Consider the following 111624-nt stretch of genomic DNA (forward strand, 5'->3'; position numbering starts at 1 on the left):
CGGCGGTGAGGAAGAATGGCTATCGGCTACACTGCCGGCAATGCTCAACCGCCCGGGCAAAGTGCTCGGCGATCTGGTCGTGGCGCATTTCAGCTTCTTTACCCAGGAACGGCGTCTGCTCCAAAGCAATATTCTTGACAGCTACTATGGGCTCGCCGGCCTCGTCCCCGCGCCTTACAAAACACCTGCGATCCCCTTGAAAGACCGGCTAAGGCCGTGGCGCAAGCTCAAAAGGAGTCGGGCGCCGAAATACACGATCTCGCTTCCCCCCAGCATTGCTGACTGACACGCTGCACAGGCAGCGCCTGATCTACCTCAGGCAAACTGACCGATACATACGCCTGGCCGGCCGACTGGCTGATTTTGGTCTTACCTTGCGATCCCGGCAACGCACTCGGGATATTGCGCGGCCATCATGCACCGGTCCGCGTGCTCGGCAAAAACCCCGCTTACCTGTTCGGCGTCAAACCGGGACCTTCGTTTGCGCTTCTCGTCATTGATGAGGAATCCAGTGATGGCATCGAGCTTTCGGGTGAAGCTTTTGAGGACGAACCGCGCCTGCCGGGGGAAGTGGCCGGCCCAAGGCGTATCCTTTGCAAGTTGGCGATAGATGGCCAAAACTTCTGGTTCGACGCCAATTGGGTGCTGCGACCAGGGTTTACCCCGCGTGAAGTGACGCGCAAACGACTTGCCGAACGATATCTGACTGCTGAAATTCGTCATGACGTTCCAGTAGGGATGCATCGTCTGCCATCTGCCTTCAAAGGCAACGTTGAGCGCACCTTGGTCCAGACCGTAGGTATGCTGCGAGGAGAGTTCCCGAGTCCGCTGCAATAATCCCTCTCGCCGCACCAACGGCATGTTGAACACCAGCACGCCCGCATTGAATTTCGGTGCGCCTGGCTTCATCGGCAGGTGGTTCCGGTACTTCGCGTCGAAATAGCTCTGCTCGTCGTGAGCGGCCAGCAACGGCGCGTGCAGTTGCGCGTGGGTGAGGTCGGCTATCGATCGATTGAAGAGCACGTCGCTGTCGGCATAGACGATACGATCGTAGGGCTCGAGCTCAGGCAATTGATCTGCGAACAGCCTGATATAGGTCGCCAAGGTCAGATGGCCCGGATCAAAATTCGTCGCCTCCATGAACTTCGACACGTCAAGGATGCTGACCGCGGACCCTAGCAAGCGCTCACCGACCTCCAGGTCTTTTGCGCCGGCACCAGTCTGAAGAAGAAAGCCCTTGATTGGGCCGGATACGTCCAACACACGGCGCGCGGCCAAGCAAGCGTATGGGAAGTAATTTTGATCGGCAGCGAAAAAGAAGCACGGATTTTGCGACATATCTAGACTCACCTCAGAGCGCATGCTCATCAAATACTTGTCTTGCTGTCGCAGGGCGGAAAGCTTTGACGCGTAGCTCTCTTGGTTTCTTATGGCTGAAAGAAGGCCGGCACCGGCAGATCGGTGGTAAGACAGCCGATTGTGACTGCCGCAGCATGCCTCGCCTGTCCAATGGCAACGTCCATATCGAGATATTTGAACGTCGCAAGGCGGCCTACGAAACTCACGTTGCGGAGTTGTGTGGCCTCATACCGGTAGCGATCCAGCAACGCCGATCCGGCTGCCAGATTCACGGGATAGAATGGAACGTCGTTTTCGCCGCATTCGAAGCTGAATTCACGGGAACACAGGCTCTTCTCGTGTGTTTCCCACCGCGCGAATTTTTTGTGTTCGGAAATCCGAGTGTATGGGACCTCGGGATCGGGATAGGTCACGATTGCGCTTTCCTGAAAATCTCCCGTCACGATAAAATCCTCGAATCGCAGCGACCTGTAGGGAAGTCGTCCGAATTCGAAATTGAAGAAGGCGTCCAGTCCGCCCGTGTAAAAGACCTGATCAAATTCATGATCGCCGCCGTCACGGCGGAACTTGGTATCATACTCGACCGTGATGAGCGGATGTCGAAGCATCTTTTCCACCAAGGCGGTATAGCCTTCCTGCGGAATTCCGATCCGAGAATGGTGGAAGTAATTGTTGTCCTTGGTAAAGCGTAATGGCAACCGCTTGAAAATATCGGCTGGCAACTGGTCGGGTGGACGCCCCCACTGCTTTTGCGTATAGCCCTTGAAAAACGCGTTATAAAGTGCCTCACCTATACTTGAGATTGCTTGCTCTTCGAAATTTCGAGGGTCATGGTCCAGTGGTACCGAAAGATTCCGAATATGCGCCTGCGCGTCCTCTGCGGTGAACTGCCTTCCGAAAAATTGGTTCAACGTGTTTAGATTGATTGGAAGCGAGAACAGCCGCCCGGCCACATTGGCCTTCACCTCCAACGCAAAAGGCCTGAATTCTGCAAATCGTGAAACGAACGACCAGACATCCATATCGTCGGAATGGAAGATATGCGGTCCGAACGCATGCTTCATGATGCCGGTCCGCGCGTCTCGCTCGGTGTGGCAGTGCCCACCGGGATGCGGCTTTGCCTCGACAACCCGAACGGGATTGCCGGCGTCAGCAAGCGATCTGGCCAAAGTCGCGCCTGACACACCGGCACCTACGATCAAAATCCGCACATAACCTCGCAGAAGAGCATCATTGAAATGGCAGGCCTCGACGCAGTGATCCCGAACCTACCCATTCCTGTTCGCATCGCCGAACAGGGGCGGGGTTTGGTGCATAGGCTTAATCGAGGTGAAATGTACTGCCGGTTCAGCAAGGGAAGGCTGCAGGCAAGTTTCCGCGCCGTCTGGCTTCAAAGGCACATACAAGTCCTGACCCTTATTGCCGAGGCGCTGGCATCGCTCGGCGTTCGTAGCATCCCATCTTTCTATGTCAACTTGGCCGATGTGCCGTTTGCAAAAAGACCCAGGTATTTCCGGACGCGGTTCGGCTTTTCTTCGGCAGGCGGTTATGCCGAGATTGCCGCGCCTGATTTCATCTTCAATGGCTGGCCGGAGGCGAAATTCGACGACTACGATCAAAAAACGTCGGCGATGGCAGTCGCGTCGGAAGGGCAGCCGCGCAAGAACAGCGCGTTTTGGGCAGGGCGCTGCATGAACGATGCGCGCAAGGCAACGGTCCAGGCTGCGACGGTCCGGCCCGATCTCCTGGAGGCTTATGACACCGCGCCTGATTACGACTCCGCGTCCGTGCAATATTCTGGCGCTTTCAAGACCATGGAGGAGCAGGTAGCGACATACAGATACATGATTGACGTCGAAGGTGCGGGCTATAGCGGGCGCTTGAAATTGCTGTTCCACACCAAGCGCGTCGTGCTGATGCAGGAACGACCATGGCATGAGTGGTTCTTCGGGGACATCGAGCCGTTTCGTCACTACGTCCCGGTGGCACGGAACATGTCCGACCTGGTCGAGCGTATCGAATGGTTGCGTGCCAATCCGAAAATGGAGGCCGAAATAGCCGCGGAGGCGCAGCAATTCGCGCAAACCAACCTGACGCGCTCGGCCGCGGTGGCCACATGGGCCCGCTTGCTTGAAGGCCACGTGGCTGCCGGCGGCAATTTGAAGTCCAATCTTCGGAAACTGACGCGTTCGAAACGGTAGTCCAACGAAGGCAACGTATTATTTGCGTCGCGAAGGCCTCTTCGTGAGACGCCTCACGACAGGTCACCGTCCGAGCAGCGATTGTGAGGTGGGCGAAAGACGCAGCGTTTCCGTCGGTCTGGCCTGGTCCGACTGAAATGCCTGCCACTCCGGAGAACCGGCAAGCGCCGCTTCAAAGCTTGCATGGGCGTCCGTACTGTCGAAGCCCGCGGCACTGATAAAAACGTTTTCGCCTGATCGCACCGGCAGGCGGGGAAAGCTGTTTTCGGCATGCTCGGTGACGAAAGCAGCAAGCGGCCGCGCGCCAAGTGCCGCCAAGACAGGAATGGCGTCGGTTTCGAAGCGGCTGGCGAAATCGACTTCGGCGCCGGGCCGCAGATGATGAATCTTAATGACAACAATATCCGACAAGCGGTTGTCTCTGCTTGGCTTTTCGTAAGCCGGCAAGGCTGTCCGTTGCGAGCCCGTCAGGTCGAAGCCCGCGCCCGGCCATGCCGGTTTCAGCAACAGCACGTCGTCGGAGTCAATCATCGTGGCGTTGGCGGCATCGCGCCAGGCGGCCCACACCGGTCCCTCGTAAAACGCGGTCAGCGCTTTTTTGCGCGCTTCCATGCCGTCGAAGCCGCGCAGCCAGACGAACATGTCAGGCCGGTCGAGATCGCGGAACTGGCCGATGATGGTCATCCCTGCCGTTTCCTGACCCTCGATCAGGTGACCGTCGAAGATGCTGATCAGCGCCTCGCGCCGGCCAGGTTTCAGCGTGTATTGCCTGAGCTCGACGATCGGCGAGGCGTTGAAGCTGGATTTCGACGGGGCATTCAGGGGCAGGCTCATCGAGCAATCTCCAAAACAGGGTGTTCATCCTGTTCTAAACCAGACCGGTTGTCCTGTTTTGTCAATCTGCTATCGTGTGGAGATGTCAGCAGAGATTACCGCTCGCCCAAAGGTGCGGCCCGGGAAACGCACCAACGACCCGGAAGGCCTCCGCAAACGCGTGCTCGATGTCGCCGAAGCCTCCTTTCAGGCGCGCGGCTACCACGCTTCCAGCCTCGGTGACCTGATGGCAGCGGCGGGTGTCACTGGCGGCGCGCTGCATCATCATTTCCCGACCAAGAAGGCGCTTGCGCTGGCGGTGATCGAGGAGCGGGTGGCGGCAGCCGTAGAAGAAACATGGATCGCGCCGCTGCAGGCGGCTGGCTCGGCGCGCGAGGGCGTGCGCAGCGTGTTCGAGGCCGTGGCAACGGAACTGGAGCAGCAGGGTTTCGTGCGCGGCTGCCCGCTCAACAATCTGGCGCATGAATTGTCGCTCGCCGATCCGGATTTTCGCGCTGCTCTTGCCGCCATTTTTTCGGCATGGCGCGAAGCGATCGCTGACAAGATCAGGGCCGACCAGCAAGCGGGCAGGGAGCAGGACACCGATCCGCAGCGCTTCGCCGCGCTCGCGGCCGCCACCTATTCCGGCGCCATGTCGATGGCCAAGACGGCGCAGGATTCCGGTGTGCTGCGCGATTGCCTGAACGCGCTGGAGCAGGAAGCTTCCCCAGATTCGTCCTCCAAGGGCGGAGCAGTTGCGAAGCGACGTCGCAGGGTGCTGCGGCAGCACAGGGTCGTTTGATGCCGGGCGTCAGCCCTCTGCCCTGCCGGAGCCTAATTCGGTAGCCGTTTGATGATCTCGTAGCCGACCACGCTTTCGGCGTTGGTGCCCTCGTCATAGCGCCTGGCCAGAACGGCTTGCAGGTCGGGCGCGTAGAGCGCGGTGAATTCATCCTGTGTCTTGCCGGCCTCGTTCTTGATCGTCTGCCTGACGGCGAGCACGTTGTATTTGCAGTCGCCCAGGCCGAACGTCTCTTTGCCCTTGACGTTGATCTCGAGCGTCTCGGTGCCCTTCGGCTGTTTGTCGGGTGCGAGGCGAACGAATACGGTCTTGCTTTTCGCCCCGGCCTTGAGCGGAAACAGCTTTCTGAGATCGGAAAGCGGGATCATGGCAAGCTGACCGGTCTCGCTGTCACGAAACACCTCGATCAGGCCGCCGAACAGAAACTGTGTCTGCGGCGATTGGGATTGGTATTCGTTGGCAACCGACACCATTCCACCCGCCGCCGGTCGAAACTCGCTATGGATGCCGGGCCTTTCGAGAACGAAGCCGGCCTTGGCGGCTTTGGCGTCGATGCACTCGGCACCATGAGCGGCGCTCGCCAGGATGGTGAGTGTCGTGCCGATGGATATAGTCTTCATGGCGTCCTCCTCTGCCCGTGTAAGTTGAGTGCAGCACCGGGAAGGAATGCCAGACCTGCGGCACCGTGTCGACATACTGTTCGAGGCAACTAGACGAAGAGGCGCCGGCTGTGCTGAATTTCGCGCCATGAATCGCATCTCGGCAGGATCACTCTCCCGGCGCAGCTTCCTGGCGCAGGCGGTAGGGTTTGCTGCGGCCGGCGCCGTTGCGCGACCGGCGCTCGGTCAGACCGGGCAGCGCAGTCCGCCCGTCGACGCCACCTTCCTGTTTATCGCTGATGTCCATGCCTGCCGCATGGCCAGCGGGCTGAGCCCCAATTGCCAGCAGGAAGGCAAGACCGACGCTGCCTTGCTGCGCAGTATCGCCGCCTTGAACGCCATCGACGACAAGGAATGGCCGGCCGAAATCAACGGCGTCGCCACCGGCTTGCGTTCGGCCGGCAGCCGCATCGCCACGCCGCTCGGCCTCGTCGTCGGCGGCGACATGACCGACGATGGCGGCGGCCAGATCACCCAGCCCAGCGAGGGCACGCAGCTTCTCCAGTTCAGCCAGCGCTATCAGCAAGGCGTCGGCCCGGATCGCGTGCACATGCCGGTCTATGTCGGGCTCGGCAACCATGATCTCGACCAGAACGGCCCGCCGCAGCATGTCGACTGGTATCGGCGCGAATTGCGCGACTATGTCGAGGTCAACCACCGCCCGGGCGTGTTCTTCAAGCCGCCGGTGCCGGCGACCGACTACGATGTCGATACCGACTGCTATTCCTGGGACTGGGGTGGCCTGCATCTCATTCAGACGCACCGCTTCGCCGGCGACACCGGCCACGGCGCGCTCTCCAGCCTGCCATGGCTGAAGCAGGATCTGGCGACCTATGCGGCGGATGGCCGCCCCGTCATCCTCTTCCAACACTATGGCTGGGATGTTTTTTCGATCGAACGATGGGATGCCGCCAAAGGAACCTTCGACGATGACGGTCCTGGCCCGCCGCATTGGTGGAGCGAAGCGGACCGGCAGGCGCTGCTGGCGGCGCTGAAGGGCTACAATGTCGTCGCTATCTTGCACGGTCACCAGCACGAGGTGCCGATGATCTACCGCCGCGACGGGGTCGATCTGTTCAAGCCGAAGGCCGCCTATATGGGCGGCTTCGCGCTGGCGCAGGTGACCAGCGACAGCATGGACGTGGTGCTTGGTGAAGCCATCGGCGATCATGGCGAGGTCGCCTTCACCAACGCTTTCTCGAAGAGCCTGAACTTCTAACGGCGGCAACTGAAGCAGACAGCAAACCCCCTAAAGCAATTCCAGGAAAAGTGCGTAGCGGTTTTCCGTCCGGAATTGCGTAAAAACAAACACTTAGAGCGGTTCGGCGCTTTTATCAAAAGCTGAACCGCTACTTAAGCCGCTTCCTCATCGCTGTTGAAAACGGCAGCGCAGCGATCAGAGCGCCTTTCTGACCCTGTCCTTCACGTCGCCATAGGCCTTCTGCAATTTGCCGGCGATTTTGTCGGCCGAGCCTTCAGCCTGGACGCGCCTGTTGCCGGTGGCCTTGCCGGCGGCTTTCTTCACGGAGCCTTTGAACTGCTTGGCTAGGCCCGCAACCTGATCCTTGTTCACCATGGCCGCATCTCCTGGGGTTTAATTTGCCTTTGTCCTGGGCAAACGGGCGGCTGGTTTTTCGGTTCCGAGGCCACGGGTCCGCGATGGCCAGAGCCGTCCGGCTCGCCGGCGCTAAGCGGCGATTGCCGCTCGCCATAAAAGAACGCCCCTCGCGCGTTTTATTGCACGGGAGGCGTCCTTTGTGTCAGCCTTTCCTGAGATTGCTCTCGTGAACTGCTGACGATACCCAAAATGCATGGATGCCAAAATGGTTCCCGGCATGGTGCGATTTTTTTCGACAGCTGACGCTCGACCGGTTTCGGCGCCAAATCCGCCATCGAATCCCTGCTTAATCCAACCTGGCGGCGATCGGTCCGCCGGGCGGCGAAAGCAAAAATTGACACGGCGTCAAAAGAAGTCTATAAGAAATTCGTCGATATTTGTTTGACTGACTTTTGTTATCCGCGTGCTCAGGCGCGCCTTTGACGAACTTCCCCCATCAAAATCGAGACAAACGTTGTTGTGCATTCGCATGACGGCGAACGAATATTTGCCACGGAAAGGGTTCGTTATGAGCACAGGCACAGTTAAATGGTTCAACGCCACCAAGGGTTTTGGTTTTATTCAGCCTGACGACGGCTCGGCCGACGTTTTTGTCCACATCTCGGCCGTAGAGCGCGCCGGAATGCGCGACATCGTTGAGGGCCAGAAGCTCGGCTACGAGATGGTCCGCGACAACAAGTCGGGCAAGATGTCCGCCGATCAGTTGAAGGCGGCCTAAAACGGAATTCAGCCTCGCTGGTGACCACGGATGTACTGGCACTGGTGAATGGCGAATTTCAACGCATGACCCCGGAAACATCAGTTTCCGGAAAGGATCATGCGCAGAATGAGAAAGTGCCAGCGCGTTCATGTGGATGCGCGGTGCTCTAGCGGAAGGTCAGGCAATGCCTGGCCTTTTGCATTTGGGGCGCTTCAAAAGTTCGAAAAGAGCACTGCGCGTTCGCTTGAACGTGTTAAGGGTGCTCCAGCAATTTGAATCCGACTGCCGTATTGCTTTGTGCGTGGTCCTGGTCGAAACACCGGTCTCGCCATTTTTCGGCATTACGCTCCGAACCGGGAGAAAGACCTTGACCCCCACTTCAAAGAAATCCCGCGACCAGGCCGAATCCATCTTCAGCAAGACCCAGACCCAGTCCATGTCGCTCAACCGCATCATTTCCGAACAGGATGCTGTCAGCCAGGCCCGGGAAGCCAAGACCGCGCGGCTGCGCGAACTGCGCCTGGAAAAGGAAGCCGACGATATGGCTGCCGCCGCCGCGCTCGCCGCCTCGCCGAAGCGCGTGGGCAAACGCTGATGGCTACCAAGCGCGTCCCGCAAAAGGCGATCGCCGCCGATTCGACCATCGCCGATGTCGTGGCAGATCTCGACAAGCCGGTCGAATATGTCCGCCGCGTGCTCGAAAAGCTCGAGCGCTGCAGGCGTGCCCATGGCGATGCCCAGGTCAGGCTCGGCGTGCGTGGCCGCTCCGAATGCCCGAACTATCTGATCGAGTATGTCCGCGAAAATGCCAAGACCCATGAGAGGGTCACCCATCAGGATGCCGCCTATAGCGGCAGCACGCATCGCGAGCTGGCGCCCCGACACATCGAGGAGGCCAGGAACTGGTCGCCCGAGGAAATGAACATCACGGCCGTCTCGGCGCTGATCGGCCGCCTTCGCAACCCGAATGCGCCATCATCGCGTTTCTCCGACGAGGATTGATATGGCCATAAAATTCTCCGCCAAGGATCAGCCGGCGGCATCCGCTGCCACCGCAAAGCTGGCCAAGCCGGCTGCCGCGCCGAAAGCCGACATTACCGCCGAGGCCGCGACCGATCTGTTCAAGTCGCCGGCGGACGTGGCGTCGCGCAAGACCAGGAAGAAGAAATAGCGCCCTTGCCGCGAAAGGCCGACCTGAATCCTGTTGCGTCAGGGCTGCTTGCCTTGGCGAGCACCGGAGACTTTTCGTCTCTTGAGGAGGGCGCCGCCTCTCTCTTCGATTGCCAGAGCTGCGGCGCCTGCTGTTCCTATGCGGCCGAATGGCCGCGCTTTTCGACCGAGGATGACGAGCAGCTCGACCGGATCCCGCAGAAATATGTGGCTGCCGACGAGGCAGGCATGCGCTGCGACGGCGTGCGCTGTTCGGCACTTTCCGGCGAGGTCGGGAAGTCGACCGCCTGTGGCATCTACGAGGTCCGACCGGACGTCTGCCGCGCCTGCATGCCCGGTGGCGACGATTGCCTGATGGCGCGCAGGGCGCATGGGCTGTCGACGCTGTAGTAACGGGCCTAGGTAGCGTTTTTGTAGATCAGGCCATCTTTCATGATGATTTTGAAGTTGTTGGCTGGATCGGCCACCACGTCGAGGTTCTCCAGCGGATTGCCTTCGACGAGCAGGAGGTCCGCGAGCGCGCCTTCTTCGATCACGCCGAGTTTCCCCGGATAGGGGTTGCGACGGCCCGACAGCGCGAGCAGCTCGGCATTTGTCCCGGTCGCCATGACGAGCGCTTCGGCAGGCGTGTACCAACGGACGAGCGACGCCAGGATTGCCCCCTGCTGCTTCGCCAACGCGCGGGAGAACAGGACATCGGTGCCCCATGCCGTCTTGATCTTGTATTTCTTGGCGAGTTCGTAGGTCCTGCCAATGCCCGGCCACACTTCATCGGCCTTGGCTCGCTCGACCGAACCCTCCCGGAGGCCTGTCCTCATCAATTCGGGAAGCGGCTGCAAGCTCAGCCAAATGTCCTTTTCGGCGATCAGCTTGGCGGTTGCCTCGTCCATGAGGAAGCCGTGTTCGATGCACTTAACGCCAGCCGCGATAGCCTTCCGGATCGCATCCGAGGTGAAGGCGTGCGCGGCGACGTAGGTGCCCCAATTTTCGGCAATTTCAACGGCGGCCCGCAGTTCGGGCTCGGTGAAGGTGGTGACGTCGAGCGGGCTGTGGGGCGACGACACTCCGCCGCCCGCTGTCAACTTCAGCAGCGCGGCCCCCTGCATGAACTGCTCGCGGGCACGCAAACGCACCTCGTCGGGGCTGTCCACAACTATGCTGCCGCCGTTCCTCTCCATGGGAGTGAACAAGCCGCCGATCGTCCGAGGCAAATCGCTGAGCTGGCGGAAATCCCCATGCCCGCTGGTCACGGTGATCATGGCTCCGGACGGATAGATGCGTGGTCCCGCTATGATGCCTTGATCTATCGCGCGCTTGAGGCCGAACGCCGGCCCGCCCACGTCGCGAACGGTGGTGAAGCCGCGCATCAGCGTATCCGTCGCCTCGTCGCCGGCCGCAAGATTGGCGAAGCCGACGTCGCCCATCGCCTCTGCCGGCGTGGACGCAATCAGCATTGCGTGCCAATGCGCATCGATCAGCCCCGGCATTAGCGTTCGCCCGTTGCCGGCAATGCGCCGCGCGTCTTCGGCCGCGATGGGACTTGTCGAGATCCGCGCGATCACATTGCCCTCGACCAGCACATTGGATGGGGCCGAAAGTGCAGCGCCTTTTCCGTCGAAGATGCGGACGTTTTCGAAAAGCACGTCGTCAGCGGCCGCAGTTGCGCAAAGTCCGAGCACGAGGGCTGCCGCAAGCATTTCTCTGCCTGAGCGAAGGATCATGAAAGCCGTGCGGGCAGAGAAAACGGCTGCGGCGAAGGACACAGCATGCGCCACGACCTCGCCTTTTGTCAGCTCCTGCGATCCAAAGGATTTGTGACACATGACGGTTATCCTGCTTCAGGAGGAGGTGGTCACGGCGCAAGGACAAGTTCTAGCTTATACGGCATCGTCGTCAAGAAGCGTTCCAGACTGGTTTCTTTCGCAGCGAGGGGTCGTTCGAAGGTCAGGCCGATCATGGTGATACCGGGCAAGCAGTGCATGGTTCGCCTGAGGAAGCGATCAGACGAGGGAGCGCCCGGGATGGGTGGGAAGTCGCTGTTCGGTTCATCTGCGAGAACAAGCACGTTGCCAGGAGCGGGACATTCGCCTTGGTCTTTCCTGCGAGGCAGCCGCCCAGAACCCAGGAGAAGGATTGGTACGGGCTACCCTGTTGCTCCAGGTCTTGTCACTAGTTCGGGGCACGCGACCAGGCGCCCACTTCCGAGCGGCTCACGATCACGCTACCCGCCTCGATTTCGAGCTGCATGCGCTGTCCCAAAGTTTCGATATCGACCTCAGCGGCCGTCGCAACTCCCCGGCTCTGTATTTCCGGCAGCATTGTGACAATGAGTTCAGCGGTCTGGTGTGACCAGTCGAAACCGCCCTTGGTTCCCCCAACAACCGCCTCCAAGTGCATTGAGGGGGCGGTCAATCCAGCTGCGCGGAAAGCCGCATCGAGCTTGATACCCATATTGGTCTCGATACCGCTGCGCCGGAACGTCTCGACGATCCATCGACAGCAGTCGTCGTAGGTCGGCGCTGGCGGGCTAGATCGACAGCCGTCCCAATCCGGCTCATGGAAGACGATTGTCCCTCCAGGCCGGAGGTGACGAGCGACGCCACGCAGCATGGCCACCGCATCGGCTTGAAACATCAGAACATAGCGGCCGATCACGGCGTCGAACGGTCGGTCGAACGAGAGTGCCGCGGGATCGCCTTCACGGAAGCTGACATTCTGGATCGGATTCGCCGCCGCGCGCCCCTCCGCCGCCGCAAGAGCCGCTGGAGCCCGATCTGCGCCGATGACCTGACCTTCGCTGCCAACCATCTCGGAAACCAGGAATGTAACGTCGCCCGCGCCACAGCCGACGTCGAGCACGCGCATCCCGGCACTTATGCCCGCAGACAGCAAGATCCTTCGCGTGATCGGGTTAATGATGCCCGCCTGATGGCTGAGACGCCTGATCTCGCGATCGGAATGGACGAGAATATACGGGACGTGAACGTCGGCACGAGCGCCACCAGCGACTTCCATGGCTTGCCTCCCCTCATACGACTGTTCCCAAAGGGGACATCGCGTAAGTCGACGACTATGCGCCGATGCGGCAGCCAGTCAACCAGACTCGCTGTAGACCGCAATGCGATGTCGCTTCAGGGTCAATGCTTGCCTTAGAAGTCCTCCGAACAAAGTGCAAAAAACGGTCGTGAGCCGAAATTCGAAATGAGACACTACCGACCCTGGGCTGGCTTGTGCCCGCGCGTTTCGCTGGCTACGTTGCTGGCGGCAGGGACAACGCCGGGAGACCATCCGTGACCATCGAATTCTTGTTGACGTCGCTGATTGTCGTGGCTTCGCCCGGCACCGGCGTTCTCTATACGCTGAGCGCCGGGCTTTCGCGTGGCGCGCGCGCCAGCATCATCGCTGCTTTCGGTTGCACGCTCGGCATCATTCCGCATATGGCGGCCGCCATCACCGGGCTGGCGGCGCTGCTGCACACCAGCGCACTCGCCTTTGAGACGATCAAATATCTGGGCGTCGCCTACCTGCTGTACATGGCGTGGAACACGTTGAAGGAGAGCGGCGGCTTGAACGTCGGGCAGGATGTCGCGCCGCGCTCGGTCGGCAAGGTGATCACCTCAGGCATCCTCATCAACATCCTCAACCCGAAACTGTCGATCTTCTTCTTCGCCTTTCTGCCGCAGTTCGTCAGCACCACCGAACCGCATGCGCTGTCGAGGATGCTGGAGCTCAGCACCGTCTTCATGCTTTTGACCTTCGTCGTCTTCGTCGGCTACGGCATCTTCGCCGCCTCGATCCGCAGTCATGTCGTGTCGCGGCCGATGGTGCTGACCTGGCTGCGCCGCACCTTCGCCGGCGCCTTCGTCGCGCTCGGCGCAAAACTGGCACTGACGGACCGGTAGACAGTAAGGATCGCGGGCAGTCGTCGAAGCTGGCGCCGCCCCTCATCTGCCTGCCGGCATCTTCTCCCCGTCTAGGACGGGGAGAAGGGGCTGGCCGCAACCTGGCATCCTTCCTTTAACGCTTGAGATTGGCGAAATCTTTCGCGAAGGCAGCTTTCTCCCCGTCACTATACGGGGAGAAATGCCCGGCAGGGCAATGAGGGGCCGCGCCAAACCTATCCCTTCACATAACCCATCGCCTCGACGATCAGCCCGTCCGCTACGCGCATCAGATTGATGCCACGGATGGAGTTGCCGTCGGCACGCCAGTAACGCCAGCGGATTGTCGCCCGTTCACCGGCGACGAAGGTCTCCTCGATGTCGAAGCGGGTGCCGGGTTCGCTGGCTATCGCCGACCACAGGCGCACGCACGCCTCCCGGCCGGCATGGCGGGCGCCGTCCGGCGCCGGCACGGTATTTTCGATGACGCAGTCCTCTGCCACCAGGCCCGGGAGTGTCGATGGATCATGAAGCTGGAAAACGTCGTTGTAGCGCCGCATGATCTCGGCCGTCTGTCTGGATTGGTCGTCTGGATGGATGACCATGATGCTGTCCTGTTTCATCTCGGTATCTCCTGATTTCATTTTTTCACAGCGGCGGCCGTGACGAGGTCGGCTTTGAGCCTGATGTCAGCCACACCAGCCAGGGCGCGTGAGACCAGGCATGTCGCTTTCGCAGACTGGGCAAGGCGCTGGAATTCCTCGGGCGCCAGGCCCGGGATTTCGGCTTCCGTTTCAAGATCGATGCGGATGATCGTCGGTCCCGCCTTGCTCATGCCGAGGTGCACCTTGGCGACGGTGTGGATCCGTGCGGGGACATGGCCGCCGCTGCCGGCTATGGCGCTCAGCGCCATCGAAAAGCAGCCGGCATGCGCCGCCGCGATCAGTTCCTCGGGGTTCGTGCCGGGACCGTTCTCGAAGCGCGACGGGAAGGAATAGGCACCTTCGAAGACGCCGCTGCCGAGCCGAAGCCGGCCCGAACCTTCTTTCAACGACCCGTGCCATTGGGCTTCTGCCTCACGGATGGTCATTCTTTTTCTCCTCTGAATATTTCATTTTGTATATAGACCGATCTACATAATATATAGACCGATTGTCATACTCGGCGCAAGGCCTATAATGCTCACTCCTGACAGAGGTTGACATGGCGAACGATACCCGCACACGCATGATCGAGGCGACGGCGCTGCTGCTGAGGCAGCGCGGCTATCACGGCACCTCGCTCAACGACATTTTGAGCGCCTCCGCTGCGCCAAGAGGATCGCTCTATTTTCATTTTCCGGGCGGCAAGGACCAACTGGTCATCGAGGTGACGCGCGACAGCGTCGAAAAGGTCACGCAAAAGCTTGGCGAAGAGCTGGCCGCCGAAAAAGACCCGGCGGTGGCCGTCCACCATATCTATCAGTCCGTCGCGCGGATGCTGGAGGACAACCAGTTCACGCTTGGCTGTCCGATCGCGCCTGTGGTGCTGGACTCTCCGACCGACGTGCCGGAGCTGGCCGAACTATGCCGGTCGGCCTTCGAGCAATGGATAGGCTTGCTGCAGGCGGCCTTCGTCAGGGCAGGGGTGCCCGAGCGCCGCGCCCACGCTCTGGCGCTGCTTGTCGAATCATCGCTGGAAGGGCTGATGGTGATCGCGCGTGCCACCCGCGACCGTGCCCCGGTGCTGGCGGTGGCCGATGAGGTCGCCGCGCTGGTGGAAAGTGCGTTGCCGGCCAAGAAGGTCGCTGTCGCAGCGCATTGACGGTAGCATCTGAGCCGGGGGGCGCTCCGGCGAAATAATCGGCCGATGGCAACAAAAAGGGCGACCTCTCGGCCGCCCTTTCCGTATCTGAAGGCTGATGGATACGTGGATTAGAAATCCATGCCGCCCATGCCGCCCATGCCGCCGCCGCCCATGCCGCCTGGCATGCCGCCGCCAGCCGACTCCTTCTTCGGAGCCTCCGCGATCATGGCTTCGGTGGTGACCAGCAGGCCGGCGACCGAGGCCGCATCCTGGAGAGCCGTGCGCACGACCTTGACCGGATCGACGATACCCATGGCGATCATGTCGCCATATTCGCCGGTCTGGGCATTGAAGCCGAACGTCGGGCCCTTATTCTCGAGGATCTTGCCGGCAACGATCGATGCTTCCGCACCGGCGTTGGCCGCGATCTGGCGGGCCGGAGCCTGCAGCGCGCGACGCACGATGGCGATGCCCGCGGTCTGGTCGGAGTTGGCGCCGGTCGCCTTGATGCTCAGCGAAGCGCGCAGGAGTGCGACGCCACCGCCGGGAACGATGCCTTCTTCGACGGCCGCGCGGGTCGCGTTGAGGGCGTCATCGACGCGGTCCTTCTTTTCCTTGACTTCGATCTCGGTCGCACCGCCGACGCGGATGACGGCAACGCCGCCCGCCAGCTTGGCGAGACGTTCCTGCAGCTTCTCCTTGTCGTAATCCGAGGTGGTCTCCTCGATCTGCTGCTTGATCTGGGCGACGCGGCCCTGGATCTCGGCCTTCTTGCCGGCGCCGTCGACGATGGTGGTGTTCTCCTTGGAGATCGACACCTTCTTGGCGCGGCCGAGCATGTTGAGGCCGACATTCTCGAGCTTGATGCCGAGGTCTTCGGAAATGACCTGGCCACCGGTGAGGATGGCGATGTCTTCCAGCATGGCCTTGCGGCGATCACCGAAGCCCGGCGCCTTGACGGCGGCGATCTTCAGGCCGCCACGCAGCTTGTTGACGACCAGCGTGGCCAGAGCCTCGCCTTCGACGTCTTCCGAGATGATGACCAGCGGCTTCGAGGTCTGCACGACAGCCTCGAGGATCGGCAGCATGGCCTGCAGGTTGGAGAGCTTCTTCTCGTGGAGGAGAATGTAAGCGTCTTCCAGGTCCGCGACCATCTTGTCGGCGTTGGTGACGAAGTAGGGCGAGAGATAGCCGCGGTCGAACTGCATGCCTTCGACGACTTCGAGTTCGGTCTCGGCGGTCTTGGCTTCCTCGACCGTGATGACGCCCTCATTGCCGACCTTCTGCATCGCTTCGGCGATCATCGAGCCAACCGAAGCATCGCCATTGCCGGCGATGGTGCCGACCTGAGCAACTTCTTCCGAGGTCTTGATCTTCTTGGCGTTCTTGATCAGCGTCGCGACGACGTCGGCAACGGCGAGGTCGATGCCGCGCTTCAGGTCCATCGGGTTCATGCCGGCGGCAACCGCCTTGTGGCCTTCCTGGACGATCGACTGCGCCAGAACGGTCGCGGTCGTGGTGCCGTCGCCGGCGATGTCGTTGGTCTTCGAAGCAACTTCGCGGACCATCTGCGCGCCCATGTTCTCGAACTTGTCTTCAAGCTCGATTTCCTTGGCGACGGTGACGCCGTCCTTGGTGATGCGCGGTGCGCCGAACGACTTGTCGATGACGACGTTGCGGCCCTTGGGGCCGAGCGTGACCTTCACTGCGTCGGCGAGGATGTTGACGCCGCGCAGCATGCGCTCACGGGCATCACGGGAAAATTTTACGTCTTTGGCAGCCATTTTTAGCTCCTGGCAGGGGCTTGAATTGAGCCCGAAGATTTAAGTGACGGTGAGGCCGATATTCAGCCGATGATGCCCATGATGTCGGATTCCTTCATGATCAGAAGGTCTTCGCCATTGAGCTTGACTTCGGTGCCCGACCACTTGCCGAACAGGATGCGGTCGCCGGCCTTGACGTCCAGCGGGACGAGCTTGCCGGCTTCGTCACGGGCGCCGGAACCAACGGCGATGATCTCGCCTTCCTGCGGCTTTTCCTTCGCCGTATCGGGGATGATGATCCCGCCGGCAGTCTTGGATTCGGATTCAACCCGGCGTACGACCACGCGGTCATGAAGCGGGCGGAACTTCGACTTTGCCATTTTTTATTCCTCGATGAGAATGGTGAGAACAGTTCCTCCGTCCGGCGGCGCCGGACCTGGTTAGCACTCACCGATGGCGAGTGCTAACGTGGCGGTGAGATAAGCCGGTGGCCGGCGAGAGTCAAGGCGAGAGAGAGGGTGCCACCGCGCGAAATTTTTTCCATCCTGCAACGCAATTATGGAAAATCTCAGTTGCCACCTGAAATCTGGTCGAAATCTTACGGACAGTTCGGAAGTCAGTGTCCGAGGCGCAAGCCGATCTCCCGAGTTTCAAAATCAAGCAGCAGGCTGTTCTTCTCGAAATATCGGATGCCGACAATGTTGTGCTCGAGCCCAGGAACGATCTCCACCTCGCGATTGTATGTGGTCGTGAAATTCCAATCCCCCTGGCCGTCAGTTTTTACCAAGACCTTCGTGCCGGTGTTCAATGACGTGTGCGGCTTGGAGGCGTCGGTTACGACCATAATCGTTGAGTTGCCTGTGTCGTAGAGCGTTGGCCGGCAAATGGGTTCAGATCCCCATGAGAGACAGGAGTCGAGAGTGGGAAAATTGTATCGCCAATTGGCCTGTTTCCAGCTTTGCATCCTGAAGTCGTTTTTAACATCTTTCGGCACGCCGATGTGGAGCGCTTCCACTTGCGGACAGTTGCCGTCGTCGTTCGTGCAGGCCTTCCACTTGGTGCCTATCGGAGAGAGGTAGTAGCCTTTGTGCAGGCCGGGCCCAAAGCTCACATAGGCGAGCGGGGACTTGATCATCCGGTCTGGTCCGCTTCCGCCAACAGGAGAGATACCGAAAATGCCCTTGGGCCAAAGCGGGCCACCAACGATTTCTCCGGTACTCCGCCTGACTTTTTTGTAGCGGATGAGGAATGGGATTGAGGTGATGGTGGAGACCGGGGAGTCCGGCGAACCAAAACTCACGCGAGCGTAGGCAACGTTGCCGTACTCATCGTAAGTTCCATAGTTCATAACCACTTCTTCTGTGGTCACCATTATCCCGTCTATCTGCTGATCCTGCGCAATCTTTATTCCTGTGTCTGAACAGGTCTCGGCGGGCAGCACCGATTTGCAATCGATCGTCATTCCGCTCGATCCCGTATCGAGCACCAGCGGTTGGTTGACTGTCCGATTGCCCAAAGAAAGAATTTTCACATAGAGCATGCGAATGTTCTTTGGCTTTCCCGGGTACTCCAATTTTATCAAAGGCACCTTAGTTGGAAGCTCTTCGGCGTCGACTGAGGCAGGTAAAAAGCACGACTGGACTGCAAAAAATAACAGTAATGTCACCCAAAAATTCTTCATTTCCCCGCCCGTGTTACTGGCCAGCGCAGTTCCAACAAGCCGGAAATGCGCGGTCACGATGATCTTTGCTATTGGATCGGCTCACCCGATGAACTAAATTCAAGATGTCCGGGTCGTAGGAACGTGCCTATGCTCTTCTCCTCAGTGCCTCGGAGAACCAAGCACCAGAAGCGGGCATCGTTCCGCCAGCGGATAGGACCCGCTCGGCACGACGCGCACTTCGTCGAACCAGTCGCCCGCCTCATCGATGAGCATGGCCAGCGTCGCGAAGCAATAAATCGTCTGTGAGCCCGCATAGACGTCGATGGTGCCGATGGAGGCCATGCTCCATCCTGTCCGCGCGGCAAGGACGGCGCGGTCCGGGAAGGTCTCGTCAAAAGCGTCGCGGATCACCTGCACATTTATGGCGCGATCGGAATCGCTGGTCGTACACGCCATGGCGATCCGCCATTTGAGCGCATGGAAATTCTCAATTCCGCCGGCCAAGGCTTGGGCCTTGATGTCCTGCAAATCCTCGAACGTCTCAGGGCCGGCGAAAACGCGGATCGCCGCGCGGCTGCCGGGCTTCAGCACTCTGGCGACCTCGCCCAGGAGGGCGCGGCGAGCGCGTGCGGAATCGACGACCGTCAGACAACCGTCGCCTATGACCGCGCCGACGCTGGCGCGGCTGAGCGGAAGGTCCAGCCAGTTCCCGGTCGTTGCCCTGCGGCAGGCGCTGTCGCCCGGCCATACGCCCGAAACCATCGCGGCGGATCCGTCGACGGCCAGCATCGTCTTGCCGAGGCCGGCCAGTTCCGGGGTAACGCCCAGCAGCAGAACATCGGCTTCGTCCAGATCAAGCTCGCGCTCGACAATGCCAACTGTCTCCGGAGTTGGCCGGAGCGGCGCCTCCAGGAGCATCCAGTGACGGTGATAACTGTCCCAATGATTGGTCATGCGTGCCCGTCGGACCTAAAAAGGCTGGCGTCAACTGCCCATAGCCGCATAATGGAAGTGGGTATGGAAGCCAAGGGGGGAGCTGTGGCGCGTATCGTCGTCATAACGCATGAGCACGATCAGTTCCTTGGCAAGCGCGATATCCTGCTGCGCAGGGGCAGTCCCTATTTGCTTTTCGACGTTCTGGGAGAATTGAAAAGGCGCGGCCATTCGGTCCGGATTCAGCAAGGTCTGTCGAAGACATACAGCGCCGACGTCGCGGTTCTGCATGTCGATGCGACGATAACGCCCGCAGACTATCTCGACTATGCACGGAGTTTCCCATTCTGCCTCAATGTCGGGACGGCCGACATATCCAAACGACGGATCAGCGGAGCGTTGGTGAACGAGGGAGACGCCTGGCCAGGCCCGGTCATCGTCAAAAGCAATCTCAACAATCAGGGCATTCCGGAGAGGTTCCTCAATCGGCGAGCGCAGCGCGCGAGGAAACCACCGCCATTTCCGGACATGCCAGTCCTGCAGCCCTATGAGGTCTACGGATCTCTCGGCGATGTTCCGGATGGCGTCTTCGGGCGCGACGATCTGGTCGTGGACAAGTTCATTCCGGAAAAAGAACCCGATGGTTTCGCGGCGCGGTTCTGGGTGTTTTGCGGAGAGAGCGAACGTTGCACCCGCTACGTCTCGCCGAACGCCCTGGTCAAGGCGTCCGAGACGATCCGCCGCGAGCCCGTGCCTGTTCCCCAGGAAATGCGCCAGCTGCGACGCGAACTCGGTTTTGACTACGGCAAGTTCGATTTCGTCATCCATGAGGGCAGGGCGGTGCTGCTGGATGCCAACAAGACCCCCGGCCGCCCAAAAAACCTCGTGAAGATGTTCTCGGCCGGAGCCTCTCATCTGGCAAATGGCTTCGAGGAGTTGATCCGGCGAGTCTGATGCCTGGATACTTGACTAAGTCAAGCAAATGATTGATCGTGTGCGGGCAGGAGGATGCCATGACGATTCATCATCAACCCGGCAAGGAGCGGATCGATGCGGTGCGAGGCTTCAACCGCTTCTACACCCGTCAGATCGGCTTGCTCGACGAAGGATGGCTGAAAAGCACCTTCTCGCTGACCGAGGCTCGGGTGCTCTACGAACTGGCGCATCGCGATGGGCTGACCGCCACCGATCTTGCGCGCGATCTCGGTCTCGACCCTGGCTATCTCAGCCGGTTGTTGAAAAAGTTCGAGGAGCGCGGCCTGGTGGAGCGCGCAGCGACTGAAGCCGATGCGCGGCGCTCGTCGATCGCGCTGACGCCGGCGGGAAGGACGGCCTTCGCGCCGCTGAACCAGGGTTCGCACGATCAGGTCGCGGCCTTGCTCGACCGGCTTTCCGCTCCGGAACAGGACAGGCTGGTCAAGGCGATGCAGACGGTGCAGCGGCTGCTGGGCGAATGTACGGAGCCCAAGGTCCCCTACATGCTGCGGCCTTTGCAGGTCGGCGACATCGGCTGGATCATCCATCGCCAGGGCCTGCTCTACGCGCAGGAGTATGGCTGGGACGAAACCTATGAGGCGCTGGTCGCCGAAATCCTCGGTGCCTTCCTCAAATCCTTCGATCCGAAATGGGAGCGCAGCTGGATCGCCGAGCGGGACGGGGACGTCGTCGGCTCGGTCTTCGTCGTGCGCCAGTCGGACACGGTGGCGAAGCTGCGCCTGCTCTATGTCGAACCCTCGGCGCGCGGTCTCGGCATCGGCAAGCGGCTGGTCGAGGAATGCATCGGCTTTGCCCGCGCGAAGGGATACAAGACGCTGACGCTGTGGACCAACGACGTGCTCACCTCAGCGCGCCGCATCTACGAGGCATCAGGATTCAAGCTGGCCGACGAGGAGCGCCATCACGCCTTCGGCAAGGATCTGGTCGGCCAGAACTGGAACCTGGAGCTGTAACGTCTTTCCCTTCTCCCCTTGTGGGAGAAGGTGGATCGGCGCGCAGCGCCGAGACGGTTGAGGGGTGCTGGACGGAACGCCATCGGCGCCAGGCTGGAGCACCCCTCATCCGTCGCCTTCGGCGACACCTTCTCCCACAAGGGGAGAAGGCAAAAACCGGGCGGAGCGCGCCTCGACAATGATCTCCAACACAAGCTGGAAGCATCATTTGTCTGAAGCAATTGCCCTTGGCTGGCCGCGCTTCACCCCTTCACCGGTATCCAGATTTCCAGCCCGCCATTGCCGCTGCGTGGATCGAATTCGGGGCCGTAGCGCTCGAATTCGGGCGCATCGGCGATCTCGTGCCCGGAGGCCGGCAGCCATTTGTTCCAGATCGTGTTGACCGTGCGGCGGATGGTCGAGATGTGGTCACGATGGGCGAACACGGCGTATTTCTGCGCCGGCACGCGCACGCGCGAAAACTCCCTCGGCAGGTCCGAAAAATCGGACACCTCGACGCCGGCGATGTAGTCGAAATTGCCGGTGTCGTCGCCGTTGACGCAGACGCCATAGGCGACGTCGCCGATCTCGCCTGGAATATTGCCGATATACGGGCCGAACCGCTGCCATTGCATCGGGATGCCGGCGCTGGTTTCGCAGCTGTAGCGTTCGCCGAGACCGGCGATGAGAAACGGCCGGCTGGTCTCAAAACGCGGCGGCTCGAGATTGGTGAGGAAGGACTGGTCCATCAGGATCGGCTCCACGAGAGCGAGATTGTCGAGCGAGCCTTGCGCGCGCACCAGTTCCGGCGTGGTGCCGAATTGGTCGCGGAAGGCGCGGGTGAAGGCCTCATGCGAGGCGTAGCCGGCGTCGAGCGCGACCGAGAGGATGTCGGGTGCGCCGGCGGCGAGCCTGCGCGCCGCTTCGGTCAGCCGGCGAGAACGCATGTAGCCCATCACCGAACGGCCGGTCGCAGCCCCAAAGGCCCGCGTCACGTGAAAGCGCGACACGCCGCTGCTCTTGGCGACATCGGCGAGCGAGACGGATTCCGGCAGATGGCTTTCGACGAACCACAGCGCTTTCTCGGTCGGGTTCATATGGCTCCTCGCATTTGGCCCAGTCTTCGCATTTGGCCCAGTCTTCGCATTTGGCAAAGTCATGGTGCCGCTTCCTGGTGGAGGCAGTTTGATCGAAATTGCGCACCGCGCAAATCGCGAGCGACGGCGGCCGGCAAGTCGAAGGCGTCGGGCGAAAGAGCTTGACAGGAGCAAGCGGCGTCTTTTAAATGGTAACGTTATTACATAACGAGATTCGTATGGCTCTTTCTGACAAGACCCTTCGCTCCAGCGGCTGTTTCAACCCTGGAAATTTATTGCGCTGTGATTGGCGGAAAACTAGGGTGCCTGGGTGATGGTCCCCGAGTCGAAAGGCAAGGGGTGAAAAGGGAACACGGTGAGATCTTCGGATCGAGGCCGTGGCTGCCCCCGCAACTGTAAGCGGTTAGCAAAATCCGAAATGCCACTGGCCGGCAAGGCTGGGAAGGCAGGATGGCGCAAAGACCCGCGAGCCAGGAGACCTGCCATCAGCATGAGTTGACCGGACGGGGTGTGCCGGGAGGAGACGTGGACATCGGTCTTGTCGGCCGGTCCGTCCAGCTTCCTTCCGTCGCCATTGAGAAAGTGACGGTAAGTTGGACGCCTCCCAGCCTCTTCTTGAAGCGCGTGAGCTGAGCGCGACGGCGAATGGCCAATGCCTGGTCAGCGCGGTCAGCCTTTCGGTGGCGGCGGGCGATCGCCTCGCAATCATCGGTCCCAACGGCGCCGGCAAGACGACGCTGTTGCGCATGCTATGTGGCACCCTGCGGCCAAGCGCGGGAGATGTGAGATTTTCCGGACGCCGGCTGGAGACGTTTTCGGCCGCCGAGCGGGCGCTGCACATGGCTGTCGTCGGCCAGACCGATCAGCCTGATCCGCGGCTTGCCGTGATCGACTACGTCGAGCTTGGCCGCGTCCCGCATGCCGGCTTGCGACGGAGGAGCGAGCAACGCGACATCGCCGTCGAAGCGCTTCGCAGAACCGGCCTGCTGCCGCTGCTCGGCCGCACGATCGGCTCGCTATCGGGTGGCGAGCGGCAACGCGCCCAGCTGGCACGCGCCGTTGCCCAGGAGCCAAAAATCCTGTTCCTCGATGAACCGACCAATCATCTCGATCCGCGCGCCCGCAGCGAGCTTCTCGAACTCGTGTCGCAGTTTGGCATGACCGTCGTGGCGGTGCTTCATGATCTGTCGCTGGTCACGCCATTTGCCACCAGGGTCGCGGTGATGAACGAGGCCCGCCTGCAGGCGTTTGCCGGTCCGCGCGAGGCGCTGACCAAGCAGTTGATCCGCCAGATTTTCGGCGTCGACGTGCTTCGGCTGCGCCATCCCACCGAAGACCGCGAACTCACGGTATTCGACGTTCCGAACCGTGCCTCTTCACATTCCGATTTGACCAAGGAGCAATATTCGTGAAACGCCTCGCATTGTCTTTCGCCTCCCTCCTGTTTGCCCAGACCGCCTTCGCTTTCCCGGTGACCGCCTTTGCTTTCCCGGTAACTGTAGACAGCTGCGGCACGCCGCTGACGTTCGACGCCGCGCCGAAGCGCGCCATCATCCAGGATATGAACATGGCCGAGATGGCCTTCGCGCTGGGGCTGCAACCGTCGATCCTCGGCCTGACCGGCATCACCGGATGGTACAAGGTCGGTCCGGAATTCAAGGCCGAGCAGGGCTCGATCCCGGAACTCGCGCCGAAATATCCGACACTTGAAAACCTCGTCGCGGTCGAGCCCGATTTCTTCTTCGCCGGCTGGTATTACGGCATGAAGCCGGGCGGCGAGGTGACGCCCGATACGCTGGCGCCGCACGGCATCAAGACGCTGGTGCTGACGGAAAGCTGCGTCCATCTCGACAACAACCGCCCCGCCGCCTCGATGGACCTGCTCTACGACGACATCGAAAAGCTGGGCAGGATTTTCGACAAGGAAGCCGAGGCGAAAAAACTTGTTTCGGACTGGAAAGCGCAACTCGCCGATATCACGGCGAAGGTTGGCGACCACAAGGGAACGCGCGTATTTCTTTACGACTCCGGCGAAGACAAACCCTTCACATCAGGCAAGTTCGCGATCCCCAGCGCCATGATCGCCGCTGCCGGCGGCGACAACATCATGGCCGACATGCAGACGAGCTGGGGCAATACGGATTGGGAAACGGTCGCCTCCCGCAATCCGCAGTTCCTGATCCTGCTCGATTACCAGGACGGTGGCGGCTACAGGAAACTGCTCGATTTCCTCAAAGTTCATCCGGCGATGAAGGAAACCGACGCGGTCAGGAATGAGCGCTTCGTCGCGCTGCGCTATGCCGAGCTGACGCCCGGGCCAGCCAACATCGAGGCGATCGGCAAGATCGCCAGGGCGATGCACCCGGAAGCTTTCTGAGCTTGCGCCGCAGGGCGTTCGAATTGGCAATGATAGCAGGAGCAGTGGCGATTGCCACTCTTGCACTGCTGTCGATCGCCTATGGATCGACGGTCATAGCGTTGAGCGACGTGGTTGCCGCGCTCGGACATGCGGCCGGACTGGACGGAGACATCGTGCCCGGTCCGGTCGGCAAAATCGTTGTCGATCTCAGGCTGCCGCGCACGATCATGGCCATCTGTGTCGGCGCCGGGCTGGGCGTCATCGGCGCGCTGCTGCAGACGGTAACGCGCAACGACCTCGCCGATCCGTTCCTGTTCGGCCTGTCGTCCGGTGCCGCGGCCGGCGCGGTTTCCGTTATCACCATTTTTGGCGACCATTTCGGCATCTGGACGTTGCCGGTCGCTGCCTTCACCGGCGGCATTTTGGCCGCCGGCATCGTGCTGTTGCTGGTTTCGCGGGTGAGGGGGCAAGGCCCCGAACGGCTGATATTGGCCGGGCTTGCCGTATCGTTCATGTTCACCGCCTTGACCAACTATCTCGTCTTTGCCGGTGACCAGCGCGCCGCCCACTCGGTGCTGTTCTGGACGATGGGCGGGCTCGGGCTGGCGCGGTGGGACAATGTCGGACTGGCTGCTCTGGGCGCAGGCACCATCCTTGTGTTCGGACTTTGGAACCACCGTCGGCTCGACGCTTTCCTGGCCGGCGAAAACGCCGCCGAAAGCCTCGGCGTGCCGGTTGCGCGGATGCGCAGGACGACATTTCTCGTCGCTGCTTTCTCGACGGCGATCCTCGTCTCGGTGGCAGGCGTCATAGGTTTCGTCGGTCTGATGATCCCGCATCTGTCCCGGCCCCTGGCCGGCCCGTTGCACCTGCGCCTGATTGCAAGCTGCGCCCTCTTTGGAGCGGTGCTGTTGCTGGCAAGCGACCTTCTAGCCCGCACGCTGCTGCCGCCGCAGGAACTGCCGATCGGCATCATCACCAGCTCGGTCGGCGCTTTTTTCGTGGTCACGATGCTCATTCGCAATCGTTCCTGATGTGACTGCCATCCACACTTGCCGGCTTCTGGCATAATGCCGCATCTTGAATAGTAAGCACGCTTATAATATATGCCGCTCATGGTTTCCGACGGCATCGATAGATTGGGCTTTTTGATCCACGACGTGCAGCGCCTGATGCGCAAGCGCTTCGAGGCGAAGGCCAGCGGGCTCGGCCTTTCCTCGGCGCAATGGCGGCTTATGGTCCGCGTCGCCAAGGAAGAAGGCATCACGCAAGCGCGGCTCGCCGAGCTTCTCGAGATCGAGCCGATCAGCGTGTCGCGCCTGGTCGACCGCATGGAGGAGAGCGGCTGGATCGAGCGCCGTTCCGACGCCACCGACCGCCGCGTCCGCATGATCTTCCCGACCGCCAAAGCGAGCGAGGCCTACGCAGAGATCAAGAGCCTTGCTGGCGAAGTCTATGAGGAATCGCTTACCGGCGTGTCGCTCGAAGATCGCCGCATCCTGATCAAGGGTCTGGAGGCAATGGCCAAGAACCTGGCGGACGGCGAGACGGCGTCCGGCGAAAAAGTCAAAGGTGCAGAAGGCGCAGCAGCATGAACGCGGTAGCCAAGGTAGATGAGAATGCAACCAAGCTGGAGGTTGAAGCTCCGGCGCAGCCGGCGGCAGCTCCGGTGGCGGTCGCTCCGCAGCTAGCACCGGCGCCGGTGGTGCCGAAGAAGAAGCGCCGTGTCGGCCGCTTCCTATTGATGTTTGCGCTCCCCGTGGCACTGATCGCCGGCGGCAGCTACGTCTGGGTGACCGGCGGCCGCTACCAGGAAACCGAAAACGCCAATCTGCAGCAGGCCAAGGTCTCGATAGCCGCCGATACGGCGGGTCGCATCGTTCAGGTCGATATTTTCGACAACCAGTCCGTCAAGCAGGGCGACGTGCTGTTCGCCATCGATCCCGAGCCCTACCGGATCGCATTGGCCCAGGCCGACGCGGCGGTGGCCGGCGCGCGCCTCAATGTCGAGCAGCTGCGTGCGGCCTACAGCCAGGCGCTGGCGCAGGAGAAGTCCGACGCCAGCCAGGTCGACTACGCGCAGTCGCAATACGACCGAGCCGCCGACCTTGCCCGCAAGGGCATCAATGCCAAGTCCTCGCTCGACGAGGCCAGGAACGATCTCGACAAAGCCAAGCAGCAACTGGCCGTGGCCGAGCAGGGCATCCTCAGCGCCAAGGCGGGCCTTGGCGGCAATCCCGATATCGAGACCGATAAGCATCCGACCGTGATGGCGGCGCTCGCCGCGCGCGACAAGGCTGCCTATGATTTGGCGCAGACCACTGTCAGGGCGCCGGCTGACGGCATCGTCAGCCAGGCTGCCTCGTTCAAGGTCGGCCAGTATGTCGGCTCTGGCACGCCGCTGTTTTCGCTGGTCGAGACCGGCGACACCTGGATCGATGCCAATTTCAAGGAAACGCAGCTCACCCACATGAAGCCGGGCCAGAAGGCCGAAATCGTGGTCGACACCTATCCAGGCAAGACGTTCGAGGCCACCGTCAAGGCGATCGGCGCCGGCACGGGAGCCGAGTTCTCGCTGTTGCCCGCCCAGAACGCCACCGGCAATTGGGTCAAAGTCACCCAGCGCATTCCGGTGCGCCTGGAACTGGCCGATGCCGACGCCAAGATGGCGCTGCGCACCGGCATGAGCGCGACCGTCACGGTGGACACCGGCGTTTCCCGCGGGCTTCCCAGCATCTTCGGCCACGCCACGGCGAGTGAGGCACAATAGACCGCCTCGTTCCATTGGACGATGAGGTCTGAGACGCAACAAGTAGAATGCAGGCCGCGCACGGAGAGGAACGCAGCTGACAGGATTGGTCCGACGGGAGATGCACCAGGGGTTAGGGTTTGGATCGGGCTGCGTTGCGGCCTGAGCGAAGCCTGAACAACGCGACGCAGACCCGTTTCGGTCCTCAGGTTTCCGGGCGGCAGGCGCCGTTTTATCGAGACGCTCAGTCGATGTAACCCCCACATCGATAGTCGCGTCCCACCGCGATGAGGGTCTCTCCATACGGAAGGCCGCGCCGCCCGGAAACCTCGCGCATCGGCCCGAAAATCGGAATCGATTTTCGCAAAGCACGATGCGCTGACTCAAAGTACTAGAGCGTACTTTGTGCGTCCAAATGGACGCACGTCGCTCTAGTGTACATTTTTTTGTTACCTGCCGGAAGTTCCACATCATGAGCACGCCAGAACCCTTTCGCGAAGTGCCGCACCGCGGCCTGATCACCGTGGCGCTCATGCTGGCGACGATCATGCAGGCGCTCGACACCACGATCGCCAACGTCGCGCTGCCGACCATGACCGGCGATCTTGGCGCGTCCCCCGACAACATCAACTGGGTGCTGACCTCCTACATCGTTGCCGCGGCGATCATGACGCCGGTGACCGGCTGGCTGGCCGACCGCTTTGGCCGCAAGGAACTGTTCCTGACGTCGGTGGTCGGCTTCACCATATTCTCCATGCTGTGCGGCATCGCCTGGAGCCTGGAGACCATGGTGTTCTTCCGGTTGATGCAGGGCGTGTTCGGCGCGGCAATCGTGCCGCTGTCACAGACCTTCCTGCTCGACATCAACCCGAAGGAGCGCCACGGCCAGGCCATGGCCATCTGGGGCGCCGGCATCATGCTGGGGCCGATCCTGGGCCCGACGCTCGGTGGCTGGCTGACCGAGAATTTCAACTGGCGCTGGGTGTTCTTCATCAACCTGCCGGTCGGCATCATCGCCTTCCTTGGCATGGCCGCCTACTTGCCGGCCGTTGCAAGGCGGATACGCAGCTTCGATTTCTTCGGCTTCGCCATGCTCTCGCTCGGCGTCGGAGCGCTGCAGCTGATGCTGGATCGCGGCGGCGAGGTCGACTGGTTTTCCTCGGTCGAGATCTGGATCGAGCTCGGTCTTTCGCTGACCGGCTTCTGGCTGTTCATCATTCACACGGTGACGGCGGAGCACCCCTTCATCGACCCGAAGATATTCCTCGACCGCAATTTCGTGACCGGGCTGGCATTCATCTTCGTCATGGGCGTGCTCATTTTGGCAAGCATGTCGCTGCTGCCGCCAATGCTGGCGACCATCTTCGGCTATCCGACCATGACCATCGGTGTCGTCATAGGTCCCCGCGGCATCGGCACGATGGTTGCGATGCTCCTGGTCGGCCGCATCATGCACAGGATCGATGCCAGGATCCTGGTCGTCATCGGCTTCCTTTTGACCGCGCAGTCGCTCCACACCATGTCCAGCTTCTCGCCGCAGATGGACAACTGGCTGATCCTCAGCTCCGGCGTCATCCAGGGGCTGGGAATGGGCATGGTATTCGTGCCGCTGTCGACCGTGGCCTTCGCCACGCTCGACGTGCGCTATCGCACCGATGCCACGGCGTTGTTCAGCCTGGTGCGCAATCTTGGCTCATCGATCGGCGTGTCGGTGGTGACGGTTCTGCTGGTGCGCAACACGCAGATCAACCATGCCGAGCTTTCGGCCTACATCAATCCGTTCAATCCCAACCTCTGGGCGGCGTCGCCGGCAGCGGCGGGCGGCGATCCGACGGCGCTTTCCCAGATGGATGGCATGGTCAACATCCAAGCGATGATGATCTCTTACGTCAATGACTTCAAGCTGCTGATGATGATGACGCTGCTTGCCATACCGTTCGTTTTCCTGCTGCGCAAACCAAAGGCTGGTCCGACCGCCGGTCCCGCCGCGCATATGGATTGACGGCTGGTCGACGTGCCGGTCACGCCTCCTACTTGCCCAGAACAAGGCTCCAGTAGCGCAAAGAGCTGTCGCGGCCGTCCCGCACATAGGCCAGACCGAAGCGGGTGAAGCGCGGGTCGAGCATGTTGCGGCGGTGGCCGGCCGAATGCATCCAGATATCGAACAGCTTCTGCTGATCGAAGCGACCTTCGGCGATGTTTTCGGCGGCCGCACCGGTGATGCCGTTGCCCTTGACGCGCGAGGCAAATCCCTTGCCCCAGCCGGTGGTGTGGGTCATGCGGCCGCCTCGTGCCATATAGCCGGCCTGCTGCAGGGCTGCCTGTTCGAGCTGAGGATCGGGGACAAGCGGCCCGAGGCCGGCTGAGGCGCGAATGCTGGTCAGGGTGCCGGCGGCGGAAGCAGAGACACCGGCGCCTTCGCCGGTGGACAGGACAGTGGCGCAAGCGGCAAGGCCGGCCAGCGCGGCAAGACCGGCAGCTCCAAGCAGCATTCGCCTGTTAAGGTTTGATCGGGCTTGGCAATTTTCAATTTTCGCAACGGTCATGTCCGCTGACATAGCGGTGATCATGGCTTTTTGGCGGGCAGGCGCTCAAAAATCTCGGTGGCTGCGGTTCGTCTTGCCGGTGGTGAAATCCGACGCGTGGTACCGAGACGGAATACCGGTTTGACCCATCGGTGACCTCCACTGCGCGCTACGAATGACGGCTTCGCGCCGCATCCCGGTCATTCCGCTGGCCCCTGCCGTCCTCCAGAAGCGGACATCGCTGGTGACCAGGTGGACGCTTCAGCTTTTCCAGAACCGCTGAGCCGACAGCAACCGGTATCGCTCCCACTCCAACCGGGTTACGATGAGTGGCTGAGAACGGGCGCGGGCGCCTCGTCGAACCACCTACGTCAGGAGGACAGCGTGAAATTGCCGACGGTGAGAGTTATGGCCGCAGCCGATGAAGATTCAGCGGTCGAGATAATCGTGCTGGCATTTGCGGCCGACCCTATGGCGCGATGGACCTGGCCGCATGCACACCCGTACCTTGCAGCCATGCCGCGAATGGCCCGCGCGTTCGGGCGCAGGGCATTCTCTAACGGAAGCGCCTTTTGCACCGACGGCTACGCCGGGACGGCGCTGTGGCTGCCGCCCGGCGTGCATTCCGACGAGGAAGAGCTTGGCGCCGTGCTCGAGAGCACGGTTGAATCCTCTCTCGCCCCTGAAACCGCGGCCATATTCGAGCAGATGGCCACGTACCACCCGACCGAGCCGCATTGGTACCTGCCCCTGATCGGCGTCGACCCGGCGCATCAAGGCGAAGGTCACGGCGATGCCTTGATGGCGTACGCACTCGCGCAGTGCGACCGCGATCACGCGCCGGCCTATTTGGAATCCTCGAACCCGCGCAACATATCATTCTACCAGCGGCACGGCTTCGAACCGCTCGGCGCGATCCAGGTCGGTTCGTCGCCGACGCTCATCCCGATGCTGCGGCGACCTCGTTGAGCGTCAGGTTGATCAGATAGTTTGACCCTGTCGGACGGGCGGCCACGGAGCTGTCGAGCACGCCGTCGAAGCCGCGCACCTGGCCCTTCTCGCCGGTGGGAAAGCGAATCGCGGTGATGTCGGGTGCCGTGGCGCGCACGAGATCCGAGATCAATCCCGGAAGCTCGGTTTCCGCTGCGCGACGACTGCCGCCAAGCTGATTGTCTGAAATCAGTTGATGCGAAATACTCCAATCAGGAATTCCTTCACGGCCGCTTGTACCGCTTCTGTCGCTGCTTTGTCGTATCCACAGTCGGGCCGAGTTCTACGCAAGCGTCATTGTAGGAGAAGGGCTTACCGGTCTCGATATTGATTATTTTCCCATCATCTTCGCGGCGGCGGCAATTGCGCGATGTTTGCGCGCTCTGAACAACGTACCTGGGCGGAGCTATGGGGTCGTCGAATGCACATGGGGCACGCCTGGATACTCGGTCATCAGAGCGTCTTTGCCGGCAGCCTTGCGGCGCGCAATCAAGTCGCGGCACGGTGTCGAAAACGGAGGAGAATATTTGATGTCGTGGAAACTCGACGAGACCGTGGAAACATCTGCGGGCGCTGTTGCAACGGGTCGACTTGGTAATGGGCCTGCCCTCGTGCTGGCCCACGGCTGGCCGTGGTCTTCGTTCTCATGGCATCGGATTATTCCGGAGCTTGCAAGGCGGTATCGTGTGCATTGGTACGATATGCCCGGATACGGGCGATCCGACAAAGCCGCGGAGCAGCGCACGTCGCTCGATGTGCAAGGTCAGGTATTCGCCGAGATACTTGCGCATTGGGAACTCGAGCAGCCTATGGTTGTTGCCCATGATTTCGGTGGAGCGACGACGCTACGGGCGCATTTGCTGCAAGGCTGCGAGTTCGAGCGGTATGTTCTGATGAATGTCGTCGCGATGCGTCCCTGGGGGTCGGAGTTCTTCGATCACGTCGGTCGACATGTGGATGCCTTTCTGGGCCTGCCGCCGCACATCCACAAGGCGGTCGTGGAGGCTTACATCAAAGGGGCAATCGTCAACGACATCGATTCCGGTGATTTCGAGACGCTGGTCGAGCCGTGGCTTTCCGAGGGGGGACGAGGAAGCTTCTATCGGCAATTCGAGCAAGCCGATGAAAAATATACCGCCGAGGTTGAGCCGGTGTTCGGGGATATTCGGTGCCCGGTAAGAATAATCTGGGGCGAGGACGATCCATGGATCCCGCTGGATCGAGGCAAAGCGCTTCATGCGCTGATCCCGCAGGCCTCGTTCGAAACGCTGCCCAGTGTCGGCCACCTGCCTCAGCTCGAAGCCCCGCATCTCGTGCTGGAACGGCTGAACGCGTTCCTATCGAGCGAAGGCGAATACTGATGAAGGGAGCGACCCTTGGGAAGGGTGAACAATTTTCCCTCACTCTCTTCAATGTCCGCTTCGGGGCCGTTGTGTCTCGTTGATGGCCGGCTGGCGAGGGTCAGCAACGGGCCAGCTTAAGACAAGGGCTCGCGCCGACCTGACAGTCCGCTATTGAAGATCCGAAGCCAGAAGGTGCCGGTCCGCTAACGGCCCCCAACCCCATCGTCCACTCGCTTTCCTTTCGGCCAATGGTGGCCGAAGGAAAAACACGATGGGACTTTCACAGTATGATCGTGCGGTGGAGGAGGTCCGATTTACTTGGTGAGCAGACCTCTGGTCGGCTAGAGTCCCAAGTCTCCACCGGGCTGCAGACCGAAAACCCGGAAAACGCTTATCTCATAGTAAGCTGATGCATCTGGAGCGCCTATGATGAAGCCGACCGGATCCACCGAGGCAGTGAGGATCGAGGACCTTGACGACGCGGGGCTGGTTGAACACGCGCGACAGCGTGACCCCGCCGCATTCTGGTTAATCATCAAGCGTCACAATCAGCAGCTTCACCGGGTCGCCCGCGCCATCCTGAATGACGACACCGAGGCGGAGGACGTACTTCAGGAGACCTATATCCACGCCTTCACCCATCTGGCCGAATTCCGCGCGGAGGCGCGGCTGTCGACCTGGCTCACCCGGATCGCGCTGAATGAGGCGCTGGGACGCCGCCGGAAAAGGCGGCCCACCGTCGACGTGAAAGCCATCGAAGGCATGGTCGCTCCGTTCAGCGCCCACAAGCCTGATCCCGAAGAGGCGGCCGCTCTCGCTGAAATCCGCAGCCTTCTGGAGCGAGCCGTCGGTGGCTTGCCAGAGCCCTTTCGCATCGTCTTTGTCATGCGGGACGTCGAGGAAATGAGCATTGAGGAAACGGCTTTTCTTTTGGCGTTGCGGCCTCAGACAGTGAGCACCCGCCTTTATCGCGCACGCCGGCTGCTCCGCGAGGCGCTGCGGGACGAGCTCGCCACCGTGTTCACGGATACGTTTCTCTTCGCTGGCGCCCGTTGTGACCGCCTCGCGCAATCAGTCTTAGATCGGCTCGCAATCCGCCTGGTTCGAAAGGATACTCATCAGTTGAACGCGGCGACTGAGCGCACCTAGACCCCGTCCACGCCGAGATTACGCCGGCTTCTTCGCAGAGCTCTTGTGGCGGGACGCGGGAATATTTTGGCGGCCCGGACCATCTAATCGTCAGGCAAATGCATTCGGCGCCGCGGTGCTGACAGCGGGGTTGAATCAACAAACATAGGAGACCGCCATGCAGGGCGCACTTCACCTATCCCGGCGTCAGTCGCTTCAGGGACTTGTCGTACTCGGTGCCGGAGCGGCACTCGGCAGAATCGCACGGCCTTCACCGGTATTGGCACAAGACATCTCGGACGAGGACATTTTCCGCTTTGCGCTCAACCTCGAATACATGGAGGCTGAATACTACCTCCGCGGCACCACCGGAATGGGCATCGAAGCAGCCGATGTCGGTTCGAAACCCGGCGACGTCGTTGGTGGAAAGCAAGTCTCGTTCGAGACGCCGGCCATCGGCGAATTCATGCAGGAAGTCGCGGAAAACGAACTCGCGCACGTTCGCTTCTACCGCAAGACGCTTGGAGCCAACGCCGTCGACCGGCCGGCGATCGATTTCGATGCAGGGTTCAAGGCGGTTGCGGAGGCAGCTGGTCTCGGTGCGGACTTCGACCCCTTCGGCAACGAAACGAACTTCGTTCTCGGGGGGATGCTGTTTGAGGATGTCGGCGTCACCGCCTATGCCGGTGCTGCGACAGTTCTGAAAAACAAGGACTTCCTCGCCGCCGCCGCAGGCATCCTGGCGGTCGAGGCCTACCACATGGGAATGGCGCGATCTACGCTATACCGGAAGGGAGAGGAAGCTTGGAAGGCCGCCAATGCTGTCTCCGATGCCCGAGACAAAATCGACGGATCGGATGATAAGGACCAGAGTATCCAGGCGGACGGCAAAGCCAACATCGTTCCTTCGACGCCCGATGCGATCGCGTTCACCAGAACGCCGCGGGAGGTACTCCGGATCGTCTACCTCACCGACAAGGACGGAGTGAGCAAGGGCGGTTTCTATCCGGAAGGGATGAACGGCACGCTCAAGAGCACCTGAGCAAGTTGCGACGAGTGACGATTGGCGGCGGCCGAAGGCTGGTATACGAAGCTGCTCGGTCGTGGACCGGATTCCCGGCCGATGGACACGCTGGTGCAGCGGGATCTCTTTGGCCAGGGCGGGGTAGCGCTTTCAACCGACTCGAGATCGCCGGCAGGGGCGTGATGTTCCTTATCGTCGACGATGTCGCGGCCGAGCGCCGTAGGCTACAGAGCCTAGGGATCGTGCTTTGAGGACGACATTCAGGCGACTACTCGACGCTGGCGCAGGTGCGTGATCCTGACGACAACCTACTCACGCTGGCGACGCCGCCCTCGCGGCCCTACCCGCCGGTATGATCCCCCGGAAGAGCGAAGTCCGCCTCACGCAAGAAACGCGCCGGCCGATGAAGGCTGGCTCCCCGAGTTGGATTTGAACCAACGGGCACTCGATTAACACTGGAGATCTCTACCGGTGAGCTATCGGGGAGCTGCTGATACCAAACTCAGCTTAAATTCGGATCGGGCTATAAGGCATTTGCCGAATATGGTGGCGGCGTCGCATCTTCTGCTTGCCGCCCTATTTCACCAAGGACGGGCCGCCGGAATGAAGGCCAGCTTTCGTGAACCGGCAAGGAGCCAGTCAGCGACTGACATTGGTCGTTTGCCGAATGTCGCCGTCGAGGAACGAGAAGGCACTGGCTGGGTGTTGATGGCCACATCGGGAGGTGAATCCATGGAACCGCGGGCCAAGGAAGAGGAGAACCTTTCCCGACTCGAACGGGCCGCGCAACAGACTGCTGATCCAAAAACTATCGAACAGAAGGCGAAAAAGCCCGAGGAAAAATTCCGCTTCAGCCTTCGCAAGGAAGACGTCTGGTGGACGGTTGGTTTCGCTGCCGCTGCCTTGCTGCTTTTTGGCATCCAAATCCTGATCAATTGGCGCTTAGAATGGCTTGACGCGCCTTTGCGCGTTCGCGTGCTGAACTACGTCAGGGGCGCCCTTCTCATTTTCGTTATGCTGACCGTTGCGAATGTTATCGAAGTCTTTCTCATTGGCCGAATTCCCAATCGTGTTTCGCGTTTCAACCTGCAACGTATTTTTCGATTGGTCGTCGTCGTCGCCATCGTCTTCGTGGCCATTTCAGTCTTATTTGTGAACTGGTATGCTGCGGTTGTTTCACTCGGCCTGATTTCACTGATTCTCGGCTTTGCGCTGCAAATGCCGATCTCCAGTTTCATCGCGTGGATTTATATTCTGGCCAGGGCGCCGTATCGCGTTGGCGACCGCATTCGCATCGGCGATGCCCATGGCGATGTCATTGATGTCAGCTATCTCGACACGACGTTATGGGAATTCGGCGGCGAACATCTTTGGACCGATCATCCGAGCGGACGCGTCATCAAGTTTCCGAACTCCACCGTGTTTGACACGCCGGTCTTCAACTATTCTTGGCCGCTGTTTCCCTATGTCTGGAACGAAATCAAGTTCCAGCTCGCTTATGAAAGCGATCTGGAATTCGTAGCGAAAACCATGAGAGAGGTCGTTGACGAGCAGATCGGCGACATCATGAGCCAGAAGGTGAAGGTCTATAAGCACATCCTGTCACAAACGCCGGTGGACGAACTCGAAGTGAAGGAGCATCCCGTGGTTCATTTTCGCGTCAGTGAAAACACCTGGCTCGAGGCCATCGTGCGTTACCTCGTGCCGCCGAAGGAAGCGGGGCGCACCAAAACACGCCTGATCAAGGAAATGCTGGCGCGAATGAATGCAAAACCCGATCGCGTGTTGTTTCCGAAGAGCAATTTGAGGTGAACTTCCTCACGCTCCGACCGCGGTCGAGGCGCAGAGCGTCGGCAGTTGGCCACCCGCCCATTCCGGTATCCGGCCCGGACGGCAGATCCGACCCAAAGCGGTTGTCCAGCCTCGGGCACCAGCCGTCAGATTTTCACCACTGGCTAGGCCGCTGTGTCTAGCCTCGTTTCCGCCGCCGACCCGACCCGGCCGGCCCGATCGTCCTCGGTAACTTCCCACCAGTCGCCCAGGGCGTCGATGAGCGGCACAAGCTTCAGGCCGGGCGCCGTGAGGTCGTAGTCCACGCGTAGCGGATAGCCGGCATGCGCCGTTCGCCGCACAATCCCGGCTTCCTCCAGCTTGCGCAGTTCCAGCGCTAGAATGCGGTGCGATACGGTCGGGTTGTCCCGCCTCAGATCGCTGAAGCGCTTGGTCCCGTCTTTCAGATAGTAAAGCAGCAAAGTGGGCCAGCGACCGCTGAGCACACGCATGGTTTCTTCGATCGGGCAGCGTGAGACGACATCTTTCATGGCGGGGACCTGGTTACAGAATAGTGCGTAATTTACATGGGGCGACCAGCGTTTAGGGTCAAGTTTCGCTGCGCAGCGTGATCCCTAAATCATGGAAGAGACAAAGAAATGGAACCTATCCTCCTTTACGGCATCCCGGCGGGAAGTTCGATGGGGCTTGTCGCTGCTTTTGAACGCGTCGGACAGCCCTACCGCCTGTGCCGCGTCGACATGCTCGCTGAAATGAAGAACGACGCCTATGCCAGCATCAACGGCCGTCAGGAAACGCCGGTGTTGATCACGGACCAAGGCAAGGTGCTCACCGAGACCATGGCGATTGCCGCTTGGCTCGAAGCCCGCGACACGCAACGTCGTATCAGCTTCGACCCTCGCTCGCCGGAAGCCGACCGGATGCATCAGCTGATGGCTTTCGTGAACACCGGCTTCACCGCCGCTTTCACCCCCCTCTGGGCCGCATATGAAATGGAATCGGCCGAGCCTGTCCTGCTGGCGACCTTGCGCGACTTCGGCCGCAAGGCCGTTACCGAACGCCATGACCGGCTTGAGGCGATGATCGCCGACACCGACTTTCTGGTCGACGACCGCCTGACGCTTGCCGACACCACGCTGATTGGCGTGGCACGTTGGGCGGAATTCCACCAGGCCGTCGACGCGACGAGCTACCCCAAGCTGGCTGCGTTGCGCGGCAGGATCGAAGCCGATCCGGCCGTGCGATATGCGCAAGCCATCGAGGATGGCGAAAAGCTCGCTGGTTCGGGCGCCTGCCTCGGCCATGTCCCATTGGCCGAGGTGATCGAACGCTTCGCTGCCTAGTTTTGTCACGCGTGTCACCGCGCGGCGCCAAAGTGTGGCGCCGCGCGGTGACCGGCTGTGGCTTGGTCGGGCAGGGTGGAGAATCCGTCAAGTCAGGTGATCAGGTGGGATGCGTTGACACGCATCCAGTCGGCCAGCGAATCCAGCGTGCCGCGCAAGGTTCTGCCCAGCGGCGTTATCTCATACTCCACGCGCGGCGGCATCTCGGCATAGACCCTCCGATAGACCAGGCCGCGATGTTCGAACAGGCGCAGCTGCCGCGTGAGCTCCTTTTGCGTAATCGGCGCGACGGCCCGCTGGAGCTCGCCGAAGCGGATCGGGCAACCGGTGACGATCAGGCGATAAAGAATGGGAATGGCCCATTTTCCCGAAACCAGATTGACGAAATCGATCATCGGGCAACGATCGGTCGCGCCATTTCCGCCTTCGATTGGCGGGACCTCGATGGCTTTTGCCTGTGCCATGAAATTATTTCCTTTAGTACCCATTCGGTGCCTACTATACAAAGCATACTATCATGCCGACAATGCCGTTCTCATCTCATTGGGAAGGCAAATCATGGGTCGCTTAAAAGGCAAATATGCCCTCATCACCGGGGCAACCAGCGGCATCGGTCTCGAAACCGCGCGCCAGTTTCTGGCCGAGGGCGCTACGGTGGCAATCACTGGCAGAAACCCGTCCGGGCTCGACGCTGCGCAGCGCGAGCTGGGCGGATCGGCGCAGGTGATCAGGAATGATGCCGGCAATCTCGCCGATCAGCGTGCGCTTGCCGCCGAGCTTGCGCAGCGCTGGCCTCGGCTCGATATACTCAACATCAACGCCGGCGATGTGATGCACCAGCCGCTGCAGGATTGGGACGAGGCGGTCTACGACCGTCTGATGCAGACCAATCTGAAGGGGCCGTTCTTTCTGATCCAAGCCCTGTTGCCGATGTTTTCCAACCCGTCGTCGATCATTCTGTGCGGCTCGGTCAGTGCCCATATCGGCCTGCCCCAGAGCAGCGCCTACGCCGCCAGCAAGGCGGGTCTCCTGTCATTGGCGCGCACCCTCTCGGGGGAGATGATCGAGCGCGGTATTCGCGTCAATGGCCTCAGCCCCGGCCCGACCGAGACGCCGGCCCTGGGCAAGCTGGGTCTGCCCGAAGCGGAAGAGAAGGCGCTGGGCGATCGGATACGCGCGCTGGTGCCGATTGGCCGCATGGGCAAACCCTGGGAGCTCGCCAAGGCAGCGGTGTTTCTAGCATCGGATGAGTCGAGCTTCGTCGTCGGCACGGAACTGCTCGTCGATGGCGGCGTCGGAAATCTCTAGAGCATTTTGCAGCCAAGTGGTTACACTTGGCGTCGCACAAATGCGGCTGAAACACAGATAAAGCGGGATGCCCCGTCCAATCCAAATGCATCCCGCTCTAGCCGGATTTACCATCGCCACCATCGACTTGGCGACAATCGCCCCTAAATCGACTATCATTATGCTTGTACGAGAAGTGGCAGCTATGGGCGGCCATCCTGGCGGTGACCGCCCCGACACACGGGAGAATGGTTATGGCCAGCTTTCATGTCATGTCGGACGCGCGCGGAATGCACGTGCAGCCCACGGTGCGCCGCATCACGACGGCGGACCTGATGGATGTGCTGCGGCTCGGCGTCGAGGATTTCTGGGCAAAGCCATCGCATTACGTGTTCCTGTGCCTGATCTATCCGGTGGTCGGATTGATCCTGGCGCAATGGACGACATCCGGGTCCTATGCCATCCAGCTCCTCTACCCGCTGATGTCCGGCTTCGCCCTGCTTGGACCCTTCGCCGCAATCGGCCTCTACGAGATCAGTCGCCGCCGCGAACTCGGCATGGACACGTCCTGGTGGCACGCGCTCGATGTGCGTCACTCGCCGGCGCTGCCCGCGATCGCGGTCATCGGCGTCATGCTGGTGGCACTGTTCCTGCTCTGGCTGTTCACCGCGCAATCGATCTACACCAGCCTGTTCGGCAATCAGCCGCCGGCCTCGATCGGCGACTTTGTGCGCGAGGTGCTGACGACGACCAAAGGCTGGACGCTGATCCTGCTCGGCAATGCGGCTGGGTTCGTTTTCGCCGTGATCGTGCTGGCGACGACCGTCATCGCCTTTCCGCTGCTGCTTGACCGCGATGTCGGCGCTGTCTCGGCAATCGAGACCTCGGCACGGGCGGTGATGGCTAACCCGCTGCAGATGGCGCTGTGGGGCTTGATGGTCGCCGTGCTGCTGGTCATCGGCTCGATCCCGCTGTTTGCCGGGCTCGCCGTCGTCATGCCCGTGCTTGGCCATGCGACGTGGCATCTCTATCGCAGGGTGGTGGAGCCGGAGCGGGTGCAGCAGGACCGGCGGCCGATGTAAGCAAGCGCAGCGGTGCCGCCGCTCTATCTTTTTGTTTGAGCATCGGATTTTCCCAAAACCGGTATCCACCCTCGGGTCAGGCCCGAGGGCATGCTTTTGGGTCCGATGCTCCGGTTAACGCTGCGCGTCGGTCGCCATCTTCAGGGCCAGCGCGGTCAGCACCGTGCCCATCATCCAGCGCTGGATCACCAGCCACAGCGGCCGGCCGGCGAGGAAGACGGCGATCGAGCCGGCGGTGACCGCGATGATCGCGTTGACGGTGAGGCTTATCGCGATCTGGGTGGTGCCGAGCACCAGAAGCTGCGACAGCACGTGGCCCTTACCGGGGCTGATGAACTGCGGCAGCAGCGACAGATAAAGCACCGCCACTTTCGGGTTGAGCAGATTGGTCATCAGGCCCATGGCGAACAGTTTGCGCGGCCTGTCCTTCGGCAGTTCCCGAACCTGGAACGGCGAGCGTCCGCCTGGCCTCACTGCTTGCCAGGCAAGCCACAAGAGGTAGAGCGCGCCGGCAAAGCGCAGCACGTCATAGGCGTAGGGCACGGCAAGCAGCAGCGCGGTGATGCCGAATGCCGCCGACAACACGTAGAAGACAAAGCCGAGCGCCACGCCACCGAGCGAAATCAGGCCGGCCTTCGGCCCCTGTGACAGCGACCGCGAGATCAAATAGATCATGTTCGGGCCAGGCGTCAGCACCATGCCAAGGCAGACCAGCGCGAAGGCGAGATGGTTGGCGGCGTCGGGCACGGGCGCATCTCCGGTGGCGGTGGGGACACTCACCATGTCCGTTCGACCGCCGCAAGGGCAAGGTGGCGATAGCCTTTGCGCCAGCCCCACTGTCAGCCGGAAGAACGGTTAGGTCAGCGATCCTTCGCCCCCTCTGTCCTGCCGGACATCTCTCCCGCTTGGGGGAGATCGGATGTCGCCCTCGGCTTCGCCAATCTCCGGTGAAAGAGGGCGCGGTCAGTCCCGTAACCTCAGCCGACGATGCGCAGGTTCGACAATTCGTTGGCGATTTCCTTGAAATTGTCTGACAGAGTCGCCCCGGTAGCGTTCCAGAACAGCTTGGCCGGCTTGGTCGGATCGGTGGGATCCTTGCGGAAGCGCGAGTCCGAGGAGCATGCCTTCAGGGCGTCGAGCGCTTTCTTGTCGCCGGCGTCGGTGGTCGACAGGTCGAGCGCAACGGTCATGACGAGAACGTTCGACTTCTTCGCATTGGCGCAAAGGGTCTGCATCTGCTCGTCCAGCGCGGCCGTGTAGTTGCCGCCAGTAAAGGTCGTCTTGCCGATGTCGGTGCTTGTGTTCATGAACAGGCGCGTCACGCTTCCCGACCCTGGATATGTGAGGCCGGTGTAACCGTAAGCGGCATAGGTCGACCTGTTATTGGCATAGTCGCTGTCGCTGACGGCGCTGTAGGTGTTGGCGCCGTCGGTCAGCACGATGACCACTTTGTCGTTGCCCTTTTCGGCGTTCGGTCGGCCTTCCGTGAAAGGTTCGTTGCTCGACACCGTCCGCCAGCCCCAGGCAAGGCCTTCCGGCACGTTGGTGTTGCCGTTCGGTGCCATGGCGTCGATGGCGTCGTTGATCTCCTCTTTCTGGGCAAGCTGGCTTACGTCTTTGAGCGTCGTGACCGGGTTGGTCGTGCAGGACGCATTCGGGCCGTCGCCCGCGGCAGCCGACTTCGAGCCGTAAGGCTTCACCAGGAAATATTTGCGCATGTCCGACTGCCGCTGCGAGGCGGTTGGGCTATCGCTGTAATACGGCCAGTCGGCCCACCAGTTGTTGCCGTAGCTATAGGACAGGTAGGTCGCGTCGTTGACACCGTCTCGGTCGAAATCGAGCCAGAGGGTGCCAGCTTCGTCCGGCGCAAACATTGGCACGAACAGCGTGGCAGGCGCGGCGGTGGTCGGCGTCGTGTCGTCGTTATTATACGGGTACGGCCTCGCCTCCACGCAACCCTGCCAGCTCGCATAGCGGCTGGTGGTGTAGATGTATTCCGGGGTGGTCCAATGGCCGCTGCTGCAGTTGCCTTTTTTGTTATAGGTGTCGCAGATGTACTGTTTCGTGTTAGGCACTTCTTCGCGGCCGGACTCGACCGTGATGTCGGCGTAAAGGCTGAAGCGGGTCAGTGGTTGATCCTGGGTGTCGCCCCAGCCGGTGCCGCGCTTGTACCAGACGCCGTTGAGCTTCTCGGCGTATTTGTCCGGATTGTTGGCGGGGGTCATCGTCGTCCAATCGAAATCCTCGTGCTGGATCGGGGAGATGCCGTCCTGATCCATCCAGCCTTCTTGGTCATGGGTGGGGCCGACATTGACCGAAGCAGCGAACGGCACGAGGGAGAACTGCACCGGTTTGCTGACCTGCTTCATCTGCTGTGCCTGCAGCGCCAGCGTGTCGACAAGCTGCTTGGCGGCAGTCTTCAGCAGGTCTATTCGCTTCACGCCGGTGCCGGAACCGAGGTTGTTCATCGAGCCGGAATTGTCGAGCACAAGGGCTACTTCCAGCGTGTTCTTGAGGCGGATTTCCGAGCAAGCCGTGAAGGCTGTGCCGCTCCCACCCGTCAGCATGGCGGCAGCCGGTAGAAAATAAGGCGTATACGTCAGGGCGCTGCACAGCTTCAGCGTGCCGCCACCCGCATTGTTGTTGGGCAGGGTGACGGTAAGCGACGTATTCGCCGGATCGACGGGACCAAGATTGGCTTCGAAGAAGGTCTTGGCAAAGGCCACGGTGTCGGCGTCGCTTGCGCCGGCGACGATGTGCTGAGCGGTGGCGAGGCCGGCGGCGTCAAGGGCGTTCAACGTACCGTGCTTCTGGCGGAGCAGTTCCGAGTAATCGACGCTGAGCGCCAAGCCCCCCATGAGCGGCACAATCGTGATGGCCGTCATGAGCGTATAGTTGCCACGCCGGTCCCTACCGAATTTACGGAACATTGCCTTCAGAACCCCGCCAGAACCCTTTGTCGGCGAACGATGCCACCAATAGTTAAATTTCAGATTGCTAAAATATGTCCAAGATCGGCACAGTTTTTTAAAGCTCGTTAACCATGCCGCAGATGGCGGCAGTGCTGCCCACGATTGGACCCCGGGGAAGACTCCGCAATGGGCTAAACCTCTGGAAAGAGGCGGCTTTTATGCTTTGTGCGCCTGCCTTGATCATCGCCAGGCAATCCTGAACGTTGCGAAAGCTGGTGACAGGATCAAGCGCTTCGGTTAATGCGGGCCTGCCGCACGGACCGTCGGTAGCGGCCGATCATGACTTGGGAAAAATAGTATGGCGGATTCACCCGACATCATCGGCTCGCTCGCAGATTTGTCGGGAGCCTATTCGGCCATCCTGTGCGATGTCTGGGGCGTGGTTCACAATGGCGAACGGCATTTTCCGGCCGCGGCTCTGGCGCTGGCCACTGCGCGCGAGGCGAAAATACCTATCGTGCTGATCACCAATTCGCCGCGGCGAAGCACCGACGTGGTGGCGCAGATGAATGCGATCGGTGTTCCCCCAAGCGCCTATGACCGCGTCGTCACGTCCGGCGACGTGACCCGCGACCTGATCATCGAGGGGCCGCGAAAAATCTTCCACATCGGCGGTGATCGCGATCTCACGCTCTATGACGGTCTTGATGTCGAGCTCGTCGAGGAGTTCGAGGCGTCCGGCGTGGTCTGCACCGGGTTGTTCGACGACGAGGTGGAGAAGCCGGAAGACTACGCCGAACTTCTGCGGCGGTTGCGCGCCAGGAACCTGCCGTTCATCTGCGCCAATCCCGACATCGTGGTCGAGCGCGGCGAGCGGATGATATGGTGCGCGGGGGCCTTGGCCCGCGACTATGCCCAGCTCGGCGGGCGCACGCTGATCGCCGGAAAACCTTATGCCCCCGTCTATGACGTCGCGATGAAAGAGATCGCCGAACTGCTCGGCCGCCCGATCGAGCGCTCGGACGTGCTGGCCATCGGCGATGGCATGATGACCGACATCAAAGGTGCTGCCGACAACGGCTTCGACGTGCTCTACGTATCGGGCGGCATCCATGCCCGCGACTATGGCGATCCGCTACAACCGGATCCGGCCAGGCTAATTGCCTTTCTGGAAAAGCACGGCTACCGGCCGGTCGCGGTCATTCCGAGACTGCGGTAGGGTCGCTCGATGACGGAAGCCTCGAAATGACGCAAGCCTTCGAACGCGTTTCTGCAATCTCGCCGCTGCCGGCCCATTTGCGCGGCGGCGTGGTGGCGATCGGCAATTTCGACGGCGTTCACCGCGGCCATCAGGCCGTGCTCGAGCGCGCGCTTGCCGAGGCCCGCCAGCGCGACGTGCCGGCTCTGGTGCTGACCTTCGAGCCGCATCCGAGAAAGGTGTTCCGGCCTGATATACCGCTGTTCGTGCTGACGCCGCCGCCGATGAAGGCACGACTGCTGTCGTATCTAGGCTTTGCCGCACTCGTCGAACAGCCGTTCACGCGCGACTTCGCCGCGCTGTCGGCGGAAGCGTTCGTGACCGACGTGCTGGACAGGAATCTCGGCATCGTTCACGCCGTGACCGGCTTCGACTTCCACTTCGGCAAGGACAGGCAGGGCGGCCCGGCCTATCTGATGGCGGCCGGCGAACGCCACGGCTTCGGTGTCACGCTGGTCGACGCGTTTCGCGACGAGGGCGCCGAGGTGGTGTCGTCGAGCCGCATTCGCGCGCAGCTCGGCGAGGGCGAGGTGGCCGAGGCCGCCGGCCTGCTCGGTTATCGCTTCACGGTCGAGAGCGAGGTGATCGGCGGCCAACGGCTTGGCCGGACGCTGGGCTTTCCAACCGCCAATATGAGGCTTTCGCCGGAAGCCACTCTGAAGGAAGGGATTTATGCCGTCCGCTTCCGTCGCGCCGACGGCACGCTTCATGACGGCGTTGCCAGCTTCGGCCGCCGCCCGACCGTCGACGACAACGGCACGCCGCTTCTGGAAACCTTCGTTTTCGATTTTTACGGCGACCTCTACGGTGAGATATGCGCGGTATCCTTCTTCGGCTTCCTGCGCGCCGAGGTGAAGTTCGACGGGCTCGACGCGCTGGTCGCGCAGATGAAACGCGACGAAGCGGAGGCGAGGGCGCTGCTGGCCGGCGTCAGCCCGCTTTCCGAGCTCGACGCGGCCATTGCTTTCTAAAGCATGATCCCAAAAAGTGGGAACCGGTTTTCGGACAAGATCATGCTAAAACAAGAACCTATTTCTTCAGCGCCAGGCCGACGGCAATGAAGGCCCAGCCCTGGAAGATCAGGTCGATAGCGAGAAACAGTCCCAGCACCCATACGCTGTTGACTGGCCAGCCCATGGCGATGACCAGGCCTGCCAGCGCGCTGATGACACCCGCCGCAACGAGCCAGCCCCAACCCTTGGCCGGTCTGTGCTTGTACCCGACCCAGGCCCTGAGCACGCCTGAAGCGAGAAGGGCGACCGCCAGCAGGAAGGTCAGCACCGCCGAGGCCAGCAGCGGATTATAGAAGGCGAAGAACCCGGCGACTGCATAGAGAAGACCGCTGAGCAGCCAATAGAAGAACCGGCTCCATGTCTTCACACCGAAGGCATGCATGATCTCGATGACACCGGCCATCAGCATCAGCCAGCCGACGACGTAGACCGAGGCGACCGTGGCAATGAACAGATTGCCGAAGGCGATGCCGCCGAGGATCAGCAGCAGCACGCCGAGCCCGACGAACCATCCCCATTTCGCCTGCGTCTGCCCAATCGCATCCTTTAGAACATCGCCTTGCAGGGTCATTGCCGCCATCTCCATCGAAGTTGCCTGGCATCTTGCCAATTGGAGGGTAGCGCCGAAGGCCTTGCCCGTCCAGCGAGCAGCTTGCGCCGGACGCATGCCAAAAAAGCGAGGAAGCGTTTCGAATTTAAATCAAAGTTTACTGAACCGGCGCCATGGCTCTTGGCCAGGCCGGTTGTTCCTGCCGGTGTTCCGTGCCTATGGAGTGACGATGCGTTCTGTCAGGGTGTTTCAGCTGGTCTTGGCCACCTTCATGCTTGGCGCGCCCAGTGCCGCCGAAGCAGGCGAGGGCGCCTTGGGCTGGCTGTCCGGCGACTGGTATCTGACGGTCGGCGCCACCGGCATGGTCGCGCCGAATTTCGAGGGCAGCAAGAAATACCTGCTCAGCGCCTCGCCGATCATCTCACTCGGCAAGGCGGGTCCCGCGGCCCGCTTCACCTCGCGCAACGACAACATCTCGCTGGCGCTGATCGACGATGGCGGCCTGCGCGCCGGCCTGACCGGAAAAATTCTGTTTTCGCGCGATGGCGGCGACGCCAACGAGCTGAAGGGCCTCGACCCGGTGCGCTGGGGCGGTGAGGCCGGCGGCTTCTTCGAATTCTATCCTTTTGACTGGTTGCGCGCTCGCGCCGAATTGCGGCACGGCATTCGCGCCCATAGCGGCTTTGTCGCCGACATCGCCGCCGACGCCTTTTATGATGTGACGCCGGAGGTCAGGATTTCGGGCGGGCCGCGCGTTTCGTTCGCCTCATCGGACTATTTCGACGCCTATTACGGCGTCAATGCCGAGGAAGCCGTGGCTTCGGGCCTCAGCGAATACCATCCGGGCGGCGGGGTGAGATCGGCGGGCCTTGGTGGCGCGGTGACCTGGAAGGTGACCGAGCCGATGACGGCCAGCCTGTTCGGCGAATATTCGCGCCTGATGGCTCCGGCGGCCGATTCCAGCCTGGTCAAGGAGCGCGGCGACCGCAACCAGTTCACGATCGGCGTGTCGACGACTTATCGGTTTGATTTCTCGATGTGATGTCGCGGGTTGTGTATTGCGCGCAGCCGCATGGCTCAGGCGACTATGCCGTAGGCGATGCGGTTCGTCTTCCACGCAATTGGTACACGCTCCTAGGGCAAGCATCAGAGTTCGGGCTTTTCAATATCGGCTGTCTCGGTTAAAAGCCCTGCGATGACGAGCTTTTCGCGCCTTCTCGCGCTGACGATACGAATTACAAGCCCGGTGTTCCGGGCGGCCTGACCGCCGCCGGAGCCGCCGGGAATTTTGCGCGCGGCCTCTCGCGCTTTTTCCAGATCATGATAGTTCAACACCCGGGCTCTTTTGCCGCCGGGCAATGCATATGGCAGACCAATGACCGACACCCCAACGACCGACGCCGTCGAAACGATCGACTATTCCAAGACGCTTTATCTGCCGCAGACGGACTTCCCGATGCGCGCCGGCTTGCCCGAGAAGGAGCCGTTGCTGGTCAAGCGCTGGCAGGACATGGACCTTTACCGCAAGCTGCGCGAAAACGCCGCCGGCCGCGAAAAATACGTGCTGCATGACGGGCCGCCCTACGCCAACGGCAATATCCACATCGGCCACGCGCTGAACAAGATCCTCAAGGACGTCATCACCCGCTCGTTCCAGATGCGCGGCTATGACTCGAACTATGTGCCCGGCTGGGATTGCCACGGCCTGCCGATCGAATGGAAGATCGAGGAGCAGTACCGCGCCAAGGGCAAGAACAAGGACGAGGTGCCGGTCAACGAGTTCCGCAAGGAATGCCGCGAGTTCGCCGCGCACTGGATCAAGGTGCAGGGCGCAGAATTCCAGCGGCTCGGCGTCGTCGGCGATTTCGACAATCCCTATACGACCATGGCGTTTCATGCCGAGGCGCGTATCGCCGGCGAACTGTTGAAATTCGCCACGTCGGGCCAACTCTATCGCGGCTCCAAGCCGGTGATGTGGAGCGTGGTCGAGCGCACCGCGCTGGCCGAGGCCGAGGTCGAGTACCAGGATTATGAGAGCGACACGATCTGGGCGAAGTTTCCGGTCGTCAGCCTTGCCTGGCAAGTTACTAACGTCACGGATGGGCAGCCCGCAAGACTAAATCCAGAGCTTACCGGGACGTCACTGGACTTGCTGGAGGCCCACGTTGTCATCTGGACGACGACGCCGTGGACGATCCCCGGTAACCGCGCCGTCAACTATTCGCCACGCATCAACTACGGCCTCTACGAGGTGACGGCGGCAGAGAACGCTTTCGGCCCGCAGTCCGGCGAAAGACTGATCTTTGCCGACGCGCTGGCGGAAGAGACCGCTCTCAAGGCCAAAGTGACGATGAATCGCCTCCGTAGCGTTTCGGCCGAAGAGCTTGGAATCCTTACGCTTTCTCATCCCTTCAAAGGTTTGAATGGCGGCTACGAATTCCCCGTGCCGATGCTCGCCGGCGACCATGTCACCGACGAGGCCGGCACCGGCTTCGTCCACACCGCGCCGGGCCATGGCCGCGAAGACTTCGACGCCTGGATGGATGCTGCGTCGGACCTGCGCCAGCGCGGCATCGACACCGCCATCCCGTTCACCGTCGACGATGCCGGCTTCTTCACCAAGGACGCGCCGGGCCTTGGCCCGGACCGCGAGGGCGGAGCTGCGCGCGTCATCGACGACAACGGCAAGAATGGCAATGCCAACCAGGCGGTCATCGACGAGCTGATCAAGCGCAACGCGCTGTTCGCGCGCGGGCGATTGAAGCATTCCTACCCGCATTCGTGGCGGTCGAAGAAGCCGATCATCTTCCGCAACACGCCGCAATGGTTCGTCTATATGGACAAGGAACTGGGCGACGGCACGACGCTGCGCAGCCGTGCCTTGAAGGCGATCGACGACACCCGCTTCGTGCCGGCCGCCGGCCAGAACCGCATCCGCGCCATGATCGAGGAGCGCCCCGATTGGGTGCTGTCGCGCCAGCGCGCCTGGGGCGTGCCGATCGCCGTCTTCGCCGATGCCGACGGCAACGTCCTGCGCGACGAGGCCGTCAACCAGCGCATCATGGATGCCTTCGAGAAGGAAGGCGCCGACGCCTGGTTTGCGGCCGGCGCCAAAGAGCGTTTCCTTGGCAATCACGATGCCTCGATATGGCAGCAGGTTATGGACATCCTCGACGTCTGGTTCGATTCCGGCTCGACCCATGTCTTTACGCTCGAGGATCGTCCGGACCTGAAGTGGCCGGCCGACGTCTACCTGGAAGGCTCCGACCAGCATCGCGGCTGGTTCCATTCCTCGCTGCTTGAAAGCTGCGGCACCAGGGGCAGGGCGCCTTACGACACCGTCGTCACCCATGGCTTCACCATGGACGAGGAGGGACGGAAAATGTCGAAGTCGCTCGGCAACACCGTGGTGCCGCAGGACGTCATCAAGCAGTCGGGTGCCGATATCCTGCGGCTATGGGTGGTGACGACCGATTACTGGGAAGACCAGCGGCTCGGCAAGAATGTGCTGCAGACCAACATCGACGCCTACCGCAAGCTGCGCAACACCATCCGCTGGATGCTGGGCACGCTTGCCCATGACGATGGCGAGGAAGTGCCGCTGGACAAGATGCCGGAGCTGGAGCGGCTGATGCTGCACCGGCTCTCCGAACTCGATGAGGTCGTGCGCGCGGGCTACGACGCTTTCGAGTTCAAGCGCATCACCCGCATGCTGCTCGATTTCATGGTGGTCGAGCTGTCGGCCTTCTATTTCGACATCCGCAAGGACGCGCTCTACTGCGAGGCCCCGTCCAGCGTGAAGCGCAAGGCCTCCGTTCAGGTGGTGCGCCATCTGTTCGACTGCCTGGTGAAATGGCTGGCGCCGATGCTGCCCTTCACGATGGAGGAAGCCTGGCTCGACCGTCATCCTGACGCCGTCTCGGTTCATCTCGACCAGTTTCCGCAAATCCCGGCCGACTGGAAGAACGAGGCGCTGGCGGAAAAATGGCGCAAGGTCAGGCAGGTCCGCCGTGTCGTCACCGGCGCGCTGGAGATCGCACGCGCCCAGAAGGTCATCGGCTCGTCGCTGGAAGCGGTGCCGGTCGTCACGCTCGACGATGCGGCGCTCGAAGCGGCGATATCAGATGTCGACATGGCCGAGATGGCGATCACCAGCGATCTGGTCATTGCGCATGGCAGCGCGCCTTCTGGCGCCTTCACGCTGGACGACGTCAAGGGCGTCGCCGTCGTGGTCGAGAAGGCCGAGGACCGGGGCCTGGTCAAATGCGCGCGCTCATGGCGCTATACCGCAGATGTCGGCAGCGACGCGGAATTCCCCGATGTTTCGGCCCGGGATGCCGCTGTGCTGCACGAGTTGAAGTCGCTTGGTCGTATATGATGCATGTCGCCCAAAAGTGTGAAGCGGTTTTGGGATAACGACATGCACAGCCGCCATATCGGTGCATGTCGCCCAAAAGTGTGGAGCGGTTTTGGGATAACGACATGCACAGCCGCCATATCGGTGCACAAATGCCACGGCGGGCGGCTGATCGGCCCCCGCGCGTTGCCCTTAACGAGTGGTTGAGGTAAACACGCGAAACTCCGGACGACAAATTGTCGCCGGATTTCCGTCGGAAGAGCATAAGCGATGGGGACCGGACCTTTTGGCCGGTGCGATCGAGAGGCTGTCTAGAGTGGGACTTTTTGGCATGACCGAAAGAACTTGCGCGCGCGTTGCGCTGCTGGCGCCGCTTGTCGTATCCGGCCTGGCCCTGTCCGGCTGCATGGGCTCGCCGACCTACGGCACCGACAAGCCCGCCGCTGCACAGCTTGCCGGCGATCTCACCAGCGCTTTTTCAGTCGTGCCGAAGAACAAGGACAGGATCGACTACAAGCCGCGTCCCGAGCTGGTGAAGCCGGCGCCGGGGCAGAAGGAACTGCCGCCGCCGCAAGACAGTATCGCGACGGCGAGCGCCGATTGGCCCGAATCGCCGGAGCAACGCCGTGCTCGCCTGCGCGCCGACGCCACGCTCCATCAGGACGATCCGGACTACCAGGCGCAGATCGTCGATGACGTCCAGACGGATCCAACGGCGATCAAGGCTGCGATGGCGCAGTCGGGATCCAGCCATCCGCCGGCCTGGACTCCGGCGGATTCGGACAAGGGCCGCGCCGCCGAGGTCAAGCGCCGCCTCGCCCAAGGCAAGCAGGGCGACCCGAACACCCGCAAATATCTGAGCGAGCCGCCCGTGCAATACCGCGCCGCTGCCGGCACCGCGCCTGCGGGCGATCTCGGCGAGGACGAGTACAAGAAAGAACGCCGCCTCAAGAAGGAAGCGGCCGCCAAGAACAAGAGCGGCGGCATGTTCGACTGGCTGCCGTGGTAAGCTGCTAGGGAAAGCTGGCGCCGCTACGGTTCGCGTCGCTCCCTGAAAAAATCCTTCAGAAGCAGCGCCGCGTCGCTCTCGGCCATGCCTGGGTAGATGTCTGGCACATGGTGGCAGGTCGGTGAGGCGAAGAAGCGGACGCCGTTGACCACAGCGCCGCCCTTCTCGTCGGCGGCGCCGAAATAGAGCCGGCGCAGCCTGGCGAAGGAAATGGCGCCGGCGCACATGGCGCAGGGCTCCAGCGTCACATAGAGATCGTGGCCGGTGAGCCGCTCGCTCGACAGCTTGCTGCAGGCTTCGCGGATCACCAGCATTTCGGCATGGGCCGTGGGATCGGCAAGCTCGCGGGTGCGGTTGCCGGCACTGGCAACGACCGTATCGCCGCTGGCGATGACCGCGCCGACCGGCACTTCGCCGCGCAAGGCGGCAGTTTCGGCCTCTTTCAGCGCCAGCGCCATGAAATCCGGCCGCCTCAAGCGGTTTCCATTCCTATTATCTCCTCGCTACTCAGGCGCGATCCTGTTATCTACCCGCCCAAACGAGCAAAGGCCACATGGACGACAAAAACAAGAAATTCCCGGGTCAAAAAGGCCCGCGCAAGAACGGCCCGAAACCGTCGGGCCCGCGTGGTCGTGACGCCGCTGCCGGCAAAGGCGGTAAGCCGTCTTTCGGCGCGAAAAAACCTTACGCGCCACGCGGCGACCGACCGATGGCGGCTGACGGCGAGCGGCCGAAGCGCGACTTCAAAAGCGGCGATAAGCCGTTCAGCAAGGGACCGCGCCCTGAAGGCAAGCCCTATGAAAAGCGCGAGGGTCCACGCAAGCCCTACGCGCCGCGCGGCGACCGGCCGATGGCGGCTGATGGCGAGCGGCCAAAGCGTGACTTCAAAAGCGGCGATAGGCCATTCAGCAAAGGGCCGCGTCCGGAAGGCAAGCCCTATGAAAAGCGCGAGGGGCCGCGCAAGCCATATGCGCCGCGGGGCGACCGCCCGATGGCGGCCGAAGGCGAGCGGCCGACGCACGACTTCAAGGGCGGCGACAGGCCGTTCGGCAAAGGGCCGCGTCCGGAAGGCAAGCCTTATGAGAAGCGCGAAGGTCCGCGCAAGCCCTACGCGCCGCGCGGCGACCGGCCGGCGGCTGCCGAAGGCGAGCGTGGCGAAAGGCGCTTCGACCGTCCCAAGGGAGACTTCAGTGATCGCCCCAAGCGCGACTTCGGCGATCGGCCCAAGCGCGATTTCGGCGGTGATCGACCCCAGGGGACATCAGGCGGTGGTTTCAAGCCGCGCCCGCGTCCCGCCGAGGCGACGGAAGAGGCTGGCGAGCGCATTGCCAAGCGGCTGGCCCGCGCCGGCCTTGCCTCGCGCCGCGATGCAGAGGAGCTGATCGCAGCCGGCCGCGTCAAGGTCAATGGAAGGGTGCTGTCCTCGCCCGCCTTCAATGTGATGCCCGGCGATATCATCCATCTCGACGGCATGGAGATCCCGCCGATCGAGCGCACCCGGCTGTTCCTGTTCCACAAGCCGGCTGGCGTGGTCACCACCAACCGTGATCCCGAGGGCCGCAAGACCGTCTTCGACGTGCTGCCGGCCGACCTGCCGCGGCTGATGACCATCGGCCGGCTCGACATCAACACCGAAGGGCTGCTGTTGCTTACCAATGATGGCGGCCTGTCGCGCGTGCTCGAATTGCCGGCCACCGGCTGGCTCAGGCGCTACCGCGTGCGCGTCCACGGCAAGGTCGAGGAAAGTGCGCTCGCCGGCTTGCGCGAAGGCATCGCCGTCGACGGCGTCTTCTACGGCGCCATCGAGGCGACGCTCGACCGCGAGCAAGGCACCAATGCCTGGCTGACTCTCGGCCTGCGCGAAGGCAAGAACCGCGAGGTCAGGAACATACTGGGCTCGCTTGGTCTCGACGTGACACGGCTGATCCGCATTTCCTACGGGCCGTTCCAGCTCGACGACCTGCCCGAGGGTCATGTGCTGGAGATCAAGGGCCGCGTGCTGCGCGACCAGCTCGGCGAACGCCTGGTCGAGGAGTCCGGCGCCAATTTCGACGCCGAGATCACCAAGCCGTTTTCCAACAAGCCGGTACGGCGTGAAGCGGTGCGGGAAGAGGAACCGGAGCGGCCGAAATTCACCCGCGACGGCGAACGCCGTCCGATCGGCGAAGGCGGATTGATCAAGAACCGCAAGCGCCGCGAAGGCAGCCGCGACGAGGCGCTGGGCAAGCTGTCGACAAGTCCAGGCAGAAGCTTTGGGCCGGAAAAGAGCTTTGGTGAGCGTGGCCCCAAATCTGAACGTAGCGGGCCAGGCGGCTTTGGCGGCAGACCGGGCGGCGGGAAGAAGTCCGAACGCGAGCAGCGCCCGATCGAGCCGCCGGGCCAGCGCAAGGCCAATGTCTGGATGGCGCCAGGCGCGCGGCCGATCGGCAAAGGCAGGGCGGAGGCCGATGCCGCCAAGGCAGCCGAAACCAAGGCACGCAAGGCCTCGTTCAAGCCGTCCTATGGCAAGCCCGCCAGTGGACCGGGAGGTGGAAAACCCGGAGGCGCAAAGCCGTTCGGCAAGCCGCGTGGCGAACGCCCAAATTCCGGCAAGAGTGATGGCGACCGGCCGCGCAGTGGCCCTGGGGGATCAAGGGGAGGCAATGCGGATCGTCGGCGGTGAATTTCGCGGGCGTCCGCTGGCGACGCCCCGTTCAAGCGCCATCCGCCCGACGACCGACCGCACGCGCGAGGCTGTCTTCAACGTGCTGGCGCATCGCTTCCCCGATAGGCTGGACGGGGCCCGTGTGCTCGACCTGTTCGCCGGCACCGGCGCGCTCGGCCTCGAGGCGCTGTCACGCGGTGCGTCTTACGGCGTCTTCATCGAAGAATCGGCCGAAGGGCGCGGCCTGATCCGCACCAATGTCGAGGCCTTCGGCCTGACCGGGCGCACCAAGATATTCCGCCGCGACGCCACGGCTTTGGGCGAGGCGGGCACGATGGCCGCGTTCGGCCTGGTGTTCGCCGATCCGCCCTATGGCAAGGGCCTGGGCGAGCGTGCCTTGCGCTCGGCCAAGGCTGGCGGCTGGCTCGCGCCCGGCGGGCTCTGCGTCGTCGAGGAGGCGGCGGTGGCGCCCTTCGAGGCAGGGCCGGGCTTTTCGGTTGTCGACGAGCGCAACTACGGCGAGACCGTCATCCGCTTCATCGAAGCCGCCTGAGTTCGGCCGCCTTTGCGCGCGAAAATGACGAACAAATCACTTTGCCTGTTTCGCAATCCCCGCCTATCGTCCCACCCCATGACACCTGGAGCCATTGATGACATCTCAGGCTGAATGGCTGCGCGGAACGCTCTTGGCGCTGGCTCTCGTGATGACCGGCCCGGTTCTGGCCGACACCAAGCCGGACGACGGCAAGGTAACGGATTTCCTGCTCGACAACGGCATGGAGATTGTCGTCATCCCCGATCACCGTGCGCCGATCGTCACTCATATGGTGTGGTACAAGATCGGCAGCGCGGATGAGCCGCCGGGCAAGTCCGGCATCGCCCATTTTTTCGAGCATCTGATGTTCAAGGCGACGACCAATCATGCCGCCGGCGCGTTCGACCGCGCCGTCTCCGCCATCGGCGGTTCCAACAACGCTTTCACCTCATATGACTACACCGCCTTTTACGAGACGGTGGTGCCGCAGGCGCTCGAGCAGATGATGGACTTCGAGGCCGATCGCATGCGCAACCTCATCCTCAACGACGATGTCATCGCCACCGAGCGCGACGTGATCCTCGAGGAACGCCGCTCGCGCATCGACAGCAATCCGCAGGCAGTGCTCGGCGAGGAGGTCGACGCCACGCTCTGGCAAAACCAGCCCTACCGCATTCCGGTGATCGGCTGGATGCAGGAGATGGAGAAGCTGAACCGCACCGACGCCAAGGCTTTCTACGACAAATATTACACGCCCAACAACGCCGTGCTGGTGGTGGCCGGCGATGTCGAGCCGGAGGTGGTCAAGGCGCTGGCCGAAAAGACCTATGGCAAGATAGCGCGTGGTCCAGACCTGCCGCCGCGTATCCGTCCGGTCGAACCCGAGCAGAACACTAGGCGCACGGTGACGCTCACTGACGCGCGCGTCAGCGTGCCCAACTTTTCGACGCAATGGGTGGTTCCCTCCTATCACACTGCAAAGCCGGGCGAAGCGGAAGCGCTGGACCTGCTGGCGGAGATCCTCGGCGGCGGCAGCCGCAGCCGGCTCCACCAGCAGCTGGTCGTCAAGCAAGGCATCGCCGCCGAGGCCGGAGCCTTCTTCCAGGGCACCATGCTCGATGCCAGTAACTTCACCGTCTATGGCGCGCCGCGCGGCGACGCCAAGCTGGCCGACGTCCAGGCGGCAGTCGAGGTCGAGGTCGCCCGCATCGCCAAGGACGGCGTCACACCAGGCGAGTTGGAGAAGGCCAAGGATCGTTTCGTTCGCTCGATGATCTTCGCCCGCGACAAGCAGGATTCGATGGCCAACATCTACGGCGCGACGCTCGCCACCGGCGGCACCGTCAAGGATGTCGAGGAATGGCCGGGCCGCATCCGCAAGGTCACCGCCGACGAAGTCAAGGCGGTTGCCGCGCGCTACCTCAATCTCAACCATTCGACATCAGGCTATCTCTTGCCGCAGACACAGGCAGGGAATTGATTTGATGATGAGGAAACAGCATAGCGGCGACTTCCCTTCTCCCCTTGTGGGAGAAGGTGGATTGGCGCGCAGCGCCAAGACGGATGAGGGGTGTTGGAAGAAACTCCAACGCTGCGATCCGTCCAGCACCCCTCATCCGTCGCCTTCGGCGACACCTTCTCCCACAAGGGGAGAAGGTAAGGCCCGGCGTGCCGTCGCACCTGTACTCACTTTACTTCTCTCCCTGCTCTTCCTCGTCCTGCCGGCGCTTTCCGCTCGCGCGGCCATGAGCATCCAGGAGGTGACCTCGTCAAAGGGCATCACTGCCTGGCTGGTGGAGGACTATTCCGTGCCGCTCGTCGCCATCCGCTTCGTCTTCGACGGCGGCACGACGCAGGATCCGGCTGGTAAGGAAGGTCTCGCCAATCTGATGAGCGGCCTGTTCGACGAGGGCGCCGGCGATCTCGACAGCGAGGCCTTCCAGATAAAGCTGGACGACGTCGGCGCCGAGATGAGCTTCGAAGCGGCGCGCGACGGCACCTACGGCTCGATGCGCATGCTGGCCGAGCAGCGGGACGCGGCGTTCGACCTGTTGCGGCTGGCGGTCACAGAGCCGCGTTTCGACCAGGCGCCAATCGACCGCATCCGCGCGCAAGTGCTGTCCGGCATCATCGCCAACGAGCTTGACCCCGACACGGTCGCCCAGCGCAAATGGCTGGAAGCATTATACCGCACCCATCCCTATGCGCGACCCGACCAGGGCACCAGGCAAAGCATCGCGACGATCGCACCGGGGGATCTGATCGCCTTTCACAAGGCGAATTTCGCCCGCGACGGGCTGCATGTGGCGGTGGTCGGCGCTATCGATGCCGAGACGTTGAAAAAAAAGCTCGATATGGTCTTCGGCGGCCTGCCGGAACACCAGGCGCTCAGCGCGGTCGCCGATACGGATCCGAAACTCAACCAGCAGCTCGAGGTCAATTACGACCAGCCGCAGACTTCGCTGCAACTGGCCTATCCCGGCGTCAAGCGCAGTGCGCCGGATTTCTTCGCCGCGGTGCTGATGAACGAGATCCTCGGCGGTAGCGCCTTCACCTCACGGCTGTTCGACGAGGTGCGCGAAAAGCGTGGCCTGGCCTACAGCGTCAGTTCCGACCTGGTCGATCATCAGCATGCCAACGCACTGGCCATCACCACTGCGACCCGCTCGGACCGGGCGGCGGAGACGCTGGCTGTCGTGCGCGAGGTGGTGAGGCGCATGGCTGAGGAGGGGCCGACCGAAGCGGAACTGGCGGCGACCAAGAAATACATGATCGGCGCCTATGCAATCAACAATCTGAACTCCTCCGGCGCCATTGCCGCGACGCTGCTCGAACTGCAGCTCGACAAGCTCGGCATCGATTACATGCAGCGGCGCGCCGCCTTTATCAACGGGGTGACGCTGGACCAGGTCAAGGCGGTGGCGAAAAAGCTGCTCTCCGCCGAGCCGGCCATCATGGTCGTCGGGCCGAAACTCGGCGAGGCCAAGAAGGAATGAGCCCAAATGGGGGGCAAAGGATGAGCCCGAGCTTCGGCATCGCCTTTGGCGGCGGCGGCGCACGTGGTCTGGCGCATATCCATGTCATCGAGGCGCTGGACGAGCTGGGCATAAGACCGGTTGCCATCTCAGGCTCGTCGATCGGCGCCATCATGGGCGCCTGCATGGCGTCGGGCATGACAGGCAAGGACATGCACGCCTATACGCGCTCGATCCTCAGCCGCCGCGCCGAGGTGGCGACGCGCATGTGGCGGGCGCGGCCCGGCACCTTCGCCGAGGTGCTGCAAGGCGGGCTGCGGGTCAGCCAGTTCAATGTCGAGCGCATTCTCAAGGCATTCCTGCCCGACGCCATTCCCGAAACCTTCGCCGAACTGTCCATACCGCTGAAGGTGACGGCGACGGATTTCTTCGGCCATAAGCTAGCCGTGCTCAACGACGGCGACCTGCACTCGGCGCTGGCCGCCTCGGCGGCTATTCCCGCGGTGTTCCGCCCGGTGATGCGCGACGGCACGCTGCTGATCGACGGCGGCATCTACAATCCGGTGCCGTTCGACTTGATCGAACTCGACGCCGACATCATCATCGCCGTCGACGTGGTCGGCGCACCGACCGAAGCCGGGCGCAAACATCCAACCTCCGTCGACCTGATGTTCGGCGCGACGCAATTGATGATGCAGTCGATCATCGCCGCCAAGCTGATGCAGAGCCGACCCGACATTCTGATCCGACCGGCAGTGTCGAAATACCGGGTGCTCGATTTCATGAAGATCGATGCCTTGCTGGCCGAAACGGTAGCGATCAAGGACGAGCTGAAGCGCGAGATCGAGAAGGCGGTGGAGGCGCGGGCCAAGATCGAAACGGCCAAGCGCACCAAGCAGGTGGGAGGGTGAGGGAGTGGCGCGGAAGGTCGGATGCTTGATGGCCTCAGTCGAACGAGCGCATGCGTTTGACCATTCGGGACATCCGCACTCCGACAAGCCCAGCAGATCTTCCGCGCTATGACTATTTCGCTGCGGCCTGAACCGTTCGCGGATCGATCGAACGGTTGAGGATCAGCGCCCCGGCATCGCTTTCGCACGCCGCTATCTGTGGCTGCTGCCGCACGCCTGGGCAGATCGCCGCCAGACCCTCCATCGTGAGCACGTCGGGTATTCTGGTGTGGCTGACGCAAAGCGCGCCGTCGGCACTCCACGCCGCCTCGAACGACATATCAGGCGCGGCCTCGTCCTGCTGAATGCCCTTGCGATCATAGATGACGATCGGCGTCCCGTTGCGGGTATGGCCGACGCCATCGCCGCAATAATCAGCGCGGATCATGCGGGTGCATGCTTGATGATGATCCCAGAGCGAAGTGCCGTCCGGTGACTTTTCCCAGGGGCGATAGCCGAAGCGCACGCATTTCGCCTGGGCGCCGCCGGTGCAGGTAATGCTGAACGCCGTGTCGGATGGCAAATGGCGACCATCCTGCGTCCAGGTGCCGCCGAGCGGAAAGCCCATGCGCCGGCCCTCGATGTCCGGCTCGCAGATGTTGCGCCATGCACCGCTTGCCGCGTCGCGGGCCGACATGGTGTAGAGCATGATCTCGCCATCCGGGTTCCTCGGATCGATCTCGACCGCGTCGATGCGCAGTGGCATCCGGTCCTGTCCGTCACCACCAATCGTCAGAACGGCACCGACGAGATCCTCTTGAGCGACAATGCGACCATCTTCCATCGTCACCTCGAACCTTGTGCCGACAACGGAGATCGAGCCGATCGCTTGCCTGGTGCCGGCATTGGCAAAAGGCACCGCGGCCATGCTGGAAATGGCTACGGCGACCGCGAGCAATGCGTAGCGGCTGATATGGACGAGGCGGTTTTTGTGGGCTGACACTGTTGGCTCCTGACGGCATGTCTTGCGAATGAAAGCACAGCCAATGAGAACGGACGGCACAACGCCATCCGTTCCATTGATCACGGACGCCGGATATCAACGCCTCGGCGAAGGGGTTGGCCGGTCATGGTTGGTCCCGGCGCCGCTACCGGTGCCGTGCTGGCCAGACGGAAGGCCGCTGCTTTTCTTACCTGCGGTCGATGCCCGGACGTTGCCCTTCTGGACAGCCGGCAGATTGCCGAAATTAGGATCGATCACCGAGCCGCTGCCGTGCTGGACAGCCGGTAGACTGCGAATATTTGGGTCGATGATGGAGCGGACATTCGGGTCGACGATAGACTTGCTGGCCGGAGCGAGACTCTTCGCCAGAACGATGCCGTCAGCATGCACGCCGTTGAGCGCAAGGACGCCGAGGCCGTTGCTGGTCAACGAATTGCTGGTGAGCGAGTTACTGGTCAGCGAATTCTTCTCCAGGCCGTTCAGCGATTTGCCGTTGGAGCCTTCCGGGCCCGCCGCGCTAGCCGGAGCCGCGACGCAGGCCATTGCTGAGGCAGCAGCTAGGTAAGTCTTGAAGCGATTCATCTTGATCTCCTTTTTCGTTTTTCAGCGGAGCCGTCCCGTCGGGTTCGCTCCATGGCGCGGCTTTTCGCTCCCGACTGTTTCGGACCAATGCCGAAATCCGTCCGAATTGTTTCATTTGTTGCGATCCCTCGGGCACTGCGCCTGGTGCACCGGCGCGACGACACAAAGGAAACCTTAGGCCGGCAAATCGGCAAATCCGCGCAACACCCCTGCGCCATTGGTGACGCCAGAACGAGGAGATTTCTGGCGATGCAAGCTTTGCGAAAAACCAATGGCCGACCGACCGGCGAGGCGACGGCGGCCCGGACGGCACGTCTGGCCGTGCTGGCGGGCACCCCGGGCTTGCTGCTGACCGCATATGCAGCGGCGACATCCACGTCGCTGACCATCCGTGCCGATCTCGCCCTGACGCTGATGGACATGCTGGTGCTGGTCTCAGTCCTGGTTGTGGCTGGCGGCAGCAAGAAACTGGGCATGAACAAGCGGCGAGCAGCCCTGGCCGAGACGCTCGTCAATGGGCTGGCCGCCGTCGGCATGTGCTTTTCCATGGCAGTCGTCGCCGGCATCGCCATCCAGCGGATCACCGTCGGCGGCGTCGAACCCCACGGTCCCGGCATTGTTCTCGCCATGAGCCTGAACGGGGCCTACGCGGCGATCAATTTCTGGATCCTGCGCCGGTGGAAAGCCCGCAACAATGCTGCCGCTTCCACGCTTGCCCGCGCGCAAATCTGCCTGTTCTCGGACAAGCTTTCGTCGAACCTGCTTATCACCGCATCGCTCGCAACAGCCATGATTTGGGAAGGCACGATCATTGCCCGCTTCATCGATCCGGTTGCCGGGCTGCTGATCGCGACGATGACCGCGCGCTGGACCATCCCGGTCGCGCGCGACACGGTTCGAAGCCTGCGAAGGGAATTTCGCCGGGCGCGCAAGCCGATCGCGTAAGCTGTGAACCGTCACAGCTGGACGGCTCAGCCTCTTTGAAGCGCCGTATCTACCGGCGCCGCGCCTCGTCCTGGGCAGGCTCGTAGACATAGCCTTCGCCGCGAACCGTCACCAGAACGGTCGGAGCGTCGGGCTCGCTCTCGAACTTCTTGCGCAGTCGGGTGATGCGGATGTCGATGCTCCGGTCGCCCGGCTCGAGGTCGCGGTTGTGGGCCAGCCTGCACAGCTGGTCGCGCGACAATATCTGCCGGGGATGGCGCGCGAAGACGCACAGCAGGTCGAATTCCATGGACGTCAACTGCACGTCGGCGCCATCCAAATCGACCATCGTGCGGCCGTCCATATCGAGGATGCAGCCACCGAAACGGATGCGATTTTCCGGGGTCTGTTCTTCCTCGCCCAGGCGCCGGATGACGCTTCTGACACGCGCCAGGAGTTCGCGCGGCTCGAACGGCTTGGCCATATAGTCGTCGGCGCCGGCGGCAAGACCTTCGAGCCGATGCGGCAGGTCTCCGACCGCGGTCAGCATCAGGATGCCGACGCGGCTGCCCTTGGCGATTTCGCGGGCGAGGTCGTAGCCGCTTTCGCCGACGAGATTGACGTCGAGAATGACGAGGTCGGGGCCAAAGCGATCGAGTTCGGTCAGCATTCCCGCCCCATCCGGAACGGATCGAACGTCGAAGCCGTGCATGAGCAGGTAATCCGACAGCATCTCGCGCAAGGGCGCTTCGTCGTCGACAATGAGCAATTTCTGTTTTGTCACGCTTTAGCCTCTTCCATTGCGCTGGTCTCCATCGCCCTCAGGCGCTCCATCACGAGCCTGCGAAAGGTCTGCGGATCGAGTGGTTTCTCGATCACCGGCGCGCCCGTCTCGCCGATGAAACGATCGATCTCGGGCGCCAGCGTGTCGCCGGTCACGAACAGAAGCCGTTTGGCGAGTCCGGGACGCAGTTGCTCCAGCGCGCGATAGAGGCCGGGGCCGTCGAGGCCGGGCATGCGTATGTCGCTGATCAACAGATCGATTCCATCCGCGCGCACAGCCTTGAGGGCGGCATTCGCATCGTCGGCAATGGTGACGTCGTGGCCGTCGCGGCGCAGCATCTCGGCGATCATCGAGGCAATGTCGGCATCGTCGTCGACCACCAGAATTCGTGCCGCCGATGGCGCAGGCGGCGCCCTTCCGGCAGCCTCGGGCGCAGGAGCCGTCTCTGCCTTGCCGCTCGGAAGCCGGACCGTGAACCGTGCGCCGCCGCCCTGCGTCGAATCCAGCTCTATGCTGCCGTCGTGTGCCGTCACGATGCCCTGGCAGACAGACAGCCCGACCCCGGTGCCTTCGCCGGCCATTTTGGTCGTGTAGAAAGGCTCAAAAGCGCGCGCGCGCACAGTCTCCGGCATGCCTGGGCCATTGTCAGCGACAACCACCTCGACGGCATCGCCTTCCCCTGACGTGACGATGGTCAGCCGCCGCGGGTGCGGGACCTGCAGCAGAGCTTGCTGCGCATTGACCACCAGGTTGGTGATGACCTGATGAAGCTGGTCCCTATCACCCCAGATATTGGGGAGCGGTTCCGCCAGCTCGGTGCGGATCTCGACCCCAGCCGAACGCAGGCTGTAGGCGGCGAGCTCCAGCGAAGCGACCACGACTTCATTGATGTCGACGGCGCCCCGTGTCGGCGGCTTCTTGCGGGCCATCGCCAGAAAGGTGCGGACGATTCGCGAGCATCGCTCGGCCGCCGCGTGGATCTTGTCGGCGCGTCCCACTGTCGCCTTGTCCGTCGAGAATTCCTTTAGCATCGAACTGTAGCCGATGACGACCGACAGCGGATTGTTGAGCTCGTGCGCCACGCCGGCCAGCAGCGAACCGAGAGCGGAGAGCTTTTCCGACTGGTACAGCGTTTCGCGCTGGCGGGCGATCTCCGCCTCGGCTTCGCGCTGGCGGGTAATGTCGGTGACGGCGGCAAGCATGGCCGAACGGCCGGCCTGCGTGATCAGCCGCGCCGAAACCAACGTATCCATTCTTGAGCCTTGCATATTGGTCATGCCGGCTTCGAATGCATCGACGATGCCGTCTCTTTGCAAAAGCCGCAGGAGATGGTCTCGCTGCGAGAGGTCTTCCCAGGTCGACGTCGCTTCGGCTCCGGTCTGGCCGACTTCGATGCCGAGCGTCCTGCGCGCCGGCTCGTTGACGAACAGGATTTCGGGGCCTTGTATTGCCGAGATGGTGATCGGCAGCGGCACGCCTTCGGCTATGGCGCGAAACTGCGCCTCCCGTTCGGCCAACAGTTTCTCGGCTTCAATTCTGGCTTGCTCGGCCAGGACGCGGTCGGAGATGTCGCGGCCGACGGACTGCACTTCGACAAGGCGCCCGTCGCTGTCGAAAATGCCATGATCGTTCCAGGCGAGCCATCGGCGCACGCCATCCGGCATCGCATTGAGAAGTTCCATGCTGGCATCCGGCGCCTGCGGGGTGAGGCGGGCAAGGTGGTCCAGGAACCTGCGCCGTTCGTCGGGCGGCAGCACATCGAGTTCGCACCAGGACGGGTCGAGAAGCTGTTCACGGGTCATCCGGCACGCCCGGCAATAGGCGTCGTTGACGAAGCTCAAATGACCCTCCGGCGACATCCGGACGACGAACTCGGTCTGCAGCTCGACCACGCTGCGGTAGCGCTGCTCGCTGGCCTCGAGTGCCTGACGGGCGAGTTTCTGCTCGGCAACATCGCGACCGATCGACTGTATTTCGATGAGCTTGCCGCTGGCGTCGAAGATGCCGCGATCGGTCCAATGGATATGGACCTCGCGGCCATCGCTCAGAGCGCCGGCCTCTTCCACTTCGCAGACGGGCCGTTCGGGGGTGACGCGACCGATGATCTCGTCGAAGCTGCCGAAATCGGCGGAAAACGAGTTGAAATAGTGCCAGTCCGGGCTCAGCAACTCTTCGCGCGTCTTGCCGACAAGACGGCAGTAGGCGTCATTGGCAAAGCTCATGCGCCCATCCGGCGCGACCCGAATGATATACTCCGTCTGTGCCTCGACAACATTGCGGTAGCGCTGCTCACTATCGGCCAGCTCGCGCAGCGCCCTGCGGTTTTCGGCGAAGATGCTCGAAGCCATATCGATCCAGGGCTGCCAAAGCGCCGAGGTTTTGATCGCGGCCCCGGGCTTGTCGGTGGTTTCGCCGGCGGCGCCGGAGCGCACATGGTCGACAAGCGAGATCGCCGGACCGACGATCTCTCTCAGAAGCACTCGATGCAAAGCGAACACCGAGGCAAGCAACCCGAGCAAAATGAGCGCATAGGGTAGAAGCGACTGTTGCAGGGCGTAGGACTGGTAGAGGCCGATGCCGGCGACAAGCGCGACGAGAGGCAAAACGCAGGCCGCCATCAACGACGCGAAATGCCTGGACAGCTTCGAGGAGGTCGGCACGGCGAGGTCTCCACAGACGGATGCGCCGTCACGACGGTTGCTGTTCCCGTGCGGGCAGTGGATTGAACGGCTCCCAGCCTGTCAAGCCGGCCTGCCGGCAATCTGCCCGACGTCTTTCGACAAATAACCACGGGATGTTTCACGATGATGCCGTGAGCCGGGTTTCCCGGCTTGGATTGTTTCAATTGTGTCGAGCTCGCCCGGAGTCGGCAGCAGACGGGCCCGATTGACCCGGGGTTAATGCGCCCTGTAGGTTTGGAGCGTCGCTCGCCGCGGGGGAACGCATGGCCGACATCATTGTCGTGGACGACGAGACCGACGTTGCGTTCATGATCGCCGACTATTTGCAGGCGAAAGGCTACCGCATGCGCACGGCATCCGGCGGTGCCGAATTGCGCGAGACGATCGCGGCGGCGAAGGCGGATCTTGTCGTGCTCGACCTCAATATGCCGGGCGAGAACGGCTTTAGCCTGGCCCGCTGGCTGCGCGAGCATCACGACACCGGCATCCTGATGCTGACCGGCGCCGATTCGGTCTTCGACAAGGTGGCGGGTCTCGAGGTCGGCGCGGACGACTATCTGGCAAAGCCCTTTGCACCGGTCGAGCTGGAAGCCAGGATCGCCGCGGTGTTGCGCAGGCGCAGGCCGAAGGGATTGAACAATGCCGACGCTTTGCCGGCCGGGCATTTCGCCTTCGGAACCTATGTGTTTGACGCCCGCGCGAGAAACCTCGTCGACACCAACGGCGTGGCCATTCCGCTGACGCCGATGGAACTCGATCTGGTGGCGGCCTTCGCCACCCGGGCCGGTCAGGTCATCGGCCGCGACGAATTGCTCGATCTGGCGCCGCCCAGGGGCGACGAGCCCTTCGACCGCAGCATCGACAGCCGCATCACCCGGCTGCGCCGCCGGCTCGAAAAGGACCCGGCCAAGCCGGAACTGATCAAGACGATCCGCGGCGTTGGATACCTGTATCCAAAGCGGTGAACGAGTGCGGTTCAGGGACCAGGCTGCCCTGCGGGCGGAACGATCTGCATCACAAGGCGCATCAGATCGGCCTGGCGGGAGACCCCGGTCTTCTGGAAGATATTGTCGAGATGCGTCTTCGTGGTCGTGCTGGCAATGTGAAGGCTGACGCCCGTCTCGGCCAGGGTGTGCCCGGCGAGAAGGCTGGCGAGCACGCGGGTTTCGGCGAGCGTGAGCCCAAAGGCTGTCGCCAGCATGTCGGCGGCGTCATGCTCGTCCGGTGCATTGCCGATGAACACTGCGGCTACCGCCGCGGGGTCCATGCCGGCGCGCAGATCGCCACCGGCCATCGGCAGCACGCGGGCGAAGACGGGCGGCAGGCCGGGTTCGGTAAGGAGGACGGCAAGCCCTGTCTTGCCGATGCTCGCATCATCCTGAGCCGCAAGCATGATGGCGCTGTGAAGCTCCCTGGAAGCCGACGGGATCTTCGCTTGCAGAATGCCCCGGACATCCTGGACCGGGCCGCCGCTCCGCAGCATGTGCTTGGCCGCGTGGTTGGCGTGCAGGATCGCGCCGCGTTCATTGGTGAGGACTACGGCGCATGTGAGCGCATCGAGCGCCTCGGCCACCCGTGCGCGCTCGATCGTGCCCATGTCGAGCATGTTGCTGATCATCACGGAGCGGCGCACATGCGGCAGCAACAATCCGCCAAGCTTGATTTCACGCTCGGTGATAATGCCTTGCCGCTTATGCCGGGCAATGGCGAAGCCCGCAAGGCGGGTAGGGGTGTGGATCAGGAAGAACGACATGACGTCGACCAGGCCTTGCGGCTTCAGCCACTCCTGAAAATATCGGGAGGTCTCCACGGCGGTTTGAGGGATATGGCGTGAGACCACATGCGGCATTTCGAGTGAAGGCCATGTCGCGAGATCCTCGATCAGCCGAGCATGGATCTCGGGGATATGTTTCGCCTGTTGCTCCAGCCAGTATGGCTCTATTCCCACGGTCCTGAGGATCAGCAGCCGGTCGTTGGTGAGGTCGTCAAGGTGCAGGACCGCGGTCTGGGCGTTGAGCGCATCTCTGATCCCGGCAAGCGCGTGCTCCCATCGCTCCGGGTCGAGTGCGCAATCGTAGATCGAGCCGATCAGCTTCGACAGCTCATGATGCGACAATGCCTTGGCCATCGACGGCCCCCCGCATGTCGACAGCGCGTCCGACGCGGAAAGCCGCGCGCTCTCACAGGTGCTCTCGCCTCTCCAAACTTTAGCGATCGCTTAAATTCCGATTATCTCCCCCAAACAGGGGATGCGCAAGCAACCGGGCAGTGAAATGCTTGCGCCCCAGAAGAAAAGGTCACACGGAACTGTGACAACCAGTGGGGTTCAGCGCCGTTCCCGGCTCGCGAGCCTTCGCCACAGTGATGCAGCCGGGGGGACTAATCAAGAATTCTGCCTGCGTGCGCCGACTATCACGGCGCACGACCGCTATTGCTGAAACCTTGAGCCGGGTTCGGCCCGGACAATTCGGGATGGAGCAGCATTATGTACAGGTACATTGCTTTTGCAGCATTTTGCATCGCGGCGATGCCCGCGCATGCCGGCGAGCTTGGAGCCATGAAGGCCGAAAGCATCGATCTCGCCGGCTTTCTTGGTGTCGTCTATTACACGCCGGAGGAGGACGGCTATCGGGTGGTCACCACAATCGCGCAGGGCGAGGCTGGCTTGCCCGTGCGTTTCGTGGCGACACTGACCGAGAATCAGAAGGTCGCGCTCTCGGTGCCAGGCAAGCTGGGAGAGTCGGACCAGATCGTCGAGATATTGCGCGTTGGCGGTAAGCTTGTCGTCAGCCCGCATCCGATAGACGGGATCGTGGTTTCTTCTCCGAAGCTCGCCGTTGACTGATGACCGCCGTCGAGTGATCCGGGGGCAGGCGCGTTGCGGCGGCGCTGGCTGCATCATCGTAGCCGCCGACCAACCGCAATCCGGGGCACGTTGCATCGATAGGAGGACCAACCATGAAGCGGCATTCCCTCAGCGCCCGCCGTATTGGCCTGCTTATGTTCTCACTGTGTGCTTTCGGACTGACGACGTCAGCCTCAATGCCCGCAGACGGCAAATTCGCCGTCGAGCCGGTGGTTGAGAAAAAGGTGAGGGAACTGCCCTCCGGACCGTTGTACTGGCGGCTGGAAAATTTCCCAACGCTGGCGCAGGCCCAAAGCGCTGCGGGCCCGACCTCGCTTGCGGCGGAGGTTGCAGGCAAGGTCTGGCTGTTCACGCTTGGAGCGAAGGATGGCTCTACGACCGGCGGAACCAAGGTCGTCGAGATCGGACCGGTCCCTCCGATCAGCGCAAGCGAGTATTTGCTGCGCGTCAACCGCGCCGGTGGAGCGCCCGGCGTCAAGACGAAGATCCATACGCATCCGGGACCGGAGGCCTTCTATGTGCTGGCCGGCAAGCTCGGCCAGAGAACACCCCACGGGGTGGCCTATGCCGAAGCCGGCACGACGATGGTCGGACACGGGGCCGACACGCCGATGGAGGTGTTCAACGCCGGCACAAGCGATCTCGATGAGCTGGCCATCTTCGTTGTCGACGCCAATCGGCCGTTCTCGTCACCGGCCAATTTCGACTGAGACGTTTCGAGTAGCGGCGCGAATGTTTGGGACGAGCGGAGGCGCGCCAAACCCAGCGAAAATCCGCACGGTTCCAACTATTTTGGATTTTCGCTTGCGCTCGCGACAGCGCTCAGCGGCGATTAGTCGAAGTCAGTCACTCTTCGCACGCGCGTCCTTGGCGATGTCTCCATGGCTCATCCCGGCTGTCGTCGTCTTTACCGTTGCCGCTGGCTTCGGCGCGTCTTCGCAAGCTGAGCTGGCCGCGGGCAAGTTCTACGAAGTTGTCGGCGCTAAGGTCGACGCGCGAACCTACAACGGCTTCCGTCGCTACCATGGCAGCTGCAATCACTGCCATGGCCCCGATGGCATGGGCTCGACGTTCGCCTCGGCCCTTGTCGACCGGCTGCCCGCCATCGAGGTCTTCCGCCGCAACGTTCGCGACGGCGTGCGCATCGGCCCTTCGGTGATGAAGGGCTTCGCCGACGACCCCAACGTCGCACCCTACATCGACGACATCTATGCCTACCTGCAGGCCCGCGCCGACGGTGCGCTTGGCCGAGGACGGCCGGAGAGGCTTGAAAATTAGTATCGCTGGCTGCTGACCGCAGGCGCTTCACCAAAGGACAGTGAGACGGTTATCGAGCGCCACATGAGTGCCGAAAGGCGAGCTCTTACGCTCAAGCATCGCCGCGAGCCAGGCGGCATCTTCGGGCGAGGCGCGGTTTAGCCGGAATTTGCGGAGCTGGAACGGCACGACGTCGAGCGAAACAAGCGTGCCGTCCGGTATGGCGAGCCGCGGCAGGTACATCAGCGCAAGTTCACCGCGAAAGGTTTCGTAGCCCGTAATTCCCTCATAGTCGGTGAGGAAGTCGCCGCATCCATAGAGGATCAGCCGGCCGTCATGGATTTCGATCGGCTTGGGATGGTGGGAGGAGTGCCCATGCACGACGTCGAAACCTGCAACATCGATGAGAGCATGGGCAAGCGCGCGTTCTTCCGCGAGGACTTCGTAGCCCCAGTTGCCGCCCCAGTGGATCGAGGCCACCGCGAGGTCGCCGGGCTGTTTTATGGCCTCCACGGATCGGGCGATCTGCGCGAGCGACCGGGCAGAGACATCCGCCAGCAGATTGATCCCTGGCTTGTAGGCTCCGGCTGCCCATGAAGCTGGAACGCCGCTCGTCTCGAGCGCGAAGCCGAAGACGAGCACGCGGCCGCCGCCCGCCAGTTCAATGACGGCAGGCGCCGCCGCCTCATCCGCGTCAAGCCCGGCCCCGGCATAGGCGAGGCCGGCATGCCGCAGCGTATCGAGGGTCTCGACGAGGCCAGGCTCTTCCCAGTCGAGCACATGGTTGTTGGCGAGCACGCAGCAGCTGACCCGCGCCGCCGCGAGGCAGCCGATGTTGGCGGGGTTCATTTTGTAATTGATCCCCTTGGGCGCCAAAGACAGGCTGGTGGTAACGCTGGTCTCGAGATTGATGATCCGCGCGTCGGGCGCTTCGCGCTCCAGTTCGGCGAGCGCATCGCCCCAGACATACGCATCGTCGACCTTTCTCGGGATCGGGCCATTGATGCGTTCGGCAAGCTCGACATAGGTCGTCGCCGATTTGACATAGCGCTCGCAGAGGTGCGGATCGCCAGGATTGGCGAGGATCTGGTCGATCCCGCGCCCGAGCATCACGTCGCCGCACAGGAACAGTTTTGCGCTGCTTCGGACGGGCCGTCCGGCGTCGGCGTCGGCGTTGTTTGCGATCTGCGGCATCCTGGACCTCCTCCGTGCCAACCTCCAGCGAGGCTGAGGGTGACCACCAAATTCTCAGCCCTACAAGCTCGCACCCGGTTCGAAAGGCGCGCGGCGCGCCCGACGAGACGGATCGGGAAACCTCATATGTTGTTATTTCTGCAAATAATCAGGTAGGGTCGAAGAGAAACTGAGCAGTCAATCGACGATACGTTGCGGCCCGTCCGCGAGCAGACACTCGGCTTGTCCGACCATGTCCTCGATCACACGTCCAGCCGACTCGACGCCTTGGATCACTCCGGCGACTTCCCCCATCAAAACGCCGGTGTTCTCAGCATCGCCAGCATAAAAAGCGTCCCAATAGTCGCTGCTCTGGGTGGCCAGCGTCTCCTCTTCAGCCAACTGACCTTCGCGGCCATGCCAGGCGGCGACAAATCGATTCCTCAACACACGCGCGACGAATTCGTCTGTCGGCCAACGATAATTCCGGGCAATGTCGACGGTTGTGGTCTTGATCGTCTTGTCGCCATCGGCGGCGATGATAGCCTCCTGGAATCCGCGCGGCGCAGCGGACTCTGCAGCCGCAATGAACCGCGTGCCGACAAGCACGCCGTCGGCGCCAAGCATCAATGCCGCGGCAAGCGCTCGACCGTCGCCAACGCCACCCGCCGCCACGAGAAGCGTCTCCGGCGACTGTTTCGCGAGAAGATCGGCAATCTCGGGAACGAGTGTGAAGGTCGAGCGATGACCGCTGTGGCCGCCGGCTTCTTTGCCCTGCGCCACAATTACATCTGCGCCGACGTCGAGTGCCTCGCGGGCATGCAACATCGACTGGACTTGGCAGATGATAGGCACTCCCGCTTCTCTGATATGTGCGGCGAAGGGCGCAGGCGAGCCGAATGAAAGCATGAGCGCCGCGGGTTGCCGCTCCAATACGCGGTCGAGCAGATGCGGCCTGGTTGCCAGCGACCATGTGATAAAGCCGCATCCGACCCGCGCGTTGCCTGCGGCGGCAAATTCCTTGTCCAGCCAGGCTTCGTCGCCGTAGCCTCCGCCGATCAGACCGAGCCCGCCGGCATGCGATACCGCTGCTGCAAGCCGTCCGCCTGCCATCACGCCCATCGGAGCGAGGAGGATGGGATGCCTGATCGCGAAACGCTCTGTCAGTCGGGTTTTCAGGGGCACGTTTGCGCTCGTCAGATCATCAAAGGCGATGCACAATAGCAGGATAGTGGTCCCGCTTACACCGCCAGAACCGGGAAGAGAGTAGGGCGCTTGGCGTTTGAGACGACCGCGAAGGGCAATCACTCCAAGTTTGCGCCGCCCCTCGCCCCTTGCCTTCTCCCCTTGTGGGAGAAGGTGGATCGGCGCGCAGCGTCGAGCCGGATGAGGGGTGTTGGACGGAGCGCCGTCCTTGCCAAGCTGGAGCACCCCTCATCCGACCGCTTCGCGGCCACCTTCTCCCACAAGGGGAGAAGGAAAGATTGCCCATCTCAGCCCCACTTCATCTCGCCGGTGGCGACCTTGGAGCCGATGTCGAGCGCGACGCCCATGCCGAGGCCGGGGAAGCGGGCTTCCATGGCGCCCTTGAGCGCGGCCGCGTCCTTGGCTTTGGCCAGTTCTTCCTCGAAGGCAATGAGGTAGGCCTTGGTGTGCTCGACGCCCGAGAGATCCGTTGCGGCCTGCGGCGTCATGTGGCCGGGCACGACGATTTCAGGCTTGGCGGCCGCGATCTTTTCGAGATTGGCGAGCCAGGCGGCGCGCTGTTCCCCAGTCGGCGTGTCGGCGGTCCAGACATGCACGCCCGAAAAAATCATCACCCCGCCGAACACCGCATTCAGCGACGGCACCGAGAGGTAGCGCCGGTTGGCGAGGCCTTCCGCATCGACAATCTCGATTGTCTCGCCATCGACGGTGAGCGTCTTGCCGTCGAACACTTCGGGGATGACGACATCGGCGAGCGCCTGCGGACCGTTCTCCTTGAGCTGCGGCCCCCAAACGGCGATCTTCTTGTCGACGCTGCCGTTGATGGCGGCCACCGTCTCGGCTGCGGCGATCACCCGTGCCTGCGGGAAAGCCTCCTTGATCGGCTTGAGGCCGAAATGATAGTCCGGGTCGGACTGGCTGACATAGATGGTGGTGAGCGTCTTGCCCGTCGCCTTGATCGCCTCGGCCACGGCTCGGCCGTCGGAGTAGGTGAAACCGCCGTCGATCAGCAGCGCCTCGGAAGCGCCGGTGATCAGCACGGGGGCGCGAAAGAAGCCGTTTTCGCCGGCGGGAAAATGTTTCCAGGAAAGCCCGCCGGCTGCATGGCCAAGCCCGGCGGGAGCAAAGACGGCAGCAGCGCCGGCGGCGAGGGTGGTTTTCATGATGGCTCTCCGTGTGAACATGATTGTCTCCTGGGGCTTTGGAATGCGGACTTCGGGCGGCTGCCGCGCAGCCTCGATCTCAGGAAGATGGCAAAGACGGAATGCGTATTGAAGGCCAACAAAATAGACGTAATGTATGCCATCGCCTGACAATGAGGTCGCATTTGCCATGAGCCGCGCATGAACCTGAACCGGCTGGCCTACTTCGCGGCGGTGGTCGATGCCGGCTCCTTCACGCGGGCCGCCGAGCGGCTCGGCATCACCAAGGCGGTCGTCAGCCAGCAGGTGGCGCGGCTGGAGCGCGATGTCGGAACGACGCTGCTGATCCGCACGACGCGGCGGGTCCATCCGACCGAGGCCGGCCGGACATTCCATGCCCGCTGCCTGCTGGTGCTGCAGCAGGCCGAGGATGCCTTCGACGAGCTCGCGCAAGCCACCACCGAGCCGACCGGCACGCTCAGGATCGCGGCGCCCAACGACTACGGCACGTCGGCGGTGGTGCCGGTGGTCACCGCCTTCAGCGCGCGCTATCCCGCCTGCCGGGTGGAGCTGACGCTGGGCGACGAGACGATCGACCTGGCGTCCGGTGGAATGGACGTGGCGATCCGCGTTGGCTGGCTGGCCGATTCCAGCCTGCAGGCGCGGCGGATCGGCACCTTCAGGCAGTTCATGGTGTGCGGCGCCGAGTTTGCCGGGCGGTTCACGGCTGCCGAACCGCAAGACCTGGCCGGGCCACCCTTCGTCGCCAACATGGCGCTGCGCGAACCGCTGCTGTGGCAATTTTCGCGCGGCGACGACGCACATCACGCGGTTCGCATGCAGGCAACGATCGCCATCGACGCCACGCCGGCAGTGCTGGCCGCCGTCCGCGCCGGCGCCGGCCTGTCGGTGCTGCCGGATTTCCTGGTGCGGGACGAACTGGCCGCAGGGCGGCTCGTCCAGATCCTGCCCGAGTGGCGGTTGCCCTCCGGCGGCATCTACACGGTCAATCCCGCCGCGCGCTTCCGCCCGCCCAAGGTGACGAGGTTTGTTGAGATGCTTGTCGCGGCCGAGCAGCGGACGGGTTCAGTCGCGGAGGGGAGCGCGCTGTGAAATGTCACGCGCGTTGTTGGAGGGATGGTCTTCGCTCAAGCCTGCCGGGTCAAATCGACTTCAGGTATTCGATCAGATCACTCTTTTCCTGATCGGTTAGGTCAAGGCTCAGATGACCGTCATAGTGCTCGACAACGTCATCGAGTGTGGCGAACCGCCCATCGTGGTAGAAACCGCCCTTGTGAATTTTCTCGATGTCCCAAAGGGCTCGCAGCGATGCCGTCCGGTAGCGCTCGTCCGGAGATCGCATCGCCTGGAAATCATCGATCCCTATCTCGTCGGCGGTATGCAGGTTCCAGCCTGGTTCCGTGAAGAGCGGTGGCACGTGGCAAGTGCCGCATTTGGCCTTGTCGTTGAAGAGAACCTCTCCTTTCTCCGCAGCGGCGCTGTCGAAGGCGCCGTCCGGCGGTTTCGGTGTCGGCAGCGAAAGTTGATAGAAATGGAGCGCCGGCAACTTGGCCGTAATCCGGTCCTGCTTGTCCTGCTTGTGGCCCTGCTTCGTTCGTGCTGCGACCGGATACTTCTCGGCGTCATCAAGGCGCGGATCGTAAAACACGCCTTTCCCGTGCATCTCGAGATTGCCCACATAAGCGTTCCAGTAGCTCACCGTGCCCCAGGCTCCGGTCCATGTGTGGTTGTTTACACCGGCCAATCCGAATGCCGCCGGATTGAGCGTGGCGGCCGTCTTGCCGTCCGGCCGGAATGCTTTGCCATCGAGGTTCAGTTCGGCATCGAACTTCCCGGGACCCCACGCCTCAACCGCCTTCTTCACCTCCGCTTCGGATATCTGCAGCATCTCGGTGAACGCCGTGAGATCAGGTGCGAGGGCAACGATCGCGCCGATATTCAGGTCACGGTTGGGCCAGCCGTCCAGCCGTTGTCCGATCCCGGGCGCATAGGCGTCATCGACGGTTGAATGGCACACCGCGCATTGGATGCCCACCGAAGTCAGCGTCTTTCCGTCCTCGGCGAAGAACCCGGTCACCCCGACAACGGCATTGGCTCTCAGCAGGACAAGCGTGCTCGCGGGATCTGCGAGGTCGACCGCGCCCTTGTTGAGCGCATCGGCCACATCCTTGGGAATGGCGTTCACATCGACCTTGAGGCCGAGTTCGAGGGCTTTCTGTGGGCTCAGGCCGGGCCCCGTGCCGCCCAGCTTCTCACCTGCGATTGCCTCGTGGAGTTTAAGTTTGCCGCCCCAGAAATCCTCGCTGCCGAAGGTGTCGAAGCGGAATGTCTCGCGGCCTTCCTCGAGATATCGCTTGGCCTGCTCGGCGGCAGCGTTGTCGAAATCCTTCCCGCTTATTTTCTCTTTCGCGCTCATTTGAGCCGCGGCGGGGATCAAGCTTGAAGACAGGAGCAGAGCGAAAATTGTTGCTGTACCGTTGAAACGCAAGGGCATGTCACGTCCCTCCCAAAGACGATTGCCAATCGGCGGTCATCTTTGGTTCGCGGGGGCCACGCGAAACGGAATGCAGCCGAAGCATTAGAACATTCTAAAACAACAAAGGTTCCGGCGCCGATTGTCGAAAGGCTTCTCGACGATTCGCCAACCGCACGCCGGTCACCGGATGACCGCCGTGGCAGAGGTGGACCGGCATTCTCGCTTTTGACCGACGACACGGCTTTGAATGAGCCGGCTACCTATGCGCATGCAGGCCACGATCGCCATCGAAGCAACGCCGGCAGTGCTGGCGGCCGTCCGCGCCGGCGCCGGCCTGTCGGCGGATTTCCTGGTGCGGGATGAGCTGGCCTCAGGGCGGCTCGTCCACATCCTGCCCGAGTGGCGCCCTCCCTCCGGAGGCATCTACACGGTCTACCCCGCCGCGCGCTTCCGCCCGCCCAAGGTGACGAGGTTTGTCGAGATGCTGATTGAGGCTGAGCGGGAGGTGGGGTCGGGCGGGGAGGGGGCGCTGTAAGCCGGGCCGAAGCTGCCGATCTCCCCCCTTGAGGGGGAGATGCCCGGCAGGGCAGAGGGGGTCGGTTCGACCGGACGCGGCCTCCTCCCTTGCGACAGTGGAGGTTGGCGCATTACGCGAGACGACCCCCTCTGGCCTGCCGGCCATCTCCCCCTCAAGGGGGGAGATCAGCCGTCATCGGCGCTCGCCCTCATCACGCCTTCCCCATCACAGGCGCATATTCAAGCGCCACCACGCCGTTGCTGAAGGGCGTGGCCGAAATCAACTCGAGCGGCACTTGCTCGCCGGGCGGGAACAGCCTCTTGCCCTGGCCGACGGCGCCGGGATAGCTGAGCAGCCTGATGCGGTCGACCATGCCGTGGCGCAGCAATTCCTGCGCCACGCTCAGGCTGCCATGCACATAGATGTTGCCGCCGCTGCTTGCTTCAGCTCCCTGATCGCATCAGGCAAGGCGCCCTTCAGCAGCTCGGCCGGTTTCCAGTCGAGCCCCTTCAGGCTCGTCGACGCGACATATTTCGGCAGCGCGTTGAACCGCTCGGCGAAGTCTCCGGTTTCATCGGGCCATGAGCCGGCGAAGATCTCATAGGTCGTGCGCCCCAAAAGCATGGCGCCACTGTCCGCAAGCTCGTCCTGCTTGAACCTTTGCATTTTCATCGTTCCAGATCACGCTGGGCAGCTTCTCGACCTCGGCGATGCCATCGACGCTGATGAATTCGGTGACGATAAGTTTTCTCATTGCGCTCTCCTTTTGTCAGAGGACGGATAGCGCGGGCCTTTTGCGACAGGCTCTGGGAAAAGAGTGCGGTCGCTTGTTAGGGGGGTTCCTTATTCGCCTCCAAAGGACCGATACATGGGGAAAAGCTTCTCCGACCTGGACTAAGTTCCCAAGATCGGATTGGTGTTACATCTGAGGCAGATATTCCCAAAGAACGCATTGCAGGAAGATCATGGGATTCGGGATCTTCATTCACCGCTCAGATTCGATCTACAATGACCGTCCCGCAGAGCAGTACCAATTTCCTCGCCCGTACCTAAGCCGCGTCAAAGCATGCGTCGGCAATTGGATCATTTACTATGAGCCTAGCAGGGTAAACGATACCCGTGGCTATTACGCCGTAGCCAAAGTCCAACAGATCATTCCCGATCCTGTGACGCCTGATATGTATCTCGCTCTGATTGAGCCCGGAACCTATCTCGATTTCGTCAACCCTGTTCCATTTAATGGAACCGACGGTCTCGTTGAGCGAGGCTTGCTCAACGTTGAAGGACAGATTTCCGGTCGCGCCCAATCGGCCGTCCGCCCACTCAGCCCGGCCGATTTCAACCGCATTATCGATCTAGGCCTGGACACGAACGAGTTGTTGCTGCCGCGCGTTGATGAGACCGGCACATCTACCGGTTTTCAGGATGAGCAGGCGCCATTCGAATTCGAGCAGAGCCGTGATCGCGTAAACTACATCGGATCGCGAATTGTACGGGACCGCATTTTCCGTCGCATCGTCTTGCGCGCCTATGACGAGCGCTGCGCGATCACGGGACTGAAGTTGATAAATGGCGGCGGTCGAGCAGAGGTTTCAGCCGCCCATATTCGGCCGGTCGAAAAGAACGGGCCCGATGTCATCAACAATGGGATCGCGCTGTCTGGTACAGCGCATTGGATGTTCGATCGCGGGTTGATCAGCCTATCCGATAATTTGGAAATCCTGATCTCGCGGCAGGTCAACGACCTTGATAGCGTGCAGGTGTTCATAAACAAGACTCGCCGCGCACTTCCACCGGGCCGACAGTTTGAACGCCCGCATCCTCATTTTTTGCAATGGCATCGCGAGAACTGTTTTAAGCAGTGAAGCACCACCGGCGTGGGAGCGTGTTGGTAGGGAACGGCCGCCTCTGACCCTGCGCCGCCCGTCGTTCGGTCATGCCACAAGGTCCGCATCGGGTGGGGGCTTTTTTGCCTGTCCCCGATTGGATCTGGTCGTAGTTACGGGCTGGCTACAGGTGGGCAATACCGGCTTTCAGCAGTCCTTCGCGGACGTGCTGCGCATCAGCCTCCTGGGCATAGTGCAGGGTGGCGATAAATGAATCGAGGTCGAATTGGGGATCGAGCGTTCTGATCTTGCCTAGATGCGCCGCGGCCGCGATTTCGTCGCCGAGCCAGCCGTAGCAGGCAGCGGCGAAAGCGTGCTGAACCGAGTCCATGGTTGACAGATGCATGAAAGCTTCGATCGCCTCGCCATACTGGCGCGCGGCGAAATGCGCCTTTCCCAGATGGCTCCAGAACCTCTCCGGGTGGTGCGGGTTCAACTGCATTGCCTTGCGGATCCATTCAATTCCCTCTTCCGGCCTCCCCAGCCACGTCAATAACTCGCCTTGCTGCACCACCACGAGGTCGTAATTGGGATTGAGGGCCAGCGCCCGCTCTTGATGGTAGCGCGCTGTGGTCAGCTCATTGTTGTTCACGTTCACTGCGGCGAGGATGCGGTGGACATCGGCATCGTTGTCGTCCAGCGCCAGCGCCTTGTCCAGCGCTGCCATGATGTCGTTCCAGACGCCATCCTTGTCTTCGCACCAGTTATGAACCCAGGCCTGGCCAAGGATGCAGGCCCGCCAGGCATGGGCATGGGCATAATCGGGGTCGAGCGCGACGGCCCTGCCTATCAAGGTTTGCGCGCGTTCATTATCCGCAATCGTGCTTCGGTGATGCAGCACCTTGGCAGCAAGCACACATTCATACGCGGCCATGTTTGCAGGTTTCGCCCGCGCGAGCTGGTCCCGCTGGGCCGCCTCGACACGACCGGGCAGCGTGGCTGCGATCGCCGCGGTCACCTCATCCTGAATCGCGAATATGTCGTCCAGCTTCCGGTCATATTTGTCTGCCCAGATATGAGCGTCATTCGCCGTGTCGATCAGCTGAACCGTCACGCGCACCCTGTCGCCGATCTTGCGGACGCTTCCCTCCACCAGGTATTGGACGTCGAGTTTCTCGGCCACTTCGCGCACATTCACGGCGCGGTTCTTGTAGACGAAGCTGGAATTGCGCGAGATGACGAACAGCTCATGGTGGCGGGACAGTTCGGTGATGATGTCCTCGGTCAGACCGTCCGCGAAAAATTCCTGCTCGGGGTCGCCGCTCATGTTGTCGAATGGCAGCACCACTATCGAAGGTTTCGAAATGGATCGCTTTGCCTCGACTTCTGGCAGGACAGCACTGTCAAACCCAATGCGATAGAGGCGAACCGGGCGGCTGATGTTCTTTAACGTCTTCTCGCCCAGGTCCTCCATGGCAATTTCGAGACGGTCGGCAATTTGGGTCGCCACCGCTGCGGTCACGCAGATACCGCCGACGTCGGCGAGTTGCTCGATGCGCGCGGCTATATTGACGCCGTCGCCGAAAATGTCGTCATCGTCGAAAATGATGTCGCCGAGATTTATGCCGATCCTGAATTCGATACGCCGTTCTTGCGGCACGTCCGAATTGCGCCGTTTCATGCGCTGTTGGATTTCCACGGCGCATTTCACGGCATCGGTCACGCTCTGGAACTCAACGAGCATGCCGTCTCCGGTGGTCTTGATGATCCGGCCCTTGTTCTTCGCGATGGCGGGATCGACCAGTTCTATGCGATGGGTCCGAAGGCGTGCGAGCGTGCCGGATTCGTCGGCCTCCATTAGCCGACTGTAGCCCGCCATATCGGCAGCCAGAATTGCGGCTAGTCTCTGTTCCATCGCCTGAACCAAAAACCAAGCCTATCCTTCCTGGGCTGCCAAATCCAGCAATTTGGGCTTGCGGCTGAATCAAGAAGTCTTCCTACCGCAGCAGCAAGGAATGGCTGATCAGAACCTTCCGCCTTCCGCCAGGCGGCTGCGAACTCGATCGCATCAATGGCGGGAGGGATCCGCGCGGCGTCAGACCGGAAACGTCCGATATGAACACGGACCATAGTGGCTGCACTCGCTGACGTCTGCAAATGGCGCAAAGTGGTCGTAGATCACGGCACCTGGCAGAAATCTTAGACACGCCCAAAACCAAATCTATCCCTCTTGCCATCCCCACATCCTTCCCCTAATCTCCCTCTGAGAAAACCTTTTCCCAAACCGCCCGCACCGCTGACCTCACCAATCGGCGCCTCGCAGGCCAACAAGAGAAAACCTTTTCCCAACTAAGGAAATATGCCGCGCACCATGGCATCCGACGCTCAGCCAGTCTTCACCAAGCCAGTCACCCTCCGCGAGGTGGCAGCGCTCGCCGGCGTCAGCGTCGCCACGGCCTCAAAAGCGCTGAACGGGCAGGGGCGGATGACGGCCGAGACGCGCGAGCGGATTCGCGAGACGGCGCAGCGGCTGGGCTTTCGCCCGAACAGCCTGGCGCAGAGCCTGTTGCGGCGGCGCTCCTTCACCGTCGGGCTGCTCACCAACGACACCTATGGCCGCTTTTCGCTGCCGGTCATGTCGGGCATTTCGGATGCGCTGGTCGACAAGGGCGTCTCGGTGTTTCTGTGCAATGTCGAGGACGACCAGCGCCTCGGCCAGCTCCATGTCGATGCCATGCTCGACAAGCGCGTCGACGGCATCATCGCCACCGGCAAGCGCATCGATCGCCATCTGCCGGTCGACCTGTCCAATCTCGGCGTTCCCGTGATCTACGCCTTCACCCAGCCCGATCCCGGCGCCATCGCTTTCGTGTCTGACGACGCGGGCGGCGCGCGCCTGGCGGTCGAGCACTTTTGGCGGCTCGGGAGGCGCCGCATCGCCCATGTCACCGGGCCGGCGAGTTTTGCGGTGGTGCACTCGCGGGCGCAGGCCTATCGTGACGTGCTGACCGAGAAAGGCTTGCCGGTCATGGAACCATTGCTCGGATCGTGGTCGGAAGCGTGGGGTCACGAGGCGGTGAAGACGCTCTTCGACGGCAAGCTGTCGAAGGGTGGGCACGAAAAACCCGATGCCGTCTTTTGCGGCAACGACCAGATCGCGCGCGGCGTCATCGACGCGCTGCGCGAGCGCGGGCTTGATGTGCCCGACGATGTCGGCGTCATCGGGTTCGACAATTGGCAGATCGTGGCCGAGGCAACCCGCCCGCCGCTGACCTCCGTCGACATGAACCTGGCGGCACTCGGGCGCGAGGCCGGTCTTACGCTTCTTTCGCTCGTCGGCGGCGAACCCGCCGAGCCGGGCATCCGAAAACTGCCGTGCCGGCTGGTGGTGCGTCAGTCATGCGGCCGTCCGCCGGGCGGCTGAGATTAAGACGCCGTGCTGGGAGCGCGGCCTAATCAGAACCATGAGGAGGAGAACCATGAGAACTATGATTGCCGGGTTCGCGCTTGCCGCGAGCATCTTTGCCTTACCGGCGGCCGCCGCCGAGACCGCCAACATCTGGGTCCGCGCCGACGGCTCGAACTTCATGCCGCGCATCGTCGATGCCTTCAACAAGGGGCATGAGAACCAGGTCAAACTGGACATCATTCCCAATGCCGAGATCATCCCGAAATACGGCGCTGCAGCCGCCGGCGGCACAGCACCCGACGCGCTCTCGCTCGACCTGATCTACACGCCGTCCTTCGCTGCCGCCGGCCAGCTGGAAGACATCACCGACTGGGCGAAATCGCTGCCTTATTTCAACAGCCTGTCGCCGGCGCATGTCAAAACCGGCACCTACAAGGACCGCATCTACGGCCTGCCGTTCTCCGCCGATAGCTCGGTGCTGATCTGGAACAAGAAGCTGTTCAAGCAGGCCGGTCTCGACCCTGAAAAGGGCCCGACCAACTGGGCCGAGATCGAAGCCTATGCCGAGAAGGTCAACGCGCTTGGCGGCGACATCAAGGGCTTCTATTTCTCCGGCAATTGCGGCGGCTGCAACATCTTCACGTTCACGCCGCTGATCTGGGCGTCGGGCGGCGACATCCTCACCGAGGACGGCTCGAAGGCGACGCTCGACAGCCCGCAGCTGCGCGGCGCGATCGACCTCTACCGCTCGATGGTCAAGAAGGATCTGGTGCCGGCAGGCGCGCAGACCGACACTGGCTCCAACTTCTTTGCCGCCTTCGCTGGCGGCAATATCGGCATCTCGCCGTCCGGCGCCTTCGCCATCGGCGCGCTGAACACGCAATACCCAGATATCGACTATGGCGTCACCTTCCTGCCGGGCAAGGATGGCGGCTGGTCGTCCTTTGCCGGCGGCGACAATTTCGTCGTCACCAAGGGCACCACGAAGATCGCGGTGGTGAAGGAGTTCCTCGATTTCGCCTACTCGCTGGAAGGCCAGACCATCCTGGCGAAATACGGCAGCCTTCCCGTGCGCGGCGACATCGCCAATGAGGCGCTCAAAGAACTCGACCCGCGCTACAAGGTCGCCGCAGAGGCCATGGCCAAGGGTCGCACGCCCTATTCGGTGGTGTTCAACGATCTGATCAACTCCGCCAACGGTCCGTGGAACCAGATGGTCAACGAGGTCTTCTTCGGCGAAGACGTCGATGGCGCCATCGCCAACGCGCAGGAAACCATGCAGTCGATCATCGACTCGGCGCCGCAGCAGTAGGCGCCGGCTACCTCCCCCTCGAGGGGAGGTCGGACCGCAGGTCCGGGTGGGGTCGTTGCGGCAGTGCTCGACGTTCTTTTCTGTCGGCGCGCGTCAGAGAGGACCCCACCCCCGGCCTTCGGCCGGACCCTCCCCTCAAGGGGGAGGGGGACGCAGCGCTAACGGAAGAACAGGCATGACCTTAATCGCTACAACCATCCCGGCGGATGAGCGCCAGCCCCACCTCCCCCTTGAGGGGAGGTCGGACCGCAGGTCCGGGTGGGGTCGTCTGCGAAGTGCTCGACGTTCTTTTTCGTCGGCGCGCTGCACGCAGGACCCCACCCCCGGCCTTCGGCCGGACCCTCCCCTCGAGGGGGAGGGGGACGCAGAGCCATGACCACCATCGCAGCAACCTCCGCCCCAGCGCGCCGCCGCAAACTGGTCGGCGCCGGCCGCCGGCAGTGGATCGGCCTGCTCTATGTCGCGCCGGCCGTCGCCCTTGTCGTCGTCTTTTTCATCGTCCCGCTCGGCATGACGGCGTGGATGTCGCTGCACAACTGGCCGCTGATGGGCGCACACTCCTTCATTGGCCTCGACAATTACTGGGCGATCCTGCGCGATACCAGGTTCTGGAACGCGCTGCGCTTCACCGGCTACTACACGGTGATCGTCACCATCGCGATCTTCGTCGTCGCCTTTCCGCTGGCGCTGTTCATCGAAAGACCGCGGCAGATGACCGGCTTCTACCGGACGTCCTTCTTCATGCCGGCCGTCATCGGTTTTGCCTCGGCCAGCCTGCTCTGGTCGTGGCTCTTGAATGTCGATTCCGGCCTGTTCAGCCCGGCCGCCTTCGAGCTCGGCCTGACCGAAAAGAAGGTCAATCTGCTGGCGACCTTCCAGCCGGCGTTCTGGTCGATCATCGCCATGGTCGTCTGGAAGGTGGCGGGCTTCACCATGATCATCCTGATGACCGGCCTGCAATCCATACCGCCGGATCTGCAGGAGGCGGCGATGATCGATGGGGCAGGGCCGCTGGCGCGGTTTCGCGCTATCACCTTGCCGCTGATGCGCCGCACCCTGGCGCTGGCGCTGATCCTGTCGGTTGCCGGCTCGGTGCTCGCCTTCGACCAGTTCTACATCATCCTGCGCGGCGGGCCGCGCAACCAGACGTTGACCGCCGTCTACTGGATTTTCAACCAGTCATTCGTGTCGTTCAAGCTCGGCTACGGCGCCGCCCTGTCGATGATCCTGCTGGTCATCCTGGTCGCGCTCAGCCTGATCCAGCTGCGGCTGCTGCGCCAACCGGAAGGCGTCGACTGATGGCGCAGGCACGCAGCCGCAAACGCCGCATCGGCATGCAGATCGCCGAGCACGCGACGGGCATCATCGCCTCATTGCTGTTCCTCGCGCCGATCGTCTGGACGGTGCTTTCGGCCTTCAAGCCGGCGCAGGAATCGCGTCAGCCGCCGCTGCCGCCCTGGCCGACGACGGGTTTTTCGGTCGAGAATTACGCCACGCTCAATACGTTCGGCGACGGCCTGTGGCTGCCGGCGCAAAACAGCATCTATGTCTCGGTCATGACGGTGGTGCTGTCGGTGATCGTCAGCGTGCTGGCCGGCTACGGCTTCTCGCGCTTCCGCTTTCCGCTGAAGAACCTGCTCTTCGTCCTCATCCTGTCGACGATCATGATCCCGTTCCAGTCGATCCTGACGCCGATCTTCCTGGTGCTGACCAAGATCGGCCTGCACAACACGCTGACGGGGCTGGTCTGCGTCTATGTCACGCTGCAGCTGCCGTTCTCGATCTTCATGATGCGCAACGCTTTCGATGCGGTTCCGCGCGAGATCGAGGAAGCCGCCCGCATGGACGGTGCCAACAATGTCACCATGCTCTTGAAAGTGATGCTGCCGCTGGTCTGGCCGGGCATCGTCACCATCGCGCTGTTCGCGTTCCTCGGCGCTTGGAACGAATTCCTGGCGGCGCTGGTGCTGATGACCGACCAGTCCAAATTCACGCTGCCGATCATGATGACGGCGCTTCAGTCCGGCCGCTTCGGCGCCATCGACTGGGGCGCGGTGCAGGCGGGCGTCACCGTGATGATGGTGCCATGCCTGGTGCTCTTCCTGCTGCTGCAGCGCTTCTACATCCGCGGCCTCATGGCAGGGGCCGTGAAGTGACCTCTATCGAATGGAGTAAATCATGACCGCATCGCAATCCGCCAAACCGGCCGCCAATCCGGGTAAGCCGAAGCTTGCCTTCCGTCCGCTGCCGGTGCCACAGGTCGATATCAGAGGCTTCTGGGGCGACCGTGTCGATGCCGTCGCCACCAGGACCGCCGATATCCTCTATGACCGCTGCGTCGAGGCGCGCATGCTGGAACAGATCGACCCCGACCGGCCATCGCCCGGCGTCGTCATTCCGTTCCACTCACCCTCGCCGGACGAGGCCGCCGCCGCCGGCAACGAGTTCACCGGATCGACGGTGACGACCCAGATGTTCTGGGACAGCGATTGGGGCAAGACCATCGAGACCGCCGCCTATTCGCTCTACCGCCGCCGCAATGACGATCTGGAGAAGAAGATCGACGCCGTCATCGATATGTACGGCAAGCTGCAGCAGCCCGACGGTTATCTCTCCAGCTGGTACCAGCGCATCCAGCCCGGCCTGCGCTGGACCAATCTGCGCGATTGCCACGAGCTCTATTGCGCCGGCCATCTGATCGAAGGCGCGGTCGCCTACTACCAGGCCACGGGAAAACGCAAGCTGCTCGACATCATGTGCCGCTATGTCGACCATATCGCCGAGACGTTCGGTCCCCAGGCCGGCAAGAAGAAGGGCTATTGCGGCCACGAGGAGATCGAGCTGGCGCTGGTCAAGCTCGCGCGGGTCACCGGCGAGCAGAAGTATATGGACCTCGCAAAATACTTCATCGACCAGCGCGGTCTTGAGCCGCATTATTTCGACGAGGAGGCGCGGGCCCGCGGCACCGACCCCAAGGCCTATCATTTCAAGACCTACGAATACAGCCAGTCGCACAAGCCGGTGCGCGATCAGGACAAGGTCGTCGGCCATGCGGTCAGGGCGATGTATCTCTATTCGGGCATGGCTGATATCGCGACCGAATATGGTGACGACACGCTGCGGGTGGCGCTCGACCGGCTGTGGGACGATCTCATGACCAAGAACCTCTACGTCACCGGCGGCCTCGGCCCATCGTCGCACAATGAGGGTTTTACCGCCGATTACGATCTGCCCAATGAAACTGCCTATGCCGAGACCTGCGCTTCGGTCGGGCTGGTGTTCTGGGCCAGCCGCATGCTCGGCATGGGCCCTAATGCGCGCTACGCCGACATGATGGAGAGGGCGCTCTACAACGGCTCGATTTCAGGCCTTTCGCTCGACGGCTCGCTGTTCTTCTACGAGAATCCGCTGGAAAGCCGGGGGAAGCACAACCGCTGGAAGTGGCATCGCTGCCCGTGCTGCCCGCCCAATATCGGGCGCATGGTGGCTTCGATCGGCAGCTATTTCTACAGCCTGTCGGACGACGCGCTGGCTGTCCACCTCTATGGAAATAGCACGGCTCGTTTCGATATCGCTGGCGGGCCGGTGACCTTGACCCAGACCAGCAACTATCCTTGGGACGGGGCAGTCTCGATCGCGATCGAGCCCGAGGCGCCGACCGAGTTCACCTTGCACCTGCGCCTGCCGGCCTGGTGCCGCAAGGCGGCGCTCAAGGTGAACGGGGAGGCAGTCGATCTGGATGATGTAACCAGCGACGGCTATGCCGCGATCCGCCGCGAGTGGCGCAAGGGCGATCAAGTCGAGCTCGGCCTCGAAATGGCGGCCGACCGGCTCTACGCCAACCCGCAGGTGCGCCAGGATATCGGCCGCGTCGCGCTAGCCCGCGGTCCGCTGATCTATTGCGTCGAGGAGACCGACAATGCCGGCCAGTTGCACCGCATCGCCTTGCCACGCACGGCAAAGATCGAGGCGCGTGAGGAGCCCAACCTTTTGGGCGGCGTCGTAACGCTCTCGGTAGATGCCGAGAAAGAAGCCTTTGAAAACTGGGAGGACGGGCTCTATCGCACCGAACCGCCGGCGGTGGAGGAGACGAAAGTCACCGCCGTTCCCTATTTCGCCTGGGACAACCGCGACCCCGGCGAGATGCTGGTTTGGCTGAGGGACTCCTGATCCGCGAATGCGGATCTTGAGCCGGCGAAAGGCATGTCTTGAATTTGCCCCGACAGCGCTAATTTAGAGGAGAGAGTGGCGTCAGCCACTCGTATGGGTGGAGGCAGAGTTGGCGCTCGAAGATGTCGCGCGTCCGAGCGCCGGCGGTCGCTCTATAGCCGTAGCCGTCGCGGCGGTGCCGTTGCTGTTCGTGATCAGCGGGCTGGCCATACGCTATGCGGCATTTTCTTCGGTATCGGAGGAAACAGGTTTCGCGGCTTATGCCCGTGCGCTCTGCCGGTGGGATTGCGCCTGGTACATTGGTATCAGCGAACTAGGTTATGAGCGCTTTCCCATCCAAAACCAAAGCAATGTCGGTCGCTGGGGCTTCTTTCCACTCTATCCGATGCTGGTGGCGGCAATCCGGGTTGTTTTCCCTTTCCAGTCGATACTGGTCGCGACCGTCACCTCCATTGTTTGCAGCTACGCCGCCTGTCTGGTGGCATGGCCGTTGCTGGAGAAGAACATGCGGGCCTATGTGCTGTATTGCGCCTTTCTGCTCAGCGGCCCGTTCTCCTTCCACTTCACGACTTTCCTGACCGAACCTCTTTTCGTGCTCCTGACTTCGTGCGTTTTTCTGGCGCTCAAACGCTCCAGCTATCTGGCCGCGGGTGTCTCATCCGCGCTCCTGTCGGCGACGAGGCTCGTCGGGGTCCTTGTTGTGTTTGCGACCGTCATTCAAATGTTCAGGGAACACCGCGAGCAGGGCGGATCGGCGCTGTCTTTTCCACGCTGGGTGCTTGGCCGGCCGGATCTGCTCGTCGCTATCTTCATCTCACCTGCCGGTTTGTTCGCTTACATCCTGTTTCTTTATCTTACGATCGGGGACGGCTTTGCGTTCTTGCATGTCCAGCGCGCATTTGGACGGGTAGCGGGCAATCCACTCGTCTTTTTATGGGACGGGCTCTCCGCCGTTCCGGCCACCGGCTGGCTGCCCACGGCGCCGCAGTGGAGCGCGCTCGCCGCGATCACTGGACTGGCGCTGTCGGCGGTTCTGGCTGCCCGCAGGCAATATGGCGCTGCGCTGTTCTGTGCGCTCTGCATCATCCTGCCATTGATCACCAACCTGGCCTCGATGGTCAGGTACGTCATTGGGCTTGCGCCTCTGACAATGTTGCTGGTCGTCCTGTTGTCGGCATCGAGGCTGACTTACCTAGCGGCTTTGGTTCTCTTCCTGGGCACCTGTTATTTCATGACTGTGGCGTGGATCGGGGGCTACCTTGCCCTGGTCTGACACTCTAGTGCCCTACAGACGCGCCGCCTGGCTCAGCGGCTACGCGTTCGCGGCGGTTCTGGCCGGGTCCGAGATCGTCATCCTTGCGCTTGCTCTCAATCCGAACGTCAACGCCGACTATCGCGCCTATTACATCGATAAAACGACCACGTGCCTCAACCGCGATGCCATCGGCAGCTACACACTTGGCGAGACGGTATCGTTCCGCAGCGACGGCGCCAAACGGGCAGCCAGCATAAAGGTCTGCGGCTGGTCGGGGTCGGCAGGCGACGGCACCCATTCGCTGGGCGAGACCTCGCGGCTTCGCCTGGAGATACCGCCGCTCGGTCACGGCTTGGCTGCCACGCTGCAAATGGCCGCCGTCATTCGGCCACCACAGATCACGCAGAGGGTTGTGATCTCGGTGAACGGGGTTCGGGCGCAGGCGGTGACGCTGTCTGGCAAAGAACCACGAACGGTCTCGTTCGTCATTCCACCGGCAGCTCTCAGCAAGACCGATACACTCGACATCGCCTTCGACTATCTCGACGGCATTCCGCCAACTCCGGCCGCCAGCAACATCTACAAGCGCTCCATTAAGCTGGTGTCGTTCCGGCTGGATGCTGTTGACACGGATTAGGTGGGGCGGTCGCCTTGCCGGCCGGGTCTTCGCTGCGCAAAAACCCATCGGTCGAGCATGAGAAGATTGATCGCTGGAATAAGCAAGCACGTAACCAGAATGGCAATGATGGGCGACAGGCCGAGTTTCGCCGTCAAAAGCGCCGGCGCCGCGTAAGCCATGGCGAAGCCTGTCGCCGTCAGCAGGACAAAACGCGCAGCTTCCGATCGATGCGAGCCGCTCGACATGAAGGTCACTGATTTATGGGCGAGATACGAAAACATAGCGGCCGCGGCGTAAGCCGCAAGCGACGCTTGGACGGGCGTGACGTCGATCCATTCCGATTTGATCAAAACGGTAGCCAGGACAGCATAAAGGATCGTCGCAGCAATGCCGACCAGCCCGAAGCGCGCCAGCAGCTTCAGCCCGGCACCGGCGGTCGAACGGCCCTCAGACATGGGCGCTGCACGCATACTGGGCTCCGAGTGGCAGTGGCGCGAGCAGGCGCTCGAGTTTTCTGGCGAAAGGCCTGGCCGAGGGCAGCAGCAGGAAGTGCTCAGATCTGACATCCCGAAAACCCGTCTCCTTAAACAGGGACGCTGCTTTAGTGGCGTTGAGCAGGACTGCGTCCTGGTCGAATGGACACCGCAACACCGCAAGACGCGTCAGCAGATTATAGGGATTGTGCTCGATGATGCAGGCGACGCCGCCCGGCCGCACGACGCGCCGCATTTCCCGGAAGAAATCGAGCCAGGAGACGGGCGGAACGTGATGGACGACGCAACTGGCGAAAGCCAGATCGAACGCGCCGTCCTCATAAGGCAAGCGCAGCGTGATGCACGCGCGATAGGTCACACCTGGATTGTCCCGGCCGGCGCGCAGGATCGATTCCTCCGAGACGTCGCAGCCATCCAGGCTTTCGAACGCGCCTTCGAGATAAGGATGGAGCGAACCGACGCCGCAGCCGATATCCAGCGCTCGCACATTAGCCCCGCCCTGCCGAAGCCCTCGCTCGACGACGAGACGCCGCAGCAAGTCTGCCTTGGCGATCAGAAAGAAGTCGTGCCTGAGGCCGGAAAACCGGATGGATCCTGCGACCGCCTCGCCATAATTTGATTTATAGCTGTCGAAGAGTTCGGCCATCAGCCGAGGCTCCGTTCCTAGGTTTTCGAAGCGATCTTCGGCTCTCACCAAGAGGAGCGGCACGCATCGCCTTATCGAATCCGGTGACCCGATCGATCACGTAAAGCGGACGGCGTTTCACCTCGGCGTGGATACCGCCGACGTAAAGTCCGACCACGCCGGTCATGAAAAGATTGATGCCGCAAAGCAGCGACACGATCACCACGGTGGATGTCCAGCCGGCAATGATGCCGGTTTCAAAAATCCAGGCGAAGATGGCGTAAGTGCCGAACACTGCCGCAAGCGCGGAAATGGCCAATCCGCCCCACAGAGCCATGCGCAGCGGCTTCTCGGAGAAGCTGACGATGCCGTGAACGGCAAGGTGCATCATCTTCCAGAATGGGTATTTGGTCTGGCCCAGGGTCCGCGCCGGGCGTTCGAAAGGCACCGCCGTCTGCTTGAACCCCATCCAGGCGAACATTCCCCTGACGAAACGGTCGTGTTCGGGCATTTGCTTGAAGGTTTCCAGCGCCTTGCGGCCGACCAGGCGGAAATCGCCGACGTCGCGCGGGATGTCGACCGACGTCATTTTCTCCAGCAGACGGTAGAAGAGACTCGCCGTAACGCGCTTGAACCAGGATTCGCCCTCACGCTTGACACGGCGGGCGTAGACGATCTCGAAACCTTCCTTCCACTTCGCCACCAGATCGAGAACCACCTCCGGCGGATCTTGCAGGTCGGCATCCATGACGATGACGGCATCACCCGCAGCCGCGTCCATGCCGGCCGTGATCGCGACTTGGTGGCCAAAATTGCGGGAAAGCTCGATCAGCCGGAAGCGCGGCTCGACGGCGACCACGTTCCGAAGGTATTCGACGCTTCCATCGAGGCTTCCGTCATCGACGAAGATCGCCTCAGCCTCTCCGTCCAACCGGCAGATCAGCGAGCTGATCCGCTCGATCAGTCGAGGCAGTACCTGCTCTTCATTGTAGATGGGAAGGACCAGCGAGTACCGTGGCGGCGACACATTCACCGCAGTCCTGATGCCTTGGATCACAGAGTCTCGCATGCGGTTGAAAATGGAACGCAAGCTACAAAGTTCCAAAGGTACACAAGAAATTGCTAATTTAATGGTTTCGGTCAGATGCCGATCATGCGTGAGAAAGGACATAGGCGGCGTTACCGCAATCGAACGTCCGCATGTGATCGAGACACGGCATCAAAGGGGCTGTCGCCCGGTCGCAACCTGGCGCGAAGCAGTCTTTGAGGAACCTCTACGGTCATGCCGCCTGAAGCCGATGTCTGCTGGCCGATCTGTCCTGCTTGCCACTTCTGCCATTGCACAAGCCACATCGGAACAATAGATGGTGCGGAGCGGCCGCCACTTATGTCAGGCGGAAAAACAGGACTATGCGCATGACCGATACGCTGGACTCAGCGAAATTGACCGACCGCGTCGCGGCCCTGGTCGAAGCGGCCAAACGGGCCGGAGCCGACGCCGCAGACGCGGTTGCGGTGCGCGGCCGCTCGACTGGCGTGTCGGTGCGGCTTGGCAAGGTCGAGGGGACCGACGCGTCCGAGAGCGAGGATGTCTCGCTGCGCGTCTTCGTCGGCAAGCGGGTGGCGAGCGTCTCGGCGACCGCTGCCTCAGACCCGAAAGCGCTGGCCGAGCGCGCCGTGGCGATGGCCAAAGTGTCCCCTGAGGATCCCTATCAGGGCCTCGCCGATCCGGCCCTGCTGGTCGATAAGCCGCGCGACCTCGACCTGTTCGACGCGACGGAAATTTCGGCCGACCAGTTGAAGGAAGCAGCGCTGGCCGCGGAAGCGGCCGCCCTTGCCGTCAAGGGCGTTACTAATTCGGCCGGCAGCGGCGCCAGTGCCGGGCTTGGCGGGTTGGTGCTCGCCACCTCGCACGGCTTTGTCGGCCACTATGTCGCGTCGCGCTTTTCGCGCTCGACCAGCGTCATCGCCGGCGAGGGCACCGGCATGGAGCGCGATTATGAATTCTCCTCTCGCCAGCATTATTCCGATCTCGACGCGCCGGAGGACATCGGCCGCAAGGCCGGCGAACGCGCGGCGCGGCGCATCGGCGCGCGCAAGGCGGTGACCGGCCCGGTCAATGTGGTGTTCGACCCGCGTGTCGCTCGCGGCATCGCCGGTCATCTCGCCGGCGCCATCAACGGCGCGTCCGTCGCGCGCAAGACCAGTTTTCTGCGCGACATGATGGGCAAGCAGGTGGCGGCGGCCGCGATCACCGTCACCGATGAGCCGCTGCGGCGCCGTGGCCAGGCGTCGCGTCCATTTGACGGCGAAGGCATCGAGGGCGAAAGACTGCTCATGGTGGAGAAAGGCATTTTGAACCACTGGTTCCTGTCGACCTCGGTCGCGCGGGAATTGGGGCTGACCACCAACGGGCGCGGCTCACGCAACGGCTCCTCCGTCTCGCCATCGTCGACCAACCTCGCCATCGAGCCGGGCGAGCGGGCGCCCGAAGACCTCATCAAGTCGCTCAAATCAGGTTTTTACGTCACCGAAGTGTTCGGCCAGGGCGTCGATATGGTGACTGGCGAGTACAGCCGCGGTGCTTCCGGCTTCTGGATCGAGAATGGCGAGCTCGCCTATCCTGTTGCGGAAGTGACCATCGCCTCGAATTTGAAGACCATGTTCCTCAACATGGTTCCGGCGAGCGATCTCGATCGCAATTTCGGCACCGCCGCACCAACGCTGCTGATCGAAGGCATGACCCTTGCCGGAGCTTGACCAAGTCACCTCCGCCGGAGGCCGCGAGGACTTGGCCGTCTTGCGCGACGCTGCCCGCGAGGCGGGCGTCATCGCCATGCGCTATTTCGGCAACAACCCGCAAGTGTGGATGAAGGGCGGCACTTCGCCCGTGAGCGAGGCCGATCACGCCGCCGACGCCTACCTGCGCGAGACCTTGCTTGCGGCACGGCCGGACTATGGCTGGCTCTCGGAGGAGACGGCCGACGATCCGGCAAGGCTTGCCGCCCGCCGCACCTTCGTCGTCGATCCGATCGACGGCACGCGCGGCTTCCTCGAAGGTCTTCGCACCTGGTGCGTCAGCGTCGCGGTGGTCGAGGACGGCCGCACGCTTACCGGTGTGCTCGAATGTCCGGCCACGGAGGAGACCTATTGGGCGCTGCCCGGTGAGGGGGCGTTCCTGAATGGCCATCGCATTACCGTGCGCCGCCCGGCAGCGATGGTCGAAATCGGTGGGCCGAAGCCATTGATCGGCCTGATGCCGGCTGAATGGCAGGGTCGGCTGAGCCGCGTGCCCTATATTCCCTCGCTCGCGTACCGGCTGGCGATGGTCGCCAATGGCAGGCTCGACGCAACCTTCGTCAAACCCAACGCACATGACTGGGATATCGCAGCGGCGGACCTCATCTTGCGCGAGGCCGGCGGCGCATTGCTCGACCAGAAAGGCCGCGCCCCGCGCTATGCCGGCGAAGTGATCAACCACGGCGCGCTGGTTGCCGGCAGCGGCGAACTGCTCGCCGTGCTCTCCGGAATCATCGCAGGGCTGGACGGTTGAACATGTTATCAATGGTTTCAAAGTCGGCGGCTTTGGTCTAGACCTGTCACAAACTCACGATATGTGAAGGACCGACATGACCGCGGAAGACGGAAAGAAGCAGCTTTTGCACCTGGTGTTCGGCGGCGAACTGAAGACGCTGGGCGGGACCGAATTCCGTGATCTCGACGCGCTCGACATCGTCGGCATCTATCCGGACTATCAATCCGCGCAGACGGCATGGAAGGCCAAGGCCCAGGCCAGCGTGGACAATGCTCATATGCGGTATTTCGTCGTTCACCTGCACCGGTTGCTCGACCCCGACACCAAGGCTGCCGATTGAAATCGATGGATCATGAAGCGGTGAAAGGATCGGCCACGAGGTCTGGAGTCAGAAGGCATCCTGGCGGCACCCCGCGGACATTCTGGCGCAAGATTCGCGAACCGCTGGCGCAATCGCGATTTGTCAAGAACGCCATCGCCAGCCTATTTGCGCAGTTCGTTCGTCTGATCCGCCTGACCAACCGCGTTGTCGACGGATCGGCGCAGATATCGGGTGGCGCTTACTCGCAATTCGAGCCGGGCATCATTGCGCTGTGGCACGGCCAGCATCTTCTGACCCCTGCCTACTACCCCAAGGGAAGGCCGCTGGTCGCAATGGTATCGCGCAGTGCCGATGCTGAGCTCAACGCGCTGATGATCGAGAAATTCGGTATCGAGGCGGTGCGCGGCTCGGGCGGACGCGAAGGCGCGAAGCATCTCGACAAGGGCGGCGCCAAGGCGCTGATTGCCCTGAAAAAGTCGCTCGCCACCGGCAAGAACGTCGCCATGATCGCTGATATTCCTCATGGCACGCCGCGCGATGCGGGGCTTGGCATCGTTCTCTTGGCGCGGCTCTCGGGCCGGCCGATCCTGCCCGCGGCAATCGCCACCAGCCGCCGCAAGGTGCTGGAGCGCAGCTGGGACAAGACCACGATCAATCTGCCGTTCGGCCGCTCGTCGATCGTCGTGGGAACGCCGGTGTTCGTTCCGGCCAATGCGGATGAGGCCGAAATGGAACGCAAGCGCCAGGAGGTCACGGCCGCGCTCAACGCCGCAACCGCCGAGGCCTATCGCCTCGTGGATGGCTCGAAATGAGCGGGCGCTGGGCGCGCACCTTCCTGACGGCGTATCGTTTCGCGGGCGCAGCCGCCTATCCGCTGATCGGGCCCTATGTCGCCTGGCGCACCTCCAGGGGCAAGGAAGACCGAATTCGCCGGCGCGAGCGCTATGGCATCGCCGGGCGCGAGCGCCCCGAGGGGCCGGTGATCTGGATCCATGCGGCGAGCGTCGGCGAGACCATCGCCGTCGTGCCGCTGGTCGAGAGCATCCTCGACTACGGCGTCAACATCGTGCTGACGACGGGCACTGTCACCTCCGCTCAGGTTGCCGACGAACGGCTCGGCGACCGCATCATCCACCAATATGTGCCGCTCGACCTCAAGCCGGCGGTCAGCCGCTTCCTCGACCATTGGCGGCCGGATCTGGCGATCATTGCCGAATCTGAGATTTGGCCGATGACCATCCTGGAGCTCGGCGCGCGCCGTGTGCCGCAAGTGCTGGTCAATGGCAGGCTGTCGGACCGTTCGTTCAAATCCTGGAAGAAGCGCGCCAACATCGCCGAGGCGCTGTTCGAGAATCTCGCCCATGTCGTCGCCCAGTCGGAAATCGACGGCGAGCGCTTCCTCTCGCTTGGCGCCCGGCCGGTTACCGTATCCGGCAATCTCAAGGTCGACACGACGCCGCCGCCGGCCGATGAAAGGGCGCTGTACACGCTGAAACGCCAGATCGGCGTCCGTCCCACCTGGGCGGCAATCTCGACCCATGACGGCGAGGAAGTGGTCGCCGCCGAGGTTCACGCGATGCTGCACAAGCGTCACCACGGTCTTTTGACGATCGTCGTGCCGCGCCATCCCGATCGCGCCGAAGCGCTTGCCGCGCAGATTTCCGGCATGGGCCTGAAAGTCGCTCGGCGCAGCAAGGGCGAAAGAATCACCGCCGATACGGACATTCTGCTTGGCGACACGATCGGCGAGATGGGGCTTTATCTCAGGCTGACGGAGATTGCCTTCGTCGGCCGTTCGCTCACCTCCGAGGGCGGCCAGAATCCGCTGGAGCCGGCCATGCTCGACACCGCGGTGCTGGCCGGCCGCAATGTCCAGAATTTTCGCGAGACCTATCAGCGCCTGCTCGACAGCGGCGGCGCCAAGTTGGTGCGCGACCGCGACATGCTGGCCGGCGCCGTCAATTTCCTTTTGAGCAACGAGGTGGCTCGCCACGAAATGATGGCAGCCGGTGCGGCGACCGTCGACGAGATGCGCGGCGCGCTGGCGCTCACGTTGAAGTCGCTTGAGCCCTATATTCAGCCGTTGGTCGTCAAGTCGCGCCTCAAGGGCGCCAACGGCCGCTAAGGTGGCCAGCGAAGCGCCACCCTTTTGGTGGGAAGAACCGGACTGGCGCGCGCTGGCGCTGACGCCGCTGTCCGCGATCTATGCCCTCATTGCCGGCCGCCGCATGCGCTCGGCGGCGCGCGAAAAGGTCGAGGCGCCGGTGCTGTGTGTCGGCAACTTTACCGTCGGCGGCACCGGCAAGACGCCGGTGGCGATCGCGCTCGCCGGACAGGCCAGGCGCATGCATCTCAATCCCGGCTTCCTGTCGCGCGGCCATGGCGGCTCCTTCGCGCAGCCGCATGTCGTCGATCCGCATCACGACGCCGCCAAGCATGTCGGCGACGAGCCGCTGCTTTTGGCCGAGCACGCGCCGGTCGCGGTCACGCCGAACCGGGCCGCCGGCGCGCGTCTTCTGCTGGAAAAGCATGGCTGTGATTTCCTGATCATGGATGACGGCTTCCAGAGCGCGCGCATCCATATCGATTACGCGCTGGTCGTCGTCGACGCGCGCTACGGCGTCGGCAACGGCCGCGTCATTCCTGGCGGTCCGCTCAGGGCTGGTATCGTCGACCAGCTGGTTTTCACCAGCGCGCTGCTGAAGATGGGCGAGGGCCTTGCTGCCGATGCGGTCGTCCGCCAGGCGGCGCGCGCCGGCCGGCCGATCTTCGAGGCGCGTACACGGCCAAGCAGGACGGCGGGGCTGGTCGGCAAGCGATTTCTGGCCTTTGCCGGCATCGGTCATCCCGACAAATTCTTCGACACGGTCCGTGAGGCCGGCGGCCAAGTCGTGCTGACCCGGTCGTTTCCAGACCATCATTTCTATGGTGAGGACGAGCTTGCCGAACTGGCAACGACAGCGCGAGGTGCCGGACTTGCCCTCATCACCACCGCCAAGGACGCCGCCCGGCTGCGCCACGATGCTGCGCCTGCCGAGTTCCTCGGACAGCTCGATGTGCTGGAGATCGACACCGTGTTCGATCCCGACCACGTGCCCGAACGCATCATCGACGAGACGCTGGATGCCTGGCGGCAGCGCAAGCTGAAGGGGTGACTTTGGAGCCGATCCGGAAGCTGGTTTAACGCCGGCTGCGCAATTCCGGATGTGCCTCGATCTCGCGGCGCAGCGAGGCCGCAGCACTGACATAAGGCTCCTGCCTGGCGACGCTCCAGTATTTGAGCTCATCGAGCGGGATGCTTTCGCCGGTGACCGCGCAGCGCACGAAGGCGCCGGGGCTGGTCACCTGGAAGTCGCCGTCTAGGTAGCGGATACGGGCTTCCTTGCCGCCGGGGCCTTCGAAACGGTTCATCATGACATGGAGCCAAGGTTCATGACGATGTCATCGCCACAAATTGCCGGCAAGGTCAAGCTTGGAGCGAGACAAAGATTGGGTTTAGTCGGCTCCGTTTCGGACGACAATCAGCCGAGCAAGCCGGCAAAGTGGATGCCTGGCATCCTACTGCTCAGCTAGGATGAAATCCTCGATCTTTTCCGCCGCCAGCCCGGCCTGGAGCGCGATGCGCCGGGCAAGCTCGGCAGCGGCGGCGCGCGGTCGCCCCATAGGCCGGTCGAGCCAGTAGGATATCGGACTGAGGACCATGCGGTCGTCGACGGCGACGATGCGGCCTGACTTCAGTTGATGCTCGGTCATCGGTGGCCGTGCCAGCGCGATGCCGAGGCCGTGGGTGGCAGCATCGAGCACCAGATTGTAATCCTCGAAGCGCCGGTCCTGTGGGCGCGGGCGATAGTCGATGTCCTGCGCGGCAAACCAGGCGCGCCAGGCCGAGGCGTCCGAATCGTTGATCAGCGGGAATTTGAGCAGCCGGGCAGGGTCGCCACGACGGATCTCCTTGGCGAGGTCCGGCGAGGCGACGGGGAAAACGTGTTCCTCGAAAAGCTGCACCGAGACGCGGCCGGGGATACGGCCGCGGCCGCAGCGGATCGACAGATCGATGCCCTCGTCGGCAAGATCCGCCTGGCGGATATCGACGTCGAGCACGATGCGCAGCTTGGACGGATTGTTTTCCAGCGCCGCCATGCGCGGCATCAGCCACAGCCCGCTGACCGAGGGGATCGAGGTCAGCCGCACCACGGCGGTGCCGCGCGGCTCGATCCAGCGGTCCGAATTGCTGGATATCAGCGCGAAGGCCTCGGTGGTTCGCAGATGCAGCCGGTTGCCTTCGATCGTCAGCGAAACGCCGCGCGCGCCGCGATCGAACACTTTCAGCCCGAGCCAGTCCTCGAGCTTGGCGATCTGCCGGCTGACGGCGCCATGGGTGAGGTTGAGTTTTTCGGCAGCGGCCGAAAAGCTGCCCGTCCGCGCCGCGGCGTCGAAGGCGCGCAGGGTTTCAAGCGGCAGCATCGCGTCTGAGCTGTGATCCATAGTCACAGCTGACTCTCGATTTGGTGGTTTGTCAACCGGTCAGGAAAGGCGTTTTGTGTGTTTGTGCATATGAAACGCGAGAGAATTGAAATGAGCGCCTGTACCGGAACGTTGAATTCGACACAGCGGATGGACACCACTGCAGCCATTGCGGTGGCGTTGACGGTGGTCGGTTGGGCGTCCGCCTTCCCGGCGATCCGCGCGGGCCTCGCCGCCTTCGGGCCGCTGGAACTCGGCGCACTGCGCTTTGCCATCGCGGCGGTACCGGCGGCGATCTTCCTCGCCGTCAAGCGGCCGGCGCTGCCAAAGCTCGACGAGTTATGGCGCTTTGTCTTCGGCGGCGCCGTCTTCGTCGCGCTCTACACGGCAATGCTCAATTTCGGTGAGCTGACGGTTTCGGCCGGCGCGGCCGGTTTCATCATCAATGTCAGCCCGATCTTCACCGCCATCATGGCGATGGCGCTGCTCGGCGAACGCTTCTCAACCATGGCCTGGGCAGGCACAGCCATCTCCTTCGCCGGCATCGGCATCATTGCCATGGGCGAGGGGCAGGGCCTGCATTTCAACACCGGTGCGCTGCTGGTGCTGGGTTCAGCTCTGTGCTCGGCCGTCAACACCATCGTCCAGAAGCCGCTGTTTGCCCGCCATCACCCGCTGACCATTGCCGCTTCCAACATGGTGCTCGGCGCGCTCTGCCTTGCGCCATTCCTGCCGAACGCACTCTCGCAAGCAGCGGTCGCGGATACAGCCGGCCTTAGCGCCGTCATCTTTCTCGGCATCGTGCCAAGCCTCATCGCCTACGCCGCCTGGGCAACCGCACTTTCCCGGCTGCCGGCGGCGCGTGCTTCGAACTTCCTCTACCTGGTCTCGCCGGTGGCCACGCTGATCGGCTTCTTCTGGCTGGGCGAGGTGCCGACGCTGTTTGGCATTCTCGGCGGTGCACTGGCGCTCGGCGGCGTCATCGTGGTGAATTTGAAGCGCTGATTCAAAAGTTTGGAAGATTCACCTGATTCAAAAGAGCCGCTGAAGAGCGGCTCTTGTCGCATCCGCTGAGCTAGCGCCTCCCGAACAGCCGCTCGATATCAGCAAGCTTGAGCTCGATATAGGTCGGGCGGCCGTGGTTGCAGGTGCCGGAGCCCGGCGTCGCCTCCATCTGGCGCAGCAGCGCGTTCATCTCTTCGGGCTTGAGCAGGCGGCCGGAACGCACCGAGCCGTGGCAGGCCATGGTCGCGGCGATCCTGTCCAGCCGTTCCTTCAGCGTATCGACCGTGTCGTTGTCGGCGATCTCGTCGGCAAGGTCGCGCACCAGCTGCTGGACGTTGGTTTCGCCGAGCATCGACGGCGTCTCGCGCACGGCGACCGCACCCGGGCCGAAGCGCTCGACGGCGAGGCCGAAGCGGGCCAGCGTTTCGGAATGCATGGCGAGCCGCTCGGCATCCTCTTCCGGCAGGTCGACGATCTCCGGCAGCAACAGCATCTGCGACGGCACGGCGCGCGAATGCAGCGCGTTCTTCAGCGCCTCGTAGACCAGCCGCTCATGCGCTGCATGCTGGTCAACGATGACAAGCGAATCCCTGGTCTGCGCGACGATGTAGTTCTCGTGCACCTGGGCGCGTGCGGCACCCAGCACCGTGCCAAGCAGCGTCTCCGCCGTCTCAGTCTGTCCGGCACGCGCGTCGGCGCTGTGAAGCGGGCCGGCGTCGAACGCGGCTTGATCGTTTTCGCCGAAGCCGCCATTTCTGAATTCGGTGTTTTCAAACCCCATGTCCAGCGGCCGTTGCGGCGAGCGGGCCGGGTCGAAACCGGCAGAGCCGGAGGCACGGTAGGCCGCCTCATAGCTGCGGTGGCCGTTGGCCGGTCCTGGATGGGCGTAGGACGCCGCGCCCGGCCGGAATGCCGCCATCATGCCGGCTGCCCCTGAAGTGGCGGCACGGATGCCGGCATTAGCCAATGCTTCGCGGATGGCGCCGACGATCAGCCCACGCACCAGTCCCGGATCGCGGAACCGGACATCGGCCTTGGCCGGATGGACATTGACGTCGACGATGGCCGGATCGAGCGTCAGGAACAGCACAGTCACCGCATGGCGATCGCGCGGCAGCACGTCGGCGAAGGCGCCACGGATGGCGCCGGCAATCAATTTATCGCGCACCGGCCGGCCATTGACATAGGCATATTGCTGCAGCGCGTTGGCGCGACTGAAGGACGGGATCGAGACGTGACCGGCCAGATGCACGCCATCGCGCACGGCGTCGATGGCGATGGCATTCTCCGGAAAGTCGGCGCCCATCACTTGCGCAACGCGGCGCAGCCGGCCTTCCGGGCTGTCGTCGGTCGCCGGCAGTTCCAGCGTCGAACGGTCGGAACCGGCCAGCGTGAAGCGCACGGCAGGGAAGGCGATGGCGATGCGCTTGATCACGTCGCTGGTCGCCGAGCTTTCGGCGCGCTCGCCCTTCATGAATTTGAGCCGCGCCGGCGTGGCGAAGAACAGGTCGCGCACCTCGACCGTGGTGCCGCGATTGGCGGCCGCCGGCTTGACGGCGGACACGCGGCCACCCTCGATGCCGATCTCCGCGGCGCTGTCGCCGTTGGCCGTGCGCGAGCGGATCGACAGCCGCGCCACCGAGCCGATCGACGGCAGCGCCTCGCCGCGAAAGCCGAGCGAGCGGATATCGTGAATGTTGTCGGCGAGCTTCGAGGTGCAATGGCGCGCGATCGCCAGCGCCAATTCCTTTTCCGGGATGCCCGAGCCGTCGTCGGAGACGCGGATCAGGTTGAGCCCGCCGCCGGCGGTGACGATCTCGACTCTGGCAGCGCCCGCGTCTAGCGCGTTTTCGACCAGTTCTTTGACCACGCTTGCCGGACGCTCGATGACTTCGCCGGCGGCGATCTGATTGATCATCGTTTCGGAGAGCTGGCGAATGGGCATAAGGGCACTATAGGCGGATTCGTGGCCGATGCGGGAGGGGTAGAATTAAGGAATCCAGGCGGCTGACCGCGAACGGACCGCGCTCTTCATGTCATGAGCCTGGGCAGTGCTGCCGCCAGCGCATCGACGGCAAGACGGACCTTCAACGGCAAGTGAGGCGTCTGCAGCCATAGCGCATAGGCGTCGTAGAGAAATCCCGGCTGTTCCGGCAGCAGCGGGACAAGTGCGCCGGCCTGAATGCGCTCACGAACCAGCCAGTATGGCAGCCAGGCAAGCCCCATGCCGGCGGCCGCGACATCGGCGATCGCATCGAGGTCGTCGAGCCGCAAGCGGCTGACCGGCATGACCTCCAGCGCAGGCTGGCCATTGCGCGGAAACAGCCATGGTTGAACGACACGGCCCGAACGGCGGTAGATGATGGCCTGGTGGCTGCCGAGATCCCCTATCTGCTGTGGCCACCCGTGCATCTCGAGATAGGATGGCGACGCGCAGACGACCATGCGCTGTCGCGCGATGCGACGCGCCATCACGCCGGCCTGGTCTTCCAGATTGCCGGTCCGGATGGCAAGATCGCAGCCATCCTCTGCAAGATCGGCGAGGGGGTCGCTGAACGACAGGTCGAGTTCGAGCGAGGGATATTGCTGCGCCAGTTCCAGCAGGATCGGAGCAACGCAGCGCCGGCCGAAATGCACCGGCATGATGACGCGCAGCTTTCCGCGTGGTTCGGAAAGTTGATCGGCCGCGAGCGCATCCGCGGCCTCGGCTTCAGCGATTACCATTCGGCAACGCTCATAATAGGCGCGCCCGAAGTCTGTCAGGCTCTGGCGGCGAGTGGTCCGGTTGATGAGGCGCACGCCCAGACGCTCCTCGAGAAACCGAACATGCTTGCCGACCATCGGTCCAGACAGATCGAGAGCGGCAGCAGTCGCCGCGAACGAGCCCAGATCGACGGTTTTGACGAACACGGCCATGCTCGTAAGGCGATCCATATTCAAAACTCTCAGTTTCTACTGTTCTGCCTAGGCAGCAATTTATCTGCCAGGCGGCCGCTGGCATAGCCTATTCGGTTCAAATATTTTTGGAGTTATGACCGGATGGCACGTGTTGTTCGTTTTCATGAGCATGGTGGTCCCGAGGTTCTGCGCATCGAGAATCTCGACATTCCCGCGCCCGGTCGGGGCGAGATCCAGATCCGGGTCAAGGCATTGGGCCTCAACCGGGCCGAGGCGCTGCTGCGTTCGGGCACTTATATCCAGACGCCGCCATTGCCTTCCGGTCTTGGCCTTGAGGCAGCGGGTGTCGTCGAAGCGGTCGGCGAAGGCGTAGACGGTTTTGCGCCAGGTGACGCCGTCAGCGTCGTGCCGCCATTGTCGATGGCCTGCTGGCCCGCCTATGGCGAGATTGCCACATATCCCGCCGAGCTCGTGGTCAAGCATCCGCCGTCGCTCAGCTGGGAAGAGGCGGCAGCCGTCTGGATGCAATATCTCACCGCCTATGGCGCACTGATCGACATTGCCAAGCTCGGCAGGGAGGACTTTGTCGTCATCACCGCAGCATCGAGCAGCGTCGGACTTGCAGCGATCCAGATTGCCAACATCGTTGGTGCGGCCCCGATCGCGGTCACGCGGACATCTGCCAAGAAGCAGGCCTTGCTCGAGTTCGGCGCAGCCCACGTCATCGCTTCAGCGGACGAAGACCTGGAGGCCCGGCTGAAGGAAATCGCCGGCCCGGACAACATCCAAGTGGTGCTCGACGCGGTCGGCGGCCCGATATTCGAGCCGCTGACGGCGGCGATGGCACGCGGCGGCATTCTCATCGAATATGGCGGCTTGAGCCGCGAGCCGACGCCGTTCCCGCTGTTCGCCGTGCTGGCCAAGACGCTGACGCTGCGCGGCTATCTCGTCCACGAACTCACTGGCGATCCAGCGAAGTTGGAGGCTGCCAAGGCGTTCATCCTCGACGGATTGATGTCGGGAGCGCTAAAGCCGGTAATCTCCAGGACCTTTCCGTTCGACCAGATCGTCGAGGCGCATCGCTTTCTCGAATCGAACGAGCAATTCGGCAAGATTGTCGTGACGGTTTGACCGGGCACTATTGGGATGGCCTCACGCCTGCGCGGCCAGCCAGTCCCGAACCTTGCGGGCATTGTCGCTGAGTTCGCGGTTCTTCGGCCAGATGATGTGGAAGCGCGTGCCGGTTCTCATCACATGGCTGGTGGCGCTCACCAGCAGGCCCGATGCCAGCAGTCGCTCGGCCAGATGCCGCCAGCCGAGCGCGATGCCTTGCCCCTCCATGACCGCCTGGATCACCAGCGCATAGTCGTTGATGCGCAAGCCTCGCCCGGCGTCGGCCTCCTTCAGGCTGGCCCCAGCGGAGTGAAACCACTCCTCCCAGCTCGCCGCCTCGCGAAACGGCTCCTCGAGATGGATGAGGCGGTGTGACGCCAATTCCTCGACGGTTTGCGGCAGGCCGAACTTCGCCACATAGCTGGCGCCGGCAACGGGAAAGATTTCCTCGTCGGCCAGCGGAAGGCAATGATAGTCCGGCCACTCCCGTGGCTCGCCACCGCGCACAGCGAGCGGAATGCCCTCGGCGATGATGTCGAGATCGCGGTCGGCGGTCTGGATGCGCAGATCAATGCCCGGCAGTTCGTCGCGGAACTGCTGCAGGCGCGGCATCATCCAGAACGAGCCGAAGGCGGTCGAAGCGGCAAGCGTAACATGGCCGCCGGTCGCCTGCTGGCGCAGGTCCTCGGCCGACTTGCGGATATGCGAGAGGCCGAGCGAGACGTCGGCGTGGAAACGCTCGCCGGCCTCGGTCAGGCTGACCTGCCGGTGGCGCCGCTGGAAGAGTTTGGCGCCGAGCTTTTCCTCCAGCCCGCGCACCGCATAGGAGACGGCGGCCTGCGTCATGCCGAGCTCTCGCCCGGCGGCGGTAAAACTCGACAGCCGCCCGGCGGCTTCGAAAACGATCAGGCTGCCGGCGGACGGCAGCAGGTGGCGCAGGCTTCGCATAAGCTGAACTTATACAAGAGATCAGGATTTTCCAGCGTCACAGCTGTATTTTGTCTCGCTAAGTTGACTGGCTCTGGGAGGATGGAGTTGCCATGAACGCACCGGCCGCTGAAGTGACCGAACACGCCAATCGTCGAGCGGGTGGCCGCCTGGGGCGCAAGGCGCTGCGGGGAACTCCCATGGCGTCGTTTCCGACCCTGGTCCGTAAGATCCCGGTATATCAGATGGTCCCGGATGAGGCGGTGGAGCTGATCCACCAGGAGTCGCTCTCCATCCTCGAAGAGGTGGGATGCGAGTTCCGCGACGACGAGGCCATTGCAATGTGGAAGGCGGCGGGAGCCGATGTCTCGGACACAAGAGTCCGGATCGACCGTGCCCTCCTGATGGAGCTCGTATCGAAGGTCCAGTCGGAGTTTACGCTCAACGCGAGGAATCCACAGCGTTCGGTGCGCGTCGGCGGAAACAACTCCATCTTCGTGCCGATGTACGGGGCGCCTTACGTGCGCGACCTCGACAACGTCAGGCGTTATGGCACGCTCGCCGACCTCAACAATTTCCACAAGCTCGCCTACATGGCCCCGGCGCTTCACTCGTCGAGCTCGATCATCTGCGAGCCGATGGAAATCGCGGTGCCGAAGCGTCACCTTCACATCATCCATTCGGCGCTGAAGCACTCAGACAAGCCGTTCATGGGCATCGTGACCTCCAAGGATCGCGCCGAAGACACGATGGCGATGGCGGGCATCGTGTTCGGCGAGGACTATGTCCGAGACAATCCGGTGCTGGTGTCGATCACCAACTGCAACTCGCCGTTGGTCTGGGACGCGACCATGCTGGACGCGATGAAGGTCTATGCGCGCCACAACCAGCCGCTGATCCTCGCGCCCTTTGCCCTTTGCGGCGCCTCTACTTCGGCATCGGCCGTGGGAGCGGTCGCGCAGGTCAATGCGGAAGCGCTGGCAGGCATCGCCTTCACCCAGCTCCTGCGTCCGGGTTCGCCGCAGATCTACGGACAGTTCATGGTCACTGTCGACATGAAGACTGGTGCCCCCATGGGCGGCACGCCGGAGGCCGCCCAGATGATGTATCTGATGGGGGCACTGGCGCGGAAGTACCGGCTGCCCTGGCGCACGTCCGGATTCCATGTCGGGTCGAAGCTGAACGACGCCCAGGCGGGCTACGAGGCGAACATGCTGATGCATGCCGCCATCCTTGCCGGCGCCAACTACATCTGGCACTCCGCCGGCTGGCTCGAGGCCGGCCTGACCTGCGGCTATTCGAAATTTGCCACGGACTGCGAACAGCTTGTCGGCTGGTACAAGTATGCTGGCGGTCTCCCGTTCGACGATTTCAAGGAGGCGATGGCGGCGATCCGCGAGGTCGGGCCGCAGGGCCATTTCCTCGGCACCCAGCACACGCTCGACCATTTCGAGTCTGCCTTCTTCATACCGAGCATCATGGACTTCAATTCGTTCGAACAGTGGAAGGCCGAAGGGGCAAAGGACCACGATACCCGGGGGCGCGAGAAAGCGCGCAACATGCTCGCCGATTATGAGGAGCCGAAGCTCGATGAGGGCATCGCCGATGGCTTGAGAGATTTCATCGCGCAGCGCGAGGAGCGGCTGCCGGACAGCATTAGTTGATGCAACGGGCGAAGACCCAACGGGAACCACAGGGAGAAAAAATGGCACTCTTCAGAAGCAACGGTGATCGCGTGCCGAATGCGATCGAGGCGATGGGTGAGGATGTTCGCGCAGGCCGGATGGACCGGCGCGAATTTCTGGCGCTGGCAAGCGCCTTTGGGGCATCGACGGCCCTTGCCTATGGCATGATCGGCCTTGCCGTGCCTGAGCGGGCCTTGGCCGAAGAGCCGAAGAAGGGCGGGACGCTGCGCGTTTCGATGTCGGTGAAGGCACAGAAGGACCCGCGCACTTACGACTGGGTGGAGCTTGCGAACATTTCGCGCTGCTGGCTGGAGCCGCTTGTCCGCTACACGCGCGAATTCACTTTCGAGCCGGTCTTGCTCGAGAGCTGGGACGTCAACGACGACGCCACCGAATATGTGCTGCATGTGCGCAAGGGCATCACCTGGAACAACGGCGATGCTTTCAACGCCGATGACGTTGCCTACAATCTGACGCGCTGGTGCGAGAAGGAAGCCGCCGGTAATTCAATGGCCGCGCGCGTCGGTGCGCTGATCGATGCAAAAACCGGCAAGGCCAGGGAAGGGGCAATCACCAAGGTCGATGACAACACGGTCAAGCTGAAGCTGAACGAACCTGATATCTCGCTGATCCCGAACTTCACCGACTATCCGGCGCTCGTGGTCCATCGCAAATTCGATGCCGACGGCGCCGATCCAATCGCCAAGCCGATCGGCACCGGGCCTTTCGAACTCGTGTCTTATTCGGTCGGCCAGAACGCAATCGTCAAGCGTCGTGAGAATGGCAAATGGTGGGGCGGCGAAGCGCCGCTCGACAGTGTCGAATTCATCGACTACGGCACCGACTTCAACGCCTCGGTGAATGCATTCGACTCCGGCGAGATCGACGTCAATTTCGAGACACCCGCCGACTTCATCGACATCCTCGACAAGATGGGGCTGGAGAAATCGGAGGTCGCGACAGCGACGACCCTCGTTGCCCGGACCAACATCACGCACAAGCCCTACGATGACCAGCGAGTGCGCAATGCCCTGCAAATGGCCGTCGACAACAATGCCGTGCTTCAACTTGGCTACGCCGGGCGGGGCACCCCAGGTGAAAACCACCACGTCAGCCCGATCCATCCGGAATACTACCCGCTGCCCAAAAAGACGCGCGACGCGGCGGGCGCCAAGAAGCTGATGGCCGAGGCCGGACAGGCCGACTTCGAGCATGAACTGATCACCGTCGAGGACGATTGGCAAAAGAATACCGGCGACGCGATTGCCGGCCAGCTGCGCGAAGCCGGGATCAAGGTGAAACGCACGGTGCTGCCGGGGTCGACCTTCTGGAACGACTGGACGAAGTACCCCTATTCCATGACCATCTGGTACATGCGCCCGCTCGGCGTTCAGGTGTTGGCGCTCGGCTATCGCACCGGCGAGGCCTGGAATGAATCGGCGTATTCGAATCCTGATTTCGACGCCAAGCTCAAGCAGGCCCTCTCACTCATCGACGTGGAGAAGCGCCGCGAGGTCATGAAGGACGTCGAGCAGATCCTGCAGGATTCGGGCGTCATCATTCAGCCGTTCTGGCAGAAGCTGTACAGCCACATGAACAAGAAGGTGAAGAATTACGCTGTCCACCAGACTTTCGAGATGGATCTCCAGAACGTCTGGCTGGACGCCTGAGTTAACGCCCCAGGGCGCCTGAGTTAACGCCCCAGGCGCCTGAGTTAACGCTCAAGGGGAATTCATGGGCCGCAAAAAAGCCGGGATGCAGGATTCGTGGTATTGAACGGTTCCCACCACGAAAGCCTGGAGATTATCGGATGAGACTGACTGCGCTTGCCGCCGCCCTCTCGATCGCAGCGCCTGCGGCCGCTCTGGCCGGGCCGGCATCCAACGCGGTGAAGTTCTTCTACATGCCCGAGGTCAAATTCGAAGCCGACGCGCAATACCGCGACCGCTTCACCGAGCCGGTGACCAAGCTGTTCGACCTCAACGACCAGGCAAAGAAGAACAAGCCGGACGAGGTGCCTTGCATCGACTTCGCCCCCGGTCTCGACGCCCAGGATTTCGACGAGAAGACGGTCGCCAAGACGTTGAAGCTGTCTGAAGCAGTGGATGGCGATAGCGCCGAGGTGACGGCGACGTTCAACCTTTTCCCGGAAGGTGATGAATCCAAACGCGAAATGGTCTGGTCGCTCAAGAAGATCGACGGCCAGTGGAAGATCGCCGACATCACCTCGAAGACCAACGGCTGGACGCTGAGTGCGCTCGAATGCCTGGCTGGCCAGACTCCGGAGTGATGCCATGGCCCGCGCCCTGGCTCTGGCGACTGTGTGCCTGCTGGCGGCGGGGTTGAGCAGCGCCGCTGCTCAGGGCCTGTTCGGCGCGCCGCCCGCGAACGCGCCGGCCGACAATGCGGCACCTGCAACTCCGCCGGCCGCGTCTCAGCCGACTGACAGCGCCGCGGCCGCGCCGGTGCAGCCGGGTTCGCCAACGGCGGTGGTGAAGCCGTTTTACGAGCATGTCGGGCTCGAGCTCGATCCGGCCCAGCGCAGCCACTTCGCCGATCCGGCGAAATCGGTGCTCGACAATAGCGATACGCTGCGGAAGTCGGGGCAGGGCGAATGCCTCGATCCCAATATGGCGCTGGATAATGCGGCGTACGACAAAGCCGAGATCGACAGGAGCCTGAAGACCATCGAAGCTGTCAATGGCGACGAGGCCAAGGTCGTCGTCGCTTTCGTTGTCGAGGGCAATCCCCACCGGCTGGAATGGAAACTCAAGAAGATCGACGGCGACTGGAAGATATCGGACCTTCTGTCGGTGACCGGCGAATGGGCGCTCAGCCAATACCAGTGCGAGTGAGAGGTAAGCGATGAAGATCACCAACGTTCGCGTCACCCATGTCAACGTTCCGCTAGACGCGCCGTTCTGGTGGACGGCCGGGCTTTATGGCGGCGCCTCGAAGTCGATCATCGAGGTCGAGACCGACGAAGGCGTGGTCGGACTGGGCGAGGCGCCTTGGTGGCATTTCGGCGAAGTGATCAAGGCCGAGATCGCGCCGGCGCTGATCGGCGCCGATCCGCTCGACATCGCCGACTGTGAGGCGCGCTGCGTGCCGCCCTGGCAGATCACCGCCAACACCGGCGAGAATGCCGCATCCGTGGCGTTCGGAGCCGTCGAGCTGGCATTGTGGGACATCAGAGGCAAGGTGTTCGGCATGCCGCTCTACAAGCTGCTTGGCGGCGCGGTCCGCAAGGACATTCCGTTTTCGGAGTATTTCGCCTTTCGTCCCGCACAGGACGGGGCGGGCGGCGAGATGACGCCCGAAGCGATCGTCGACTACTGCCTGAGGATGCGCGAGCAGCATGGCTCGACGATCTTCGAAGGCAAGTTGATCATGGGCGATCCCGCGCTTGAGATCCGGACGGTGCGGATGTTGCGCGAGGCGCTCGGCGAGAAGGCACAGATCAAGCTCGATTCCAACATGCAGTGGTCGCTGACCACCGCGCGCTGGGTGCTGCGCGAGATCGAACCGTTCAACATCCGCAATTACGAGGATCCGGTCGCGACCTTCGAAGAGATGGCAGCGCTGCGCCAGCATTCGCGCATTCCGTTCTCCACACACATTCCCGATCTCAGACGAGCGGTCGCGCTTGGCGCGCCGGATTACTTCGTCTGCAACTTCGCAGCACTCGGCGGATTGTCGAAAACCCTGAAATTCATCGCCGCCTGTGAGGCGATGGGCAAGGGGTTCTGGTGCTACTCGAACGATCTCGGCATCATGACGTCAGCCTATCTGCATGTCGTGGCGGCGACGCCGTGGATCACCGAAGCATCGCAATCGCTGTTTGCCTGGCAGATCGGCGATGTCATCAAGGATGGTCCTTTCCGGCAGACCGGCAACACGGTGCGCGTGCCGGAGGGCGATGGACTGGGTGTCGAACTCGACCCAGCCGCGATGAAGCGCTGGGCGGGGCACTTCGCCGAGCACGGGCCCATGGGCCATTTCAGCGACCCGAACAATCCCGGCCGCTACCGGCGGCTGCCGCTGAATTGATGAGGCCCGTCTTTCTCAGCCACTCAGACTCACCCGCGCCCGCGATAGGGAGCAACACCGGTGTCGGGCAGCCACGCGCCTTCCGGCGGCGCGCCGGTCTGCCAGAACACGTCGATCGGAATGCCGCCGCGCGGATACCAATAGCCGCCAATGCGCAACCACAACGGCTTTGTTGCGGCGATGATGCGGCGGCCGATCATGACGGTGCACTCTTCATGGAAGGCGCCATGGTTGCGAAACGAGGTCATGAACAGCTTGAGCGACTTCGATTCCACCAGCAGCGTGTCGGGTGCATAGTCGATGACGATATGTGCGAAATCGGGCTGGCCGGTGACCGGACAGAGCGAGGTGAATTCCGGACAGGTGAAGCGAACGATCGCCGGCGGCCCGTCGCCGCGCGAAAACGGCACGGTTTCCAGGACTGCCGCTTCAGGGCTCTGTGGCGCCTCGACGTTGGTGCCGAGTTGAGTAAGGTTTTTCGTATCGGTCATGGGAGGGTTCCTTACTGCATGTCGCCCAAAACTGCGCAGCGGTTTTGGGATAACGACAGGCGTAAAATCAAAATTTTCCGCTCATTAGCACAATTTGAAACAGCAGGAAGACGATGACCACTAACGATCCGCTTCTCCAGCCTTATCAGCTCAAACATCTGACGTTGAAGAACCGGGTCATGTCGACCAGTCACGAGCCGGCCTATTCCGAGGACGGCATGCCGAAAGAGCGTTACCGGCTCTACCATGCCGAAAAGGCCAAGGGCGGCATGGCGCTGACCATGACCGCCGGTTCGGCGATCGTCTCACGCGACAGCCCGGCCGCGTTCGGCAATCTGCACGTCTATGACGACCGCATCGTGCCGTGGCTCACTGAACTCGCCGATGCCTGCCACGAGCATGACTGCAAGGTGATGATCCAGATCACCCATCTCGGCCGCCGTACCGGCTGGAACAAGGCCGATTGGCTGCCGGTGCTTTCAGCTTCGCCGGTTCGCGAGCCGGCGCACCGCGCCTTCCCGAAGACGATCGAGGACTGGGACATGGAGCGCATCATTGCCGACTATGCCGCGGCCGCCCAGCGCTGCCAGGCCGCCGGCCTCGATGGCATCGAGTTCGAGGCCTATGGCCATTTGATGGATGGCTTCTGGTCGCCGGCCACCAATCAGCGCGATGACGATTTCGGCGGCTCGCTCGACAACCGCTTGCGCTTCACCGGCATGGTGCTTGACGCCGTGCGGTCGGCGGTCGGCGAAAAGTTCGTCGTCGGCATCCGCATGGTCGCTGACGAGGATTTCGAAAAAGGCCTTTCGAAACAGGAGGGCGTCGAGATCGCCAGGCGGCTGGCCGGCTCCGGCAAGGTCGATTTCCTCAATATCATCCGCGGCTCGATCGAAACCGATGCCGCGCTGACCAGGGTCATCCCGGTGACCGGCATGCGCGCCTCGCCGCATCTCGACTTCGCCGGCGAGGTCAGGGCGGCAACAAAATTCCCGACCTTCCATGCGGCGCGCATTTCCGACGTTGCCACCGCCCGGCATGCCATCGCTACCGGCAAGCTCGACATGGTCGGCATGACCCGTGCCCACATTGCCGATCCGCATATCGTCAGAAAGGTGATGGAGGGCCGCGAGCACGAGATCCGGCCCTGCGTCGGCGCCACTTACTGCCTCGACCGCATCTATGAGGGCGGCGAGGCGCTGTGCATCCACAACGCGGCAACCGGCCGCGAGGCTGATATCCCGCACATTATCCCGAGAACCGAGGGACCAAAGCGGAAGGTGATCGTCGTCGGCGCCGGTGCTGGGGGGCTGGAGGCGGCGCGTGTCGCGGCCGAGCGCGGGCATGAGGTGACGGTGCTGGAAGCGTCGAGCCAGGCCGGCGGCCAGGTGCGGCTGGCGACACAGAACCCGCGCCGCAAGGAGCTGATCGGCATCATCGACTGGCGGCTGGCCGAGCTCGACCGGCTCGGCGTTGAGATCCGCTACGACACCTGGGCGGAGAAGGACGACGTGCTGGCGCTGTCCCCCGACGTGGTGGTGGTCGCCACCGGCGGCCTGCCGCAGAACCCACCGCTGGTGGCAGGCGATAGCCTCGTCACTTCCAGTTGGGACATCATGGCCGGCAGCATCAAGCCGGCCGAAAACGTGCTGCTCTACGACGACAATGGCGGCCATCAGGGCATGGGCGCGGCAGAGCTGATCGCGACCGCGGGTTCGAAGCTGGAGCTTGTTTCGCCCGAGCGCTTCTTCGCCCCGGAAATGGGCGGCATGAACCACGTGCCGTATATGCGCGCCTTCCAGGAAAAGGGCGTGACCATCACCATCAACACGCGGCTGCGCTCGGTGCGGCGCGAGGGCAATCAACTGGTCGCCGAGCTTGTCTCCGACTTCGCAGACGGCTGGCGCGGCGAGCGGCGGGTCGATCAGGTGGTGGTCGAGCATGGCACGCTGCCGCTCGACGATCTCTATCTCGCACTGAAACCGCTGTCGAAAAACGGCGGCGCGGTCGACTACGAGCGGCTGGTCAGTGGTGGCGACATTTTTCCGGCACGCAATCCGCAAGGCGGTTTCGTGCTTTTCCGCATCGGCGACGCGGTCGCCTCGCGCAACATCCACGCCGCCATTTATGACGGCATCCGGTTCGGCCTGCGGATCTGAGGATCGCTGGATTGATTGGTGGCGCGCAGCCGAACCCTTCGCAGGGAGAGCCACCTTCCGCTTAGGCCCGGTGCGCGCCGCGCACGCCGCCGGCTGGAGCCGGGCACCGTACGATCTCGTGGATTGGATCGCGGTAGCGCCGCTCAAAACATCCTGGCGGTGGCCATGCAGAACACGGTGATGACCAGCAGCCCGCCGGCGATGCGTTCGCCTCGTGTCATCTTTGCGCGCAAATGGGTTTGCGTCGCGGCGTCGGCGCCGGCCAGTTGTCTGCTGGCGGAGCCGACGAGCGCGCCCTGAACGCCGGCGGCAATCAGGGCTGTTACGATGCCCAGTGCCAGAACTTTCTCCATCGAGCCGAAAACGCCCTCATGGAAGAAATACCACAGCAGTATGCCGGTGAGGAACACCATGCCGGCCGCGCCCATTTGCGGCCGGAAGAATCGTTCCGCCCGGATATCTGGGTCGCGGCCAACCGCGATGGTGGTGCCGGCCCA

General features: G+C 62.4%; 110 protein-coding genes, 1 tRNA gene, 1 pseudogene and 1 riboswitch (2 of these 113 only partly in view). Of the genes and pseudogenes, 66 read left to right on the forward strand and 46 right to left on the reverse strand.

Going from position 1 to position 111624, the window contains the following annotated elements:
- On the forward strand, positions 1-286 hold the 3' end of the coding sequence (locus RPG13_RS17000) for a hypothetical protein (RefSeq protein ID WP_292224763.1). Its footprint begins 647 nt before the window's first position; the window shows 286 of its 933 coding nt (coding positions 648-933); the start codon falls outside the window, past its left edge; its stop codon occupies positions 284-286.
- A gap of 83 nt (positions 287-369) precedes the next feature.
- Here RPG13_RS17000 and RPG13_RS17005 read toward each other — a convergent pair whose 3' ends face one another.
- Positions 370-1338: a glycosyltransferase family 8 protein gene (locus tag RPG13_RS17005; RefSeq protein WP_164547238.1), complete on the reverse strand. Its 969-nt coding sequence runs from the start codon at positions 1336-1338 to the stop codon at positions 370-372.
- An 89-nt stretch (positions 1339-1427) separates the two neighbouring features.
- Positions 1428-2570, reverse strand: coding sequence for a UDP-galactopyranose/dTDP-fucopyranose mutase family protein (locus tag RPG13_RS17010; RefSeq protein ID WP_126107063.1), 1143 nt, complete (start codon positions 2568-2570; stop codon positions 1428-1430).
- Between the two features lie 27 nt (positions 2571-2597).
- Here RPG13_RS17010 and RPG13_RS17015 point away from each other — a divergent pair, with 27 nt between their 5' ends.
- A complete protein-coding gene (locus RPG13_RS17015; protein ID WP_126107062.1) occupies positions 2598-3560 on the forward strand; it encodes a glycosyl transferase family 90 in 963 nt (320 codons plus the stop codon).
- Between the two features lie 63 nt (positions 3561-3623).
- Here RPG13_RS17015 and RPG13_RS17020 read toward each other — a convergent pair whose 3' ends face one another.
- Positions 3624-4394, reverse strand: coding sequence for an NIPSNAP family protein (locus RPG13_RS17020; protein WP_126107061.1), 771 nt, complete (start codon positions 4392-4394; stop codon positions 3624-3626).
- 82 nt (positions 4395-4476) lie between these two features.
- Here RPG13_RS17020 and RPG13_RS17025 point away from each other — a divergent pair, with 82 nt between their 5' ends.
- Positions 4477-5175, forward strand: coding sequence for a TetR/AcrR family transcriptional regulator (locus RPG13_RS17025; protein ID WP_337125541.1), 699 nt, complete (start codon positions 4477-4479; stop codon positions 5173-5175).
- Between the two features lie 32 nt (positions 5176-5207).
- Here RPG13_RS17025 and RPG13_RS17030 read toward each other — a convergent pair whose 3' ends face one another.
- On the reverse strand, positions 5208-5795 hold the full coding sequence (locus RPG13_RS17030; protein WP_337125543.1) for a hypothetical protein: 588 nt from the start codon (positions 5793-5795) through the stop codon (positions 5208-5210).
- A 127-nt stretch (positions 5796-5922) separates the two neighbouring features.
- Between RPG13_RS17030 and RPG13_RS17035 the strand changes: the two genes are divergently transcribed.
- Entirely contained in the window at positions 5923-7053 is a 1131-nt protein-coding gene (locus tag RPG13_RS17035) for a metallophosphoesterase (protein WP_337125545.1), read from the forward strand.
- Positions 7054-7230: 177 nt separating this feature from the next.
- Here the strand turns inward: RPG13_RS17035 and RPG13_RS17040 are convergent, their stop codons facing one another.
- Positions 7231-7410, reverse strand: coding sequence for a CsbD family protein (locus RPG13_RS17040; RefSeq protein ID WP_126107058.1), 180 nt, complete (start codon positions 7408-7410; stop codon positions 7231-7233).
- A gap of 550 nt (positions 7411-7960) precedes the next feature.
- Between RPG13_RS17040 and RPG13_RS17045 the strand changes: the two genes are divergently transcribed.
- From RPG13_RS17045 to RPG13_RS17065, 5 genes are all read left to right on the forward strand, one after another.
- Positions 7961-8170, forward strand: coding sequence for a cold-shock protein (locus tag RPG13_RS17045; RefSeq protein WP_010915421.1), 210 nt, complete (start codon positions 7961-7963; stop codon positions 8168-8170).
- 349 nt (positions 8171-8519) lie between these two features.
- The gene (locus RPG13_RS17050; protein WP_126107536.1) at positions 8520-8747 is read left to right on the forward strand and encodes a hypothetical protein; all 228 of its coding nucleotides are present in this window, start codon (positions 8520-8522) and stop codon (positions 8745-8747) included.
- Positions 8747-9154 carry a hypothetical protein gene (locus RPG13_RS17055; protein WP_126107057.1) on the forward strand — a complete coding sequence of 136 codons (408 nt, stop codon included), beginning with the start codon at positions 8747-8749 and terminating at the stop codon, positions 9152-9154. The genes RPG13_RS17050 and RPG13_RS17055 overlap by 1 nt, the downstream gene beginning before the upstream one ends.
- Before the next feature lies 1 nt (position 9155).
- The gene (locus RPG13_RS17060; RefSeq protein ID WP_292224780.1) at positions 9156-9323 is read left to right on the forward strand and encodes a hypothetical protein; all 168 of its coding nucleotides are present in this window, start codon (positions 9156-9158) and stop codon (positions 9321-9323) included.
- A 53-nt stretch (positions 9324-9376) separates the two neighbouring features.
- Positions 9377-9712 carry a YkgJ family cysteine cluster protein gene (locus RPG13_RS17065; protein WP_292224783.1) on the forward strand — a complete coding sequence of 112 codons (336 nt, stop codon included), beginning with the start codon at positions 9377-9379 and terminating at the stop codon, positions 9710-9712.
- Positions 9713-9720: 8 nt separating this feature from the next.
- On the opposite strand, the gene RPG13_RS17070 is transcribed toward RPG13_RS17065, so the two are convergent.
- Together RPG13_RS17070 and RPG13_RS17075 are read right to left on the reverse strand one after the other, a co-directional pair.
- Entirely contained in the window at positions 9721-11019 is a 1299-nt protein-coding gene (locus tag RPG13_RS17070; protein ID WP_292224786.1) for a metal-dependent hydrolase family protein, read from the reverse strand.
- A 472-nt stretch (positions 11020-11491) separates the two neighbouring features.
- Positions 11492-12337, reverse strand: a complete 846-nt coding sequence (locus RPG13_RS17075) for a class I SAM-dependent methyltransferase (RefSeq protein WP_292627438.1) — start codon at positions 12335-12337, stop codon at positions 11492-11494.
- A gap of 275 nt (positions 12338-12612) precedes the next feature.
- Here RPG13_RS17075 and RPG13_RS17080 point away from each other — a divergent pair, with 275 nt between their 5' ends.
- Entirely contained in the window at positions 12613-13224 is a 612-nt protein-coding gene (locus RPG13_RS17080) for a LysE family translocator (protein WP_126107055.1), read from the forward strand.
- A 215-nt stretch (positions 13225-13439) separates the two neighbouring features.
- Here RPG13_RS17080 and RPG13_RS17085 read toward each other — a convergent pair whose 3' ends face one another.
- Together RPG13_RS17085 and RPG13_RS17090 are read right to left on the reverse strand one after the other, a co-directional pair.
- A complete protein-coding gene (locus tag RPG13_RS17085; protein ID WP_292224794.1) occupies positions 13440-13826 on the reverse strand; it encodes a nuclear transport factor 2 family protein in 387 nt (128 codons plus the stop codon).
- 17 nt (positions 13827-13843) lie between these two features.
- Entirely contained in the window at positions 13844-14293 is a 450-nt protein-coding gene (locus tag RPG13_RS17090) for an OsmC family protein (RefSeq protein ID WP_126107053.1), read from the reverse strand.
- A 113-nt stretch (positions 14294-14406) separates the two neighbouring features.
- On the opposite strand from RPG13_RS17090, the gene RPG13_RS17095 reads away from it, so the two are divergent.
- Positions 14407-15006, forward strand: a complete 600-nt coding sequence (locus RPG13_RS17095; RefSeq protein WP_127206546.1) for a TetR/AcrR family transcriptional regulator — start codon at positions 14407-14409, stop codon at positions 15004-15006.
- 110 nt (positions 15007-15116) lie between these two features.
- Here RPG13_RS17095 and groL read toward each other — a convergent pair whose 3' ends face one another.
- The 4 genes from groL to RPG13_RS17115 all read right to left on the reverse strand — a co-directional run bounded on the left by groL (position 15117) and on the right by RPG13_RS17115 (position 19368).
- A complete protein-coding gene (gene groL / locus RPG13_RS17100) occupies positions 15117-16772 on the reverse strand; it encodes a chaperonin GroEL (protein ID WP_126107051.1) in 1656 nt (551 codons plus the stop codon).
- Positions 16773-16834: 62 nt separating this feature from the next.
- Positions 16835-17131: a co-chaperone GroES gene (gene groES, locus RPG13_RS17105; RefSeq protein WP_006203049.1), complete on the reverse strand. Its 297-nt coding sequence runs from the start codon at positions 17129-17131 to the stop codon at positions 16835-16837.
- A gap of 236 nt (positions 17132-17367) precedes the next feature.
- On the reverse strand, positions 17368-18489 hold the full coding sequence (locus RPG13_RS17110) for a hypothetical protein (RefSeq protein ID WP_292224800.1): 1122 nt from the start codon (positions 18487-18489) through the stop codon (positions 17368-17370).
- Positions 18490-18573: 84 nt separating this feature from the next.
- The gene (locus RPG13_RS17115) at positions 18574-19368 is read right to left on the reverse strand and encodes a class I SAM-dependent methyltransferase (RefSeq protein ID WP_292224803.1); all 795 of its coding nucleotides are present in this window, start codon (positions 19366-19368) and stop codon (positions 18574-18576) included.
- Between the two features lie 63 nt (positions 19369-19431).
- On the opposite strand from RPG13_RS17115, the gene RPG13_RS17120 reads away from it, so the two are divergent.
- Together RPG13_RS17120 and RPG13_RS17125 are read left to right on the forward strand one after the other, a co-directional pair.
- Entirely contained in the window at positions 19432-20301 is an 870-nt protein-coding gene (locus RPG13_RS17120) for a hypothetical protein (protein ID WP_292224806.1), read from the forward strand.
- A 59-nt stretch (positions 20302-20360) separates the two neighbouring features.
- Positions 20361-21296, forward strand: a complete 936-nt coding sequence (locus RPG13_RS17125) for a bifunctional helix-turn-helix transcriptional regulator/GNAT family N-acetyltransferase (protein WP_292224808.1) — start codon at positions 20361-20363, stop codon at positions 21294-21296.
- 242 nt (positions 21297-21538) lie between these two features.
- Here RPG13_RS17125 and RPG13_RS17130 read toward each other — a convergent pair whose 3' ends face one another.
- Positions 21539-22372: an AraC family transcriptional regulator gene (locus tag RPG13_RS17130; protein ID WP_292224810.1), complete on the reverse strand. Its 834-nt coding sequence runs from the start codon at positions 22370-22372 to the stop codon at positions 21539-21541.
- 297 nt (positions 22373-22669) lie between these two features.
- Positions 22670-22873, forward strand: a riboswitch (cobalamin riboswitch).
- A 92-nt stretch (positions 22874-22965) separates the two neighbouring features.
- On the opposite strand from RPG13_RS17130, the gene RPG13_RS17135 reads away from it, so the two are divergent.
- The 6 genes from RPG13_RS17135 to RPG13_RS17160 all read left to right on the forward strand — a co-directional run bounded on the left by RPG13_RS17135 (position 22966) and on the right by RPG13_RS17160 (position 29482).
- Positions 22966-23784: an ABC transporter ATP-binding protein gene (locus tag RPG13_RS17135; protein ID WP_095485606.1), complete on the forward strand. Its 819-nt coding sequence runs from the start codon at positions 22966-22968 to the stop codon at positions 23782-23784.
- Positions 23781-24749 carry an ABC transporter substrate-binding protein gene (locus RPG13_RS17140; protein ID WP_441338362.1) on the forward strand — a complete coding sequence of 323 codons (969 nt, stop codon included), beginning with the start codon at positions 23781-23783 and terminating at the stop codon, positions 24747-24749. The genes RPG13_RS17135 and RPG13_RS17140 overlap by 4 nt, the downstream gene beginning before the upstream one ends.
- 29 nt (positions 24750-24778) lie before the next feature.
- Positions 24779-25765, forward strand: coding sequence for a FecCD family ABC transporter permease (locus RPG13_RS17145; protein WP_126107047.1), 987 nt, complete (start codon positions 24779-24781; stop codon positions 25763-25765).
- Positions 25766-25846: 81 nt separating this feature from the next.
- The gene (locus RPG13_RS17150; protein ID WP_095485822.1) at positions 25847-26326 is read left to right on the forward strand and encodes a MarR family winged helix-turn-helix transcriptional regulator; all 480 of its coding nucleotides are present in this window, start codon (positions 25847-25849) and stop codon (positions 26324-26326) included.
- A complete protein-coding gene (locus RPG13_RS17155; RefSeq protein WP_126107046.1) occupies positions 26323-27501 on the forward strand; it encodes an HlyD family secretion protein in 1179 nt (392 codons plus the stop codon). The genes RPG13_RS17150 and RPG13_RS17155 overlap by 4 nt, the downstream gene beginning before the upstream one ends.
- A gap of 451 nt (positions 27502-27952) precedes the next feature.
- A complete protein-coding gene (locus RPG13_RS17160; RefSeq protein WP_126107045.1) occupies positions 27953-29482 on the forward strand; it encodes a DHA2 family efflux MFS transporter permease subunit in 1530 nt (509 codons plus the stop codon).
- Between the two features lie 28 nt (positions 29483-29510).
- Here RPG13_RS17160 and RPG13_RS17165 read toward each other — a convergent pair whose 3' ends face one another.
- Positions 29511-30026 carry a CAP domain-containing protein gene (locus RPG13_RS17165; RefSeq protein ID WP_126107044.1) on the reverse strand — a complete coding sequence of 172 codons (516 nt, stop codon included), beginning with the start codon at positions 30024-30026 and terminating at the stop codon, positions 29511-29513.
- Between the two features lie 363 nt (positions 30027-30389).
- Between RPG13_RS17165 and RPG13_RS17170 the strand changes: the two genes are divergently transcribed.
- Complete coding sequence (locus RPG13_RS17170; protein ID WP_245461437.1) at positions 30390-30974, forward strand: GNAT family N-acetyltransferase; 585 nt, start codon at positions 30390-30392, stop codon at positions 30972-30974.
- Here the strand turns inward: RPG13_RS17170 and RPG13_RS17175 are convergent.
- Entirely contained in the window at positions 30946-31128 is a 183-nt protein-coding gene (locus tag RPG13_RS17175; protein WP_164759113.1) for a hypothetical protein, read from the reverse strand. The genes RPG13_RS17170 and RPG13_RS17175 overlap by 29 nt on opposite strands.
- Before the next feature lie 397 nt (positions 31129-31525).
- On the opposite strand from RPG13_RS17175, the gene RPG13_RS17180 reads away from it, so the two are divergent.
- The 3 genes from RPG13_RS17180 to RPG13_RS17190 all read left to right on the forward strand — a co-directional run bounded on the left by RPG13_RS17180 (position 31526) and on the right by RPG13_RS17190 (position 34508).
- Positions 31526-32356, forward strand: coding sequence for an alpha/beta fold hydrolase (locus tag RPG13_RS17180; protein WP_292224825.1), 831 nt, complete (start codon positions 31526-31528; stop codon positions 32354-32356).
- A gap of 408 nt (positions 32357-32764) precedes the next feature.
- The gene (locus RPG13_RS17185; protein WP_292503037.1) at positions 32765-33487 is read left to right on the forward strand and encodes an RNA polymerase sigma factor; all 723 of its coding nucleotides are present in this window, start codon (positions 32765-32767) and stop codon (positions 33485-33487) included.
- A gap of 157 nt (positions 33488-33644) precedes the next feature.
- Entirely contained in the window at positions 33645-34508 is an 864-nt protein-coding gene (locus tag RPG13_RS17190) for a ferritin-like domain-containing protein (protein WP_442921344.1), read from the forward strand.
- A 393-nt stretch (positions 34509-34901) separates the two neighbouring features.
- Here the strand turns inward: RPG13_RS17190 and RPG13_RS17195 are convergent.
- A tRNA-Asn gene (locus RPG13_RS17195) sits at positions 34902-34976 on the reverse strand.
- A gap of 246 nt (positions 34977-35222) precedes the next feature.
- On the opposite strand from RPG13_RS17195, the gene RPG13_RS17200 reads away from it, so the two are divergent.
- Positions 35223-36302, forward strand: coding sequence for a mechanosensitive ion channel family protein (locus tag RPG13_RS17200; RefSeq protein WP_337127028.1), 1080 nt, complete (start codon positions 35223-35225; stop codon positions 36300-36302).
- Positions 36303-36445: 143 nt separating this feature from the next.
- Here RPG13_RS17200 and RPG13_RS17205 read toward each other — a convergent pair whose 3' ends face one another.
- The gene (locus RPG13_RS17205) at positions 36446-36811 is read right to left on the reverse strand and encodes a winged helix-turn-helix transcriptional regulator (protein ID WP_292224830.1); all 366 of its coding nucleotides are present in this window, start codon (positions 36809-36811) and stop codon (positions 36446-36448) included.
- A 108-nt stretch (positions 36812-36919) separates the two neighbouring features.
- On the opposite strand from RPG13_RS17205, the gene RPG13_RS17210 reads away from it, so the two are divergent.
- Positions 36920-37624 (forward strand): glutathione S-transferase family protein, encoded by a 705-nt coding sequence (locus RPG13_RS17210; RefSeq protein WP_127204644.1) that lies wholly within the window; start codon positions 36920-36922, stop codon positions 37622-37624.
- A gap of 92 nt (positions 37625-37716) precedes the next feature.
- On the opposite strand, the gene RPG13_RS17215 is transcribed toward RPG13_RS17210, so the two are convergent.
- A complete protein-coding gene (locus RPG13_RS17215) occupies positions 37717-38088 on the reverse strand; it encodes a winged helix-turn-helix transcriptional regulator (RefSeq protein WP_127290467.1) in 372 nt (123 codons plus the stop codon).
- 94 nt (positions 38089-38182) lie between these two features.
- Here RPG13_RS17215 and RPG13_RS17220 point away from each other — a divergent pair, with 94 nt between their 5' ends.
- Together RPG13_RS17220 and RPG13_RS17225 are read left to right on the forward strand one after the other, a co-directional pair.
- A complete protein-coding gene (locus RPG13_RS17220) occupies positions 38183-38932 on the forward strand; it encodes an SDR family oxidoreductase (RefSeq protein ID WP_127204646.1) in 750 nt (249 codons plus the stop codon).
- Between the two features lie 233 nt (positions 38933-39165).
- The gene (locus tag RPG13_RS17225; RefSeq protein WP_127204647.1) at positions 39166-39993 is read left to right on the forward strand and encodes a DUF2189 domain-containing protein; all 828 of its coding nucleotides are present in this window, start codon (positions 39166-39168) and stop codon (positions 39991-39993) included.
- A 114-nt stretch (positions 39994-40107) separates the two neighbouring features.
- Here RPG13_RS17225 and RPG13_RS17230 read toward each other — a convergent pair whose 3' ends face one another.
- The gene (locus RPG13_RS17230; RefSeq protein WP_370453347.1) at positions 40108-40692 is read right to left on the reverse strand and encodes a LysE family translocator; all 585 of its coding nucleotides are present in this window, start codon (positions 40690-40692) and stop codon (positions 40108-40110) included.
- Positions 40693-40970: 278 nt separating this feature from the next.
- Positions 40971-42923: a pilus assembly protein gene (locus RPG13_RS17235; protein WP_127204648.1), complete on the reverse strand. Its 1953-nt coding sequence runs from the start codon at positions 42921-42923 to the stop codon at positions 40971-40973.
- A gap of 340 nt (positions 42924-43263) precedes the next feature.
- On the opposite strand from RPG13_RS17235, the gene RPG13_RS17240 reads away from it, so the two are divergent.
- Together RPG13_RS17240 and RPG13_RS17245 are read left to right on the forward strand one after the other, a co-directional pair.
- A complete protein-coding gene (locus RPG13_RS17240; RefSeq protein ID WP_127204649.1) occupies positions 43264-44124 on the forward strand; it encodes a TIGR01459 family HAD-type hydrolase in 861 nt (286 codons plus the stop codon).
- A 26-nt stretch (positions 44125-44150) separates the two neighbouring features.
- On the forward strand, positions 44151-45134 hold the full coding sequence (locus tag RPG13_RS17245; protein WP_095485625.1) for a bifunctional riboflavin kinase/FAD synthetase: 984 nt from the start codon (positions 44151-44153) through the stop codon (positions 45132-45134).
- 58 nt (positions 45135-45192) lie between these two features.
- Here the strand turns inward: RPG13_RS17245 and RPG13_RS17250 are convergent, their stop codons facing one another.
- The gene (locus tag RPG13_RS17250; protein ID WP_095485827.1) at positions 45193-45747 is read right to left on the reverse strand and encodes an HdeD family acid-resistance protein; all 555 of its coding nucleotides are present in this window, start codon (positions 45745-45747) and stop codon (positions 45193-45195) included.
- A gap of 208 nt (positions 45748-45955) precedes the next feature.
- Between RPG13_RS17250 and RPG13_RS17255 the strand changes: the two genes are divergently transcribed.
- Complete coding sequence (locus RPG13_RS17255; RefSeq protein WP_337125567.1) at positions 45956-46768, forward strand: MipA/OmpV family protein; 813 nt, start codon at positions 45956-45958, stop codon at positions 46766-46768.
- A 104-nt stretch (positions 46769-46872) separates the two neighbouring features.
- On the opposite strand, the gene RPG13_RS17260 is transcribed toward RPG13_RS17255, so the two are convergent.
- On the reverse strand, positions 46873-47058 hold the full coding sequence (locus tag RPG13_RS17260; protein WP_337125569.1) for a hypothetical protein: 186 nt from the start codon (positions 47056-47058) through the stop codon (positions 46873-46875).
- A 43-nt stretch (positions 47059-47101) separates the two neighbouring features.
- On the opposite strand from RPG13_RS17260, the gene ileS reads away from it, so the two are divergent.
- Positions 47102-50104, forward strand: coding sequence for an isoleucine--tRNA ligase (ileS, locus tag RPG13_RS17265; RefSeq protein WP_337125571.1), 3003 nt, complete (start codon positions 47102-47104; stop codon positions 50102-50104).
- A gap of 310 nt (positions 50105-50414) precedes the next feature.
- Complete coding sequence (locus RPG13_RS17270; RefSeq protein ID WP_095485829.1) at positions 50415-51092, forward strand: hypothetical protein; 678 nt, start codon at positions 50415-50417, stop codon at positions 51090-51092.
- Positions 51093-51115: 23 nt separating this feature from the next.
- On the opposite strand, the gene RPG13_RS17275 is transcribed toward RPG13_RS17270, so the two are convergent.
- Positions 51116-51568: a nucleoside deaminase gene (locus tag RPG13_RS17275; protein ID WP_095485627.1), complete on the reverse strand. Its 453-nt coding sequence runs from the start codon at positions 51566-51568 to the stop codon at positions 51116-51118.
- A 77-nt stretch (positions 51569-51645) separates the two neighbouring features.
- Between RPG13_RS17275 and RPG13_RS17280 the strand changes: the two genes are divergently transcribed.
- From RPG13_RS17280 to RPG13_RS17300, 5 genes are all read left to right on the forward strand, one after another.
- Positions 51646-53754, forward strand: coding sequence for a pseudouridine synthase (locus RPG13_RS17280; RefSeq protein WP_128285261.1), 2109 nt, complete (start codon positions 51646-51648; stop codon positions 53752-53754).
- On the forward strand, positions 53735-54289 hold the full coding sequence (rsmD, locus tag RPG13_RS17285; protein ID WP_095485629.1) for a 16S rRNA (guanine(966)-N(2))-methyltransferase RsmD: 555 nt from the start codon (positions 53735-53737) through the stop codon (positions 54287-54289). Before RPG13_RS17280 ends, rsmD begins: the two co-directional genes overlap by 20 nt.
- 97 nt (positions 54290-54386) lie before the next feature.
- Complete coding sequence (locus RPG13_RS17290) at positions 54387-55751, forward strand: M16 family metallopeptidase (protein WP_337125575.1); 1365 nt, start codon at positions 54387-54389, stop codon at positions 55749-55751.
- Between the two features lie 265 nt (positions 55752-56016).
- Positions 56017-57267 carry a M16 family metallopeptidase gene (locus RPG13_RS17295; protein WP_164547231.1) on the forward strand — a complete coding sequence of 417 codons (1251 nt, stop codon included), beginning with the start codon at positions 56017-56019 and terminating at the stop codon, positions 57265-57267.
- A gap of 20 nt (positions 57268-57287) precedes the next feature.
- Positions 57288-58157: a patatin-like phospholipase family protein gene (locus tag RPG13_RS17300; RefSeq protein WP_126107021.1), complete on the forward strand. Its 870-nt coding sequence runs from the start codon at positions 57288-57290 to the stop codon at positions 58155-58157.
- Between the two features lie 112 nt (positions 58158-58269).
- On the opposite strand, the gene RPG13_RS17305 is transcribed toward RPG13_RS17300, so the two are convergent.
- Entirely contained in the window at positions 58270-59139 is an 870-nt protein-coding gene (locus RPG13_RS17305) for an ADYC domain-containing protein (protein WP_126107020.1), read from the reverse strand.
- A gap of 96 nt (positions 59140-59235) precedes the next feature.
- Entirely contained in the window at positions 59236-59721 is a 486-nt protein-coding gene (locus RPG13_RS17310; RefSeq protein ID WP_126107019.1) for a hypothetical protein, read from the reverse strand.
- A 249-nt stretch (positions 59722-59970) separates the two neighbouring features.
- Here RPG13_RS17310 and RPG13_RS17315 point away from each other — a divergent pair, with 249 nt between their 5' ends.
- A complete protein-coding gene (locus tag RPG13_RS17315; RefSeq protein WP_337125580.1) occupies positions 59971-60666 on the forward strand; it encodes a hypothetical protein in 696 nt (231 codons plus the stop codon).
- A gap of 49 nt (positions 60667-60715) precedes the next feature.
- Here the strand turns inward: RPG13_RS17315 and RPG13_RS17320 are convergent, their stop codons facing one another.
- Positions 60716-61429: a response regulator gene (locus tag RPG13_RS17320; RefSeq protein ID WP_292716093.1), complete on the reverse strand. Its 714-nt coding sequence runs from the start codon at positions 61427-61429 to the stop codon at positions 60716-60718.
- Positions 61426-64089: a hybrid sensor histidine kinase/response regulator gene (locus RPG13_RS17325; RefSeq protein ID WP_337125585.1), complete on the reverse strand. Its 2664-nt coding sequence runs from the start codon at positions 64087-64089 to the stop codon at positions 61426-61428. The genes RPG13_RS17320 and RPG13_RS17325 overlap by 4 nt, the downstream gene beginning before the upstream one ends.
- Positions 64090-64373: 284 nt before the next feature.
- Here RPG13_RS17325 and RPG13_RS17330 point away from each other — a divergent pair, with 284 nt between their 5' ends.
- Positions 64374-65075, forward strand: coding sequence for a response regulator transcription factor (locus RPG13_RS17330; RefSeq protein ID WP_127290491.1), 702 nt, complete (start codon positions 64374-64376; stop codon positions 65073-65075).
- Between the two features lie 11 nt (positions 65076-65086).
- On the opposite strand, the gene RPG13_RS17335 is transcribed toward RPG13_RS17330, so the two are convergent.
- Positions 65087-66238 (reverse strand): helix-turn-helix transcriptional regulator, encoded by a 1152-nt coding sequence (locus RPG13_RS17335; protein WP_126107014.1) that lies wholly within the window; start codon positions 66236-66238, stop codon positions 65087-65089.
- Between the two features lie 357 nt (positions 66239-66595).
- Between RPG13_RS17335 and RPG13_RS17340 the strand changes: the two genes are divergently transcribed.
- The 3 genes from RPG13_RS17340 to RPG13_RS17350 all read left to right on the forward strand — a co-directional run bounded on the left by RPG13_RS17340 (position 66596) and on the right by RPG13_RS17350 (position 68254).
- Complete coding sequence (locus RPG13_RS17340) at positions 66596-66955, forward strand: hypothetical protein (protein ID WP_337125588.1); 360 nt, start codon at positions 66596-66598, stop codon at positions 66953-66955.
- A gap of 113 nt (positions 66956-67068) precedes the next feature.
- On the forward strand, positions 67069-67686 hold the full coding sequence (locus RPG13_RS17345; RefSeq protein WP_126107012.1) for a cupin domain-containing protein: 618 nt from the start codon (positions 67069-67071) through the stop codon (positions 67684-67686).
- A gap of 163 nt (positions 67687-67849) precedes the next feature.
- Complete coding sequence (locus RPG13_RS17350; protein ID WP_128243458.1) at positions 67850-68254, forward strand: c-type cytochrome; 405 nt, start codon at positions 67850-67852, stop codon at positions 68252-68254.
- Between the two features lie 27 nt (positions 68255-68281).
- On the opposite strand, the gene RPG13_RS17355 is transcribed toward RPG13_RS17350, so the two are convergent.
- The 3 genes from RPG13_RS17355 to RPG13_RS17365 all read right to left on the reverse strand — a co-directional run bounded on the left by RPG13_RS17355 (position 68282) and on the right by RPG13_RS17365 (position 71796).
- A complete protein-coding gene (locus RPG13_RS17355) occupies positions 68282-69427 on the reverse strand; it encodes a CapA family protein (protein ID WP_337125592.1) in 1146 nt (381 codons plus the stop codon).
- Positions 69428-69604: 177 nt separating this feature from the next.
- On the reverse strand, positions 69605-70591 hold the full coding sequence (locus RPG13_RS17360) for an NAD(P)H-dependent flavin oxidoreductase (protein ID WP_127290499.1): 987 nt from the start codon (positions 70589-70591) through the stop codon (positions 69605-69607).
- A gap of 308 nt (positions 70592-70899) precedes the next feature.
- Positions 70900-71796, reverse strand: a complete 897-nt coding sequence (locus RPG13_RS17365) for an MBL fold metallo-hydrolase (protein WP_337125595.1) — start codon at positions 71794-71796, stop codon at positions 70900-70902.
- Between the two features lie 159 nt (positions 71797-71955).
- Between RPG13_RS17365 and RPG13_RS17370 the strand changes: the two genes are divergently transcribed.
- Positions 71956-72867, forward strand: coding sequence for a LysR family transcriptional regulator (locus RPG13_RS17370; RefSeq protein ID WP_337125597.1), 912 nt, complete (start codon positions 71956-71958; stop codon positions 72865-72867).
- 49 nt (positions 72868-72916) lie between these two features.
- On the opposite strand, the gene RPG13_RS17375 is transcribed toward RPG13_RS17370, so the two are convergent.
- Complete coding sequence (locus tag RPG13_RS17375; RefSeq protein WP_337125599.1) at positions 72917-74191, reverse strand: hypothetical protein; 1275 nt, start codon at positions 74189-74191, stop codon at positions 72917-72919.
- 313 nt (positions 74192-74504) lie between these two features.
- On the opposite strand from RPG13_RS17375, the pseudogene RPG13_RS17380 reads away from it, so the two are divergent.
- Positions 74505-74786, forward strand: a pseudogene (locus RPG13_RS17380) (LysR substrate-binding domain-containing protein); the annotation flags it as partial.
- A gap of 193 nt (positions 74787-74979) precedes the next feature.
- Here RPG13_RS17380 and RPG13_RS17385 read toward each other — a convergent pair.
- Positions 74980-75168 carry a dihydrofolate reductase family protein gene (locus RPG13_RS17385; RefSeq protein WP_337125601.1) on the reverse strand — a complete coding sequence of 63 codons (189 nt, stop codon included), beginning with the start codon at positions 75166-75168 and terminating at the stop codon, positions 74980-74982.
- A gap of 2 nt (positions 75169-75170) precedes the next feature.
- Positions 75171-75434, reverse strand: a complete 264-nt coding sequence (locus RPG13_RS17390) for a dihydrofolate reductase family protein (protein WP_337125603.1) — start codon at positions 75432-75434, stop codon at positions 75171-75173.
- Positions 75435-75733: 299 nt separating this feature from the next.
- Between RPG13_RS17390 and RPG13_RS17395 the strand changes: the two genes are divergently transcribed.
- Positions 75734-76633, forward strand: a complete 900-nt coding sequence (locus tag RPG13_RS17395; RefSeq protein WP_337125606.1) for an HNH endonuclease — start codon at positions 75734-75736, stop codon at positions 76631-76633.
- Between the two features lie 145 nt (positions 76634-76778).
- Here RPG13_RS17395 and RPG13_RS17400 read toward each other — a convergent pair whose 3' ends face one another.
- The gene (locus RPG13_RS17400; protein ID WP_337125608.1) at positions 76779-78509 is read right to left on the reverse strand and encodes an adenylate/guanylate cyclase domain-containing protein; all 1731 of its coding nucleotides are present in this window, start codon (positions 78507-78509) and stop codon (positions 76779-76781) included.
- 456 nt (positions 78510-78965) lie between these two features.
- Here RPG13_RS17400 and RPG13_RS17405 point away from each other — a divergent pair, with 456 nt between their 5' ends.
- The 7 genes from RPG13_RS17405 (at position 78966) to RPG13_RS17435 (ending at position 87377) form a co-directional block, all read left to right on the forward strand.
- Complete coding sequence (locus tag RPG13_RS17405; RefSeq protein WP_337125610.1) at positions 78966-80018, forward strand: LacI family DNA-binding transcriptional regulator; 1053 nt, start codon at positions 78966-78968, stop codon at positions 80016-80018.
- A gap of 55 nt (positions 80019-80073) precedes the next feature.
- Entirely contained in the window at positions 80074-81315 is a 1242-nt protein-coding gene (locus RPG13_RS17410) for an ABC transporter substrate-binding protein (protein WP_337125612.1), read from the forward strand.
- Between the two features lie 372 nt (positions 81316-81687).
- Positions 81688-82614 carry a carbohydrate ABC transporter permease gene (locus tag RPG13_RS17415; protein ID WP_337125614.1) on the forward strand — a complete coding sequence of 309 codons (927 nt, stop codon included), beginning with the start codon at positions 81688-81690 and terminating at the stop codon, positions 82612-82614.
- On the forward strand, positions 82614-83471 hold the full coding sequence (locus tag RPG13_RS17420; RefSeq protein ID WP_337125616.1) for a carbohydrate ABC transporter permease: 858 nt from the start codon (positions 82614-82616) through the stop codon (positions 83469-83471). Before RPG13_RS17415 ends, RPG13_RS17420 begins: the two co-directional genes overlap by 1 nt.
- A gap of 22 nt (positions 83472-83493) precedes the next feature.
- The gene (locus RPG13_RS17425) at positions 83494-85485 is read left to right on the forward strand and encodes a glycoside hydrolase family 127 protein (protein WP_337125617.1); all 1992 of its coding nucleotides are present in this window, start codon (positions 83494-83496) and stop codon (positions 85483-85485) included.
- A 109-nt stretch (positions 85486-85594) separates the two neighbouring features.
- Positions 85595-86758, forward strand: coding sequence for a hypothetical protein (locus RPG13_RS17430; protein WP_337125618.1), 1164 nt, complete (start codon positions 85595-85597; stop codon positions 86756-86758).
- 7 nt (positions 86759-86765) lie between these two features.
- Complete coding sequence (locus tag RPG13_RS17435; RefSeq protein ID WP_337125619.1) at positions 86766-87377, forward strand: hypothetical protein; 612 nt, start codon at positions 86766-86768, stop codon at positions 87375-87377.
- On the opposite strand, the gene RPG13_RS17440 is transcribed toward RPG13_RS17435, so the two are convergent.
- From RPG13_RS17440 to RPG13_RS17450, 3 genes are read right to left on the reverse strand one after another with little or no spacing between them, the layout of a single operon-like run.
- Positions 87374-87829 (reverse strand): GtrA family protein, encoded by a 456-nt coding sequence (locus RPG13_RS17440; RefSeq protein ID WP_337125620.1) that lies wholly within the window; start codon positions 87827-87829, stop codon positions 87374-87376. The two genes, RPG13_RS17435 and RPG13_RS17440, sit on opposite strands and share 4 nt — an antisense overlap.
- Positions 87807-88499: a class I SAM-dependent methyltransferase gene (locus RPG13_RS17445; protein WP_337125621.1), complete on the reverse strand. Its 693-nt coding sequence runs from the start codon at positions 88497-88499 to the stop codon at positions 87807-87809. The genes RPG13_RS17440 and RPG13_RS17445 overlap by 23 nt, the downstream gene beginning before the upstream one ends.
- Positions 88474-89547 carry a glycosyltransferase family 2 protein gene (locus tag RPG13_RS17450; RefSeq protein ID WP_337127029.1) on the reverse strand — a complete coding sequence of 358 codons (1074 nt, stop codon included), beginning with the start codon at positions 89545-89547 and terminating at the stop codon, positions 88474-88476. The genes RPG13_RS17445 and RPG13_RS17450 overlap by 26 nt, the downstream gene beginning before the upstream one ends.
- A 347-nt stretch (positions 89548-89894) precedes the next feature.
- Here RPG13_RS17450 and RPG13_RS17455 point away from each other — a divergent pair, with 347 nt between their 5' ends.
- From RPG13_RS17455 to lpxK, 6 genes are all read left to right on the forward strand, one after another.
- Complete coding sequence (locus RPG13_RS17455; RefSeq protein ID WP_292723720.1) at positions 89895-91238, forward strand: TldD/PmbA family protein; 1344 nt, start codon at positions 89895-89897, stop codon at positions 91236-91238.
- Entirely contained in the window at positions 91225-92031 is an 807-nt protein-coding gene (locus RPG13_RS17460) for a 3'(2'),5'-bisphosphate nucleotidase CysQ (RefSeq protein ID WP_337125622.1), read from the forward strand. Before RPG13_RS17455 ends, RPG13_RS17460 begins: the two co-directional genes overlap by 14 nt.
- Positions 92032-92107: 76 nt before the next feature.
- Positions 92108-92353, forward strand: a complete 246-nt coding sequence (locus RPG13_RS17465) for a DUF4170 domain-containing protein (RefSeq protein WP_095485661.1) — start codon at positions 92108-92110, stop codon at positions 92351-92353.
- A gap of 5 nt (positions 92354-92358) precedes the next feature.
- Positions 92359-93147, forward strand: a complete 789-nt coding sequence (locus RPG13_RS17470; RefSeq protein ID WP_126106991.1) for a lysophospholipid acyltransferase family protein — start codon at positions 92359-92361, stop codon at positions 93145-93147.
- Positions 93144-94460 carry a lipid IV(A) 3-deoxy-D-manno-octulosonic acid transferase gene (gene waaA / locus RPG13_RS17475; RefSeq protein ID WP_095485663.1) on the forward strand — a complete coding sequence of 439 codons (1317 nt, stop codon included), beginning with the start codon at positions 93144-93146 and terminating at the stop codon, positions 94458-94460. The genes RPG13_RS17470 and waaA overlap by 4 nt, the downstream gene beginning before the upstream one ends.
- Before the next feature lies 1 nt (position 94461).
- Positions 94462-95490, forward strand: coding sequence for a tetraacyldisaccharide 4'-kinase (lpxK, locus tag RPG13_RS17480; RefSeq protein WP_126106990.1), 1029 nt, complete (start codon positions 94462-94464; stop codon positions 95488-95490).
- 25 nt (positions 95491-95515) lie between these two features.
- On the opposite strand, the gene RPG13_RS17485 is transcribed toward lpxK, so the two are convergent.
- Both RPG13_RS17485 and RPG13_RS17490 read right to left on the reverse strand, forming a co-directional pair.
- A complete protein-coding gene (locus RPG13_RS17485; RefSeq protein WP_027153867.1) occupies positions 95516-95749 on the reverse strand; it encodes a DUF2093 domain-containing protein in 234 nt (77 codons plus the stop codon).
- Positions 95750-95893: 144 nt separating this feature from the next.
- Entirely contained in the window at positions 95894-96820 is a 927-nt protein-coding gene (locus RPG13_RS17490) for a LysR substrate-binding domain-containing protein (protein ID WP_337125623.1), read from the reverse strand.
- Between the two features lie 90 nt (positions 96821-96910).
- Here RPG13_RS17490 and RPG13_RS17495 point away from each other — a divergent pair, with 90 nt between their 5' ends.
- Positions 96911-97804: a DMT family transporter gene (locus tag RPG13_RS17495; RefSeq protein ID WP_337125624.1), complete on the forward strand. Its 894-nt coding sequence runs from the start codon at positions 96911-96913 to the stop codon at positions 97802-97804.
- Positions 97805-97874: 70 nt separating this feature from the next.
- On the opposite strand, the gene mutL is transcribed toward RPG13_RS17495, so the two are convergent.
- Together mutL and RPG13_RS17505 are read right to left on the reverse strand one after the other, a co-directional pair.
- Positions 97875-99749, reverse strand: coding sequence for a DNA mismatch repair endonuclease MutL (mutL, locus tag RPG13_RS17500; RefSeq protein ID WP_337125625.1), 1875 nt, complete (start codon positions 99747-99749; stop codon positions 97875-97877).
- Positions 99750-99835: 86 nt separating this feature from the next.
- Positions 99836-100738: a LysR family transcriptional regulator gene (locus RPG13_RS17505; RefSeq protein WP_337125626.1), complete on the reverse strand. Its 903-nt coding sequence runs from the start codon at positions 100736-100738 to the stop codon at positions 99836-99838.
- Between the two features lie 105 nt (positions 100739-100843).
- Between RPG13_RS17505 and RPG13_RS17510 the strand changes: the two genes are divergently transcribed.
- Complete coding sequence (locus RPG13_RS17510) at positions 100844-101833, forward strand: zinc-dependent alcohol dehydrogenase family protein (RefSeq protein ID WP_337125627.1); 990 nt, start codon at positions 100844-100846, stop codon at positions 101831-101833.
- A gap of 21 nt (positions 101834-101854) precedes the next feature.
- On the opposite strand, the gene RPG13_RS17515 is transcribed toward RPG13_RS17510, so the two are convergent.
- Positions 101855-102763, reverse strand: a complete 909-nt coding sequence (locus RPG13_RS17515) for a LysR substrate-binding domain-containing protein (protein ID WP_337125628.1) — start codon at positions 102761-102763, stop codon at positions 101855-101857.
- A 92-nt stretch (positions 102764-102855) separates the two neighbouring features.
- Between RPG13_RS17515 and RPG13_RS17520 the strand changes: the two genes are divergently transcribed.
- The 5 genes from RPG13_RS17520 to RPG13_RS17540 all read left to right on the forward strand — a co-directional run bounded on the left by RPG13_RS17520 (position 102856) and on the right by RPG13_RS17540 (position 108477).
- Positions 102856-104406 (forward strand): trimethylamine methyltransferase family protein, encoded by a 1551-nt coding sequence (locus RPG13_RS17520; RefSeq protein ID WP_337125629.1) that lies wholly within the window; start codon positions 102856-102858, stop codon positions 104404-104406.
- 41 nt (positions 104407-104447) lie between these two features.
- Complete coding sequence (locus RPG13_RS17525; RefSeq protein ID WP_337125630.1) at positions 104448-106097, forward strand: ABC transporter substrate-binding protein; 1650 nt, start codon at positions 104448-104450, stop codon at positions 106095-106097.
- Positions 106098-106237: 140 nt separating this feature from the next.
- Entirely contained in the window at positions 106238-106717 is a 480-nt protein-coding gene (locus RPG13_RS17530; RefSeq protein WP_095485671.1) for a DUF3828 domain-containing protein, read from the forward strand.
- 4 nt (positions 106718-106721) lie between these two features.
- A complete protein-coding gene (locus RPG13_RS17535; protein ID WP_337125631.1) occupies positions 106722-107282 on the forward strand; it encodes a hypothetical protein in 561 nt (186 codons plus the stop codon).
- Positions 107283-107292: 10 nt separating this feature from the next.
- On the forward strand, positions 107293-108477 hold the full coding sequence (locus RPG13_RS17540) for a mandelate racemase/muconate lactonizing enzyme family protein (RefSeq protein WP_337125632.1): 1185 nt from the start codon (positions 107293-107295) through the stop codon (positions 108475-108477).
- Positions 108478-108506: 29 nt separating this feature from the next.
- On the opposite strand, the gene queF is transcribed toward RPG13_RS17540, so the two are convergent.
- Entirely contained in the window at positions 108507-108968 is a 462-nt protein-coding gene (gene queF, locus RPG13_RS17545) for a preQ(1) synthase (RefSeq protein WP_123151602.1), read from the reverse strand.
- Between the two features lie 113 nt (positions 108969-109081).
- Here queF and RPG13_RS17550 point away from each other — a divergent pair, with 113 nt between their 5' ends.
- A complete protein-coding gene (locus RPG13_RS17550) occupies positions 109082-111127 on the forward strand; it encodes an NADH:flavin oxidoreductase (RefSeq protein ID WP_337125633.1) in 2046 nt (681 codons plus the stop codon).
- 143 nt (positions 111128-111270) lie between these two features.
- Here the strand turns inward: RPG13_RS17550 and RPG13_RS17555 are convergent, their stop codons facing one another.
- Positions 111271-111624 carry the 3' portion of a hypothetical protein gene (locus RPG13_RS17555; protein ID WP_127290549.1) on the reverse strand. The gene runs 54 nt beyond the window's last position, so the window shows 354 of its 408 coding nt (coding positions 55-408); its start codon lies beyond the right edge, outside the window; it ends in the stop codon at positions 111271-111273.

Origin of the sequence: Mesorhizobium sp. ISC15 (assembly GCF_037162615.1) — a bacterium.
In the GTDB taxonomy this organism is placed as follows: domain Bacteria; phylum Pseudomonadota; class Alphaproteobacteria; order Rhizobiales; family Rhizobiaceae; genus Mesorhizobium; species Mesorhizobium mediterraneum.

Excerpts from the sequence above, each read along its gene's own strand:
- RPG13_RS17230 (WP_370453347.1), bottom strand. The coding sequence starts at position 40,692 with ATGGTGCTGACGCCTGGCCCGAACATGATCTATTTGATCTCGCGGTCG.
- RPG13_RS17255 (WP_337125567.1), top strand. The coding sequence starts at position 45,956 with ATGCGTTCTGTCAGGGTGTTTCAGCTGGTCTTGGCCACCTTCATGCTT.
- RPG13_RS17505 (WP_337125626.1), bottom strand. The coding sequence starts at position 100,738 with ATGGATCGCCTTACGAGCATGGCCGTGTTCGTCAAAACCGTCGATCTG.
- RPG13_RS17335 (WP_126107014.1), bottom strand. The coding sequence starts at position 66,238 with ATGGCCAAGGCATTGTCGCATCATGAGCTGTCGAAGCTGATCGGCTCG.
- groES (WP_006203049.1), bottom strand. The coding sequence starts at position 17,131 with ATGGCAAAGTCGAAGTTCCGCCCGCTTCATGACCGCGTGGTCGTACGC.
- RPG13_RS17205 (WP_292224830.1), bottom strand. The coding sequence starts at position 36,811 with ATGAAAGATGTCGTCTCACGCTGCCCGATCGAAGAAACCATGCGTGTG.
- RPG13_RS17210 (WP_127204644.1), top strand. The coding sequence starts at position 36,920 with ATGGAACCTATCCTCCTTTACGGCATCCCGGCGGGAAGTTCGATGGGG.
- rsmD (WP_095485629.1), top strand. The coding sequence starts at position 53,735 with ATGCGGATCGTCGGCGGTGAATTTCGCGGGCGTCCGCTGGCGACGCCC.
- RPG13_RS17200 (WP_337127028.1), top strand. The coding sequence starts at position 35,223 with ATGGAACCGCGGGCCAAGGAAGAGGAGAACCTTTCCCGACTCGAACGG.
- RPG13_RS17280 (WP_128285261.1), top strand. The coding sequence starts at position 51,646 with ATGGACGACAAAAACAAGAAATTCCCGGGTCAAAAAGGCCCGCGCAAG.
- RPG13_RS17025 (WP_337125541.1), top strand. The coding sequence starts at position 4,477 with ATGTCAGCAGAGATTACCGCTCGCCCAAAGGTGCGGCCCGGGAAACGC.
- RPG13_RS17370 (WP_337125597.1), top strand. The coding sequence starts at position 71,956 with ATGAACCTGAACCGGCTGGCCTACTTCGCGGCGGTGGTCGATGCCGGC.
- RPG13_RS17525 (WP_337125630.1), top strand. The coding sequence starts at position 104,448 with ATGGCACTCTTCAGAAGCAACGGTGATCGCGTGCCGAATGCGATCGAG.
- RPG13_RS17515 (WP_337125628.1), bottom strand. The coding sequence starts at position 102,763 with ATGCGAAGCCTGCGCCACCTGCTGCCGTCCGCCGGCAGCCTGATCGTT.
- RPG13_RS17355 (WP_337125592.1), bottom strand. The coding sequence starts at position 69,427 with ATGCCGCAGATCGCAAACAACGCCGACGCCGACGCCGGACGGCCCGTC.
- RPG13_RS17530 (WP_095485671.1), top strand. The coding sequence starts at position 106,238 with ATGAGACTGACTGCGCTTGCCGCCGCCCTCTCGATCGCAGCGCCTGCG.
- RPG13_RS17300 (WP_126107021.1), top strand. The coding sequence starts at position 57,288 with ATGAGCCCGAGCTTCGGCATCGCCTTTGGCGGCGGCGGCGCACGTGGT.
- RPG13_RS17020 (WP_126107061.1), bottom strand. The coding sequence starts at position 4,394 with ATGAGCCTGCCCCTGAATGCCCCGTCGAAATCCAGCTTCAACGCCTCG.
- RPG13_RS17070 (WP_292224786.1), bottom strand. The coding sequence starts at position 11,019 with ATGCTTGCGGCAGCCCTCGTGCTCGGACTTTGCGCAACTGCGGCCGCT.
- RPG13_RS17535 (WP_337125631.1), top strand. The coding sequence starts at position 106,722 with ATGGCCCGCGCCCTGGCTCTGGCGACTGTGTGCCTGCTGGCGGCGGGG.
- mutL (WP_337125625.1), bottom strand. The coding sequence starts at position 99,749 with ATGCCCATTCGCCAGCTCTCCGAAACGATGATCAATCAGATCGCCGCC.
- RPG13_RS17450 (WP_337127029.1), bottom strand. The coding sequence starts at position 89,547 with ATGCGAGACTCTGTGATCCAAGGCATCAGGACTGCGGTGAATGTGTCG.
- RPG13_RS17225 (WP_127204647.1), top strand. The coding sequence starts at position 39,166 with ATGGCCAGCTTTCATGTCATGTCGGACGCGCGCGGAATGCACGTGCAG.
- RPG13_RS17455 (WP_292723720.1), top strand. The coding sequence starts at position 89,895 with ATGACCGATACGCTGGACTCAGCGAAATTGACCGACCGCGTCGCGGCC.
- RPG13_RS17405 (WP_337125610.1), top strand. The coding sequence starts at position 78,966 with ATGGCATCCGACGCTCAGCCAGTCTTCACCAAGCCAGTCACCCTCCGC.
- RPG13_RS17290 (WP_337125575.1), top strand. The coding sequence starts at position 54,387 with ATGACATCTCAGGCTGAATGGCTGCGCGGAACGCTCTTGGCGCTGGCT.
- RPG13_RS17420 (WP_337125616.1), top strand. The coding sequence starts at position 82,614 with ATGGCGCAGGCACGCAGCCGCAAACGCCGCATCGGCATGCAGATCGCC.
- RPG13_RS17155 (WP_126107046.1), top strand. The coding sequence starts at position 26,323 with ATGAACGCGGTAGCCAAGGTAGATGAGAATGCAACCAAGCTGGAGGTT.
- RPG13_RS17340 (WP_337125588.1), top strand. The coding sequence starts at position 66,596 with ATGTACAGGTACATTGCTTTTGCAGCATTTTGCATCGCGGCGATGCCC.
- RPG13_RS17220 (WP_127204646.1), top strand. The coding sequence starts at position 38,183 with ATGGGTCGCTTAAAAGGCAAATATGCCCTCATCACCGGGGCAACCAGC.
- RPG13_RS17060 (WP_292224780.1), top strand. The coding sequence starts at position 9,156 with ATGGCCATAAAATTCTCCGCCAAGGATCAGCCGGCGGCATCCGCTGCC.
- RPG13_RS17035 (WP_337125545.1), top strand. The coding sequence starts at position 5,923 with ATGAATCGCATCTCGGCAGGATCACTCTCCCGGCGCAGCTTCCTGGCG.
- RPG13_RS17130 (WP_292224810.1), bottom strand. The coding sequence starts at position 22,372 with ATGAACCCGACCGAGAAAGCGCTGTGGTTCGTCGAAAGCCATCTGCCG.
- RPG13_RS17510 (WP_337125627.1), top strand. The coding sequence starts at position 100,844 with ATGGCACGTGTTGTTCGTTTTCATGAGCATGGTGGTCCCGAGGTTCTG.
- RPG13_RS17215 (WP_127290467.1), bottom strand. The coding sequence starts at position 38,088 with ATGGCACAGGCAAAAGCCATCGAGGTCCCGCCAATCGAAGGCGGAAAT.
- RPG13_RS17055 (WP_126107057.1), top strand. The coding sequence starts at position 8,747 with ATGGCTACCAAGCGCGTCCCGCAAAAGGCGATCGCCGCCGATTCGACC.
- RPG13_RS17045 (WP_010915421.1), top strand. The coding sequence starts at position 7,961 with ATGAGCACAGGCACAGTTAAATGGTTCAACGCCACCAAGGGTTTTGGT.
- RPG13_RS17490 (WP_337125623.1), bottom strand. The coding sequence starts at position 96,820 with ATGGATCACAGCTCAGACGCGATGCTGCCGCTTGAAACCCTGCGCGCC.
- RPG13_RS17240 (WP_127204649.1), top strand. The coding sequence starts at position 43,264 with ATGGCGGATTCACCCGACATCATCGGCTCGCTCGCAGATTTGTCGGGA.
- RPG13_RS17030 (WP_337125543.1), bottom strand. The coding sequence starts at position 5,795 with ATGAAGACTATATCCATCGGCACGACACTCACCATCCTGGCGAGCGCC.
- RPG13_RS17115 (WP_292224803.1), bottom strand. The coding sequence starts at position 19,368 with ATGACCAATCATTGGGACAGTTATCACCGTCACTGGATGCTCCTGGAG.
- RPG13_RS17125 (WP_292224808.1), top strand. The coding sequence starts at position 20,361 with ATGACGATTCATCATCAACCCGGCAAGGAGCGGATCGATGCGGTGCGA.
- RPG13_RS17150 (WP_095485822.1), top strand. The coding sequence starts at position 25,847 with ATGGTTTCCGACGGCATCGATAGATTGGGCTTTTTGATCCACGACGTG.
- RPG13_RS17075 (WP_292627438.1), bottom strand. The coding sequence starts at position 12,337 with ATGGAAGTCGCTGGTGGCGCTCGTGCCGACGTTCACGTCCCGTATATT.
- RPG13_RS17165 (WP_126107044.1), bottom strand. The coding sequence starts at position 30,026 with ATGACCGTTGCGAAAATTGAAAATTGCCAAGCCCGATCAAACCTTAAC.
- RPG13_RS17120 (WP_292224806.1), top strand. The coding sequence starts at position 19,432 with ATGGAAGCCAAGGGGGGAGCTGTGGCGCGTATCGTCGTCATAACGCAT.
- RPG13_RS17040 (WP_126107058.1), bottom strand. The coding sequence starts at position 7,410 with ATGGTGAACAAGGATCAGGTTGCGGGCCTAGCCAAGCAGTTCAAAGGC.
- RPG13_RS17180 (WP_292224825.1), top strand. The coding sequence starts at position 31,526 with ATGTCGTGGAAACTCGACGAGACCGTGGAAACATCTGCGGGCGCTGTT.
- RPG13_RS17495 (WP_337125624.1), top strand. The coding sequence starts at position 96,911 with ATGAGCGCCTGTACCGGAACGTTGAATTCGACACAGCGGATGGACACC.
- RPG13_RS17250 (WP_095485827.1), bottom strand. The coding sequence starts at position 45,747 with ATGACCCTGCAAGGCGATGTTCTAAAGGATGCGATTGGGCAGACGCAG.
- RPG13_RS17395 (WP_337125606.1), top strand. The coding sequence starts at position 75,734 with ATGGGATTCGGGATCTTCATTCACCGCTCAGATTCGATCTACAATGAC.
- RPG13_RS17390 (WP_337125603.1), bottom strand. The coding sequence starts at position 75,434 with ATGCAAAGGTTCAAGCAGGACGAGCTTGCGGACAGTGGCGCCATGCTT.
- RPG13_RS17085 (WP_292224794.1), bottom strand. The coding sequence starts at position 13,826 with ATGAAACAGGACAGCATCATGGTCATCCATCCAGACGACCAATCCAGA.
- RPG13_RS17465 (WP_095485661.1), top strand. The coding sequence starts at position 92,108 with ATGACCGCGGAAGACGGAAAGAAGCAGCTTTTGCACCTGGTGTTCGGC.
- RPG13_RS17470 (WP_126106991.1), top strand. The coding sequence starts at position 92,359 with ATGGATCATGAAGCGGTGAAAGGATCGGCCACGAGGTCTGGAGTCAGA.
- RPG13_RS17185 (WP_292503037.1), top strand. The coding sequence starts at position 32,765 with ATGATGAAGCCGACCGGATCCACCGAGGCAGTGAGGATCGAGGACCTT.
- RPG13_RS17160 (WP_126107045.1), top strand. The coding sequence starts at position 27,953 with ATGAGCACGCCAGAACCCTTTCGCGAAGTGCCGCACCGCGGCCTGATC.
- RPG13_RS17445 (WP_337125621.1), bottom strand. The coding sequence starts at position 88,499 with ATGGCCGAACTCTTCGACAGCTATAAATCAAATTATGGCGAGGCGGTC.
- queF (WP_123151602.1), bottom strand. The coding sequence starts at position 108,968 with ATGACCGATACGAAAAACCTTACTCAACTCGGCACCAACGTCGAGGCG.
- RPG13_RS17415 (WP_337125614.1), top strand. The coding sequence starts at position 81,688 with ATGACCACCATCGCAGCAACCTCCGCCCCAGCGCGCCGCCGCAAACTG.
- RPG13_RS17145 (WP_126107047.1), top strand. The coding sequence starts at position 24,779 with ATGATAGCAGGAGCAGTGGCGATTGCCACTCTTGCACTGCTGTCGATC.
- RPG13_RS17425 (WP_337125617.1), top strand. The coding sequence starts at position 83,494 with ATGACCGCATCGCAATCCGCCAAACCGGCCGCCAATCCGGGTAAGCCG.
- RPG13_RS17235 (WP_127204648.1), bottom strand. The coding sequence starts at position 42,923 with ATGTTCCGTAAATTCGGTAGGGACCGGCGTGGCAACTATACGCTCATG.
- RPG13_RS17005 (WP_164547238.1), bottom strand. The coding sequence starts at position 1,338 with ATGTCGCAAAATCCGTGCTTCTTTTTCGCTGCCGATCAAAATTACTTC.
- groL (WP_126107051.1), bottom strand. The coding sequence starts at position 16,772 with ATGGCTGCCAAAGACGTAAAATTTTCCCGTGATGCCCGTGAGCGCATG.
- RPG13_RS17350 (WP_128243458.1), top strand. The coding sequence starts at position 67,850 with ATGTCTCCATGGCTCATCCCGGCTGTCGTCGTCTTTACCGTTGCCGCT.
- RPG13_RS17410 (WP_337125612.1), top strand. The coding sequence starts at position 80,074 with ATGAGAACTATGATTGCCGGGTTCGCGCTTGCCGCGAGCATCTTTGCC.
- RPG13_RS17400 (WP_337125608.1), bottom strand. The coding sequence starts at position 78,509 with ATGGAACAGAGACTAGCCGCAATTCTGGCTGCCGATATGGCGGGCTAC.
- RPG13_RS17520 (WP_337125629.1), top strand. The coding sequence starts at position 102,856 with ATGAACGCACCGGCCGCTGAAGTGACCGAACACGCCAATCGTCGAGCG.
- RPG13_RS17315 (WP_337125580.1), top strand. The coding sequence starts at position 59,971 with ATGCAAGCTTTGCGAAAAACCAATGGCCGACCGACCGGCGAGGCGACG.
- RPG13_RS17485 (WP_027153867.1), bottom strand. The coding sequence starts at position 95,749 with ATGATGAACCGTTTCGAAGGCCCCGGCGGCAAGGAAGCCCGTATCCGC.
- RPG13_RS17330 (WP_127290491.1), top strand. The coding sequence starts at position 64,374 with ATGGCCGACATCATTGTCGTGGACGACGAGACCGACGTTGCGTTCATG.
- waaA (WP_095485663.1), top strand. The coding sequence starts at position 93,144 with ATGAGCGGGCGCTGGGCGCGCACCTTCCTGACGGCGTATCGTTTCGCG.
- RPG13_RS17095 (WP_127206546.1), top strand. The coding sequence starts at position 14,407 with ATGGCGAACGATACCCGCACACGCATGATCGAGGCGACGGCGCTGCTG.
- RPG13_RS17540 (WP_337125632.1), top strand. The coding sequence starts at position 107,293 with ATGAAGATCACCAACGTTCGCGTCACCCATGTCAACGTTCCGCTAGAC.
- RPG13_RS17550 (WP_337125633.1), top strand. The coding sequence starts at position 109,082 with ATGACCACTAACGATCCGCTTCTCCAGCCTTATCAGCTCAAACATCTG.
- RPG13_RS17245 (WP_095485625.1), top strand. The coding sequence starts at position 44,151 with ATGACGCAAGCCTTCGAACGCGTTTCTGCAATCTCGCCGCTGCCGGCC.
- RPG13_RS17190 (WP_442921344.1), top strand. The coding sequence starts at position 33,645 with ATGCAGGGCGCACTTCACCTATCCCGGCGTCAGTCGCTTCAGGGACTT.
- RPG13_RS17295 (WP_164547231.1), top strand. The coding sequence starts at position 56,017 with ATGAGCATCCAGGAGGTGACCTCGTCAAAGGGCATCACTGCCTGGCTG.
- RPG13_RS17270 (WP_095485829.1), top strand. The coding sequence starts at position 50,415 with ATGACCGAAAGAACTTGCGCGCGCGTTGCGCTGCTGGCGCCGCTTGTC.
- RPG13_RS17365 (WP_337125595.1), bottom strand. The coding sequence starts at position 71,796 with ATGTTCACACGGAGAGCCATCATGAAAACCACCCTCGCCGCCGGCGCT.
- RPG13_RS17015 (WP_126107062.1), top strand. The coding sequence starts at position 2,598 with ATGGCAGGCCTCGACGCAGTGATCCCGAACCTACCCATTCCTGTTCGC.
- RPG13_RS17345 (WP_126107012.1), top strand. The coding sequence starts at position 67,069 with ATGAAGCGGCATTCCCTCAGCGCCCGCCGTATTGGCCTGCTTATGTTC.
- RPG13_RS17375 (WP_337125599.1), bottom strand. The coding sequence starts at position 74,191 with ATGAGCGCGAAAGAGAAAATAAGCGGGAAGGATTTCGACAACGCTGCC.
- RPG13_RS17440 (WP_337125620.1), bottom strand. The coding sequence starts at position 87,829 with ATGCGTGCAGCGCCCATGTCTGAGGGCCGTTCGACCGCCGGTGCCGGG.
- ileS (WP_337125571.1), top strand. The coding sequence starts at position 47,102 with ATGACCGACACCCCAACGACCGACGCCGTCGAAACGATCGACTATTCC.
- RPG13_RS17310 (WP_126107019.1), bottom strand. The coding sequence starts at position 59,721 with ATGAATCGCTTCAAGACTTACCTAGCTGCTGCCTCAGCAATGGCCTGC.
- RPG13_RS17090 (WP_126107053.1), bottom strand. The coding sequence starts at position 14,293 with ATGACCATCCGTGAGGCAGAAGCCCAATGGCACGGGTCGTTGAAAGAA.